Genomic DNA, 113,083 nt, shown 5'->3' with positions numbered 1-113,083 from the left:
TGGATCGCCACCGAACGGCCGATGCCGCTGTCGCCGCCAGTGATGAGCGCGACCTTGCCGTCAAGTTTGTCGGCGCCCTTGTAACCATCGCGGATCATCTCGGCCGGTGGATCCATGGTGGCCTCGCTGCCGGGCAATGCTTGTGACTGGGCGTGGATGTTGAGTGTGCTGATCATATTCACCTCCGTGTGATGCGTGAAGGCACGGCAACAGGCTGCGCCTGCATCCAACGTAGACCTTGATCTATATCATCACAAGGTCGATGATCTCTTGAAGGCTATGCGCGTTGCGTCGCTCAGGCGTGCGGATCGAAAGTAACCGTTCGCTTTGAGACTGATTAATTCCAAAACCTAACAAGCCTGTTGAGCGACATTAGTCGCCCAAGTCCTAATTATTATTTACTGGATATGTTTCATGTCGAAGAAAGTAGTTTTGTTTGAATACGAGAAAGAAACCAAAAACAGCGTTCGCTATAAAGAAGTGCCTGATGAAGGAACGGCGCCTATCGTGGGCACTCTGTATGTTCAGAAATGGTTTGCTGGCGATAGCAAATCGATTGAGGTAACGATAGACAAAAAAGACTAGCTGGCTGGCCATTTTTCAGTATAGTTAATGATCTTAACTATTTGAAAAATTAGTTATTTTTCTCCAGCCCTAAATAATGCTCTATGCCTGTTATCTGGTCTTCCGCGTGGTGGTTGACGTAGAGCACGGTGGTTTCTGAGCCTTGGCAGATTTTCTCGATCAGGGCGAGGACGAGTTGGCGGTTTATGTCGTCCAGGCCAAGGCAAGGTTCATCTAGAATCAGCAGGGGCGGATGTTTGACCATGGCGCGGGCAATGAGTAGCAGGCGCTGGTCGCCGTACGAGAGTTTGTTAAACGGCTGGTCGGCGCGGTCTTGCATGCCCAGTAGTTCGAGCCATTGGTCGGCAATTTTTTTCTGGCTGTCAGTGGGCTTGGTGTACATGCCGATGCTGTCGTAGAAACCGGAAATAATCACGTTTTTGCAGCTGGTGCTAACCCGGTATTCCCACTGCAGGTTAGTGGATACATAGCCGATAAACTGTTTAATCTGCCAGATGCTTTCGCCGTTACCGCGCTGGAAACCAAACACGAAAATATCGTTGGTATAGCACTGCGGATGATCGCCGGTGATCAACGATAAAACGCAGGTTTTGCCGCTACCGTTAGGCCCACTCAGTTGCCAATGCTGGCCCCGTTCTATCGTCCAATCGAGCTTATCGACAATCACGGTGTCGCCGTATTGGATGGTCGCTTGCGTTAGTTTTACTAATGGCTGGCTCGGGCTGAGAGCGGGTAGCTTACTGGTGGGATCGGCCTCTGGCACGCTTAGGTCGGTGGTTTTCAAATGCAGTAACTGGTAGAGCTCATTGAAGGCGGCGTCATCCTGACGGTCTACCGTGAGCTTCAAGCGGCCTTTGTCGCCACTCTGTTTATCCCCACGCTCTTTGTCTAGATAGGCCACATGGGTGATGAAGTCTGGCATTTCATCAAAGCGATTCAACACCATGACCATGGGAACGGTGTCGATGATAGAGGCTAGATGTGCTTGCAGCATGGCGAGCGTGTCTACATCCAGGCCATCGAATGGTTCGTCTAAAATAAGTAAATCAGGCTTGTTGGCCAGCGCGCGAATCAGCATGACTTTGCGGGTTTCACCGGTGGAAAGTTTACGAAACGCGCGATCGAGCAGTTTCCCTAGGCCAAATTTCTCGACCAAGGATTGGGCAAGTTCAGTGTCTTGGCAGTGGTCGAAAATCATTTCACTGACGGGAGTGCCGAGTGAAATGACGTCCATAATGTCGGCGTCGTCTTTTTTCAACTCTTGGGCGATGAGCTCTGCCTGTGCTTCAAAAGAGACGATTTCCACGTTGTTGGGAAGGCCTTGAATGCTTCCGCTCTGGATGTCACCAATGCCCGCGAGCGCAGCAGCAAGGGCGGATTTACCTGCGCCATTGGGGCCAGTGATAACCCAATGCTGTTCTGGCGTAATGGTCCAATCAATCTCGCTTAGTGTGAAACGATCATCAAAGCTAACCGTCGCTTTTGATAGGCGAATATTGTCTAGGCGGGTTAACGAATCCATTACTCTCTTCCTTACGCTGTTCGGGGAACCAAAAAGCCGAGCATATCGTGATGATATCTCGGCTTTTTTTGACGGCTTAGGTTTTGATGACCTGAACGTCTATCGTTTAATCAGGCGATTAAACGATTTTTTTCATGTCAGCCATGTAGCCACGAAGAACCGAGCCAACGGCTTCTACGGGGTGTGAACGAAGGGCAGTGTTAACTTCGATCAGGCGTGCGTTATCAACGCCGTTGTCGTCTAGCGAAAGCCCTTTACCGATCACATCGGATTTGATGCCTTTCATAAAGTCTGCCAACAGTGGCACACAGGCATGGTTGTAGAGGTAGCAACCGTATTCCGCCGTATCAGAGATAGTCGCGTTCATTTCGTACAATTTCTTACGCGCGATGGTGTTCGCGATGAGCGGCGTTTCGTGTAGCGACTCGTAGTAAGCCGATTCAGCGATGATGCCCGCCGCTGTCATGGTTTCGAAAGCAAGTTCAACACCGGCTTTCACCATAGCGACCATCAAAATGCCGTTGTCGAAGAACTCTTGCTCAGAGATTTCTACATCGCCAGCGGGTGTTTTCTCAAAGTTCGTTTCAGCCGTTTCTGCACGCCATTTTAGAAGGTTCGCATCATCGTTCGCCCAGTCTTCCATCATCGTTTTAGAGAAGTGGCCACTCATGATGTCGTCTTGGTGCTTGTTGTACAGCGGACGCATGATGTCTTTTAACTCTTCAGAAAGATCGAACGCTTTAATCTTCGCTGGGTTAGAAAGACGATCTAGCATATTTGTCACACCGCCGTACTTCAGCGCTTCGGTGACTGTTTCCCAGCCGTACTGGATCAGCTTAGAGGCGTAACCCGGGTCGATACCTTCTTCGACCATCTTGTCGAAGCAAAGCAGGGAGCCCGTTTGCAGCATGCCGCAAAGGATCGTTTGCTCGCCCATCAGATCGGATTTCACTTCCGCGATAAAAGAGGACATCAGCACGCCCGCTTTATGGCCGCCAGTACCTACAGCGTAAGCTTTGGCGAGCGCAAGGCCTTCGCCTTTGGGGTCATTGTCTTCGTGAACAGCGATCAAGGTGGGAACACCGAAACCACGCACGTATTCAGCGCGAACTTCAGAGCCAGGGCACTTCGGTGCCACCATGATGACGGTTAAGTCGTCGCGAATTTTCATGCCTTCTTCTACGATGTTGAAACCGTGAGAGTAAGACAGGCAGGCGCCTTCCTTCATCAGCGGCATCACTGTGTTCACTACTGAAGTGTGCTGCTTATCAGGGGTGAGGTTCAAAACAACGTCTGCGGTGGGGATCAACTCTTCGTAAGTTCCTACCACAAAACCGTTTTCAGTGGCGTTTTTCCAGGACTGGCGCTTTTGCTCAATGGCTTCAGGACGCAGTGCATAAGAAACATCTAGGCCGCTGTCACGTAGGTTCAAACCTTGGTTAAGGCCTTGTGCGCCACAGCCGATAACCACCATTTTTTTGCCTTTTAGCGCTTCGACGCCATCAGCAAACTCAGCGGTGTGCATGAAGCGGCATTGCGCTAGCTGAGCCAATTGCTCGCGTAGCGGTAACGTATTGAAATAGTTAGCCATCGTTAGCATCCTAATTTTATGATCAATGTGTCGGTGTAAGGTACACCGATATTAAAAAGGTGACACCGTCGCTAGGGGGAAACGCTAGCGCCATGTCGGTAAGAGCATGTGATGAGAGGTAATGTATAGAAGAGTGACTCTTTCTTAAATTGATATATTTGCAATAACACGTCCCATTTTTCGCAACTGTCGGTTAGTATTCGGACATCGCCACAAGCGCAGTCGCGGAGCGTCGGTCTTATTATGAATATTAAACTTTTAAAACAATTCCTTGCCCTGGCAGAAACGCTGCATTTTGGACGCGCCAGCGATGAGTGTCATATCAGCATTTCTGCGCTGTCGCGCAACATTCGTCATTTAGAAGACGAGCTGGGTGTACCGCTGTTTAATCGCGACAATCGAACCGTGGCATTGACTCAGGAAGGCCAGAAATTTCTTAAATACGCGCGCGATACCAGCAGCCAGTGGAACTTGATCCGCCATGAGTTAACTGACAACTCTGATCAATTAAGCGGTGAAATCAGCTTGTACGGTTCAGTCACCGCGAGCTACAGTTTTCTGTACGAGCTGCTGCGTCGCTTTCGTATCGCCTATCCTGCGATTGAAATAAAGCTGCGCACGGGGGATCCAGAACACGCGATTGCGCATGTTCTGGACGGTAAAGAAGACCTCAGCATCGCGGCACGCCCCGCAAACTTACCTCGCGGGTTAGCATTCAAGCCCATTGCCACATCGCCTTTGTTATTTATCGCACCACTTGAGCAGCAAGTGCCAAATATTCCCACGACCTCGCCAACCGCACCCGGAGAGTGGGCGAATATCCCGATGATTTTATCTGAAAGCGGTGTCTCAAGAACTCGTGTGGACGAATGGTTTCGCCAACGCGATATTGCCCCGCGCATTTATGCACAGGTCACGGGCAATGAGGCGATTGTAAGTATGGTGAGCTTGGGCTTCGGCATTGGCGTAGTGCCAAAAATTGTGCTCGATAACAGCCCATTGAAGGATCGTATTCGGGTGCTTGATGTGAAGCCTGAGCTGGAACCCTACGATATTGGCTTGTTTACGTTAAAGAAAAACTTAAAAAACCCGCTGGTCGATGCATTTTGGAGCTTGATGTAGGGTTACAAACCACGGCAATCCTTTGCCGCATCTCTTTTCCTTGCCTCTATTTTCCTTAACCACTGTTACTGTTCATCGATGAAGAGCTACATCACACCAGTTCACGCTTATCACGTCGTGCAATGCGAATGTCTTTGACGGTGGCGATGCCAATCACCGCGAAGATGACAAGTGAGATCAACGGCCAGATCAGTACATATAACGCCAAGATAAAGGTTTGCATGCGCTTTCCTATTGTCTGGCTGGTGCGCTTGGCGCACCAGCGGATGAAGTGATGAATCTAGCGTGGCGCTGGACTTAGCCTTGCGTCGCAGGTTTGGTCGGGTCGTAGTTGATCACTTTCTGATCGATCTGCGAGAAGTCGAACTTACTGGAACTCATCAGGCTGACCGCGATGCAGAAGATGGTGCTGACGCCGTAAGCCATTAAGGAAGCCAGCAGCACGGTGTAGTCCCGCAGGAATCCGACGCAGAAGTAGGCCAGCACAATGGCGCAGAGTGTGCCGAAAACCAAACCAATTCTGCGCCCACAGAAGCCGAAGGCCATCAGACCGAGCACCACACCACCGCCGACGGCGGCGAGTAGTTCAAACAGCCCCGCAGTGACGCCAATCATCGGTACTAGCTCGAATCGTGCGACACAGAACATCACCAAGCCCGCGATGACAGCGGAGGTGAAGGCCTTGTTGGTGACTCGATCCCAGAAGCAACTGGCGATGACCGGGAACACAATTGCACCCCACAGCGCACCAACGAAGACCAGCATGATCAGAATGTCCATCGAGAAGCTGGCAAGAATCACCCCGATCAGCGTCGCGACGATCATGGTTAACCGGCCAATAAACAGCATCTTGGTCGGGTCGGGCTTGTTTTTGGCAATGTTTTTACCGTAGACATCGGCCATCACAATCGCCGACATGGCGGAAAGATCCGAGTCAGCAGTGGAGGAGAGCGAACCGATCACCAGAATAAAGAACAACCCGATAAACACCGGTGAGAGGTACATTGAAACCATCTGCGGAATCAGATTGTTCATGTCGCCATCGATCGGCTCCATGCCGGTCATCAATGCCATCAAGCCGATCATGCCAAGACCAATGACAATGGCACCATAACCAATGGTCGCGGTGATAAAGGTCGGTTTGATATGATCTTCACGCACGGCGAATAGGCGCTGGGAAATGGTCTGGTTGCCAATGGCGTATGCTAGCACCGCTACAAAGAAGGGCGCACCTTGATTGAGGATCGCGTCCATCGAGAACAGGTTGGCTTGTTCTGGCGTAAGAAGACTCATGCCGTCTGACAGCGTTTCCGGGCCGCCGAGAGCAAACATTACCGCTGGAATAATCAGGATGGCCACGGCCATCATCGCCATCAGTTGGGCAAAGTCCGTCAGCACTGAGGCGCGGAAGCCTGACCACAGCGTATAGGAGAGCACCCCGACCCCAGCAATAACCACACCGGCCTGGAAAGAAAGGGGCGAAAGCACCGAAACCAGCGCGCCGGAAGCGGTGAAGTTGACCATCAGGCTGATGATGCTGCCCAGGATGTTGGAGGAGGCAAGAATCAGCTGGCTGGAAGAACCATGGCGGGCATGGATAAGCTCACCCAGGGTGTGCGCATTGGGCGCCAGTTTGCGAAAACGTCGGCCAAAGGGGTAGATAAACAGAATCATCAGCGCGCCCCACAGCCCGTAATGTAAAGGGCCGGAAATGCCATAGGTATAACCCGAGGTGGCGGCGCCGTAGAACGAGGCTGCCCAGATCCAGGTGGCGGTCATGCTGGCAGCGCCAAGGCCAAAGCCGATCTGGTGATTAGACACCATAAAGGCGTCAGTATTTTCCTTTTTCTTCTTGATCAGCAAGGTCAGCAGGTAAGTGCCGCCGTAAAAAAACGCCAACAAGGCGAGCACAGTCACGGTCGAGAATTGATAGAAACTTTCTTCGTTCATTGAATACCCATAGGCTTTGCAGCCCTAGCATCCTAAATAGCAACCACAGTTCCCTTGAAGGAGTGGCCGCGACAGGACGTAAGCAAAAAACAGAACATCTTTCTAGGTATGTCTGTAGCGAGATGATATCGCGGTTGGCGATCAGGTCGTGCAAGTGTCAGGCGCTGGAAACGCCTTAAATAGGGAGGCAGATGGACTTCCACAGTGAATCGCAACAAAGCGCTGGGGGAGTCGATCCGGAGGGCTACCCTACTCCCTTAAGCTCGAACAGTACAGGTTGAAGCCCGGCTCGTCGGGAATCAGCAGGCGGGTCAGCTATGCCGTGCCCTGAAAAGGCCACAGGTATGCTCAGCATTTTAGTACCTGCGCAATGTAGCAAGTTTCGGGTCGGCGCCAGGTAAAAGGCTTCTTATGATCTTCGCTGTTGGTGGGGGAATTTCCCCTTTTTCTGAACAGTGATGGAGGTCATAAAGATGGGTGCACTCGAAAATAAAGTTGCCATTGTTACTGGTGCCAGCGCAGGTATTGGTAGAGCGACTGCCCGGCTTTTCGCTAGGGAGGGAGCTACTGTCGTGGTAGCGGCCAGAAGAGAGTCAGAGCTGGAGGTGCTGGTCAGCGCAATAAAAGAGGAGGGTGGCCAAGCGTTAGCGGTTGCTGGCGACGTAGGTGATGAGGATTTCGCCAGAAAGCTCGTTGACGAGACGCTCGCGAGGTTTGGTCAATTGGACGCGGCATTTAACAACGCAGGCATTTTAGGTGCGATGGGGCCGGTGCCCGAGATGTCGTTGGCCGATTGGAATCAGGTGATCACGACCAATTTAACGAGCGATTTTCTGGCAGCTAAGTATCAACTGCCGGCCATGCTAACGAGTGGCGGTGGTTCGTTAATTTTCACTTCAACATTTGTTGGCTATAGCGCTGGAATGCCAGGCATGGCTGCTTATGCGGCCAGTAAAGCGGGATTAATCGGGCTGACGCAAGTACTCGCTTGTGAATATGGCTCTGATAACATTCGAGTGAATGCGCTACTACCGGGAGGCACGGATACTGCTGCAGCCAGGGAGTTTGCCAACACTCCCGAAGCATTAGCGTTCGTAGCCAACCTACATGCAATGAAGCGGACGGCAAAGCCTGAAGAGATTGCTCAATCCGCACTCTACCTGGCTTCAGATGCGTCCAGCTTTACGACCGGAACGGCACTATTGGCAGATGGTGGAGTATCAATAAATCGCGTCTGAATATAGGGCCTCACTCTGACTATAATCAGGATTAGGGGCCTTGAGCTATGCAGCAGCATGCCACAGGCAGCCCGTTCTGAAGGAGGGGCTGTCCCTTTTGATTGGAGTACTGTTAATTGCCACACTAAAAGTAGGATACAAAGAGCTATGACATCTCAGTTTAAAGCAACGCTTCTTCGGCCCGCCAAGCAGGATAGCGATAATTCATGGGCTTTTGTCGTGCTGCCCAAAAGCGTGAGTGAGAAGCTCCCACGGCGAGGCAGGACAACGGTAGAGGGCACTCTCAATACTTATGCCTTCCAGGCTACTCTTGAACCGGACGGCCAATTGAGCCATTGGTTGCGGGTAAGTAAAGAGCTGCTTGAATCGGCAGGCGTTAACAGTGGCGACGATGTCACCTTTGAGATTACGCCCGTAGAGCAGGAGCCTGAACCCGAGGTGCCCGCTGATTTGCAGGATGCCCTTGCAGCGTCTCCAGAAGCTCAAGCCGTTTGGAGCGATACCACGACGATTGCTCGCCTGGACTGGATTCATTGGATTACGTCCGCCAAGCAGTCCAAGACTCGAGCGAAGCGGATTCTCGATGCTTGCGACATGCTTGCTTCTGGAAAGCGCCGCGTTTGCTGCTTCGATCCATCTGGCTATTACAGTAAAGCGTTTAGCCCACCTAAAACGGCAGGTTAGCGTTGCAGTTTCTGTATTACTGTTCAAGATTAATAGCTTTTAAGCAGGGCAGCGCATATTGCACTGCCCTACTACTGCTTAAGGATTTATGCTTTGCTAGCCAAATCAGTCGCTAGTAATCCTGCATTTTTAAGCGCATTAGCAACTGATTCCTTATGCCTTTCGTCCCCAAATTCTTGGTACTCTGACGTTATTTCATAAAATGACTCGACACCCAAGTATCTGCCCAATGTTTTAATGTGTGGCCCGAGGTGATTCATATGCTCACGTTCACCTCCTGGCCCAAACCCAAATTCTCCGCATGAGGTCACTAAAATAAGTATTTTTCCAGACAAAAGGGGCTCTATAGGATGGTCGCCACGAGCCAAGTCAAAGCTAAATGTTTTATTTATACGCATTACCTGATCGAACCATGCTTTAAGAGGGGCGGGCATGCCGTAGTTGTACATAGGTGAAGATATTAAAATGACATCCGCTTGAGATAACTCGTTAAATAGCTGATCTGATAAAGCCAGTTTTTCGAGTTGCTCAGAACTTTTTCGGTCATCCGGAGTAAACACAGCGCCTATCCAGTCTTGGTCAATGAAAGCTGGTGGATTTAAGCCAATATCACGATAAATGTAATTATCTGTACTTTTAGCAGACCTCCATTTATCAACAAACTGCATAGCAATGCGCTTTGATATTGAGTTGTGGTCGGGGTTTGGGTTGGACGTCTTGCGTACGCTGGCGTCTATATGAAGTAATGTGTGCATAGTGGGCTCGACTGATAGTGATGTGGAGTGGCTATGCTGCCTTTTTGCCAATACTGCGACAAATGAATAAACTGGCTCGATAGATGAATAAAACTTACCTATTGAGAAACGGGTTTGAGTCCAAAATGGGGGGCTGGCGGTGAAGGCTTCATTGCAAGCGATTAAGGTGTTTGAAGCAGCAGCTCGACTGGGGAGCTTTAAAGATGCCGCTGAGGAGCTGTCGATAACGCCAGCAGGTGTGTCGCACCACATCAGCAACCTTGAGAGTAGGTTGGGAGTGCGGCTGTTTAACCGAAAAAACCGAAAAGTGATATTAACTTCAGAGGGGCACCAGCTCGCTGAGGCAACAACAGCAGGTCTGCAGAAAATTCAGACTGCGCTAGATAATATAAAGTCAGGGGCATCACGACTGAATGTTGATACCACTTCATCCTTTGCTGCCCTGGTGTTAATTCCGTTATTACATGATTTCAATAAAATCTATCAAAATATTGATGTTGAAATATCAACAGGTGAAGTGGTGGCATCTAAAGTTAATGCCCTCTCTATCCGTTTGGGAGACGTAACCCGTGTTGATGAGTCAAGCTTATTGAAAAAAGAACGTTTTAACGTGTATGGAGGCTCTTCTTTTATCAACTCTATCACAGCGGGTAAGCCTCCTATTGTCTACCTGACTAAATGGAAGAATAGTAAATTACCGGATTCACCTTGGGAAAGCTGGTTAATGGAAAATGGGGAGTCTCTTCCAAACTTTGAAATAAGATATTTTGATCAGGAGCTCTATGGCGTGTATGAAGCTATTGCTGGGAAAGGGCTGGTGTTTTGTTCAGAGACTCTGGTTTCTGACTTTGTGAAAGCTAACACATTGCAGCCAATGTCGTATCAAGGCGTTGATTCAATGCTGTGTTACTACATCCCGACCCAAAGTTGGCAGCATAGCGCCAAAATGCAGGCCTTTGTCGATTGGCTTAAGTCTAAAGTTAATTAAATTTCACATTATGTTTGCTAAATCTACCCTTATAAGAGTGAGTAAGGCATGGCAATTCAACACATACAAGCGAGCCTACATGCAGGCCCTTGAAAGCCTTTTGTTAAATAAAGGTGCGCTTACCAGCATTGAGCGAGCAACTGGTCTGTTGATTGCAACGTTTGAACGGAAAGGCCGTGTTCACTCTTGTGGTGGCGGGGGGCAATGTGCAATGCACTTTGCCGAAGAGCTTGCTGAGACAACGCTGGAAAATCGATGGTGTTGTCTCAGATTCCGCGCTATATGGAAAGACCCCCTACAACACACTGTTGGGCTCAGCTTGGTAGGCTTTATGAAGCAGACTGATGAACGGGGTTATTTCTGCAAAAGCAGTGGTAGAAATGGCAGTGACTGCGATCCCAGGTGTCCATGAATTCATCACCGCGGCACCGGGCAGTTCCTGAAGACGCTCAATGGTGATCTCCTCGTGGCGCTGGGCAATACCGAGGCGGTTTAGTTGGCGTTGAACAATACCCATCATGGTGCCCTGCAATATCGTTGCCTGTGGCCAGATCACCGTCTCACCGTCCCAGAAGGCAAGGTTCCAGATGGTTGCCTCGCTCAATCGCCCATGGCGGTCGACAAAGGCTGCATCGTCGAAACCCTGGCGCAGAGCTTGATGTAGATAGTAGGTTTTGCCCGCCTCACCAACGTGCTTGATAGAAGCTAGAGGTCGCTCGTGATCTACCCTACTCAGCCTCAACGGCCCTTTAGGGCCATTAGCCGGTGCGCTGCTACGGACGAGCACGTCTGGCTCCGCATCCATGCTGGCCGCGGTGAATTCGCCATGGCGGGAGAAGAGAGTGACCGTTAATGACTGGTCTTTCGGGCCTTTATCAATAGCTGTTTTGATGTAGGAGACCAGTTGCTCCTCGGGAAGCATCTTTCCAAAAAACTCTTTTGACGCTTTCTGCAGGCGGGCAAGATGAAGATCTAGCCCTTTGACCTCTCGATCTCGTACCTGCATGGCCGTGAAATGGGCAAACCCTGCAAAGGCCAGGGGTATCAGCTCTGAAAGAGTGGCTGGTTGCCCATTAATATGGGCCTGAAAAGTGCTGGTGTTAGTGAACATGGCATTAACTCCTGATTGAACTTGCAGTGAGGAGTCACTACCCTAAACCCTAACAGCGCTGTAAGAGTCAATAGAGTGAAATGAAAATAGGCGAGCTGGCAAAACGCACCGGAGTAAGCATTCGCATGCTGCGCTACTATGAAGCGGAAGGTTTGCTTAAGCCAACGCGCGCCACCAATGGGTACCGTCATTACGGGCAGGGTGAGATTCGCACTGTCGAGCGGATCAAACTGCTCGGTTCAGCAGGCATGACTCTGGCAACCATCAAGCAATTCCTACCGTGTGTGAGAGGGGAGGGCCCAGTTTTCGAGCCCTGTGACGAACTACGCAATGTCTTGCACGAACAAATTGAGTTTGCCGACCAGAAAGCAGCCAAACTGGCCCAAAGCCGTGCCATTCTGGAGAGTTTCCTGTGCGATATTGAACGGTGATGAACAGTGGGTAACGGGAACTGCAAGAGGCATGTAACGCTTGAATCACCGCATTTCCGCTGGGTGGTCTAGTCAACTGAGGAGCCGGGAAGTCTCACTACTCCCGGCTCTCTTGCTATCAGGCCGGGCTTTGTGAGCGTGGCCCAAATGACAGCACAAGCAGGGTTCCCAGGCTGGTAGTGATCAGGGCTAATAGGGGCCCACCCAGCGCGCCGAGGTAATCCACTAGTATGCCGCCGCCTATAGCACCGCTGGCGATAGCAACCTGAAAGGCGGCAACTATCAAGCCCCCTGCAGCTTCAACTTGATCCGGCGCGGCACGAACTATCCAGGTTTGAAATCCGATGGGAAAAGCGCCGAAAGCAAACCCCCACAGTGCGATAGACACGGCAGTAACGCTAGCCAAACTACCCGCGAACAGTAGCGTAATGGTGATCGCAATAATGAGTGCCCCACCAAACATAATGGCGTTGCGCTCGCTACGTTCTGCGATAAATGCACCGGCGAAATTGCCAAAAAAACCACCAATGCCAAAGCCGAGTAGTACCGCAGAGATTGCACTGACGGATAGCTGCGCCACCTCTTCAAGGAGCGGTCGTATGTAGGTAAATCCGGCAAAATGGCCTGAAATCATCAGCACTACGGCTAACAGCACAACGCGAACCTGCGTGCGTGTGAGCAGTTGGAAGAGAGTGCGCAGGCTTGGGTTGTCTTTTGGCGGCATGGCAGGAATGACGAAAAGCTGAGTCACGAGCGTCACTAGACTAAGGCAACTAGCGGCAATAAACGCACTGCGCCACCCCCAGAGACCACCAATATAGGCGCCCAGAGGGGCTGCGCAAACGGTAGCGACAGACACGCCGGTCAAAACAATAGACATGGCGCGTGCAAACAGATTGTCGGGCACCATGCGCATTGCCAGGGCAGCGGCCATCGACCAGAACCCTCCCAAGGCAATTCCCAGCAGTACTCGAGCAAAAATTAAAACAAAAAAGCTATTCGCCGTTGCCGCCAAGACGTTGGAAACGACGAGCAGCAGCGATAAACCAAGCAGCACAAACCTACGATCAAAATTGCGGGTCAGAAGTGGGATTGTTAGCGCGGCAAGCGCAGCTACTGCAGCAGTAGCCGTGACCGCTTGGCCCGCGGCGCCAACGGAGATGTTGAGATCCGCTGCCATGGCCGTCAGCAGGCTGGCCGGTAAAAATTCGGCAGTCACTAAACCAAAAACCCCCAGCGCGAGGCTGACAATGCCCATCCAATTGGCTGAGGTAGGTTCAGCGGTGGGTGTTGCCGTTAGTAATGACGGGCTGGCGGAGCAAGTAGTGTCGTTCATTGCAGGCCTACTAAAGTGTTAGTTGAAGCTGCAGTGTAAAATTAAGGGTTTGGCTTTTCTATGATATAAAATCCGTAAAGCATGACTATTTGTCCAAACCGGGTTCATTAATATGCGCGACACCTTAACTGAAATTCTGCTCGGCCTGCGCCTTGAGGGCGTGGAGTATGGGCGCTGCCTGCTGCGCGCCCCTTGGGCCGTCGCAACCTCTGCCCAGCCAGCAGCACTTTTTCTTTTTGTGGCTCAAGGCGGGTGTTGGTTGCGTACCGAGACAACCGAGTGGACATACCTGAACGCTGGCGATGCGGTGCTCTTTCCGCGTGGAGCGTCCTACGTAATGGCCAGCTCGCAGGACGTGCCTGCAGTGGATAAGGCTACGTTGGCTCGTAGGCCGGTCTCCGAGAATATTTATCTGGTGAACAGTGAGTCAAAAGAGAGTGATATTGAGCCGGATGTGCTTTTTTGTGGCGCCATGCACTTCAATCTCGACCCGCTACACCCTCTGATTGCGATAATGCCTGACATGATGCGCGCTAGCGATTTGGCTAAACGTGATCCCTCGGTACCTGCCTTATTGGAGGCAATGGAGCGAGAAATTAGCCTGGATCGAATCGGTGCCTGCGGCATACTTGCCCGTTTGGCCGATGTGCTGGCCGCCACTATTATTCGTGCTTGGATTGAGTGTGCCTGCAGCGACTCTAGCGGCTGGATTGCAGCCGTGCGCTGCCCACAACTCGGCAAGGTGCTGGTAGCCATCCATACGCAGCCGGAGCGCGATTGGTCAGTCGCCGAGTTAGCGGATGTCATGGGAGCTTCGCGCTCAAGCTTTAACGATAAGTTCAGCCGGATGTTAGGGGTGACTCCCGCCAAGTATGTGGCGCGGGTAAAGATGTTTCAGGCTCGACAGTGGATAGCGCGGGACAATATGCGCATCGCCGTGGCCGCGAACCGGCTTGGCTATGACTCCGAAGCCTCATTCAGTCGCGCGTTCAAACGCATTATTGGCCACCCGCCGAGTGAGGCACGTGAAGCAGAGACCGTGTGACGGTTGAGTCTTCTCTTCAATATTCCGTGAAAGAAGATGGCATAGGAACGATTTAGCTGTCGAAGTAAACAACCATCTTGAGATGACGGTGCTCATCAACGATTAGCGTCTCATGGGTATAAGTATGATGCCCGCCCTCTGTATCGAGGAGGCTGCTGATTCCTCGATGGTAGCCTTCCATACTTGAAGCTTCCCACCAGCGCCGAAAGTCTGGAGATAACTGACAAAGCTCGTCGATCAGCGTTTGCATGATCGGGTCTTCAGGGGCGACAGCTAAGTCACAACGAAACTGCGCCAGCATATGCGAGGCATCCAGTTGCCAGTCAGGAAGTCGTCGGCGTAGATCGGGGGCGGTAAATACCATCCTTAGCAGGTTGCGTTCAGACGCCTCTCGGCTGCTGAACTGAAGTAGCTTATCGGCCTGCGCATTCCAGCCAATAACATCCCAGCGCAGATTCATGACGTAGCTAGGGCGAGAGAGATCATCCATCAGCGATCGTATCCGGGGAGATATGCTCTGCTCTTGATACGCTTCTGCTGGCGGCGCTCGGCGGTGTGCCAACAGAAAAAGATGACAGCACTCGGCGTCATCCAGTTTCAGGGCACGGGAGATATTGAGCAGGAAGCGTTCGGAGACCTTAATGTCACGGCCCTGCTCAAACCACGTGTACCAAGTCAGTCCTACCCCAGCAAGCGCCGCAACCTCTTCTCGCCTTAGGCCCGGTGTACGCCTTCGCCCGCTGGTGGGAAGTCCAACGTCCGCGGGCGTCAATTTGCGACGATGCCGCAGCAGGAATTCGGTGAGATCACTCTGTGTTCGTTCAAGCCTATGATTCGACATGCTATTACCTTTGGTAATAGGATAATTGGCTATATTGTAACCTCATATTGAGTGTCTGAGAATGCCTGCTTCCATGATGAAGTCGGAGGCTACATGTCATTCAATTGTGATGTTCACACCCCTCTCTATACGGTTGCAGGAGGACGGCCTTATAACAAGGCTGGCCTTAAAGAGTGGGCGGGGCTTGCGGTATTGGCACTGCCCACCATGCTGCTTGGGCTCGATGTAACTATTCTCTACTTGGCGCTTCCAGCCCTGGCGGTAGAGCTACAGCCAAGCAGTACCCAGGCGCTGTGGATTATGGACGCCTATGGCTTCATGATCGCCGGTTTTCTGATCACTATGGGCACGCTAGGGGATCGGATTGGCCGACGTCGGCTACTGATGATGGGAGCCTCTGCGTTTGCGGTCGCGTCGGTGTTTGCAGCTTATGCACCCAATGCCGAGTGGCTCATTGTGGCGCGGGCAGCACTGGGTATTGCCGGAGCAACCCTGATGCCTTCTACGTTGGCCCTGATTAGCAATATGTTTTTTGATTTGCACCAGCGGGCACTGGCGATCGGTATATGGGCAACCATGTTCGCACTGGGTATGGCGTTAGGCCCGGTGGTCGGTGGGTTGCTGTTAGCACCCTTTTGGTGGGGAGCCGCTTTCCTAATTGCCGTGCCCATCGTCATCATACTGTTGTTAACTGCCCCATTACTCCTGCCGGAGTACCGTAACCCACAGGCAGGCCGTCTGGATCTTTTGAGTGTCCTGTTGCTGTTGATAGCAATTTTGCCAAGTATCTATGCCATAAAGGAGTTCTCTAAAGCAGGATTGACGCCACTGGTATTGGTTACTCTCGCACTAGGCGTAGTGGGAACACTGTTCTTTGTGCGTCGCCAAAAGCAGCTTCTCGATCCACTGCTTGATCTCAAACTGTTTGCCAGTAAAACCTTCACTGCCGCCCTTTTTATACTCCTGATAGGGCTGGTGGGCGTGGCGGGAATGATGCTCTTAGTTACCCAATATCTTCAGCTAGTGGCGGGCTACACGCCGCTGATTGCTGGGTTGTGGATGGGGCCGCCAGCGCTGATGATGGTACTAGCCGGTATCCTTGCCCCTATCTTTGCGCGCCGAATTCGGCCAGCGTTTGTTATTGCTTTAGCGCTTATGCTTTCAAGCATCGGTTGTGGTTTTCTGGCTCAAGTAGACCCACTCTCCGTTCAGGTACTCCAGGTCGTAATCGGATTTTCACTGGTATACCTGGGGCTGGGTACCATCGCCGCGCTGGGCACAGACTTGGTGGTAGGGTCTGCACCTCCGGAAAAAACCGGGTCTGCATCGTCGATGTCCGAGATGGTTCAAGAGTTGGGGGTGGCACTAGGCGTAGCACTTCTCGGCAGCATGGCGACCCTGTTGTATCGCGTGCAGATTGCCAGTGCGATTCCTAACGGGATGCCAGACGATATCTCCCGTGCCCTTGGAGAAAGCTTGTGGGCAACAACGTCAGTTGCTGAACGACTTACCGATGGGATACTTGAGCAAGCCCAGTCTGCGTTTACGCAAGGTATGAATATGGCCGCCGCAGTAAGTGGCGCCACCCTTTTGGCGCTTGCGTTGATATCAGCCGTTACTCTACGGCATGTGAAAGCCGTTGGAAAAGAGAGTGATTGAGTGGCCCACAGGGTAGGGGAGATAGCGATAAGTATCCGAAATGCCCTGGCCACTAGCCAATGCTTTGGCGTACTCCTCGTCTCCCAGGCGTTTTATTTTCTAAATTATTTCTCACCATGTCACAAACATTAAGGCTGTTCCGTCTACCTCTGTAGAACGACCGGTGGATAGCTTTCCACTCCATATAAAACAGAGGAGCAAGACAATGGAAACACGCCTGAACGCCTTTAAAGCCTCTCCAGAGGGCATTACCGCGATGACTAAGCTAGAGGAGTACGTTCGCCACTGTGGACTGGAATTTAGTCTGATTGAGCTAGTTAAAACACGCGCCTCCCAGATCAATGGCTGTGCATTTTGCCTGCATATGCACACCAGCGATGCCCGCGCAGCGGGTGAGAGCGAGGCACGCCTTTACCTGCTGTCTGCCTGGCGCGAGTCCACTCTCTATACGCCACGGGAACGGGCGGCGTTGGCCTGGACCGAGGCGTTGACAAGGTTGGCTGGCACTGGCGCACCAACGAAGGATTACGAGCAGGGCCTAGCGAATTTTACCGAGAAAGAGTTCGTTGACCTCACATTACTGATTGGGGCGATTAACGTCTGGAACCGCATTAGTGTAGGTTTTCGTTCGGTTCATCCGAACGAAATCCAAAACCTTCAGTAATCAGAGCTGAGGGTTAGTGGTATGTTTTGTTGCATCATAAAACGCTTTAAATGGGGAATTATCGCTATGGCGCTGAACACAGCTCACGCAGGTGGGGTAACGACGGCTATCGTCAATCCTGATGAACTTTATGATCCTGCACCTAATGGCTATAGCCACGCGGTGGTTGCCAGTGGAGGTAGCCGGGTTGCCTACATTGCCGGTCAGGGAGGCGAAAATGGTCAGGGAATACTGCCTGAGTCGTTTGTGGATCAGGTTGCCCAAGCCTATCGCAACCTTAGAACTGTGTTGCACGAACTTGATGCGAGCCCGCAACAGGTTACTCGTATTAACACCTATGTCGTCAATTATGATCCTTCCATGTTGGAAGTTATGACCCGCTATGTGAAGGAGACCTTTGGTGATGCGCTACCAGCGCAAACACTTGTTCCGGTACCGCGGTTAGCGCTGGATGGCATGCTGTTTGAAGTGGACGCGACCGCCGTGCTTGAGTAGCGGGAGCCAATCACCATGACGGAACAGTCTGCGCGCCAGTTTAATCACTGGCGCCGTTATCTGACCGGTATCGCCTATCGAATGCTGGGTTCGGTGAGCGAAGCGGAGGATGTGGTACAGGATGCCTACCTGCGCTGGCATGATGCTGACCACCTTTCGGTGAACGATGTGCGTGCCTATCTGACCACCGTCACCAGCCGGCTTTGTCTTGACCGCCTTAGGGTAGCTCATCGACAACGTGAGGTTTATGTGGGCCCCTGGTTGCCTGAACCGCTGGTGGAAACGCTGGATACTCCGGTAGACCCCGAGGCGCTAGCCAGCGATGTCTCTTTCGCCCTGATGCTGGCGCTGGAGCGACTGTCGCCTTTGGAACGGGCTGCGTTCCTACTGCACGATGTGTTCGGTCTGGATTTTGGCCAGGTCGCCATCAGCCTCGAACGTAGTGAAACAAGCTGTCGCCAACTTGCCAGCCGGGCTCGCAAAAAGGTGCGGGCCGCACGCCCGCGCTATCAGGTGGCGGCTGGAGAGCACAGCCAACTGACCCAACGCTTCTTTGAAGCAGCACGCAGTGGCGACGTCACCGAATTGAAGGCTTTGTTGAGCGGCAGCGCGACGCTGCATGCCGATGGAGGCGGCAAGAGAGTTGCTGTACGCAGACTCATTATCGGCGCAGATAAAATAAGCCGGTTCTTTGCAGGCTTGGCCCACAAGTCGACGTCATCCAACCCTTGCTGGGTAAGTCATGTAATTGTCAATGGGCTTCCGGGGTGGTTAACGATCGAACACGATGGGCTACCTCAGGTCATGACTCTGGAGGTCGTGGATAGTCGTATCCAGGCACTTTACATTGTGCGTAATCCGGATAAATTACGCCACTTGGCTGACCAGCTACCGCAGCTTTAGTCTTTAGTTAAGTAAATAGGTTTTTCTCAAGCTTTTCTTTTACGGCAGCTTCATGTGTAAAAGCTCAATCGCTTAAGAAGGACTTTCAGGTTTAAAAGAGGTCAAGGTTATAAATTGCTGGTTAAGCATTAAAAAAAAGCTGTGTGCTCGGCCAATACTGCTAAGCCAATTCCGATTAGCACAATACCGCCGATAAGTTCTGCCCAGTGACCGACGAACTTGCCAAGCTTATTGCCCAGAAAAGTGCCTATAGAGGCCATTACCGTAGTAGCGAGGCCGATAACTAGGCTGGTGGCGATGATATTGGCATCGATAAAGGCGAGGCTGGCGCCCACAGCCATGGCATCAATGCTGGTAGCAGTGGCGGTCAACACCAATAACCAGAGCGTCTGTTTGCGGTGCTCTATCTTGTCTTCCTTTTTGAGCCCGGCATGCATCATGTGAAGGCCGATAAGCGTCAGCAGGGTAAAGGCCACCCAGTGATCCCAGGCTTGCACATACTGCTGAGATGCCTTGCCCGCTACCCAGCCGAGTACCGGGGTAATGGCTTCGATCACACCAAAGACCAGGCCAATCCCGATGGCGTGACGATACCGTGGCTTTTGCAGCTCGGCGCCTTTGCTGATGGAGGCGGCGAAGGCATCCGCCGACATGGATACGGCTAGAAACAGCAGGGTAATTGGTGTCATGGAGTGTGAACTCGCTCGCTGGAAAAGTACCGCGCACATGTACCCAGTGGCAGAGTAGTAATACTATGCTTGAGTGTAAAAGTCGGGTATTCAATAGCGATGAATCCTACCACGATTTATTAAACAAACAAGACAGAGCTTTAAAAATAAAGTTTGTAATAGTGAACTAACATAGCCTTGGCTAACAATGTGTGTGTTAGCTGATTTTGTTTGCTTTTAATATACTTGTGTGACTTGTGATAAAGATGTGAACCTATTGCGTTCGTCATGTTTAATGACGTTGTGATGTGCTTTTAAGGTTAAAGATTTATAGTTATCTATAGCGTTATTGTTGTTGGTGATTTAGTTGCAATGATTCAAGATTAAGTGGCTTGAAGTTATAAAAGACTAAATAGCCGTTATCAGAATCATCGGGAAAACCAGAAGCCGATTACACTGGAAGTCATGCAGTCTGCGGTGCTGTTCCCGCTGCCCGCAGTTGAATAACATCAGCTCGGGGTGGCGCGCCGAACATGCGGCTGTATTCGCGGCTAAAGTGGGAAGGGCTTTCATAACCTACCCGGTAGCTGGCGGTGGCCGCCTCGAGCCCCTCGGCCAGCATGAGTCGTCGGGCCTCGTGCAGGCGAAGTTTCTTCTGGTACTGCAGGGGCGACATGCGTGTGACTTGCCGGAAGCTATGGTAAAGCGTCGATTCACTCATGTTGGCGGTTGCTGCCAGTTCACGGATCTTGAGCGGTTGCGTGTAGCGCTCTTTAAGCGCATAGATGACCCGCGCAATCCGGTTAGCCTGGGAGTCGGAGGCGGCAAACCGGCGCATGTGAGGCCCCATGGCACCCATGAGTGCCCGATAGATCAACTCCCGACGGGCTAAGGGGGAAAGCACCTTGATGTCTTCCGGGGAGTCGAGCAGGCTCAACAATCGATAAAGTGCACCCTGCATGCGTGCATCCATGGGGGCCGATTTTAATCCGCAGTCCGTCTCGGAGCAGATAGTATCATTTCCCGCGGGCGGCGCTGTGTCGCCCAGTTCCAGTATCAGTCCTGCTACCTCCTGGGGATCCACTGAGACTTTTACCGCCAAGTAGGGCTTTTCCGGGGTGGCATGGTCAATCCTGCCTACCACCGGTAGGTAAACGGCGCTACCCATGTAGCTGGGCCCGGTGTAGACGATCTCCTTGTCACCTAGTAGCACGGTCTTGCTGCCTTGAATGACAAAACACAGACACGGCTCGTATACCGCACAGTGAAAGCTGGTAGGGGCGTCAGCGCGCACCAGTTGCACTTCGGCAATCGCCGTATCCTGAAGCTCTTCAAGTGGGCTCCAGCGACGGGCAACGCTGATTAACTGTTGCGATAGGTTGTCGCTGAGCTGGACAATCTGCTCAGGCAAGATAGTGGTCAATGGCTTTCCTCCCTATTAGTTCGCAGTATATGCCTTCGATTTATAAATCGTAGGCTTTTTCATTTGATTCTGCAGGATCAGGCAAGTACCCCGTAGAAATCGACAACCCGCATCAGCTGTCACCTGACCGTCATGCTGTGCAAGTCCGAAAATCGTTCGTTTGTTTGATTGGGCCTGCTTATTGGGCCGCTCTCTGCCCGTGACAGAAACAGGCAAGCTTTCCGCAGGAACACGATACCTCTCTCGCGCTCGTACCGCCTATTGTAGGTAGCGTCTGATGGGCGCTAAGCCCGCAGCCTGGTGCTGCGGGCTTGCCTGCCCTCCGTATGACCAGAGCGTCTTTCAAGAACGCTACCGGTCTGAGACTCCCCCTCACGGTGGAAGCCGTAGGGCAATGTCGAAATGGATCGTGCTGAACCGACTAATTAAATGCCAACCGCCAACGCGGTGAGGCGTTATATAACGAATGCTGCTATCGGCGTCCGATAGCCACTGGAGCAAGTAATCATGGGAAGTCTGTCTCTAAGAACCCGCTTTGCAAGCAGCCGGGCGATATTCCTGTTCCTGCTGCTGATGGCCTTGCTTACCGGCTGCGAAGCCAAGAGTGAGGAGGCGGCTTCTGCATCGCCCCCGCCACCCCCAGAAGTCGAGGTGGCAGAAGTGACCGCTCAGCCAGTGGTGTTGAGTGAGTCATTCACCGGGCGGGTGGAAGCGGCTGAAACGGTTGAATTAAGGTCGCGAGTCAGCGGCTATATCCAGGAAGTCGCTTTCGAGGAGGGAGAGCTGGTAGAGCAGGGAGATTTGCTGTTCTTGATCGATCCACGCCCATACCAGGCCCGTGTTAACGCCGCCCAAGCGGATCTTGCCCAGGCCAGGAGCCAGCAGGCTCAGGCTGGCAGTGAAGCTGAACGTGCCCGGGTGTTGCTAGGGCGTCAGGCCATTTCCCAGGAAGTGCATGACCAGCGTCAATCGGCCCTGAGTAACGCTCGTGCCATGGTCGATGCCGCCGAGGCAGCGTTGCAGACCGCCGAGCTTGACCTTGAATACACCCGCATTACAGCACCGGTCAGTGGCCGCGTCGGTCGGGCGATGGTCACTCGCGGTAACCTGGCCAGCGCCGACCAGAGCCTTCTGACCACGCTGGTGAGCATCGATCCGATACACGTCTACTTCGAGGCCGACGAGCAGGCCGCGTTTGCCAGCCAGACACTTCTCACCGGTGAAGCATCGAACAACCTGAATATCGAGCTGGGCGGCGACCCGCAGCGCCAGTACAAAGGCACCCTGGACTTTATCGACAACCGCTTGAACCCCAACACCGGCACCCTGCAATTCAGGGCAGTGCTGGACAACCCGGATGGCCGCATTCGGCCCGGGGAGTTTGCGCGGGTCGAAATGCCGGTCGCGCGGTTGGACCAAGCGTTGCTGGTGGATGGCAAGGCGGTCCTGACCGACCAGGATCGCCGCTACGTCTACGTGGTGGATGAGAACAACCTCGCCCAGCGTCGCCAGGTCGACACAGGGCGCCGGGTGGATGAACGCACGGTCATCAGCGAAGGGCTTGCTGCCGGCGACCGGGTGATCGTCAACGGGGTGCAAAAAGTCTTCATGCCGGGTATGGAAGTGAGCCCCCAAACGGTGCCCGCCGCCCCGGCTGCTGACGCCCAACCCGCCATTGCTGCCAGGGAGGACTAGACCGCCATGAATTTCTCGCGTTTCTTTGTGGATCGACCGATTTTTGCAGCGGTGCTGTCGATCATTATTCTAGCGGTGGGGCTGATCTCCATACCCAACCTGCCCATTAGCGAGTACCCCGACGTGGTGCCGCCATCAGTGGTCGTTCGCACGGTCTACCCCGGCGCTAACCCGAAGGAGATCGCCGAAACGGTCGCCACGCCACTGGAAGAAGCCATCAACGGCGTTGAGGATATGATGTACCTCAAGTCCGTGGCGGGCTCTGACGGTGTGCTGCAGATGACCGTCACCTTCCGCCCTGGTACCGATGCTGAGCAGGCCGCCGTTCGGGTGCAGAACCGCGTCAGCCAAGCGGAAGCCCGACTGCCGGAAGCCGTGCGTCGGCAAGGCGTCACCACCCAGAAGCAGTCGCCAACGTTTCTGATGGTCGTTCACCTGACCTCGCCCAGCGGTGAATACGACACCCTCTACCTGCGCAACTATGTGCGACTGAATGTCCGTGACCGGCTGGCCCGGATCGAAGGGATCGGGGACGCGCAAATCTTCGGCGGTGGGGACTACGCCATGCGGGCGTGGCTCGATCCTGATCGAATAGCTGCCCGTGGCCTGACGGCCAGTGATGTGGTGGGGGCCATGCGTGAACAAAATGTACAGGTCTCCGCCGGGCAGTTGGGAGCTGAGCCCATTGAAGATAGTGACTTTCTTACCCTGATCAACGCCCAAGGGCGGCTGGAAACAGTAGAGGAGTTTGGCGACATCGTGCTGAAGCGCGGCGAGGGCGGCGAGATACTCAGGCTTTCGGATGTGGCCCGGCTGGAAATGGGCGCCGGGGACTATACGCTGCGCTCGCAGTTGGACGGCAATAACGCGGTGGGTGTGGGAATATTCCAGGCACCGGGTGCCAATGCGCTGGATATCCGAGAGCAGGTGATCGCTACCATGGAGGAGCTGTCCGAGCAGTTCCCTGAAGGTGTTGAGTACGAAGCCGTCTACGACACTACGATCTTTGTTAATGACTCTATAAAGTCAGTGATAGCCACCCTACTGGAAGCCGTGTTGCTGGTAGTGTTGGTGGTCACACTGTTCCTGCAGACCTGGCGTGCGTCGATTATCCCGCTGCTTGCAGTGCCGGTCTCGGTGATTGGCACCTTCGGGGCGCTCTACCTGCTGGGGTACTCCATTAACACGCTGACCCTGTTTGGGCTGGTGCTGGCTATTGGTATCGTGGTGGATGACGCCATCGTGGTTGTGGAAAACGTGGAGCGGAACATTGAGGAGGGTCTAAAGCCCCAGGCCGCCGCTCATCAGGCCATGCGGGAAGTGTCTGGCCCTATCATCGCCGTGGGGCTTGTACTGTGTGCGGTGTTTATTCCCATGGCCTTCCTGTCGGGGGTGACCGGTCAATTCTATAGCCAGTTCGCGGTGACGATTGCCATCTCCACGGTGATCTCCACTATCAACTCGCTGACCCTGTCGCCTGCCCTGGCAGCGATGCTGCTTAAGCCACATGACGCGCCCAAAGATCGACTCACCCGAGTGATCGATAAGCTTTTTGGCTGGATTTTCCGTCCTTTCAACCGTTTCTTTAACGCCAGCTCCAACAAATACCAGGGCGGCGTGGCTCGCTCCCTGAAGCATCGTGGCGCGGTGTTTGTGGTCTACGCGCTGTTGTTGCTGGGCACCGGCGTGATGTTCAAGGCGGTGCCACCCGGCTTTATTCCAGTGCAGGACAAGCTTTATCTGATCGCGGGCGTCATTCTGCCGGAAGGCGCGTCGCTGGAGAGAACCGACCAGATGCTTCAGGACGTCGTGGACATCGCCATGGAGACCGAGGGCGTGGAGCACGCCATTGCCTTTCCCGGCCTGAACGCGCTGCAGTTCACCAATACCTCCAACACCGGGGTGGCCTTTCTTACCCTCAGCGCCTTTGGTGAGCGCAGCCTTAGCGCAGCGGAGATAAACGCCCGCATTAATCAGGGCATTGGCGGCCTGAAAGAAGGCTTCGCATTCTCCTTCATGCCACCGCCGATTCTGGGGCTAGGCAATGGGTCGGGCTTCCAGCTGTTCATCGAGGATCGCGGCAATCTTGGCTATGGGGCGCTGCAGCAGGCGGTGAACCAGCTCCAGGGGGCTATTTCGCAAACGCCGGGAATGGGCTTTCCGATCAGCAGCTATCAATCCAACGTGCCGCAGCTGGATGCCGAGGTGGATAGGCTGAGGGCCAAGGCTCAGGGCGTGCCCTTGACCGAGCTGTTCGACACTCTGCAGACCTATCTTGGCTCGACCTATGTGAATGACTTCAATCGCTTTGGGCGCACCTGGCAGGTGATCGCCCAGGCGGACGCCCCTTACCGGGCCAGCGTGGAAGATATCGCCCGGCTGCGTACCCGTAATGACCAGGGGGAAATGGTACCCATCGGCACGATGGTGAACATCACGCAGACCTTCGGCCCGGATCCGGTGTTGCGCTATAACGGCTACCCAGCAGCAGACCTGGCCGGCGAATTTGACCCCCGCGTGCTTTCTTCCGCCCAGGCGATGGATGCCATCAACGCCCTGGCGGAAGAGGTGCTGCCCCCGGGCATGGCGCTGGAGTGGACCGACCTGAGCTACCAGCAATCCACCCAGGGTAATGCGGCTCTAGTGGTCTTCCCGCTGTCGATCCTGCTGGTATTCCTGGTGTTGGCGGCCCTCTACGAGAGCTGGACGCTACCGCTGGCGGTGATTCTGATCGTGCCCATGTCGATGCTCGCGGCGCTGATTGGTGTCTGGTTTGGCGGAGGTGACAACAACATCTTCGTGCAGGTGGGGCTGGTGGTGCTGATTGGCCTGGCCTGTAAGAACGCCATCCTGATCGTGGAGTTCGCCCGGGAGCTGGAACTGCAGGGCAAGGGTGTAGTGGAAGCGGCCCTGGAAGCTTGCCGGTTGCGCCTGCGGCCGATCATCATGACCTCGATCGCTTTCACCGCGGCGGTGTTGCCTTCGGTAGTTGCCACCGGCGCAGGCGCCGAGGTACGGGCGGCGCTGGGCACTGCGGTGTTTGCCGGCATGATCGGCGTCACCCTGTTTGGCTTGTTCCTCACGCCGGTGTTCTACGTGGCGCTGCGTAAACTGTCTGGCCCATTGGTCAGCCATCATAGCGCTACATTGGACACTTCACCTCACCCTACCAGCCATGCCCAAAGTTGATGATAGAGAGGTATGCCCATTAACACGTTAAAAGGGAAGGTGAGCCCCAAAGATGCCAGCATGGCAAGGCCAATGTTGGCATCTGGAATGGCGGCGCGAATAGCAACGGGGGCGGCAATGTAAGAGGCACTGGCGGAGAGACTGGCTAGAATAACCGCTGATCCAGCGGGTAGCCCTAGCCAGTACGCCATTAGCAGGCCAAAGCAGGAAAGCACGATAGGTGCCGCGAGCGCGAATATAATCAGACGGCTGTGCCCCCACCGCAGGCTGCGCAGTGTTTCTGCCGCGACCAAGCCCATCTCCAACAGGAACAGCGCCAGAATGCCATGGAAGGCTTTGGTATACAGCCCGGTGACTGACTCACCTGCATTTGGGCCGTATAGCCAGCCAATAAGCACACCGCCCACCAACAGGATTACACCGCGATTGGTCAGAGTCTCGTGCCACAGCCCGGAAGTTTTGATCGGCTCTGACGTTGTGTCAGCGGCCTTTTTACGGCTGAAGCGCCGGTAGAGCAACAGGCCCAGCATGATGGCCGGTAGTTCGAGCAGTACCAGGTAAAGCGTCACCTGCCCACCTGTTATTAGGCTATGCGCTTCAGTATACGCCAGGGCCACGGCGAACGTACCGGCGCTAACGGAGCCATAGTGGGCTGCAAGGCTGGCGCTGTCGGCGATGGATAGCCGTACTAAATAGTGAACCACCGGAAAGATAAGCAGTGGAATGATGATCCCCAGCAGAGTGACGCCAGATAACTCGACCAGCAGCGATATGCTCAAACTGCCATGCAGCGCCATGCCGCCTTTAAGGCCAATGGTCAGCATCAGCAGTAGGCTCAATATGTCATAAGCGGCTTTGGGAATACTGAGATCGGAGCGCACCACACCGGCAACCACACCTAGCACAAAAAACATCACCACAATATCCGGCACGGACAATCTCCTTGATGGGTTTTAAAGCAGTTACTTTAGCGATCCAAAGAGATTGATGAAAACAAATAAGATTTATATAGTCATAGATGATTATCTATGGGGCTGGCTATGAAAGTACGACAACTCACTTTTCGCTTGCTACAGGTCTATGCCGACGTGGTTCGCACAGGCTCACTGACGGCCACGGCAAATCGGCTCCACCTGACCCAACCCACGGTGTCTCAGCAGCTAAAGCGGCTGAGAGAAATTGTCGGTGAACCGATTGTGCGCCACGAGGAAGGGCGCCTGGTGCCCACTGAGGTTGGTCAGGCGCTTTATCAACTCAGCCAGGACTTGCTTAGCCGTGCTGATGTGTTTAGTCAGTACCTGGAGGAGTACAACCGCGGAGGGCGCGGACACTTCAGTATCGGCTTGGTGAACACCGCGCAATATGTACTGCCACGGCTGTTAGGGCCGTTTGGTCAGGCTAACCCCCAGGTAGATGTCACGGTGGAGATAGGTAATCGCCAGCAGATGCTCAATCGTTTTGAGCGCCATGAGGATGATATCTACGTATTTAGCCACCCGCCCATTGATGACGATGTGTTAGCCGCGCCTTTTCTGAGCAATCCATTGGTAGTGGTGGGGCCGCAGCATTGCCGCTGGGCAGGCGTAGAAGGTCTCAGCATGGACGCACTCAAAGAGGAGCGATTTCTGCTGCGCGAACCGGGCTCTGCGACTCGGCATACCTTTGAAGCCTGGCTGTACAGTGCGGGTATTGAGCTACGCTCTACCCAGCAGATCGCCAGTAACGAGGCTATTCGGCTAGCGGTGGCGTCAAACATGGGTCTAGCGGTGCTGTCTCGCCACGTTGTTGCAGATTCGCCCAACGGCGTCCAAGAGCTGCCGTTGCCGGGCTTTCCGCTGAAAAGTCGTTGGCACTTTGTGGTCAGACGGCAACGCCGCTTACCCCCCGCCGCCATTCGTTTTTTGAGCTATGTACAAGGTTCGCTGGCACAAGCGTTTGACGAGCCCGAAGGGGAGATGGCCGTGGCTGAATTGCTCCAAGCCTTAAAGCCTGAACGCTGATGCATTGACTCACAAACAGCGTCAATTATCCCCGTTGAAAGCGACGTAGATCCTATGCGCTAAGCTAAGATATTAAGATAGAGCCTGAGAGCGCACTTAAGAGAGTACTAAAGAGAGTACTTAAGATCGCACTCGGTTCATGCAGTCGCACCTTGATATTTGTCTTGGGTAACCGCTGCAAACGGAGGTAACTATGCTGCTCAAAGGATCATGCCACTGCCAGGCAGTGACGTTCAGTGTGAAGTCAAACCACCCCTATCCTTTTAATCGCTGTTACTGTTCTGTGTGCCGCAAAACGGCTGGCGGGGGTGGGTACGCAATCAACCTCAGTGGAGAAAGCAAAACGCTCAACGTTAGCGGCGAAGAGCATATTACTGTCTACCGCGCCTTCATTAAGGGGGAGCAGAGCACGGGAGAGCGGCATTTCTGCAAGCACTGTGCATCGTCGCTGTGGGTTTATGACCCCGAATGGCCCGAGCTGGTACACCCTTTCGCTTCGGCGATTGATACGGACTTGCCGACCCCTCCCCGGAAAACGCACATGATGCTGGGAAGTCGGGCCGACTGGGTCGAGGTCAATGGGCAGTTCCAAGATAAATGCTTCGACGAATACCCCGATGAAAGCCTTGCTGAGTGGCACCAGCGCCTGAGGTTGGAGTGTTAGAGTTAAGTGACGCCGCTTGCTGCGCTTGTGTTGCAAGCTCTCTGTTCTACTCTATTAGACGAGTTCTTCAGGAACTCAACATACGGCTTGTCACGCCTGTGCAGGAGTAGGCCGAGTGCTCGTTTGATGACAAGGAGGGTAGAAAGATGGAATTTGAAAAATATAAGCCATGTATTGAAGCGTGCAATATCTGCGCGATCTACTGTGATTCTTGTGCCACTGCCTGCTTGCAAGAAGATGATGTAAAAATGATGGCTGAGTGCATCCGTTTAGATCGTCAATGTGCACAGATATGCCGCTTGGCAGCCTCCTTCATGGCCCAGGGGAGTGAATACGCCAAGGAAATCTGTCGGATATGTGCTGATATTTGTAAAGCGTGTGGAAATGAGTGTGCCAAACACGATGCTAAGCATTGTCAGGAGTGCGCCAAAGCGTGCCAACATTGCGCCAATGAGTGTGCTGCGATGGCTGCCTAAGGCCGCATAAAAGCCTCAATAATTAAACAAGTCAGCTTTCACTGCGTATGAAAGCTGGCTTTTTTGTACTTTAATCTATATCAAAGAATGCGTTAAAGAGAGTGAGCCTTCTGCAATAGGGAGATCACTTCGTCATCGCTGGTTTGGGTAAAATCTTGATAGTGAAGGCCAACGGCAATAAATGGCTCGGGAGTAGCTAAACAGATCAAATTGTCGACCTCGGTAGCCAACTCATCCAGCGTGGACTGCGGGGCGACAGGCACTGCCAAGGTAACGGAAGCGGCTCCTGCTTGGCGTAGTGCTCTGGCGGCTGCTTTAGCTGTTCCACCGGTGGCGATACCATCATCCACCAATAATATGTGACGTTCGCTAACGTTAATGGGCGCCTGATTACCAATATAAGTCTGACGACGGCGGGTTATCTCGCTTAGTTGGCGCTGTACTTCAGCTTCCAGATAACTTTCAGAAGGCTGAAAAATCTGCAGCAAATCCGGTGTCCACAGCACTTGAGGTGGGTCGCCATCGACGACAGCGCCTAGCCCAATCTCGGGTTGCCCAGGCGCACCAATCTTACGCACGATGACCACATCAAGCGGAAGTTTAAGTGCTGCCGCTACCTCGTAAGCAACTGGTACACCCCCACGAGGTAATGCCAGCACTAGGTCATAACGCGCGTCGGATAATACATAAGCAAGCTTTCGCCCTGCTGCGCGTCGATCATCAAAAAGCTCTTGATGCTTGTGCATGTGTGGCTTCTCAACTCCAAAACAGCCTAAACTCCAAAAGGATAAGTGCCTAGCTCTCCCTGGGGACAAAGTCATCGCGTGATGAGGGCACGTGCGCGGCGGAATTCAGAAGGGCCGTGGGGAACTGTTGCTGAGTGATCCATAAGAGTCTCCCAGTACACGAAAGGCGAAAAGATAGCCTAACAATGACTATAGTCAGGAGGAAACAGCTTATCCAAACCGTTATTTCCCTGAGTCGCCAAGCGGCTCGCTAACAAGATGCAGTGGGCTAGGAGCGCTGTGTTTTTCGATACAGCCACCACACGTCAACACCAAACGAATAGAGCAATGAGATCAATGCACTAATGGCCAGCAGGCTGGCAACAAGGTGGGAGGTTAGTGGCGTTAATGCTAGCAGTAGCGCCACCGCCTGCCAGACACAAACGGCCTTACGGCGAAAACTTGCAAACAGCGGCTTTGAAAGCCACGGGAACTGCCAACTGGCGGCGATAAACAGGTAGCGCATTGCGCCTATCAACAGCACCCAAAACCCCAGTGATTCCAGCCGCAACAAACCTGCGCACAGTAGCAAAATCAGCAGGGCATCCAACTCCATATCAAAGCGCGCCCCGAATCGGGTGTGGCTTTTGGTGCGCCTGGCTATCCAGCCGTCAACGCCATCCAGCAGTAGGGCGATCACCGCGATCGCCAGCCATTGCCAGATTGCCCCTACAAAGGCATTGGCGGCGAGCGCACCTGCCACTAATGAAACCACAACCGCACGCACCAACGTGACCCGGTTAGCCCAACCCAGTGCGCCGTGGGGCCAGAAGATGATGACCAGAGCGGAAATAAACGTGTAGAAGGCAAAGGCCACCCACCAATTGGCCGGAGTAGCCATTAAAAGTGGTAAGCCTTTGCCTACAGCAATTAGCAGCAAGCTGCCCAGCAGTAGTTCTGCAGCGCCATAGAGACGCTTAGGCAGGGTGTAAGAAGAAGCGTTGGAAAAAAGCGGCATGGTGGCTCACGAAGCGGCGTCGCTATCCGCAGTTGAAATAAATGATGCAACTATTTTTATATGTACCATTCTTGTAGAAGAAGGTAGTGTTGTCCATAAGATCAAGAAATAGACGGGTTAGTTTCAATTGTTCCAAATGGTTAATCGAATATATTCTTTTCACCCGCTACGCTGAAGATGGTGAACCATTGAAAACTGTTCTGCCTAAGGCCATGCAATGCATGGCCACACATTATACTCGGGGGCTGAGACACACGGCGTGTCTCTTACCCCTAACTTGCAGCGCAATGGTGGCACGCCACATTCAACGGAATGAAAGAGAGCCCGAATCAAGTGGGCTCGTAACGAAAAGGAACGCTCATGTCGGCGCTTGACGATGTTGGCAAAGCTCCCAATGCCGCTAAAAAAACCTGGGCCACCGCCTTTTGGGTGACCAACCCAGCACAAGGCGAGATGAGGCGTGAACAACTAAGTCCTCCCGCCCAGGATGAGGTGCGTATACGTACCTTATACAGTGGTATCAGCCGCGGCACCGAATCGTTGGTGTTCAATGGTCGTGTGCCTGAAAGCGAATTCTCGCGCATGCGGGCTCCCTTCCAGTCGGGTGAGTTTCCTGCCCCGGTCAAATATGGCTACTGCAGCGTTGGCCGCGTTGAGCAGGGGCCAAGCGTTCTCCTGGATAAAACCGTTTTTTGCCTGTTTCCCCACCAGGATCACTACATTGTGCCTGCTTCGGCAGTGCTGGAAGTACCCACCAATGTGCCTGCTAAACGTGCCGTCTTGGCGGCCAATATGGAAACCGCCATCAATGGCGTGTGGGACGCCGAGCCGATGCTGGGTGAGCGAATCACTATTATGGGCGCCGGTGTCGTCGGTGCGCTGGTAGCGTACCTGTGCGCTCAGGTGCCTGGTGTTACCGTTCAGTTAGTCGATATTAACCCTGAACGTCGCCAGCTCGCCGAGCAGTTGGGCGCCACCTTCTGCACTCCCGAACAAGCTCTCCATGATCAAGATTGCGTGATCCACGCCAGCGGCCAGTCCGCCGGCTTGCGCCAAGCACTGGCGTTAGCGGGCAGCGAAGGGCGCATTATCGAAATGAGCTGGTTTGGCCAGGGGGATATTGCGATTCCATTGGGCGGAGCTTTTCACTCCCAGCGACTGACGCTCAAGGCCAGCCAAGTAGGTCAACTGCCGCCCAAGTTACGCCCACGCTGGGACTACCAGCGCCGCCTTCAATTAGCGCTGAGCCTGCTGGTGGACGAGCGGTTGGATGCGCTAATCAGCGGTGAAAGCGACTTTGCACAACTGCCCACGCTTGCTCCTCAGTTGTTTGGCCGTGGTAGCGTTGAGCTCTGTCACCGCCTGCGCTACCCCTCATAACCTATTTACTTATGGAGCCTCTGATTAACGTAATGAGCGAAGGCCAGACAAGGCAAAAATCAACGAAAAAGCGGAGTTTACGGGTTGTAAATGAGCATTTTGAGGCGATTTTTAACGCCGTATGGTCGAGCGCAATAGTTAATCAGAGGTTTCTTATCATTTGGAGTCTCTATGTTCCGTTTATGTGTCCGTGACCACTTTATGATCGCCCACAGTTTCAATGGTGAGATCTTTGGCCCTGCCCAGCGTACCCACGGCGCTACCTATGTTGTCGATGTGGTTTTTCAGCGCCCCGAGCTGGATGAGGACGGCCTGGTGATCGATATCGGCCTTGCCAGCGAAACGGTAAAATCAGTACTGGCGGATTACAACTTCTGTAATTTGGATGAAGTGCCCGAGTTCGCGGGTAAAAATACCACCACCGAGTTTATGGCCAAGGTGATCTTTGACCAGCTCGCCAAGGCGATTGGTGAGGGCAAAATGGGCATCACCGCCAAAGGGATTACCCATATGGAGATCAAGCTACATGAATCCCATGTAGCCTGGGCAAGCTATGAAGGCGCTCTATGAGTAAGCGGTTTAACCTTATCGTTGCCGGTGACCCTGCTCAGCGTACCGGCGGCTATATTTACGACGCCCAAATTGTCTCGGCCCTGCGTGACCAGGGATGGGAAATTGACGTCGTCGGCTTGGCTGGCACGTTTCCTGATGCGGATGCCGAGGCAGCAGAAGCGCTCACTCAGGCCCTAGCGTCGCTTCCCGATCAGGCGGCGGTGGTGATTGATGGCCTGGCCATGGGAGCGCTGCCGGAGGTGGTTGCCCAACATGCCCAGCGGCTGGAAATCACAGCGTTGCTGCACCACCCCTTAGGCGATGAGTTGGGCCTTGATGAGGCTGATCAGCAGCGCTTTCATCGCAGCGAGTTAAACGCGCTTGCCCACGTGGTGCGGATTATCGTCACCAGCCACTTTACCGCCCGGCGCTTACCGGAGCTGGCGGCCCACTATGAAATGCCACTCAATCCCAGTGTCACTGTGATTGAGCCGGGTGTTGCCCAGGCGCCGATCAGCTCCGCAGCAGAACCGGGTGAGCTACTACGTTTGCTATGTGTGGCAACGTTAACGCCGCGCAAAGGGCAGGATATTCTGGTAAAGGCATTGGCGGGCGTTAGCGGCGATCACTGGCAATGCGACTGCTACGGTGGCGCCCGGGATGCCACTTTTACCCAGCGTGTACAGCAACTGATTGATCAGAACGGCTTGCAAGACAGCGTACGGCTTCACGGCGAGTGCGATGGCGCTACGCTGGAAGCGGCCTATCGCAGCGCCCATGCGCTGGTACTGCCCTCTTGGTATGAAGGCTACGGCATGGTGGTCACCGAAGCCCTGGCCCACGGCCTGCCAGTGATTACCACTACCGGTGGTGCGCTTCGCGATACCTTGCCTGCAGGCGCTGGTTTGAGCGTTGAACCGGGTGACGTCGACGCGCTTCAAGATGCCCTCAGCCGTTTTTGCCATGACGACAAACTACGCCACCAACTGCGCCAGGGAGCGGCCCAGGCCCGGGATGCGTTAAGCGACTGGCAAGAAGCGGGGGCTAAGTTTGCCACGGCGTTAACTGCGCCCGCCGATTCTCCAAATTTGCGCCCAGGCAGCCAGTTTGCGTCCGACTGGCTGACGCTGCGGGAGGCGGCTGATGTCGATTCCCGTAGCCAGCCCTTGGCTGAGCTTGCCGCGAAGTGGCTGAGCGCGCGTACTCCGGCGCCGCTGATAGCGGATCTTGGCTGCGGCCGGGGCAGTAACATGCGCTTTCTGGCGCCGCGCCTGAATGGCCACCAGCGCTGGAAGCTGATCGATCACGACGCCATTTTGTTAGCCCAGGCGCGCCAGTGTGCTGCCGGATTAAGCAATAGCCAAGGGCAGCCCGTGGTGGCCATTGAGACGTACTGCATATCGCTGGAGGCGCTTGCCGAGGTGCCACTTGACGACGCGTACCTCGTCACCGCATCGGCGCTGCTAGATCTGGTCTCCCAACAATGGATCGATGCCTTGGTGACCCGCATTGCTGGGCAGCAGCAGGCGCTGCTGATAGCGCTAAGCGTGACCGGTGAGTGGCACTTTATTGACCCTCAAGGCGCGCCGGTGCTGGATGACGAAGACCGCTGGCTGCAGGCGATGTTTATGGCTCACCAGCAGCGCGATAAAGGTTTAGGTGATGCACTAGGCGGGCAGGCGCACGGGGCATTAGTTGCCGCGTTAGAGAGGGCTGATTATCGCATTGAACAAGCTGAAACACCGTGGCAGCTCGCTGCTGGCAGTCAAGAACAGCAGCCGTTAATGATGGCGCTACTCGAAGGCTGGGCCGAAGCTGCCACTGAGCAAGCCCCGGAAGCGGCGGCGCGTATTGCCACCTGGTTACAGCAGCGCCAGCAGGCGGTGGCCAATGGCGAACTGGGTATTTGGGTGGGGCACCGCGACCTGTTTGCTACGCCTCTGTTTGCCAACCCCAGGGAAGAGGCCTAATCCTATGGGGCCGGATCAAGGTATGTTCACTCGACTGGGGGCTTGTTATAAAAAGCTGGCGCGGAGAAGCCCATGGCTACGCCGCATGGTGGTCAGCATCGCGTTGCTGGGTGCGGTGGCGTTGTGGGTGGAGCCCCAGGCGATTGTGGCGGAGGTGCAACGTTTCTCCGCGGAGTGGGGCGTGCTGGCGTTAGCCATCAGCACGCTACAGATCATGCTTTGCGCCTGGCGCTGGCAGTTTACCGCGGGTCTTATTGATGTACCGCTGCGGTTTGCTTACGCGCTACGGGAGTACTACCTGGCCCTACTGGTCAATCAGCTGTTGCCCGGCGGTGTATTAGGCGACGCCGGGCGGGCGCACCGCCATGCCACTCAAGCGCAGTCTAGGGGGCGCGCCTGGCGAGCGGTGATTATTGAGCGCGCCTCGGGGCAGGTCGCCGTGGTGATGCTAACGCTAACCGCGCTGCTTTTCTCACCGCTCTGGCATGCCGCGCTGGGTGAGTCAGTGATCACAGCGGTGGGGTTAAGCGCATTCGCCGCTCTTGCGGCGCTCATCGCCAGCGGCCTGCTGCTGCGCCAACGTTTTAGCCATGGGCTGACAAGGCTGCCGAGCTGGTGTCAAGCCCTGGCGCGCGATGTAAGGCGTGGTTTGTTGCGGCACGGCGTGTGGCCCCAGCAGTTGCTTTCGTCTCTGGTGATTGTGTTGAGCTATGGTCTGGTAATGGTCTGTGCGGCTCGGGCGATTGGCGTTGAGCTACCGTCGCTGCAAGTGCTGGCGCTGACACCGGTAGTGCTACTGGCCATGCTGATCCCGTTTTCGGTAGCCGGATGGGGATTGCGTGAAGGCGCCGCTGCCGGGGTCTGGGCGCTGGTCGGCCTGCCACCCGCTCAAGGCGTGGCGGTGTCATTGGCTTACGGGGTGCTGGTGTTGCTGGCGAGCCTACCGGGTATCTGGGTGGCGCTGAGTCGTCGTGAAAAAGCGCAACCTTCCGGCGGTAGTATCCCGCAGTCGCAGATCGAACAGCGTGTCGTCACCGCAGCGGAAAGTCCGCATGGGCGGGCGCAGCGCACTCTCAAGGGTCTCAATAGGCGTCATTTGCAGCCCTGGCCTACCGGAGCCGATCAGCAGCGGGGCGACCAACAGATGCAGACGGTCAACGGCACCCGCTTCGATAAACTGAGACACCGTAATGCCGCCACCCTCTATCAGTACCCGCGGCAAGCCCTTTTCGGCCAGCAGGGTGACAACATCTTTGGGATTGAACTGACCGCTGGCATTCAGCGGCAGTACGCAACGTTCAACGTGGGCCACGCTCGCCGTTGCCTGCAGCTCAGACCCCATGATATGCAGCGTCGGGGCGTTATTGGTGTTCAGCAGTGCCAAGTCGCTGGGAATGCGGCCGCGTGGATCCAGCACCACCCGCATCGGGTTAGTGCCGCTAACATGGCGCACGGTCAGCTGCGGGTTATCGGCGCTGGCGGTACCCGCGCCGACCACCACTGCGTCGACCAAAGCGCGCAGACGATGCAGGTGAACCAAACTTTCATGGCCGTTGATGTAGTGGGAGTGGCCACTTTCCGTGGCAATGCGGCCATCCATACTCTGTCCCAGCTGCGCCACCACCCACGCCGGTCGACTGGCCAGCGGGGTCAGGCAATCGAGCAGCTCTCGCGCCTCAGCGGTGATCGCTTTAGCCGTTTGCCACTCGCCGGTTGGCGACACCTTAATCGCCACATCGCTAGGACGCCGATGACGCAGTGCCAACAGCCAATTCCAGGCGTCGGCCAGTGTAATCGTGTTGACATGAGATTCGGGCATGACGCCTCCGCGCTTAAAGATTCGCTTCATCATGCGGGCGCTTCTTGGTTAAGAGCAAGCCGTTCGGGGCAGCCATTCATTCAGTTCAGAGCAAATAGCTCAGCGCGAGCGTGCGCCATCCCCCTCGTAAGGAAGCCAGGAGGCCTACATGTACCAGATTGAACGCGCTATTTTCGACATCCGCCGTGGATTGCCAGTGGTGGTGAATGCCAGTGGGCAGCGTTTGCTCGTGCAGGCGCTGGAAGGCAGTGAATCGGTCGAAGCGCTGGCTTTGCTAGCAGGCGAGCGGCCTTCGCTGGTGCTTACTCGTCACCGCCTGACGGCGATGGGCATGAACTTGTCCGCCGAGGCCGCCAGCCTACCGCTGGTAGCTCACATTAGCACCAATGAGCTGAATGGCTTGGCCACGGCGGAAACGCTTTCACAACCTGCGGGTGGGTTACTGAGCGGGTTAAAGCCCGCCGGAATAGCCGAACTAGGCGCCGTGACGCTGATGCGCAGAGCCCTGCTGATTCCCGCAGCGCTCTGCGCTTTTGTTAGCCAAGAGGCTACAGCGACCATTGAGCAGCAGTTGGCAGAAGGACGCCTGCTGCAAGTCAGCGCTGAAGACGCTACACAATGCCTTGCTGGGGCGCCGGGCATGCTCAAGCGGGTGAGCGAAGCGAATATCCCCCTCGAGGATGCTGCCGACAGCCGCTTTGTGCTTTTCCGTGAGCCGGACGGCCTGCGTGAGCACGTTGCTGTGGTGATCGGTAAACCGGAGCGCTGGGAAGGCGCGGTGCCGCTACGCCTGCACTCGGCGTGTTTAACCGGTGACCTGTTCGGCAGTCTGCGTTGCGATTGCGGCGAGCAGCTACGCAACGCCGTGGCGGATATTCAAGCCATGGGTGGCGGTGTGCTGCTCTATTTGGCTCAAGAGGGCCGGGGCATTGGCTTAGCCAATAAACTACGCGCCTACACCTTACAGGATGGTGGCCTGGATACCGTGGATGCGGATCAAGTACTCGGTTTTGGTGACGATGAGCGCCAGTATGCGGTGGCAGTGGATATGCTCAATGCGCTCAATATCGACCAAGTTCAACTGCTGACCAACAACCCCTTGAAGATGGAAGCGTTGCGTCAGGGTGGTATTGAAGTGGTATCACGCCAGGCGCTGTACGGCAGCGTTACCGACCACAACCAGCGCTATCTAAATGCCAAAGCCACCCGAGGCGGGCACTTGTTGGAAGATGTGCTCAGTAGCCAGCGTTAAACCGTACTAAGCGCTAAACATGAACCAACACGAACCTAGTGACGGGGCTGTCATTAGTTGGTTAGCGGTGGTAGTTGGGCGGTTTCTTTTACCACTGCTGCTAACTGTCTTGCGTAGTGTTGAACCAGTTGCTCGCCTAGTTCAGCGCTGGCTTGGCTGGCATCGCCCGCGACACCTTGGGTGCTTAAGTCTTCCGCCAGCCAGGCAAAAGCCGCAGCACCTTCTGCGCTCACTAATGCATCGCCTTGGGGCGCTGCAGGCGGGGTGGCCTGATAGCCGTCCAACTGCACCAGCGTTGGCGCTAAATAGAGCATCATAGCGGTTTCGAGCAGTCCGCCGTGTAAGCCGTAGCGCAACTCTTCAAAGGCAATCGCGCCCTCTAGCGGTGGTAGCCGTGTGTAAGTCGCTTTGACCACGCGCATACCATGCCGCCGACGCAGGGTTAACCCTGCCAAATCCATCACTGCCTTATTACCACCATGGCTGTTAATCAGCACCAGGCGGCGAATGCCGGCGTGGGCTAAGCTGTCGCCGTAGGCTTCAAGAGTAGCAATGGCCAGCGGCGCGGGTAGGCTGAGCGTGCCGGGAAAATTGGCGTGCTCGTCGCTGGCGCCCACCGCAATCGGCGGTAGGCAGATTACGTTCAGGTGGGTATCCAGCTTCTCCAACATAGCGGTTTGCAGCCCCTCGCCAATGGTCAAGTCGGTGGCTAAAGGGAGGTGAGTGCCGTGCTGTTCAATGGCTCCGAGCACCAGTACCGCTACAGGGTCGCATTGGGCGAACTCGGCTAACTGCGGAGCGGTGAGGGTTTGCCAGTGGTGAATCATAAAATGAGAAGCCTTTAGGTATTAAGCATCATTCAGAAGTAATCGATGATCCGAGCGGCAGGCGTACAGGTCACCGGAAGGCAATCCTTCGGCCCCTGTGCTTAGCCACTCGCTAACCGCTTGCGGTGTTTGCCACTCGGTCCAGCGAAAGTGGCGTTGTTCACCGGCCACCACGTTGTAGCGGTACTCGCCAAGGCGGCTTAAGTGGTTCACGCAGGCGTTGTTTATTTCCAGGGCGCCTGCCACAAACTCCACCGACAGCGCGGCCACCGGGCAACTTAGCCCCGCCAAAACCTCCGCCTCAAAACCTTCAACGTCGATTTTTATAAAGCTGGGCTCGCCATACTCGTCAATTAACGCATCCAGCGTGGTCACCGGCACCCGTAAACGCTGCTCCCACCGTACCTGACTAAAGCCTGCGTTGCGTTCGCCGATCTGCTCCCGCCACTCGGTGGCCAGGGTAGACAGGGTCGGGTTGCTGGGGCTGATCGCTATCTCAGCAAAGCCCACCGTAGGGCCCGCCGCCATCGGCAGCAGGGTAATGGTCGGCGGCTTTACCAGGCGTTTAAACCATTTGGCGAGGTCGGGCTGGGGCTCCAGCGCCACCACCTTGGCGCCGAGCGCATGAAAAGCCGCGCTACGGTCGCCTAGATGCGCGCCAATATCAAAGGCAACGGTGCCGGGTTGTATGAAAGGCTGATAGAGGCGCTGCAGGCCACGCTGACGCCCAGGCCGCCAATAAATAAACAGCGAGCGGGCTAGCCCACCCGCGCTGCGCAGTCGTCGTAGCGCCATGCGCCGCATTAGTTGGGCTCTCTGAATGGACGTGCCTTGATCCACACAGGCGCTGGCGAGATAAGGTTTGCTTGATAAGTGCTATTCGTCATCGGGATACCACACGTAATTCCAGGTTTCGCTAACTGGTTCGCCGTTTAAGGTGAGCCTTAGTCGAACATCGCTGGGTTGATCGCTGGCGGGTAGCCGGAAGCTGGCTCGCCAGCCATTGTTGGGCAGCGCGGTGACCTGGGGGAGCAGTACCTCGCCGTGTTGGGCGCTAATGTCTAACTCGACGGGCTGGTCAGCGGTGAGTTCCTCTAAGGCACCTCCCTGAAAGTCGACAATAAACTGGCGCTGGCCTCGTGAGGCAGAGTCCGCTTGCCCCGGCACCGCCGCATTGCCATGACGAGTGCGAATGGCGCGGCCAAGATTGTGCGCATCAGGCTGAGTGTTCAGCGTGTGAGTGAGATAGTGCAGGCGGCGCGATTCGCCGGCATCCAGGGTGTCGTCCGCCACCCAGTAGGCGACTATATTGTCGTGAGTCTCATCGGGGGTAGGGATTTCGACAAGTTCCACGTGGCCCGGGCCCCAATCATCCAGCGGCACAATCCATTGGCTGGGGCGACGGTGATACTGGGCTTCGGTATCCAAATAGCGGTTAAAATCCCGTTCCCGTTGCATTAATCCAAAGCCTTGAGGGGAGTCGTCTACAAAGGCGGATGTATGCAGGTGAGATGGGTTACTCAGCGGGCGCCAGATCCACTCGCCGCTACCGGCATGTATCAGTAGGCCATCGGAGTCGTGCACCTGTGGACGAAAATCGTCCGGCCGCTCGCGGCTTGCCTCACCATAAGTGAACATACTGGTGAGCGGTGCAACGCCCAGCTTGGCAATATCTTGCCGGGCAAACAGCTCCGCTTCGACCTCGACCTGAGTATTCTCACCGGGTTGGATAACAAAGCGATAGGCGCCGCTGACCGAGGGGCTATCCATTAACGCCAGCAGTTCAAGCTGTTTGGCATCAGCCTTGGGTTTATAGAGCCAAAACTCGCGAAATGCCGGGAACTCTTCGCCATCTGGTGAGGCGGTATCGATCGCCAGCCCGCGGGTAGAGAGTCCGTAAGCCTGGTTGCGCCCCACAATACGGAAGTAGCTGGCACCGAGAAATACACCAAATTCGTCGGCGTAGTCATCGCTGTTAAGAGGGTAGTGGAGGCGAAACCCCGCATGGCCGCTGCCGGCTAAGTCTTGCTCTTTCAGTGCGGCGGCATTGCCATCGTAGGTGTAGTCCTCTGCTGAAAAGGGCAGGGGCGTTACCGTGTCGTTTTCGATAACGTTCAAGGCAATCGGGGTTTGAAACAGAAAGCCGCTATGAAATAACTGTAGGTTAAAAGGGCTCTCGTCTTTCCAGTAGGCGTGTTCGGGATCAAAGCGAATTTGCCGGTAGGTATCGTAATCAAGCTCACGCAATACCTCTGGTAAGGTCTCTTCCGGGGCTTGGTAGGTTTCTTGAGCAAGCTGTTTGGCGCGTTCAATAACCTGCCTGAAGTGCGCATCGTCTGCGGCCAACGCTGGCAAGGTCAGCGCGCAGCCAATTAACACTATCCATTTGCCAGGCCGCCACTTGGCAACCGGCTTCCTACCAACTTGATTACAACGCATGGGCGAAATCCTTTCCGGTGAGGGCCTGCAAAGCGCATGGCCTAAAGCCAAGCAAAGCGTGAAATTTTTACACAACAACTATACGATAAAATATTACAGTACATGATTATTGCGCTTTTCAGCAGCCTTATTCCTTGCTCTCTTATCTTGCGATTGGGTACAGCTACTCAACGAGACCAAGCGCTGACAGACTGTACCTTTGACACTGTAAGCTAAAGTAGGCACCTATGGGGATGCGATGAGTCGATTATTACTAATGCTTCTAACGCTGAATTTCTTACTCATCGCGCCGCTCTGGTGGCGTTTTGGCGAGATCAGCTCATATTTGCTCGCTTGGGAGGCGCTTATCATTGCGCCGCTCATGTTGCTGCTTCCCGTCGGTCAAGCGCGCCGCATAGTGTCCATCGGACTCGTTAGTTGGGTGATGTTGGCAACCGCCGCGAATCTAGGCGCAGCCGCCACCCAAATGGCCTTTGCCCGGCCACTTAATCTTTATCTTGATATACCTTTGCTGCGCTCAATTTATCACCTGCTAGTAGGTAATGTAGGTCAACTGTTGGCAGTTTGCGCAATGCTGCTGGGGGTTGCCCTGCTGATAGCCATCACTCTGGTTTTGGCACGCCTGATGATGCCACCCGTTGCCTACTCTGTTAAGCGCCTGCCTGGCGTGGTCGCGTTAACGCTGCTGGTCACTGCCACTACCGGCGCGGCGCTTGAACTCAATGGAGTACGGCTGATAGAAAGCGCGCGCTTGCCAGCGGTGGACACCACGCGTTTTCAGTGGCAGCAAATTACCGATACCCACGCCGCCCGCCTCGCCTTTACTGCACAGCTGGAGGCCGCACCCATGGAGGCGCGACCACTGCCGGGATTGGCGGGGCGCAATGTACTGCTCACCTTTATTGAGTCCTACGGTATCTCGGCGCTGGAAAACCCACGTTACTCCGACGTTCTACTGCCTACTCTAGCCGAGATGCAACAGCGCCTGGGGGAGCATAACCTTCACGTGGTCTCTGGCATGTTGGCCTCACCCATTCGTGGTGGGCAGTCATGGCTAGCCCACGCGACAGCCCTCAGCGGCCGCTGGATCGACAACCAGCTGTGGTATCAGCTGATGTTGGACAGCGGCCACTCCACTTTGATCGATGATTTTCGTGCCACTGGTCAGCGAACCCTCAGTGTGATGCCCGCCATTACCCTGGCGTGGCCGGAAGGGGAGGCCTACGGTTTCGATGAAATTGCCGCAGCGAAAGATATCGCTTACGCCGGGCCTGCTCTCAACTGGGTAACCATGCCGGATCAATTCACTCTCGATTACACCCAGCGCTACTTGCTAGGTGAGACACCGGTGTTTGCCCAATTGGCACTGATCTCCAGCCATGCCCCATGGACGCCGATTCTGCCGGTACTGGACAATTGGTCATCCATTGGCGATGGGCGTATTTTTGCCCCCTGGGAGGATGCCGGTGACCCACCAGAAGTGCTGTGGCAGGACATTGAGCGCATTCGTGACCACTACGCCTGGTCGGTGGACTACGCTGTGAAAGTCACCGGCCGCTGGGCTGAACGTGTAGTGGATGATAATACCTTGATGATAGTGCTGGGGGATCATCAAGCCGCGCCGTTGATTACCGGTGACGATGCCAGCGCGGCAGTACCGGTGCATATTATTAGTGGCAACCCTGAGCTATTGGCGCCCTTTATAAAGCGTGGCTTTGTTCCCGGCACGTTGCCTACGCTCGAAGAGTCGCGCGACGCACCTAGAATGAGCCAATTACGCCACTGGCTACAAGCCGATTTTGGAGAGTTAAATGATGTTTACACCGAGGATGGTGATGAGTGAAGGACGGAATGACTTGCGGCTTACCAAAGCCAGCTATTAGGGCGTGCCGGTGTTAGCCCTTTGCGAACATCGACCCAGCCGAGTACGCAGCGCACGCCTAGCCATACCGCTAGCAGCGGCCAGAGCAGGGTGCCGACTATCACAATGCTTAGCAAAAAGGCGATGCAGGCATAGAGCGTGCCGATCCAGAAGGTGCGGATCAGATACCGGTAGTGCTGCTGCAGCCAGGGCGCCGCTTCTTTACGATAAACATAGGCGATGATTACGCCAATCAGCAGGGTGATATTGGCAGTGACAATACCCGCTAAGTAAAGCGCGTAGATAATCTGCGGAGCGCGTATCTCATCGCGGGGTATAGGGGGGTGTGCCATCAGTTCTCTCTTTTTCAGCCTAATAAAGACGATAGTCGCGGAAGTTGGCTAGATTTTGCTGCTCCTGCACTACTTTACGGTAGCGCTTGTACTCCCATTGATACTGTGCAGGCTCCAAGGCAATCGCACTCTCGACGCTGGCATTGACGCCTGTGGCAGACTGCACATCATCGTCGCTATAGACCCGCTCGTCGGCATCCAGAAAATGGATCTCAAACCCTTTACCAGGAATACGTAGCGCGACGCCGGTGACTACCCGTGCCTGGGTGCGGGCGACCAATTTCGGCAGCAGGGTGGCGGTGTAAGCCTCGCGACCAAAGAAGGGTGCAAAAACGCCGCTGCCCCAGTCGGGCTCCTGGTCAGGTAGTATGCCAATCGCTTCGCTGCGTTTAAGCGCTTTAAGTAGTGCCGCAACGCCGCGGGGGTTGGTGGGAACCAAACTTGCCCCCATACGCTCGCGGCCATGACGAATGACGGGATCGAGGGCGGTGATTTTGGGTGGCTCGTACATGGCGGTGAAAGGGAAATGGCTCGAGAGCCAAAAGTTAAGCACCTCCCAGTTGCCGAAGTGCGGGGCAAGCACAATCACGCCGCGGCCTTCGGTGCGGGCGTTATCGAGCTTGTCGCGACCGTGCACCGCTAAAATGCTGGTCTCTACCTTGTTTGGTTCCGCCATCCAGGCGTGGCCCAGCTCCAACATCGTAGCCGTTGAGTGGCGTAAACTGTGCTGACCAAGGGTTTTACGTTCAGCAATGGAGAGGTCTGGGTAAACGATCGCTAAGTTGCGATCGGTTACCCAACGCTCACGCTTATTAAAGCGGTAAACCAGGGGGCCGAGCGCCGAAGAAATACGCCACAGGCGCGCAAGCGGCCAGCGTGACAGTTGACGCCACAGCCAACTGATCGCACTGGCTTTGGAAAAACGCCTAGCGTTATTAGCCCCCTGTGGTGTCATCGTTAAATCAACCAAGTATCTACATTGGAAGGTGCGCGCTTCTCTTGCAGCCCTTTGAAACCTTTAACACAGCGAATAATGAACCACACGGCTAGCGCCAGCAAAAGTGGGAAACCGATCACTGCAAAGAGCAATATCGAGAAAATAATGCCGTACACCAATCCTATCCAGAAGGTGCGGATCTGGTAGCGGTAGTGCTCGTCCAGCCACGTAGGGCCTTTGCCCTTATAGACATAGGCAATGACCACACCAATAATCGACGTAAAACCAAGGATAAAACTGGCCAGATAGAGCGCATAAATAACCATTGCCATGGTTGTGTCGGGCTGGGAGCTCTGCTCTTCGCTTACGACTTGGCCGTCGAGTGGGGATTCACTTTCGTTATCAAGCATAACGTTTCCTTTCATTCAATTGTATAGATGCTGAAGTGGGTGATGGTGCTTGGCACATCAGTGCGCGCTATTTAAGCGCGATATATAATACCTTGATTCATTAGACTTAGCATTAACGCGAAGAGGGGCGGCAAATCTCTAGCAGGTTACCGTCCGGGTCACGCAGATAAATCGACTCAATCGGGCCTGTGGCGCCTTGGCGGGCGACGGGGCCTAGCTCTACGTCTATCGCCAGCGCATCTAAATGCTGCTTGAACTCATCCAGCGGCAGCTGGCAGCGCAGGCATAAGTCCAGGCTGCCAGGGGTGGGTGTGGCTGAAATGGGGGCAATATCGGTGTCGGTTTGATGTAGGCGAAGTGCCGTATCACCGAGCATTAAATCGACCCGTTGGGCATCGCGATAGCGCACGTCTAGGCCCAAAACACGTGAGTAAAAATCGACTGCGCGACCCATATCGGTCACGGTTACAACAAGATGATCCAGACCTGATAGCATGCCACCTTCCTTAATACGTAACGATAAGCCAGAGAATACGATGATGCGCTGCTGTCCGCTCTGTGTGGAGCCCACTACTGCGCCCTACCACCGGGATCGGCGTCGTGACTATTACCAGTGTGCCACGTGCAAGCTGGTATTTGTCCCCCCCGAGCAGCATTTAAGCGCCGCTGCAGAAAAGGCCGAATACGATAAACATCAAAACTCGCCGCATGATACGGGATACCGGCGCTTTTTAGGGCGTTTATTTACCCCGCTGTTAGCTAAGCTCGAACCCAACGCCCGCGGTCTTGATTTTGGTTCAGGGCCAGGGCCGACGCTGTCGATTATGTTCGCAGAGCAGGGGCACCCGATGGCTATTTACGACCTTTTTTACGCCCCCGATGCCTCAGTTTTGACACAAATATATGATTTTATCACCGCCACAGAAGTTGTTGAGCACTTGGCGCAGCCCGGCAAGGTGCTTACGCAGTTGGCGGCTCAGCTCTCGCCAGGTGGCTATCTGGGCTTAATGACCAAGCGCGTCACTTCGCCGGAGGCTTTTGCCCGCTGGCACTATATTAGCGACCCCACCCATATCAGCTTTTTTAGTGAGGAGACCTTCCGTTGGTGGGCACAAAAGAATAGTTTAGTAGTGGAATTTCCTGGGCCAGACACGGTTATTCTACACAAAACGCTAACGTGAATAATTATAACGTTAGAAAAGCATTGACTTTGCCCCCTTTGGGGTAATAATTGCGCGCCGCTATCCCGGCCTGACTCGATGTGCCAGGTGAGATGACGGTTCCTGTGAACACGCTTAGTAGCGTTTTTACGCCTGTTTTCAGTCCTTTGTTTCACCACTTTTAGGCAAGACGAGGTTTTCATGTCGCGGCAACTGCTAGCCATGGCGCTGGCGCCCCTGTTAGGGCTCTTCATTCTCGGGATTGGCAACGGTTTTCTTGCCACCTTAATTACCGTGCGCTTGGATGCTGCCGGTGAGTCGGCCACGGTCATCGGTATTGTCTCGTCGGCTTACTTTATCGGTTTAGCGTTGGGCGCAATGGTGAATGACCGCCTGTTGCTGCGCATTGGCCATATTCGCGCTTACGGTAGTTTTGCCTCATTAGTGGCCGTCACGGTGCTGCTGCAAGGCTTGTTCTTCGACCCCTGGGCCTGGTTTGTACTGCGCCTTATCGGCGGCTGGGCCACGGTTGGGGTTTATCTGGTTATCGAAAGCTGGCTGCTCACGTCAGGCGACCAGAAGGTTCGCGGCCGCCTGCTGGCGCTTTATATGATTTCACTTTACGCCGCCGGTGTATTGGGCCAACTGCTGCTGGGTGTTACCAACGCCATGGGCGTCACTGCGCCCTTTATGGTGATTGGGCTACTGGCCTCGCTCTCTGTGCTACCTATGGCGATGATTCCTCGCGTGTCACCGATTATGGAGCACGCCGAACCGCTTCCCCCGCACCGTTTGATCACCCTGACGCCCACCGGTGTGATGGGTAGTTTAGGCTCTGGGATGGTGGTAGCCGCAGCGTACACACTGCTCCCGCTCTATTTACAGCGTATTGGCATGAGTGTCAGTCAGGTGGGGCAGATGATGGCGGTGGTGATTATGGGCGCGATGCTGCTGCAGTACCCGATTGGCCGTTGGTCGGATCGCCATGACCGACAAATGGTACTGATTGGCATTAGCGGTTTCTGCGTGCTGATCTCGGCGGCGATGCTTTGGCTGCCGCTCTCTACGCCGCTGTTGGCGGTACTGCTATTCTTGCTTGGCGGTGGGGTATTTGCGCTCTACCCGGTGGCGGTGAGCCACGCCGCCGACCGCGCCCCCGCAGGGGCGCTGGTGCGTATGAGCCAGGGCCTGTTGCTGATCAACTCCATTGGCGCCACGATCAGCCCGCTAATGATTTCTCCGGTGATGACCGCGATGGGCGATGCGGGTTTGTTTTGGGCCTTCGGCTCACTAAGTCTGTTCTTTGTTATGTTCTTCTCCTGGCGGCGTAGCGTGCGCCCGGCGCCTGTGCCTGTGGCACCCTTTACGCCGACTACGCCAATGACCGCTGCTGGTGCTGAGCTGGTGGTCACCGAGGAGTTGATGCAGGGGGCACTGGAGCACGAGCACTTGGAGGATCTCTCAGATGCCGTATGGGACGTCGACGCCGCTGAACCGGTGGTAGGGCCGCCTGCGGAAGATGAGAGCCATATCACTTATTATGATGATGTGGAGCAAGCAAGTGAGCGAAAGTAAAGACGGGTGAGGACGCTAATCATAGCGGGTGATACCTTGGGCTAATGGTGTGGGCAAGAGAGTGTTACTACTATCAAGGGTACACTTTCAAACAATTGTTTAATTTTCAGCCCGAGGTTCGCTATGAATGTTTACGCCGCACCGGTACGCGATTTGCGCTTTGTGCTTGAAGAGCTGCTAGCGCACCGTTCGCTTAGCCTGCCGGGCTTTGAAGAGGCCACGCCAGACTTGGTCGAGGCGGTACTCGAAGAGGCCGCAAAACTGGCCGGTGACATTTGGGGCCCGCTTAATAAGATTGGTGATCAGCAAGGGGCCAAGCGCCACTCCGATGGCAGTGTGACGACGCCAGAAGGCTTCGCGACGGCTTACCAGGCTTATGTCGAGGGTGGCTGGAACGGTATTGGTGTATCAGAAGCACTAGGTGGTCAGAACCTGCCAGAAGTGGTTGCCAGTGCGGTGCAGGAGATGCTTCACGGTGCCAATATGGCGCTGGGGCTCTGCCCCATGCTGACCGCTGGCGCTATCGAAGCGCTGGCCCATCACGGTAGCGATGCGCTCAAAGCGACCTACTTGCCCAAACTGGTGGAAGGCACCTGGACGGGCACTATGAACCTGACCGAATCCCAAGCGGGCTCGGATCTCTCCCAAGTACGCACTCGCGCGGTACCTGAAAACGACCATTACCGCATCAGCGGCCAGAAGATCTATATCACCTGGGGCGAACACGATGCCGCCGAAAATATTATCCATCTTGTGCTAGCCCGCAAACCCGATGCGCCGGAAGGCAACAAAGGTATTTCCCTGTTTCTGGTACCCAAGTTCCTGATCAATGAAGACGGCTCCTTGGGCGAGCGCAACGACGTCACCTGCGCCTCTATCGAGCACAAACTGGGCATTCATGGCTCGCCCACCTGCACCCTGAGCTTTGGTGAAAACGGCGGGGCGATTGGCTACCTTGTTGGCGAAGAAGGGCGTGGCCTTAATCATATGTTTACCATGATGAACGAGGCGCGTCACAAAGTCGGTATTCAGGGTATTGGCGTGGCCGAACGTGCCTGCCAGCACGCCTTTGCCTATGCGTTGGAGCGTCGCCAAGGGCGCTCTCCCAAAACCCGTGGCGGCGCTGAATGCAGTATCAGCGATCATTTAGACGTGCGCCGCATGCTGCTCTCCATGCGTTCCCGCACCGATGCGCTGCGCGCCCTGGCGCTCTACTGCGCCGCAGAGTTGGATACTGCCCGCCACGCTGAAAGTAACGAAGCCCGCCAAACCGCCCAGGCCCGCGCGGATATTTTGATTCCAGTGATCAAAAGCTTCTCTACCGATCAGGCAGTGGATATCGCCTCCATGGGGATTCAGGTGCACGGTGGGATGGGCTATGTGGAAGAGACCGGAGCAGCGCAGCTACTGCGCGATGCCCGCATTGCGCCTATTTACGAAGGCACCAACGGTATTCAGGCACTCGACTTGGCGGGACGTAAACTCCAGCGTGACAATGGCGAAGCGCTCGCTGCGCTGCTTCACGACGTTTCCGCCACCGTGGAACAACTCAATGCCGACCCCGCTTTGTCAGCGTTGGGCAGTAGTTTGGCCGCAGGGCTTGAGGATTTGAAAGCTGCCCAGACAATTGTGCAGGAACAAGGCAGTGACCCTGAAATCGGCGCAGATGCGGTGCAGGCTTACGCAACGCCGTTCCTGAACTTGGCGGGCCACGTGCTGTGTGCTTGGCAGATGGGGCTGGCGGCTCTCAGCGCCCATGCTGCCCTTAACAACGGCAGTGATGATCCCTTCTATACTGCCAAGATGCGCAGCGCCGAATTTGCCATCACTCAATGGCTGCCGGTAGGCCGCGCCCAGCGTACGGTGATTGAGGCGGGTATGCAGTGCTTAAGCGATTTTGAGGTTCACTAACGCTAATTTTCAGCTTCACGCCGCCGCCTCTTGAGGCGGCGGCGCTGTTTCTAAGCGATCAAAACAACCATTTTAAACAAACTCTTAAAACGAACGCTTTCAAAAACATCAACAAAAGTCAGGAGCCGACCATGACCGCTATCTTTGAGCAAGGCTTGCCCAAAACTGTTGCCAATCACGTGCCGCTTTCACCGCTGACCTTTATCGAGCGCTCGGCGTCGATCTATCCCGATTACCCGGCGGTGGTACATGGCAGTACGCGACGCACCTGGAGCGAAACCTGGTCGCGCTGCCGCCAGCTTGCCTCGGCGCTCGAAAAGCGGGGCATTCAGCCGGGTCAGACAGTGGCGGCGATGCTGCCCAATATCCCCGCCATGTTTGAAGCACACTTTGGCGTGCCGCTGGCCGGCTGCGTGCTTAATACGCTGAATATTCGCCTGGATGCTGAGGCGATCAGCTATATGCTGGAGCACGGCGAGGCTAAAGCCATTTTGGTCGATCCCGAGTTTGCTGAAGTCATCCAGCAAGCCGTTGCCAAGCTAACCCACAAGCCGCTTATCATCGATGTGACCGATGTGGAGTTTCTTGGTGAGACCCCGAGCATTGGGGAAGTGGAGTACGAAGCGCTGCTTCGAGAGGGCGACGCTGACTTTGCCTACCAGCTTCCTGCCGATGAGTGGGATGCGATCTCGCTCAACTATACCTCTGGCACCACCGGCAAACCCAAGGGCGTGGTCTACCACCACCGCGGCGCTTACCTCAATGCGGTGAGCAATATCATGGAGTGGGCGATGCCCCACCACCCGATCTACCTGTGGACGCTGCCGATGTTCCACTGCAACGGCTGGTGCTTCCCATGGACGATTGCCGCCAACGCCGGGGTAAACGTGTGTCTGCGCCGCGTCGATCCTAAAAAGATCATGCAGCTCATTGCCGAAGAGAAGGTCACCCACTTCAGCGGGGCGCCGATTATTCTTAATGGCCTCGTGAACCTGCCTGCGGAAGATAAGCATCAGTTCGATCATCCGGTCAAAGTCACCACCGCCGGTGCCGCGCCGCCTGCCTCGGTGATCGCCGGGGTGGAGAAGCTGGGCATTGAGGTAACCCACGTTTATGGCCTGACGGAAGTCTACGGGCCGGTAACCGTCTGCGCATGGCGGGAAGCGTGGGATGAATTGCCGCTGGAAGCACGAGCCAAAATTAAAGCCCGCCAGGGGGTGCGCTACCACATGCTCGAAGCGCTGTGCGTGGCTGATCCGCTCACCATGGAGACAGTGCCCAAGGATGGCCAAACCATGGGTGAGATACTCATGCGCGGCAATAACGTTATGAAGGGCTATTTAAAGAACCCGGAAGCCACCGAGCAGGCGCTGGAGGGCGGCTGGTACCACACCGGCGACCTGGCGGTTTGGCATCCGGATGGCTATATCGAGATTAAAGACCGCTCCAAGGACATCATTATTTCTGGCGGTGAAAATATCTCCACCATCGAGGTGGAGGACGCTATTTATGGCCATCCCGCCGTTGAAGAGGCCGCGGTGGTCGCTAAGCCCGACGAGAAGTGGGGTGAAACGCCCTGTGCCTTTGTGAAGCTCAAAGTCGGTTACGGCGAAGTCACCGAAGCTGACATTATCGCTCACTGCCGCGAACATTTGGCGGGCTACAAAGTCCCCAAAACGGTTATTTTCAGCGAGCTACCCAAAACCTCGACAGGCAAGATCCAAAAGTTCGTACTGCGTGAAGAAGCTAAAAACCATTGATAACCCTAGTGTAGCGATAATCGATAGAGGAGAGAGTGCATGAGTGACCAACTTGTTGGCGTTGTAGGAGCCGGTACCATGGGGCAGGGGATCGCTCAGGTAGTGGCTGCTAGTGGCTTTAACGTGTGCCTTTACGATGTGGCCGAAGAGCAGCTTGGCCGTGCCAAAACGAACATCGATAAAGGCTTGGGTAAGTTGGTCGCTAAGGAGAAAATCAGCGAATCGGATAAAAGCGCCGCTCTAGCCCGTCTATCTACCACAACCACGCTGAGTGCCCTAGGCGACTGCGCAATTATTATCGAGGCCGCACCCGAACAGCCTGAACTCAAAGAGAAGTTGTTTCGCGATCTAAGCCGCTTGAGCAGCACCGCTATTCTGGCCTCCAACACCTCGTCGCTGTCGCTCACTCGCTTGGCAGCGGTGTGCGATCACCCCGAGCGCGTAGTGGGCATGCACTTCTTTAACCCAGTGCCAGTGCTCAAACTGGTGGAAGTGATTCGTGCCGAACAAACCTCGGACGCTACCGTGGCCGAGATTGAAACCCTAGCTAAAGCGTTGGGTAAAACTGCTGTGCCGGTAGGCGACGCGCCGGGCTTTGCGGTAAATCGCCTGCTGGTGCCCATGATCAATGAGGCAGCGTTTATCGTGCAGGAGGGCACCGCAACGCCGGAAGCGGTTGATAACGCTATGAAACTAGGAGCGGCTCACCCCATGGGGCCGCTGGCACTGGCGGATTTAATCGGGCTGGATGTGTGCCTGGCGATTATGGACGTGCTGCAAGAGGGCTTTGGCGACCCCAAATATCGCCCCTGTCCACTGCTTAAGCGCATGGTCGCAGCGGGCTACCTAGGCCGTAAAAGTGGGCGCGGCTTCTACTCTTACGATTAGCTTGTACTGAAGGGAAGAGTGCGGCGTAAAGAAGTGATTGCCACTCAACCAAGCGTTCGCTAGGGTTGAGTGGTGTTCACTTTAATGTTCCATAACAAATCAAATAAGGAGTCCGCCATGAGCGAAGCAGTCATCGAGAAGGTTGATAACGACGGGATGGTGCGTCTGACCATCAATCGTCCCAAAGCACTGAATGCGTTAAACAGCGAAGTGCTTTCCGCACTGGAAGCGCACTTAGTAGAGCTTGAGGCTCACCCGAACCTACGCGCCGTGCTGATTACCGGTGCGGGCGAGAAGTCTTTCGTCGCGGGTGCTGATATCACTGAAATGCGTGAAAAAACGCCCGAAGAAGCGCGAGCTTTCGCCAGCCAAGCGCTGCGTACTATTAAACGCCTAGAGACTCTCCCCGTGCCGGTGGTCGCGCTGGTGAACGGGTTTTGCCTTGGCGGCGGCTGCGAATTGGCGCTGGCCTGCGACTGGGCCGTAGCCAGTGACAACGCCGTATTCGGCCAGCCGGAAGTACTGCTGGGCGTCATCCCCGGCTTTGGCGGCACCCAACGGTTACCGCGTCGTGTTGGCCCTGCAATGGCGATTGACTTGGTGACTACCGGGCGCAAAATCGATGCCCAAGAGGCGCTACGTATCGGCCTAGTCAATCGCGTGATGCCGCAAGCGGAGCTGGAAAGCTACGCTGAAGAGCTCACCAAGCAACTGAAAGGCAACGGCCCGCAATCAGTGCGTGGTGCCAAGCAGGCCGTTCACGATGGTATGGATCAGGATCTGGATAGTGCACTGGCACTGGAAACCAGCTTGTTCGCCTTCTGCTTTGCCGGTGACGAGCAGAAAGAGGGCATGTCAGCCTTTGTTGAAAAGCGTAAACCTAACTTCTAAACCACGCCTCATTCCAGCTTTACTTATTTAGGGGGTGGCGCTTACGTCACCCCCGTTTTATTCTCGAAACCTAACCATTACCTTCAAGAGAATCGCCAATATGCAATGGGCCGCATTCATCCTCGCCGCACTAGGTTTTGCCTATCTTCCTGGGCCTGCAATGCTGTATACCGCAGCGCAAACCCTGGGGCGTGGCCGACGAGCAGGATGGTTAGCGGTCATGGGTGTGCATATGGGCTGCTACGTTCATGTGGTGGCGGCCGCATTGGGCTTGGCGCTGCTGTTTGCAGCGATTCCGCCTGCTTATATCGCCATGAAAATCATCGGTGGGCTTTATTTACTCTGGATGGGACTGAGGCTATGGCAGCAGGGCATTCGTGCCCATAATGATGAGGTGCCGCTGGCAACCACTAAACGCGTGCTTCGCGACAGTTTTTTGGTGGAGGTGCTCAACCCTAAAACCGCGCTTTTCTTTGTCGCGTTTCTGCCTCAATTCGTGCAGCCCGAGAGCGCTATGCCGGTAGCGTGGCAACTGCTCTGGCTAGGTATCGCCACTAATGTGCTGTTCTCATCAGCGGATGTTGTGGTGGTGCTGCTGGCCAGCCCGTTGCGTGAGTGGTTACAAAAATCCCATGGCTCCTCTCGGCTCATTCAGCGCATTGGCGGTGGCGTATTAATGGGATTAGGCGGTAATACACTGGCTCAGGCAGCACGTTAAGGTGGCTGCCTAATTGATCGGCTAATTCGATTTCCCACATAAGGAGCGCTGCATGTTTGATCTCTATATTGCCAACAAGAATTACTCTTCTTGGTCGCTGCGCCCTTGGGTGCTGATGAAAGCGCTGGAGATTCCGTTTAACGAACACCTGATGCCGTTCGAGGGTGGTTTGGGTGCAAGCCATGCCACCTTCATTCGCTTCTCACCTTCAGGTTTGGTGCCCTGCTTGGTGGATGTGACGGATGAAGGCGAGCTGGCGGTGTGGGACTCCCTGGCGATTATCGAGTATCTGGCCGAGCAGCACGCTAATGTTTGGCCGAGTGATAAAACCGCCCGCGCCTGGGCGCGCTCAGCCACAGCAGAGATGCACAGCGGCTTTAGCGCCCTGCGCGACGAGTGTCCAATGAACTGCGGTATGCGGGTGGAATTGAATAGCTTATCGGCCAATCTTAAGGCCGATGTGGCACGCTTGGATGCGCTATGGCAGCAGGGGATTGAGCGCTTTGGCGGGCCGTTTTTAGCGGGTGAGCACTTCTCAGCAGTAGATGCGTTTTATGCGCCTGTGGCGTTTCGCGTGCAGACATTCAACCTGCCGATCCATGAGAAATCCCAGGCATATGTCGAGCGCTTGCTAGCGCTGCCAGCAATGCAAACTTGGTATCAAGCCGCGCTCGAAGAGCCATGGCATGAGCCCATGCACGAGGCCGATACGCTGAAAAATGGCACAGTCACGGACGATCACCGCAAAGCTTAACCTGTCAGACTATTCACCAGAGACACCCACCATCGGGTACACTGACGCAAATTTCGTTTGGACATTTTCATGGCTCTTAGTGCAACGCCCTACAAAGTTGATATCAATCTGACCGATCTGGATCGCGGGGTGTATGAAACGCTGCGCTTTACCGTGGCTCGCCATCCGTCAGAGACCGAAGAGCGCATGACCGCGCGCTTGCTTGCTTATGTGTTGTGGTACAGCGAGACGCTGGCCTTCGGGCGTGGGCTTTCAGATGTAGATGAACCGGCACTGTGGGAGAAAAGCCTAGACGGTCGCCTACTGCACTGGATCGAAGTGGGTTTGCCCGATGCCGAGCGGATTACCTGGTGCTCACGTAGGGCAGAGCGCGTGTCGCTACTTGCTTACGGCCGGGTAGAGCAATGGGAGAGTAAAGTGTTGCCCAGCGTGGCATCACTGAAAAATGTGCATGTGGCGGGGCTGCCACAAGAGGCCCTAGCGATTATCGCTAAAGACCTGCCTCGGGCGATTAACTGGGCAGTAATGATCAGCGAAGGATCGTTGTTTATTACTGATGAAAACGGCCAACATGAAATCACTCCGCAGTGGCTGCTGCGCGACAGATAGTGATTCAACTAAGTCATTGGCCTACCAACTTTCGTCTAGTCGACTACGCTAATAAATCTAAACAAATGACAGCAGAAGGGGTGGCCTACGAGCCACCCTTTGATGTTAGTGACTTAGCTCTTTTCTGTAGAAGACTGTAAAAGTATGCTTGCTATCTTTTTGCACAATTACATACAATCAACAATGTTTGTTGATGTTCTTCAAAAGTGGCCTCAAAAAAACACTCCCCAGGACAATCTCAAGGAACGAGCAATGAAAGGTACCTCCCCTCTACGATGGCAGCTGCTACCGCTAGTGGCTGTAGTAACCCTGCTGTCAACGCTGGCACAAGCCGACGATAGTGTCCTCTCGATTAAGCACGCAAATGATGGCATGGCCAGCAGCGATGATGGCCACTTTACCAGTGGCTTTGAGATTAATTGGACGTTTCAGCCTGAAGCACAAAGCTGGACGCAACGCTTGGCCACCGCTTTACCCGATAGCCTTATTGGCAGCGCTGATATGGCAGCTTTTCGTTTGGTGCATCAGATTTATACGCCAAACAATATTGAGCAGCGTGGACTGATTGAAGATGATCGCCCCTACGCCGGGATTGTTTACGGCGGTATCTCACTTTACGAAGACGTGCCCATGGGCAATTGGCGCCAAGCGACTGACCTGCACCTGGATATTGGTTTGGTAGGGCCTTCGTCGCTTGCCGATAGCATTCAACGCGAAGTGCACCGCATCACCGAAAGCGACCGCCCCAGCGGTTGGGATAACCAGCTTGGCGATGAAGCCATCGTCAACGTCGCCATGCGTCGCCAGTGGTGGTATAGCTCCCCTTTGATGGGTAAGCAGTTTGCCCATGGCCCCAGCGTTAGCGCCGCTTTGGGCAACCTTTACACCTATGCAAGCGCCGGGTATAGCGTTCGCTGGGGTGATGAGGCGCCTAGCATTCCTACGCTAACGCCAAGCCCTGGTAGCCGCTACCACATGACCGGTAAAGAGGGGTGGCAGTGGTACCTGTTTGCCAGCGTAGACGGTTACTACATGGCGCAAAACCTGACGCTTGACGGCAATACGTTTAGAAATAGCCACTCGGTTGATCGCAAAGAGTGGGTAGGTGACGTATCAGCAGGGCTGGCGCTGGCCTGGGAAGATTGGCAAGTCACTTACGCGGCAGTTCAGCGCTCACGTGAATTTGACGGCCAGGAAGAGCAGGATAAATTCGGCTCTATCACGCTATCTAAGCGCTTCTAAACGGTTAGGTGAAATGAGGTGAGTAGAAGCGCCCAACGGGAAAGGAGTATTGCTTATGGCTAACAAGTATCCTCACACTCCCGATGGACGCTATTTTGTCGCCAAAAATCGGCTTTGGCGCTGCACTGACCCGCGTTTAGATGAAGACGAAAAGCGAACCCATATCAAAGCATTGATGAAAGCCCGCAGGGCGGTCAGAACAGCCCAGCAGCAAGATGATGAAGACGCGCTGCGCCAAGCCCGCAACGCGGTGCAAAGCGCTAAAGAAGCCCTCGGCGAGCGTGGCCCGGTATGGTGGGATGATGACGCCCCCGATGAAGGCGGTTTGGCGCCCCATAACAGTTCCTATGCCGAGTGGTGGGAGAGTAAACGGCAGCTCCCCTAATTTATATTAATTTATAATTCACGGTTGGGGCTTGCGGTGTTACGCTCTGCCGCTTTCCACGCATACTAAGGGCAACCTGTGAAGATCAAAGCAGACCTCTCCATTTTAGATATCATTGGCCATCTACTTGTCTGGGTGGTGTTGAGTATTATCACGTTTGGCATAGCGTTATTTTTCTTTCCCTATTCGTTTGCGCGGTTTGTCATCAATCGCACATCGCTAGTTGATGCCAGCACTGGCGTCGAGCGAAAAATGGTTTGCGATATCAACCTGTTCAGCAATATCGGCCATATCATCCTATGGATGTTGATTTCGCTGGTCACCTTTGGTTTAGGGTATATTTTCTACTTCTATCGAGTTTGGAATTACGCGTTGAATAACTCGCGGATTGAGTCAGTTTAGTTTTTCTCGTTAAACAGAACTCGGCTTGGAGTATTGATGCTGCACCGGGGCCTACGCTGAGAGTTCAAGCGTAGGCCCTTTTTTGGGTGACTAATTACTCGCTATCAGCCAGCTTATCTTGTGTGCGAAGCTCAAAGTCGCTGGCATCATGACGTTCATGCAACTGCTCGTGCGGCTCGCCAAAAGAGCGGTTGACCATACGGCCACGTTTAACGGCGGGACGTTCATCAATCTCTTCAGTCCAGCGCAGAACGTTCTTGTAGGTATGGGCTTCCAAGAATTCAGCCGCTTCGTAAACGCGATTTTTCACTAGTGCGCCATACCAGGGGTGAATCGCCATATCGGCAATGGTGTACTCATCACCCGCCATAAAGCGGTTTTCCGCCAAGTGGCGGTCAAGCACATCAAGCTGGCGTTTTACTTCCATGGTGTAGCGGTCAATCGGGTACTGATACTTTTCCGGTGCGTAAGCGTAAAAGTGGCCAAAGCCACCGCCTAACATCGGTGCGCTGCCCATTTGCCAGAACAGCCAGGAGAGACACTCGGTGCGTTTCGCCGGGTCGCTGGGTAAGAACTCGCCAAATTTTTCAGCCAAATAGAGCAGGATTGCGCCAGACTCAAACACCCGCTGGGGGGGATTGGTAGAGTGATCCATCAGTGCGGGAATTTTGGAGTTGGGGTTCACCTCGACAAAGCCGCTGCTGAACTGACCGCCTTCGCCAATTTGAATCAGATAAGCGTCGTACTCGGCGCCTGCTACGCCTTTCTCCAGCAGCTCTTCCAGCATCACGGTGACTTTGACACCGTTGGGTGTGGCAAGGGAGTAGAGCTGAAGAGGGTGTTTGCCTACCGGCAGCGCCTTGTCATGGGTAGGGCCTGCGATTGGGCGATTGATATTGGCAAATTTACCGCCGTTGCCAGGTTCCCACTTCCAAACGCTCGGGGGAGTATAGGTGTTGTCGCTCATTAGTTTCCTCGCTATAAATATTCTATCGGTGACAAAGCGGCTACAAGGGTTAGCTAGTGCTTAGCCTGATAATAAAGTAGTGCATTTTCTCAAAGAGGTGGCGGATGCGTGTTATTGGTGTGCTAGGCGGTATGAGTTGGGAATCTACCCAAGGCTACTACCGAGCCTTAAATGAGGGCGTAAAAGCAGCGCTAGGTGGCTTCCATTCGGCTAAGATCGTGATGGTTAGCGTCGATTTTGCCGAAATTGAAGCGCTCCAGCAGCAGGGCGATTGGCACGCTGCTGGTGAATTGCTGGCCAGCGCTGCCCAAAGCGTCGAGCGCGCGGGTGCCGACTGCCTGCTGATTGCCACCAACACCATGCATAAAGTGGCGCCCGCTATTGAGCAGGCAGTGACTATTCCGCTGCTGCATATTGCCGATGCCACGGCTGAACAGCTCACCGCCGACGGAATCACTCGCGTTGGCCTATTGGGTACGCGCTTTACCATGGAGCAGGACTTTTATATTGGCCGCTTAGAAAAGCAGTTCGGTATTGAAGTCGTGGTGCCCGATCAGTCTGAGCGCGACACTATTCATCGGGTGATCTTTGATGAACTCTGCCAGGGCCGTATAAAAGATGTATCGCGGCAGCGCTACTTGGCAATCATTGACTCCCTGCATGCTCATGGCGCCCAGGCGGTGATTTTAGGCTGTACTGAAATCGCCATGCTGGTGGGCCAGCGTGATACCAAGGTACCCCTTTACGACACCACCGCTCTGCATGCCCAGAGAGCGGTGGCGTGGGCACTAAATGATTAATCTAGGTAACGACGCTTAGACCAGTGTCAGGGTGACATTAATATTGCCACGGGTGGCATTGGAGTAGGGGCAGACAACATGGGCTTTCTCGACCAACTGCTGGGCAACGTCTTGCTCAAGGCCGGGCAGACTGATTTTTAGCTCGACTTCGATGCCAAAGCCGGTAGGAATGGCGCCGATACCTACGTGGCCATCAATTTTCGTATCCTGAGGAAGCTTTACTTTCTCCTGGCCAGCGACATGCTTAAGCGCACCTAAAAAGCAGGCCGAGTAGCCAGCAGCAAATAGCTGCTCAGGATTGGTGCCATCACCGCCTGCGCCGCCCAGCTCTTTGGGCGTGCTGAGTTTAACATCCAGCGCGCCATCGGACGATTTGGCCTGGCCTTCACGGCCGCCAGTAGCAGTGGCGTGGGCACGATAAACAACGTTTTCAATAGTGGTCGTCATTCTGTATCTCCTGTCGGTGTTTTCATTATGAATCTGCGCTATTAACTTAGCGCAGCTTTATTTTGCGCGCAATATAAATGCTAAATAAATCTCTATGCCCTGCGCTAGAAAGCGAAGGCTATTGGTTCTTTTGCAGGCTATCACGCAGCCGCACTAAGTCCTCTTTCAGCGTGGTCAGTGCCTCGATCGATTGCTCGCTGGCATGCACCACACAGCTTGGAATATGGCACGCCTGTTCGCGCAACGCCTTGCCTTTTTCAGTGAGATAAAGCTCGACCACGCGTTCGTCTTCGTGGCTGCGTTTGCGATTCAACAACTGATCGGCTTCAAGGCGCTTGAGCAGTGGCGTCAGTGAGCCAGGATCGGTTAGTAGGCGCTTACTCATTGTGCCTACCGTGATGCCATCGTTTTGCCACAGCACTAGCATCGCCAGGTATTGCGGGTAAGTAAGCCCCAGCTTTTTGAGCAAGGGTTTATAAACTTTGGTCATCATCAACGAGGTTGAATAGAGCGCAAAGCAAAGTTGGTGATCGAGCTCTAATTCGCTACAAGATGGTTGCACAAGTATGGTTCCGATCCGAAATACATCGCCTAATGTAGCGCGGGAAGCAGTTAGTGGCTATCCCTAGACGTTGGTCGTAAGTTGGCAGTTTTGTTTTGACACGCACAAGGCAGGTAGCTAGCCTTCGCATACTCAATGTTACCGGTAACAAATTGCCGTTCATTGAATCGGCCATTAACAACATCGCTATTAACGACTCAGCTATTAACAACCCAGTCATTAACAACAATGAGTATTTGGAGACAACGCTATGACCTCTATTTGGCGCAACACGCTGACCTTAGTCGGCGCGACCACCCTGACATTTGGTATGGCCCATGCCCAAAGCCCGGAGCTCTCTGATCCGCCTGAAATTGAAGGCGAGGTAGTCGGCGACCACGGCTCGCATACTTTGCGCATGGGGATCGGCCTGGCGGAAAGCTCTCCGCAGTACCTATCCAGCCAATACTTTGGTGAGATTCTGGAGCAGCGCACCGACGGCCGCATCACTGTTAACGTTTTCCCTAACAGTCAGTTAGGCGACGACGTTCAAATGATGGAGATGCTACAAACCGGTACGCTGGATATGACCTATCCGTCGAGCTCAGCCACCACGGGTTACGTTGAAGAACTGGCCGCTTTTGATCTGCCGTTCCTGCTACCTAGTCGTGAAGCCGCTGTAGCGGTCATGCAGAGCGATGTTGCCCAGGACATGCTGGACGCCTTTGAAGGCACCGGTCTGAAAGCACTCGCTTTCTCTGAAAATGGCTATCGTCAGCTTTCGAACAGCGCTCGACCGGTGGCTAGTCCTGATGACGTTGCAGGTCTAGATGTGCGCGGTTTAAGCGTTCGTACCATGGAAAACCCGGTACACCTGGCGATTTGGGAAGCCTTAGGTGCCAACCCCACGCCAATGGCCTTTGGTGAGCTGTTCTCCGCCATGGAACAGGGCGTGGTTGATGGTCAGGAAAACCCCTGGAGCACCATCCTGACCTCTAACTTCAACGAAGTGCAGGACTATGGCACTGAAACACGCCACGTCTATACTCCCTTTATCATGATGCTTTCCGAGCGTACTTGGGATCGCATGGCGCCTGAGTATCAAGAGTTGGTGCTGGAAGCCGCTCGCCAGTCCGCTGAATATGAAATTCAGCTGTCTGCTGAGTATGATGACTGGTCTCGGGATCAGCTAGCAGAGCGAGGAATGGAAATTACTCGCCTGGACGACGAGCAGTTAGCCGCGTTCCAAGATGCCGTTCAACCGGTTTATGAAGAGTGGGCGCCGCGTATTGGCGAAGACCTGATCGCCGACATTCAAAAGATCGTTGAAGAGAGCAGCAACTAAACCTTACGTTTAGCGCACCGTTGGGCAGGCCATCGAGCCTGCCCAACGTGTCAGTGCCCCTGGAGCTCCTATGTCACTCTCCTCTACACCCCCAAATACCCCCACGCCGATTGAAGATCCATCGGTGTATCTGGATGACCCCAATCGCAAGTTGCTGGAAATCGATACCGATACCCGCCAAGGCCCTGCACTGTTCCGCTGGCTAACCTTAGGTATGGAGTATCTTATCGGCGTTATTTTAGTGGCGTTGATTGTGTCCGTTTCTTGCAACGTGGTAGGGCGCGCGCTGTTTAATTACTCACTGCCCTGGGCCGATGAGCTGGCGCGCATGCTGTTTATATGGCTGGTGTTTATCGGGGCCGCTGCGGCGTTTTCCCGTTACGAGCACATTGCCGTTGATGCCTTAGTACGGCGCTTGCCGCTGCGCTTGGCACACATGCTCTATTTACTGCAGCACCTAATTATTACCGGCCTAATGGTGGTAATGATTTGGGGTGGCTACCAAGTGCTGTCGCGTTCAAGCGGGCGCTCAGCGATTATGGATGTGCCATTGAGTTTTATCAGCCTTTCTCTGGTGCTGTGTGTCATCTTTATTGCGGTGGTAGCGGTGTGGCGAATGTGGGTCAGCCTTAACGTTATTCGCCACTCTGAGCGGGAGCGCTAATCATGCTATGGATTTTCCTGGCCATTTTATTGGTCTCTATCGTTATTGGGCTGCCCATTGCCTTTGGTTTAGGCGTGGCGGCGCTGGTCATGGCGGTACTCTCAGATATTCCGCTGTCGATTATGATCGAGCAGTCGATTCGTGGGGTGAACAGCTTTCCGCTGCTCGCCATTCCGTTCTTTATTTTAGTCGGTGAGGTGATGAGTAATGGCGGTATTGCTCGTCGCTTGATGGAACTGGCTGGCGCTATGGTCGGCTTTATGCGCGGCGGGCTAGGGCAGGTTGCCATTACCGGTTCGATGTTCTTTGGCGGCATCAGTGGGTCAGCGGTGGCCGATACGGCCGCTACTGGTGCGATGATGATTCCCTCTATGAAAGAGCAGGGCTACACCGCAGCTAATGCTACCGCAATCAATACCGTGTCGTCGGTGATCGGAATTATTATTCCGCCCTCCATCCCGCTGATTCTGTACGGCATCGTCACTGAAACCTCGATTAGCCGCCTGTTTATAGCCGGTATCATTCCAGGGCTGTTGATTGGCTTTGCGCTGATGGTGACCACCTATATTCTTGCCAAAAAGGATGGCGGCGGCGTGCAGCAGTTCCGCTGGGATCGTCTCTGGAAAGCCTTCAAAGATGCTTGGCTTGCACTTGTTCTGCCGGTCATCGTGATTGGCGGTATTATTGGCGGCGTATTTACCGCCACCGAAGCGGCCGTGGCGGCGCTGCTTTATGCGCTGGCTATTTCGCTGGTGGTTTACCGTGAGTTCAAGATCAAAGAGCTCGGCGGTATGCTGATTCGCACTGCTCGTTTGACCGGCATGGTGATGATGCTGCTAGCGTTTGCGACGGTTATTGCTTGGTTCCTTACCATCAATATGGTGCCACAAACCCTGGTCAGCCAAGTGCAAGCGATCACTCAAGATCCGTTTATGCTGCTGCTGATTGTGGCGACTTTGCTGCTGTTGGTAGGTTTCGTAATGGACTTAACGCCGGCCATGGTCATCATGGCGCCCATGCTGGCACCGATCGTGACTTCGGTAGGTGTTGATGCCGCTTACTTTGGCGTACTGATGGCGTTTGTATTGGGCATTGGGCTGCTAACCCCGCCGGTAGGTACCTGCCTTTACGTAGGTTGTGGTGTGGGTAAAGTCTCCATGGAGTCGTTAGTCAAAGCCATGCTGCCTTACTATGTGGCGCTCTTAGTCGTGCTGGTAATTCTGATCGCTTTCCCTGGCATCGTGACTTGGCTGCCTGATCTTACCGCCGTGCGCGGCAATTAAGGTTCTTGGTAATGAATAGGAGAGCCGCAGTGAAGACCCACTCGCATCGTATTTTGGTGATGGGCGTGTCCGGCTCCGGAAAGTCGCACATTGGTCACCAGTTGGCGTTGACTCTGGGTGCCACGTTTATCGATGGTGATGACTATCACTCACCCGCCAACGTGGCCAAAATGGCCAGTGGCAAGCCGCTCAACGACGATGATCGGAGTGAGTGGTTGGACACCTTGGCGGCGCTGTTTGCCGAGTATCGGGCAAGGGGGGAGTCACTGGTGATTGCCTGCTCCGGATTAAAAAAGCGCTACCGTGATCGGCTGCGGCAAGGTGACCCAGCGCTGCAGATTCTCTATTTAGAGGGCAGCCGGGAGCTACTGCTTGAACGGCTTGAAACCCGGGCTGGGCACTTCTTCAAAGGCGATACCATGTTGGCCAGTCAACTGGCCGACCTGGAACCGCCCAGTGAAGAGGAGGCCTTCAATGCCTCGATTGCCTTATCGCCCCAAGCGATCATTACGCAATTTGCTGCCACGCTACCGACGCCCAGCCGCTCGCCCATTTAAAGGAAGTAAGTTAAAGGAAAAATAAGCATTGGGGTCAGCTTTAGGGAAGACCTCAATGCTTACACCTTGAATAAGGCAGTTACTTTTTGAAGAAAAAACGTCCCACCCTGCAGGATATTGCCGACCACGTAGGGGCTACCAAAATGACGGTAAGCCGCTGCCTGCGTGACCCTGAAACGGTCTCGGAAGGCCTGCGCGAACGCATCTTCTCGATTGCCGAACAGATTGGTTATATTCCCAACCGTGCGCCGGATCTGCTTTCCAGATCGACCAGCCACTCCATCGGGGTGCTGGTACCATCGCTTACCAACCAGGTATTCGCCGATGTTATCCTCGGTATCGAAACGCTGACGGAGCCGGCGGGGTATCACCTGATGCTTTCTCACTATGGCTATAGCCCAGAGCTTGAAGAGCGCAGCCTGGCATCGCTGCTCTCCTATAATGTCGATGGCATCATTCTGTCAGATCGTGACCATACTTCGCGCAGCCTGCGAATGCTGGAAACCGCCGGTATTCCGATTGTAGAAATCATGGACACCCACCGCCCTCCGCTACAGCAGGCGGTGGGCTACGACAACGTTCAAGCTGCCTACGACATGGTCAGCGAGATGATCTTACGGGGTCGACGCCAGGTGATATATCTGGCGGTACGCTTGGATGAGCGTACTCGCCAGCGCGAACAGGGCTATCGCCGCGCCATGGAAGAGCACGGCTTGACGCCCGTTACCCTGCAGAGCACCCAGCGCTCCTCTTACAGTGTGGGAGCGGCGCTGCTGCAACAGGTGATCACTGACTACTCCACGGCGGATGGTCTGTTCTGCACCAACGATGACGTCGCGGTTGGGGCCTATTTCGAGTGTCAGCGGCGGGGCATTGACGTACCAGGGCAGATGGCGCTGGCGGGCTTCCACGGCCACGATGTAGGCCATGTAATGACACCACGCCTAGCCAGTGTGGTCACCCCCCGTCAGGCCATCGGTGAAGCAGCTGCGGGGGAGCTATTAGCGCGGCTTCGCGGTGAGAAGCAGACCCAAAAAGTGGTTGATTTGGGCTATCGTATTGAAGTGGGGATGACCTTATAGAGCGCGTTATCAAGTAGCCGTTAGCGGCGTAAATGACTAAAGTAGCCTTTTACTTTTGTCGCGAGGCCGTCGTGCAGATTACTCAACTCAATATTTACCCCGTCAAATCGCTAAAAGGCATCAGCGTGACTCAAAGCGAGCTGCAAGAGCACGGGCTAGCCTGGGATCGCCGCTGGATGCTGGTAGACGCGCAGCAGCGTTTTGTGACCCAGCGCCAACTCCCGGCGCTTGCCACCGTTGAGGTCGCGCTGACCGATGAGCACTTGGTGCTGTCGCATCCTAACGTCGAGCCTATGAGCGTACCGCTGGCCGAGCCAGAGGGAAATTTGCGCCTGGTCAGCGTGTGGAATGACCACTGCAAAGCTCTGCCGGAGAGCGATGAAGTATCGCGCTGGTTGGTCGCCGCCCTAGGCGAGCAGGTTCAGGGGTTTAGCATGGTGCGCTTTGCTACCGAGTTTACCCGTGCCGTTGAAGAGGATTTCCTTGATGGCGGGGCGGCGCATACCTACTTTTCCGACGGGTACCCTTTTTTGGTTGCCACTACGGGGTCGTTAGACGCTCTAAATCAAGCGTTAGTGGCAGGTGGGCATGCTCCTGTGCCCATGAACCGCTTTCGGCCCAATATCGTCGTAGAGAGTGACGAGGCGTGGGCGGAAGATCGCTGGGCAACGTTGACTGAGCAAAACGGCACCTTTCAGCTAGCGTTACGTAAGCCCTGTAAGCGCTGCAAAATCACCACCATCGATCAGCATACGGCGGCAGTGCCTGCCCCTGCTGAACCGCTAAAAACCTTGATTGAACTCAATACGCAACCCAACCTTAAAGGCGCGCATTTTGGCCAAAATGCCACGCTGCTTGAAGGCGCAGGCAGCGTTATTCGTGTGGGGGATAGACTGGCGGCGGCGACTCGCGACGCTTAATGCGCAGCAGCTTAGTGGCAATCGCCGTGCCGATAAGGGTTATCACCATACCGGCGATAATCTGAAGGTTGAGCGTTTCGCCAAGCAGCAGATAGCCCCATATCAGCGCGCTCACCGGCACCAGAAAAGTGACCGTTGAGGTGGCAGTAGCGCCCGCGCTGGCGAGTAAGCCAAAGTAGAGCAGAAAAGCCAGCGTGGTGCTAAGCGCAGCCAAGGCCAAGGCATTGCCCCACGCCAGTGGGCTAATGGGTTCGCTTGGCCACAGCAATATGCCGGGAATCATCAGCACCAGCGCCGACATGGCGCTGCTGCCTGCGGCCAGCACACGGGTTGGTAGATGGCCAAGGCGTGTTTTTGAGTAGTTGCCCGCAATACCGTAGCAAAACGTGGCGCCTAAAACGGCCAAAATGAACCAGCCGTCGCCGCCCAGGGCAAAATCGAGCCGATCGGCAGAGAGCACATAAACACCCAGGAGTGCCAAGGCAAGTCCTAGGTACTGCTGGCGCTGTATCGCGGTAGCGAAGAATAGCGCACCAATTAGTGCAGTGAAAATCGGCGTGGTGGCATTAATCAGCGAGGTAAAGCCCGCTTCAAGGCGCGTGGTGGCAAGTGCCAGCAGTGAAAAAGGCAGTACGTGATTGACTACCCCTAAAAACAGCAGCGGCCCCTTATGCTGCCAGATGAGTCTCAGGTAGTGCAGGCTGATCAGCAGCGGCATCAATAGCAGCGCGCCAATGCCCATGCGCACCAGCACTAAAGGCACTGCACCGAATTCGGGGGCGGCCACGCGCATAAAGATAAATGACAGGCCCCATAGCGAAGAGAGCAGTATCAAGCGCAGCGCATCAGCCGACGACATGGCGAGTCCTTAACGTTCAAGAGGTGATCCAGTTAGGTAGCTAACTAGCTTAAGGCCGAATAGAAGGGGATGGAAGTGATTGAAGCACGGGTTCGGCAGAACAGGAGAAAATCAGCTACGCTGTTTAGGTGGTCGAGCGGCAACTGCCGTTAGGCCTTGTCTGATAACATGTCTATGCATAATCGCACACACAAGGAGTTGTTCATGGATCGTAAAGCTAGCGCACGTTGGGAAGGTGGTCTCAAGGATGGTAAAGGCACCGTTTCAACCGAAAGTGGCGTTTTAGATGCCAAGTACTCCTTCAGCAAGCGCTTTGAAGATGAAAAAGGTACCAACCCCGAAGAGCTGATTGGCGCAGCGCACGCCAGCTGTTTCTCAATGGCGCTCTCAATGATTTTGGGCGAGAAAGGCTATACCGCTGACGCCATCGAAACCAGCGCCAAAGTGACTCTTTCCCAAAGCGATGCTGGGTTCAGTATCTCGAAAATTCACCTGGACGTGGAGGCTGAGATCAGTGGCGCTGACGACGCCGCATTCCAGGAAGCAGCGGAAACGGCTAAAGCGAATTGCCCAGTTTCCAAAGTACTTAATGCGGATATTAGCATGACGGCTAAACTGAAGGCCTAAATTTTTTTAGACTGTGATTTGCTTATAAGAAGATAGTTTTTTAATAGAGATGGCTCGCGTATAAACAGTGTGCGCGAGCCATTTTGTTGACTAAACTAATTTTAGCCTCTTAGGTATTTTTTTAAGTTATAGGCATTAAAAAAGCCTTGGCAATTGCCAAGGCTTTTATTTGCTGACTGGTGCTTATTTGTTGTCTTCGTCTTCGTCTTCGTCTTCGTTGCGATTGTACTCTTCAGCTGCTTCTAGCGCATCTTCTGACGCATTAACGGTAATGACATAATCATCGTCATCTTCGTTTTTGGTCAGCTCAAGCGAGTCCCATTCAATAGCGACGTTTTTCTCGCCCATACCTAAGAAGCCACCAACGCCAACAACAACAGCATTGATTTGGCCGTCTTCACCGATTACCAGATCAGTGATGGTGCCGATATCTTCGTCATCTTCGACGCTGCTTTTGACTTGGTTGCCGGTTAAAGCGTCAGCATGGAAAGTGTTTTCTGGCGTTTCCGTCAGGTAAGTTGCTTCCATGGTGGTGGTACTCTCTTCAGCATTTACACTGCCAGCGGCAAACATAAAGGCCGGAACCATGAGCGTACCTAGAATAGCGGGTTTGATCGTTTTCATTTTGCTTGCTCCTTGCGATTTTATTGGGCTTAACGACTCCGCGTAACAACCCGAATAAATCAATAGTGGCGGTATTGGCTTCGTCTAAAATAAGCGATAGCAACGCCGATACTATTATTCCTAAGTGTGTTAATTACCCTGGTTATTTAATGCACTAGGATAATTGACGCTATCTTGCGCTTCACTGCGCCAAGACGACTATCAGATTAGTCGCTGTGTTCAAAAATACAACCTTTCAAGTGAAATTTTTAAGTAACATAACCGCTGCTGTTCCGCCCTCATGGGCCTACACCGCGCCTCGTGCGGCAGTCTGTCGAGTTGACCCGCCTTCGCTCAGTGTTCATATTCGTCTCCAAATGGCTCGCTTTTTATCCTTGGTTTGATAAAAGTGAGGTCACATAAAAAGGAGAATCCTGACCATGACTTCCCACCCTTTGCAGATTATTAAGCAGCTCTGCGTCAGTAGCGTTGCGCTAGGCGCTTGGCTATTAGCCTCAAGCGCAGTGGCCGATAGCAGCGAGCTGCCCAAAGGGCATTTTCTGCTGCCTGAAGAGGGCAATATGGTGGGCCAGATGTATACCGTCACGGCGACCGAAGAGGATACGCTGCTGGATATTGCCCGGGCACACAACGTGGGCTACGAAGAGATTCGTATGGCCAACCCGGATACCAGCCTCTGGGTACCGGGAGAAGGCACCGAGGTGACGATCCCCGGGCAGTATATTCTTCCCGATGAGACGCGTAGCGGCATTGTGATTAACGTGGCAGAGCTACGCCTTTACTACTACCCCGAGGTAGCAGAGGGCGAGACGCCGCGGGTCGAAACATACCCTATTGGTATCGGGCGGGATGCTTATAACACCCCGCTGGGAATTACCGAAACCACCATGCGGCTTGAAAACCCGGCCTGGTATCCACCTGAGTCGATTCGTCGTGAAGCCGCCGAGCGGGGCGACCCAGCCCCTGCGGTGGTTCCCCCTGGCGCCGATAATCCCTTGGGTGAATACGCTATTTTGCTGGATATTCCCGGTTACCTGATCCATGGCACTAACCAGCCAGATGGCATCGGTATGCGTGCCAGCCGTGGCTGTATACGAATGCACCCGGAAGATATTGAGTCGGTCTTCTGGCGGGTACCGGTAGGCACTCAGGTCAATATTATCGATTCACCAATCAAAGTCGGCTGGGGTGAAGGGGGGAAGCGTTACATACAAGCCTTCACTGCGACGGATGAACAAGTATTTGGTATGGAAACGCTGTTAAACGTTGTTGGCTTAATTGAAAAGCATGACGGTAGTGGTGCCTTCAGCGCCAACTACGAGCAGGTAAGTGAAATATTAGAGCGAGCGAATGGCCAGATTGTGCCGATTAGCTAAACGATCGTGCAGCGCTAGCGTGCTGGATCCAACACCCCACCCAGCGATGCATTGCGCCGAAACCAGCCCGCGATGCTGGTACGCGGGCAGCGAGTAGGCAGTACTTCGTGGGGAATGGTCTCAGACAAGAAGCAGGCGAAGGTACCCGCTTCGGGTACCACCCGGGCGACCTCTTGGCTGGGGTCGTCCGGATGGTAGATCACCATCTCACCGCCACCGTCGCTGGGCCAGTCCGGCGTCAAATAGCCGACCGTGGATATCACGCGGTTAGCGCGACCACGAAAGCTATCCAGGTGGCGCTGATAAAAAGCCCCCGGCGGGTAGTGGGCAAAGTGGGCTTCGTACTCAAATAAGCCCAAAAACAGCGCGTGGTTAAGCGCCTGCTGTAGCTCGCTCATGGCGTCTAAGTAACGCCGCTGGGCAGCGCTTTCTCGATCAAGCCAGTGAATAGCGTCACCGCGGATATCTTTACGCAGCAGGTGCTGTTGACCGCGGCCAATGCCCGCTTCATCCAGTCCGTTATAGGCCGCCCGGTGTAGAAGCTCATTATTCAGCGCGCCGCATAGCTCCAGGTCAATAACCCCGCGGCCCACATACCAGCCCTGTTCAACCAGCGCATCCACAAGAGCGACCTGCGTCGTGGGCTGAAGCGCAGGTGAAGATGTAGCAACACTGGGTGTCATTGGTTGGATCTCGATGGCGCCGAACTGGAAACGGTTGTCGAGGGTGTCGATAGGCGGTTTTTGCGCTCAGGGTGGTGGCGCAGCGGCCCCTGGGGGCGCTGATATAAATCAATTGGCATACCGAAGCCCTCGGCCAGTAACTCGACCAGCATCATGGCAGATAATCCCCAGATCACATGGCCGTCCACATGATAGCTGGGCACGTAGTGGGCAACGCCATCCACGGTAATCACGTCGGTATGGGTGCGGTGATCGTCTAGAAAGTGACTTAGCGGCACTTCAAAAATAGCGTCTAGCTCGCCGGGGTCGGCAATCAGCGGTAAATCCGGCGGAATAATGCCCACCCAGGGGGTAACGCGAATACCGTGCAGCGAAATAACGTCCGACAGCCGCCCCAGGGGTTGCACCAGAGCGGGGTCGAGGGCAATCTCCTCTTCTGCCTCGCGCAGTGCCGTGGCGTAAAGGTCGCTATCAAAGGGCTCGCGCTTGCCGCCTGGGAACGCCACTTGGCCGCTATGGGTGCTCAAATGGCTGGCCCGCCGGGTAAACAGCAAGGTAGGCGCTGGGCGCTCGACAATCGGCAACAGCACGGCGGCCTCGGGCATCACGATGTGATCCAAGCGTTGAGGAGTCAGCTGTTGCAGCTGTTTACGCAGTTTCTCTAACATGGGGTATCCCGTTACTTTGTTCTCTTTTACCCAGCAGCGGTCATTGGCGTCAAGCGCGTCGAGGCTTCTATTCACTAGCCGTTGAGAATACGCGATGAACTTTTGCAGCCAGTGTGGTGATAAAGTACGTTTTGCCGTCCCGGAAGGCGATGACCGGCCTCGCTACTTGTGCGATGCCTGCGGCACGATTCACTACCAGAACCCTCGCATCGTGGCCGGCACGCTGCCCGTCAGCGGTAGTAAAGTACTGCTCTGTAAGCGGGCGATTTCACCGCGCAAAGGCTACTGGACACTGCCCGCCGGCTATATGGAAAATGCCGAATCAACCCAGCAGGCAGCTTCCAGAGAGACCCGTGAAGAGGCCTGTGCCGAGGTCGAACTGGCCAACCTCTACACCCTGATTGACCTGCCGCATATCAATCAGGTTTATATGATTTTTCGTGCCGAGCTAGTCGGCGGCTTCAGCGCCGGGCCGGAAAGCCTTGAAGTCGCGCTGTTCGAAGAGCATGAAATCCCTTGGGATGAGCTGGCCTTCATGACGATTGAACGCACCCTCAAGCATTTTTACGCCGACCGCCCCCGCAATGAATTTCCGCTGCATATCAGCATGGTAACGCCAGAAGATCGTGAGCGTTACTTTGGCAGTGCGTAATACTTTATTTAAAAGTCTGGTTATAGGTCGGCGAGTTGCCACACATCATAAGCGACTTCTTCGTAGGGGTGGGCAAGCTTCAAGGCCGCGATGGCGCCGTGAATGTGCGCTTCATCGCAGAGCAGTTCGACTTTGAACTCTTCGACCTTTTCCAAACTGCCCACCGAGCCGATGTGCGGGTGGGCGCCTTCCGTTGGGCGAAACTGCCCCGTGCCTCGGGTTTGAAAACAGGCGTGTTCGTACGCTCCTATACGCCCGGCTCCGGCTTCGAATACCGCCTGCTTAACGCTTTCGGCATCTTCTACGGGGACAAAAAATGCGAGCTTATACATACTGTACCTCCAAACGATCAATCCAGTGTGAAACGTTGAACTCTGGCTATGTTAGCGGATAGGCGACTACTGGTCGCGGGCTTGGCTTTGTATGATGATGCTTTTATGACGTTTACCCACGACTGTTAGATGAGCCATCCTATGGATAAATTTGAGGTAAAGCTGGATCAGGCGGCCAGAGCCGCGTGGATGTCCTATGTAGGTGGAATGACTCAGGATGAGATCGCCAGCCAACTGGGTGTCTCAAGACCCGGTGTGCAGCGTTTATTGGCGTTGGCTCGCCAGGAGGGGTTAGTCAAAGTACATATTGATCATCCTATCTCTAACTGTATGGCGCTGGGCAGCACGCTGCGTGATCACTTTGGCTTGACCTTCTGTGAAGTGGTACCTGCCGATAGCCACGCAGCCGACGGCGCCGCCTCCTACCTGGCAGTCGCCGCTGCCGAGCGCATTGCGCAGCTGGTTGAACGCAGCGAACCGTTGACTCTGTCGCTAGGCACCGGGCGTTCGGTGCGGGCAGCGGTGGAAGCACTTAGTCGTGTTGAGCGGCCCCAGCATCGCTTTGTGTCGCTGGTGGGTAATGTCGCCCGAGATGGTTCGGCCAACCGCTACGATGCAGTAATGGTGATGGCGGATAAAACCGGTGGTGAGCGCTTTTTACTGCCCGCGCCGGTGGTGGCAGAGTCGCTGGCTGAAAAAGAGGCAATGCTGGCCCAGCGTCTCTTTACGGCGATTGCCGATGTGGCGCGGCAGTCAGAAGCTGCCTTTATCGGCGTTGGGCGCATCGACCGCCAGGCCACGCTGTTTCAAGACCATTTTATTAGCGAAAGCGAGCTGGATGAACTGCTGGGACTGAAAGCGGTAGGGGAGTTGCTAGGCTGGCCGCTGAACCGTGACGGCGAGGTGATCGACTGTTCGATTACGCGGCGAGTTACCAGCCTTCCCCTGGAACGTTTTGGTAAGCATCATATGGTGGCGATTGCCGGTGGCCGCGAAAAAGCCCCGGCGATTCACGCCGCGTTGCGCGGCGGCTGGCTGAAGGGCTTGGTGACTGACGAAGTGGCTGCTCGGCAGATCGTTGAAGCACTCTAGGGCTTTCAAACCGCTCTAGGTCTTTAAAACCTAAGTGGGTGCACTGCAACATGCGTTAGGGGTAATGAATTAGCGTAAAGTCTAAGCTAATCGGCTTTGCTTTTTTTGGGCTTACGTACGATCATTTGTTCGATAGATGATCAATAAGATCAAGGCGACAACAATGCCAATACCAGCCCATAGGAGTGCTTTATGCGACTCGCACGTCACTTGCCCGTTACCACGCTAGCGGCCGCCATTGCCATATCGGGCCATGCCCAGGCGCAAACCGAAATTACCGTGGCTACGGTCAATAATAACGATATGGTGATCATGCAGAGCCTCACCGAGGCTTTCGAAGAAGCTCACCCCGATATCACCCTGGACTGGGTGGTGCTCGAGGAGAACGTGCTGCGTCAGCGGATGACCACCGATATTGCCACCGATGGCGGCCAGTTCGACGTGATGACCATCGGCACTTACGAAGTGCCTATCTGGGCAGAGCGTGGTTGGTTGTCCCCCCTGGATAACCTGCCCGACGACTATAACGAAGACGATCTACTGACCTCAGTGCGCGATGGTTTGAGCTTGGATGGCACGTTGCATGCGCTGCCTTTCTACGCCGAAAGCTCAATGATGTACTACCGTCAGGATCTGTTTGAGAAAGCGGGTATTGAAATGAGCGATCAGCCCACCTGGGAAGAGGTACGTGAGTGGGCGGGCGAGCTGCACGGCAGTGAAGAGGGGGTAGCAGGGATCTGCCTGCGTGGTAAACCAGGTTGGGGCGAAAACATGGCCTTTGTTTCCACACTGGTGAATACCTACGGCGGTCGCTGGTTTGACGAAGAGTGGAACCCTGAACTCAACTCTGAAGCCTGGGTCAACGCTATCCAGTTCTATGTCGATCTGCTCAACGACTACGGCCCGCCAGGCGCTAGTTCCAACGGCTTTAACGAAAACCTGGCGCTGTTCTCCCGCGGTAATTGCGCGATGTGGGTAGATGCCACCTCGGCAGCGGGCAAGCTGTATGACGGCAATGAGTCCGATGTGGCGGACAGCTTAGGCTTTGCCCCAGCACCCGTGGCAGAAACACCCAAAGGCTCACACTGGTTGTGGTCCTGGGCGCTAGCTATCCCAGCCTCTTCAGAAAATCAGGAAGCGGCGCTTGAGTTTATTACCTGGGCGACCTCGCAAGAGTACATTGAGCTGGTCGGTGAAACCGAAGGCTGGACCAGTGTCCCCCCCGGTACTCGTGAGTCGACCTACGCCAATGAGCAGTACACCGAAGCAGCCCCCTTTGCAGACTTCGTGCTGAAGGCTATTCAAGAGGCCGATCCTACCGACTCCACCCTGGAACCCAATCCCTATGTGGGCGTGCAGTTTGTGGGCATTCCAGAGTTCCAGTCGATCGGCACTCAGGTAGGCCAAACCATTGCCGCGGCGTTGACCGGTGACACCACGGTGGAGCAGGCGCTAGACAGTGCTCAGCGTGCCACCGAACGCACCATGCAGCGTGCCGGTTATCTAGACTGATGTGACCCGCAGTGCCTGCCTTGGCTAACCCGGCAGGCATTGCCCCCACACTGTTTCTGCAGGTATTTCCATGAATAAAACACGTGCTTCTGGCCGGACGGTCGGCGGGCTACGGACGCTTTCGCTTCAAGCGCCTGCTGTAACGTTGCTATTGCTTTGGATGATTGTGCCACTGGGTATGACGCTATGGTTCTCCTTCCAGCGTTATAACCTGCTAATGCCCGGTATGACTGGCTTTGCCGGGTTGGAAAACTATGAATACCTTCTCACCGACCCTGCCCTATGGGCCGCTATGGGCAACACGCTGTTGCTGGTGGGATGGGTACTGGCGATTACCGTGGTGGGCGGTACCCTGCTGGCGGTGCTGTTTCAGCAGGAGTTTGCGGGACGCGGGATCGCTCGTGTGCTGGCGATCTCACCGTTTTTTGTAATGCCCACCGTGAGTGCCCTGGTGTGGAAAAACATGATGATGCATCCCTCTAACGGGGTGCTGGCGTGGCTGTCTGAGTCCATTGGCCTGCCCGCTGTCGATTGGTTCTCCTCGCTACCGCTGACGTCGATTGTGATCATCGTTGCATGGCAGTGGCTGCCATTTGCACTGCTGATCCTGCTCACTGCGATGCAGTCGCTGGATGAGGATCAGGTGGAAGCGGCGCGGATGGACGGTGCAGGGCCGGTGGCGATTTTCTTCTTTATCACTCTGCCGCATCTAAAGCGTGCCATCAGCGTGGTGATCATGATTGAGATGATCTTCCTGCTGACCATCTTTGCCGAAATTTTCGTCACCACCTCCGGTGGGCCTGGCTTGGCGACGACCAATCTGGCTTACCTGATTTACATTCGTGCGTTGCTGGATTTTGACGTAGGCACTGCTTCCGCCGGTGGGGTGATTGCGATCATTCTCGCCAATATCGTGGCGATCTTCCTGGTTCGTATGGTAGCCAAGAACCTGGAAGATTAGACCGGCACTTGTGTCTTGGGAGTACTTCGATGACAACATTAAGTTCCAAAACCGCAGCGCCACGCTCGGTGTCAGGGTGGCGGTCGGCGCAAAGCAAGCGCATCTTGCTGACACTTTTGGGGTGGTCGGTGGCGCTGGTGATCTTCTTTCCGATTTTCTGGATGATCCTGACTGGCTTTAAAACAGAAACAGCGGCGATTGCCGACCCCTCGCTGATTTTTTCGCCCACCTTAGAGAGCTACCAGGATGTGCACGCGCGTTCCGGCTATGCACGCTTTGCGCTCAACAGCGTTGCGGTGGCATTTGGCTCAACGTTCTTCGCGCTGCTGATTGCGATTCCTTCAGCCTACGCCATGGCCTTTTTGCCCACTAAACGCACCAAAGGCACGCTGCTGTGGATGCTCTCCACCAAAATGCTGCCCTCAGTGGGCGTGCTGGTGCCGATTTATCTCATTTTCCGCGACGTTGGTCTGCTCGACACCCGCACCGGGCTAATCATCATCTATACCCTGATGAACCTGCCGATTGTGGTGTGGATGCTCTACACCTTCTTCAAGGATATGCCCAAAGACATTCTTGAAGCAGGGCGTATGGACGGTGCCTCCACCCTCCAGGAAGTGTTCTTTCTGCTGCTGCCACTCACGCTGCCGGGTATCGCCTCAACGGGCCTGCTATCGGTCATTTTGAGTTGGAACGAAGCGTTCTGGAGTCTCAACCTAACGACCTCAAGTGCTGCGCCGTTAACCGCCTATATCGCCTCATTCTCAAGCCCTGAGGGGCTGTTCTGGGCCAAGCTGTCTGCCGCTTCCACCATGGCCATTGCGCCGATTTTGATACTCGGTTGGATGACACAAAAACAGATGGTGCGTGGCCTGACCTTTGGTGCCGTCAAGTAAAGGATCTTCCTCATGGCAACACTACAACTACACAATATTACCAAGCGTTTCGGCGACACCGAGGTCATCAAGGGTATCGACCTTGAGGTCAATGACCGAGAATTTGTGGTCTTCGTTGGCCCCTCCGGCTGCGGTAAATCGACCCTGATGCGCATGATCGCCGGGCTTGAAAGCGCGACGGATGGCGATATCTTGATCGACGGTCAGCGTATCAATGACGTTGGCCCTGCAGACCGTGGCCTCGCCATGGTGTTTCAAAGCTATGCGCTTTACCCGCACATGACGGTAGAGGGCAATATGGGCTTCAGCATGCGCTTGGCCGGAGTGCCCAAGGAGGAGCGTCGCGCCAAGGTGCTGGAGGCGGCCAAGATTCTACAGCTAGAGCCGCTGTTAGACCGCAAGCCCAAAGCGCTCTCCGGCGGTCAGCGCCAGCGGGTGGCTATTGGCCGTGCGATTGTGCGTAACCCCAGCATCTTTCTGTTCGACGAGCCGCTCTCCAACCTGGATGCCGCGCTGCGAGTGCAGATGCGTATTGAGCTGGCGCGTCTGCACGATGAGCTGGACGCCACCATGATCTACGTCACCCACGACCAGATCGAAGCGATGACCATGGCGGATAAAATCGTTGTGCTCCACGACGGCGTGGTCGAGCAGGTGGGCTCGCCCATGGCGCTCTACCATCATCCGCGCAATCGCTTTGTAGCAGGTTTTATCGGCTCGCCGAAAATGAACTTTCTGCCGGTAACGCTGACCAGCGTTTCGCCTGAAGGCGTAGGGATTCGTATGCCCGGCGGCGGTGAACGCAGCGTGCCGGTGGACGGTCAGCACCTGGAGGCCAACGCCCCCCTTGAGCTGGGTGTTCGCCCGGAACACTTAGTGCTCGAAGAGCAGGGGCCCCTGAGTGGCGAGATCAAAGTGCTGGAGCGGCTAGGTGGCCAAACCTCGCTTTATGTCCAGATGGACGACGAACTCATCACGATTATGGCCGATGGCGACGTGGCCTATCGGGTTAACGATACGGTGCATTTCGGCTTTGCCCCTGAGCGCGCCCACCTGTTTGACGCTGGCGGCCTGGCCTTGCCCAGCTTGCAACAGCATCCCTTGGCAGGGCTAACCCGACACGATAACCGCGCGCCCGGTTCGCCTTCTGAGGAGCCTGCATGAGGACACTCATCTTTGACTGTGATGGCGTGCTGGTCGACAGCGAGGCGCTGGCTGAAGGTACGCTGGTGGAGTACCTCTCCCGCTGGCTGCCCGATCTGAATATCGACCAGGAACTAGGCCAAGCGCTGGGGATGACCACGGCGGCTATTCTTGCTCATCTTGAAGCATTAAGCGCCCACAGGCTGCCATTGGACGCCACCGAGCAGGTGGATACGGCTATCGAGGCCCGCTTGGCGCAGGAGCTTAAAGCTATAGACGGCGCCGACAAGGCGGTTCGTGGCATTACCTTGGAAAAGGCGGTGGTTTCCAACAGTCGACGCAGTCGCGTATTGGCATCACTGGCAAGCACAGGGTTGGCCGATGCGTTTGGCGAGGTGCCCATTTTTACCGCTGATCAGGTAGCGCACCCCAAGCCCGACCCCGCACTCTACCGATTGGCGGCCTCTCACTTAGGCCAAATGCCGCGGGACTGTCTAGTGGTAGAAGATAGCGTGGCCGGGGTGACGGCCGCCCGTGCCGCGGGAATGTGCGTGATTGGGTTTGTCGGCGCCAGTCATGTGGATGTTGATCAAGCGGCGCGCCTTACTCAAGTCGGTGCCTGGCGTATTTTAGAGCATATGCACGGCCTGGAAGCCCTGGTGAACGAGTGGCAAGCCAAGGCTTCCAGCTTTTCGCCTTAACGAGAGCATGACGATGAAACTAAACAACAAAATCGCGGTGATTACCGGCGGCGCGCGGGGTATCGGCTTGGCTATTGCTCAGCGTTATTTAAGCGAAGGCGCCAGCGTGGTAGTGGCCGATATTGATCGGGCCGCTATCGATGATGCTTTAGCGACGCTGGAGCAGCAGGCGCCTGCCGAAAAAGTGATGGGGGTTGAGCTGAACGTCTGCGATCAGACATCGATTGACGCCATGGTCAAAACGGTAATAGAGCGCTTCAGTGGTATCGATATTTTGGTCAACAACGCTGCCATCTTTGATATGGCGCCGGTGCTTGAGGTGACCGAGGAAAGCTTTGATAAGCAGTTTGCGGTCAATACCAAAGGTATGTTTTTTACCCTGCAGGCGGTTGCCCGTTCGATGGTGGCCCGTGGTCAGGGGGGCAAAATTATCAATCTGGCCTCCCAGGCAGGTCGCCGCGGTGAAGCCCTGGTAAGCGTTTACTGCGCCAGCAAAGCGGCTGTCATCAGCCTTACCCAATCCAGTGGTTTGGATCTCATCAAACACCGCATCAACGTCAACGGCATCGCCCCGGGCGTGGTGGATACGCCGATGTGGGAAGAGGTCGACGCGCTGTTTGCCCGTTTTGAAAACCGCCCGCTCGGTGAGAAGAAGCGCTTGGTGGGCGAGGCGGTGCCGTTTGGGCGTATGGGGCTTCCCGAAGACCACACCGGTGCGGCGCTGTTTTTGGCCAGCCAAGACAGTGATTACGTTGTTGCCCAGACACTCAATGTCGATGGCGGCAACTGGATGAGCTGAGGTGGCCATGACCCCTGATCTTGATACTTTAGCCCATCAGATTATTCGCGCCGCCGAAGGCGCCTCACGCTATCTGGTCGCGCTGGCAGGGCCGCCGGGGGCGGGGAAATCGTATCGCAGCGTCCAGCTCTGCGATGCCATTAATCAGCACCTGCCGGGCCAAGCTGGGCTAGTGCCCATGGATGGCTACCACTTCGATAACGCCGTGCTGGGTGAAGAGCAGGTGCCGGTAAAAGGGGCGCCCCATACCTTCGATGTAGAGGGGTTGCGCTGCGACCTCGAGCGTATCCGCCAAGGGGTTCATCCGGTAGCTGTACCGGTTTTTGACCGCCCGTTGGATCTAGCCCGCGCCGGTGGACGACTGATCACCCTTGAACAGCGCATCGTCATTGTCGAGGGCAACTACCTGCTGCTTGACCGCTCCCCCTGGCGCGAACTGCGACCGCTGTTCGATTGGACGCTATTTTTAGACGTCGATGATGTCCTGCTGATTGATCGACTGATCAATCGCTGGCTTGAGATGGGCCAGGATCGCACCGGTGCGCTGGAGCGCACCCACCACAAAGACATGCTTAACGCTCAATTAGTGAAGAGTTGCTGTTTGCCGCCTGACCAGCGCTGGCGCTAATACTTTGTGTTAGCCCCTTTGTGTTAACCCATTGATAGCGTCACTTGTTACCTGCCTTTATTCACCCCATCGCGCCAAGAAGGCCTTGGCTGGAGAGTCTCATGACCCGACTTAACAATCACAACCTGGGCAAGCTAACCGACGATGTTGCCAAATCTAATTACGTTGCCAAACCTCAATATGACCGCAAGACGCTCACCCCCGGCATCGTACATATTGGGGTAGGCGGCTTTCACCGCGCCCACCAAGCGATGTATCTGGATGCATTGATGAACCAGGGCGAGGCGCTGGATTGGGGGATTGTTGGCGTAGGCGTGATGCCTGGCGACAAACGCATGCAGCAGGCGCTGGCAGCGCAGGACTATCTCTATACCCTGGTGGTCAAACACCCCGATGGCCAGTATGAGCCGCGGGTCATTGGTAGTATGGTGAATTACCTGTTTGCACCGGAAGACACCGAGGCAGTTATCGAGCAGATGGCCGATCCGGCGATTCGCATTGTGTCATTGACGGTGACCGAAGGCGGTTACAATTTTCACCCGGTGAGCGGCGAATTCGACCTCGATAACCCCCAGGTACGCGCCGATCTTGCTAACCCCACCCAGCCCACCACCAGCTTCGGGCTGGTGGTGGAAGCGCTCGCCCGCCGGCGTACGCGGGGTATCCCGCCATTTACCGTGATGTCTTGCGATAATATTCAAGGCAACGGCGACGTGGCCAAGCGTATGTTTGGCGCCTATGCCCAGGCGCGGGACGCCGAGTTAGGCGCCTGGGTTGCAAGCGAAGTGGCGTTCCCCAACGCCATGGTGGATCGTATTACCCCGGTGACGTCGCCCACGGATATTGATGAACTGAGTCAGCGCTTTGGGGTAGAGGACGCCTGGCCGGTGGTCTGCGAACCCTTCACCCAGTGGGTGTTGGAAGATCACTTCCCCCTTGGGCGTCCGGCGTTTGATAAAGTGGGTGTCCAAGTCGTGGAAGATGTCGAACCCTACGAACTGATGAAACTGCGCCTGCTCAACGCCAGTCACCAGGCATTGACCTACTTTGGCTATTTAGCCGGATACCGCTACGCCCATGAGGTGTGCCAAGATCCGCTATTCGTTGATTTTTTACTGGGCTATATGCGTGAAGAGGGCACGCCGACCTTGGCGCCGGTACCGGGGGTTGATTTGGAAACCTACCGATTAACGCTGATTGAGCGCTTCGCCAACCCGCAAATCAAAGATACCCTGGCACGGCTTTGCGCCGAGAGCTCTGACCGCATTCCTAAATGGTTAGTGCCGGTGATTCGCCAACAGTTGGCCCAGGGTGGTGAAATAGAGCGCAGCGCCGCCGTGGTGGCCAGCTGGGCGCGCTACGCTGAAGGGGTCGACGAGCAGGGCCAGTCCATTGAGATCGTCGATCGCTTGAAAGCGCCGTTAATGGCGATTGCTGCCGAGAACCGCCAACGGCCAACGGCCTTTATCGAAAACCGCGAGCTGTTTGGTGACTTAATCGACAGCACTCGCTTTGTTGAAGCCTATTTAGCGGCCCTTAGTTCGCTGCACGAACGTGGCGCACGCGCTACGCTAGAGGGTCTGGCGTCGTCCAAAGGAACAGTGTGATGTATATCGGGGTAGATTGCGGTACCCAAAGTACCAAAGTAGTGGTGGTAGACGTTGAGCGAGGCAAGATTCTCGCTGAAGCAAGCCGTCCTCACCGCTTGGAAGAGGGCGAAAATGGCCGCCGGGAGCAGGCGCCTGCGGAGTGGTTAGCTGCCTTGAAAGCGGCGTTTTTTGCCGCGTTGGATAAAGCCGCTGTATCGGCTAGCCAAGTGCGCGGCATTGGTGTCTCAGGCCAACAGCACGGCATGGTCGCGCTCAATGGCGAAGGCGTGCCGGTCTATCCCGCCAAGCTGTGGTGCGATACTGAGACCAGCGCCCAGAATGCCGATTTAGTTATCCGCCTGGGCGGCGAGCCGGGCTGTTTGGAGAAGCTGGGGCTGGTACTACAAACCGGCTATACCGCGTCTAAAATCGTTTGGCTGCGCGAGCATCATCCTGATGCGTATCGGCGCATCGAGAGCCTGCTGCTGCCCCACGACTACCTTAATTTCTGGCTCACCGGCGAACGGGTCACTGAGGCGGGCGACGCCTCCGGTACTGGCTACTTCGATACCCGTAAGCGTTGCTGGCAGCTGGATGTTTTTGCCGAGATGGCCCCAGAATTAGACCCGGCGCGGGTATTGCCCCGGGTGCTGGAAGCCCATGAACCGGTAGGCTTTGTACGCCCGGCCGTGGCCCGCGAGCTTGGGCTTGGCGACCAGGTTGTCGTCTCCTCCGGCGGCGGTGACAATATGTTGGGCGCCATTGGCACCGGCAATATTACTCCAGGGCTGATCACGCTGAGTTTGGGCACCTCCGGCACCGTTTGCGCTTACTCGGCTAACCCTGTTGAATGCGATAACGCCATGGTCGCCAACTTCTGTTCCAGCACCGGTGGCTGGCTGCCGCTGATCTGCACGATGAATGTTACTTCGGCCACCACGCGGGTGCGCGAACTGTTTGGCTTGGATCTGGCAGCCTTTGGCGAAAAAGTAGCCAGCGCGCCGATAGGCGCCGAGGGCGTTACCGTATTGCCGTTTTTCAACGGTGAGCGAGTGCCGATGCTGCCCGACGCCTCCGCGGACTTTCTTGGCCTGACCAGTCTGAATACCACCCAGGCTAATTTGTGTCGGGCCGTGGTGGAGGGGGCCACTTTCGGGCTACGCTATGGGCTGGAATTGTTGGGTGATTTAACCGCCGGCGCCAGCCAGATTCGTTTGATCGGTGGCGGCGCTAACAGCCCCGTTTGGCGCCAGATGGTCGCGGACATTACCGGTACCCAGGTGATTTGTCCTGAGATTACCGATGCGGCCGCGCTTGGTGCCGCAATACAGGCGGCCTGGTGCGACCAGCGCTCAGAGGGCGTAACCCTGGAAACGCTGTGTGAAAGATTAGTCCACTTGGATGCGCAGTCACTTGCTGACCCCCATCCTGAGCGAGTGGCCGCGTACCAACCGATTTATATGCGCTACTGCGCAGCACTTGAACAACGCCATGGCGGCGCTTAAACGCATACCAAGGAGATTTTATGACTAGCCAGCTGCAACAGTTAAAGCAACATTCGCTTGTCGTCGCCGACACCGGTGATCTTGAGGCTATTCGCCGCTATCAGCCGCAGGATGCCACCACTAACCCGTCACTGCTGCTCAAGGCGTTTAGTCTGTCCGGTTATCAAGCGCTGATCGACGAAGAGCTGAGCAATGTAAAAGCCTCGGTTGGCAGCCGTGAAGAGCAGGTCAAGCATGCCGTTGACCGCTTGGCGGTGGCCATGGGCAGTGAAATTTCCGCCGTTGTACCGGGGCGTGTTTCCACCGAAGTGGCGGCCCGTTTGTCTTTTGATACCCAGGCCAGCATTGCCAAGGCCCACGAGTTAATCGAGCTGTACGATGCCCGTGGCGTGTCACGTGACCGCGTGCTAATCAAGCTGGCGTCTACCTGGGAAGGCATTCGCGCCGCCGAGGTGCTTGAACGCGAAGGTATTCAGTGCAACCTGACGCTGCTGTTCAGCGATGCCCAGGCCCAGGCCTGTTTTGATGCCGGGGTGTTTCTGATTTCACCCTTCGTAGGCCGCGTGACCGATTGGTACAAAAAAGAGACCGGCAACGACTACACGTCGGAAAACGACCCGGGCGTTCAGTTCGTGCAAGGCGTTTGCCAGCGTGCCAACCAGGGCGGCTACGACACCGTGGTAATGGGCGCAAGCTTCCGTAATACCGGGCAGGTACTTGCATTGGCAGGCTGCCCACGGCTGACCATTTCGCCTGCATTACTGGAAGAGCTGGATGCCACCGAAGGCAGCGTTGCTGCGCAAATTCAAGCGGGTGAAGGCAGTGGCAAGCCTACCGAGCCATTGAACGAAGCCGCTTTCCGCTGGGGCCACAATCAAGATGCCATGGCCAACGACAAGCTGGCCGATGGCATCCGCCGCTTCCACGACGACCAGCTTGAGTTAGAGAGCCTGATCGATAAGCGGTTAGGCTGAAATATAAGCTAGCCCATAGCTTAAGCGCGTCGGGGTTAGGGGCCCCTAACCCCGACGCCGTTATACATTCGGGTACAGGGAGAAAGCCTTATGGATGCCACCCTGAGCCAACTGTTGGAATCTATCGAATTAACCCCCGCTGGCGATTTGCAGTCGCTCAGTGGGGGTGACATTGCTGCTGTATACCGCCTGGAGACCCGTCAGGGGCAGGTGGTGATTAAACACGACGATACGGCGCGGCTGCGTGGCGAAGCCGAAGGGCTGCGTGCGTTGCGTGGCGCCTGTTCATCGCTGGTAGTGCCAGAGGTGTTAGGTTTGGCAGAAGGCTGGCTGATCATGGAGTCATTGGACACCGTGCCCGCTGGGCAGAAGAGCGAAGCAGCGCTTGGTGAAGGGCTGCGCGGTTTGCACAGCGTGATTGGCGATGCCCACGGCTGGCATCAGGATAACGCTTGTGGGCGCACACCCCAGCCGAATGCCCCGCTCAGCGACGGTCGAGCTTTCCAGCGCGAGCGCCGCTTGCTCCCTCTGTGTGAGGCATGCCACCAGCGTGGGCTATTGGACAGCGAGCTGCGTGGCCGTATCGAACGCTTGGCCCACGATTTGGAGCGCTGGCTGCCCGATGCACCGCCCAGCTTGCTGCATGGTGATTTGTGGTCAGGGAATGTACTCTTCACTACAAAAGGGCCGGCGATCATCGATCCGGCAGTGTATCGCCACTACCCGGAAGTGGACGTGGCGATGCTGACGCTATTTGGCTCGCCGGGAGAGGCATTTTTTGACGCCTACTGGAACGGCGACGCCCCGACCAGTTGGCCGAGGCGTGAAGCTCTGTTTCAGCTTTACCCACTGTTGAATCATCTGGTGCTGTTCGGTGCCGGCTATCGTTCTGCGGTTGAACGCTGCGTGGCGAGGCTTGAGTCCTTCGCCTGACTTACCAGGACTTACGTTTTACCAAGATTTATAGGGCAAAAACTTACCATTCAAAGTTAATAGTACCCGGTCGCCTTTGGGGTCTTCGATTTTGTCGACCTCCATGGTGAAATCGATGGCGCTCATAATGCCGTCGCCAAATTTCTCCTGCACCACGTCTTTTAGGGTCTCACCGTACACACCGACGACTTCATAGAGGCGGTAGATAAATGGATCCTGGGGGATTGCTTCATCCCAGGCTTTAGTGGGAAAGGCCACTAAAGCCTCTGCCGCATCGCGCTCCACGCCAAGGGTGTCACACAGCTTAGCGGCAACCTCTTGGCTGGCGCTGTTCATGCCGTAGCAGGCGGAAGCCACCCATACCGGCGACATGCCGACCGCTTTGCCAATATCTTCCCAGCTCATTTTTTTACGCGCTTTGGCGGCGAGCAGGGTGTGACGCATTTCGAGTTTATCCATTAGGGTTTCTCCTATAAAGGGGGCTTTGGCCTATTAGGCTGTGATCAAGACAGCACCTTTTTGGGCTGAGTACGCACGTGGGTGGTATAGAGAACCAAGCCAACCAGGGTTAGGCCGCCTACCAGGTTACCCAGTACCGTGGGGATTTCGTTCCACATAATGTATTGATACAGCGTGAAGTCAGCGCCCAGCATGAGGCCAATTGGGAACAGAAACATGTTGACCACTGAGTGCTCAAAACCAAGGTAGAAGAAGACAATAATCGGCATCCACATGGCCATGATTTTGCCGGAAACCGTTGTGGAAATGGCCGCGCCCACCACGCCCATGGATACCATCCAGTTGCAGAACATGCCTCTCAGAAAAAGCACAATCCAACCGGCAAGCCCCGCCTCCTGATAACCCACCGTGCGGCTTTCACCAACGGCCATCATCGTTTGGCCGACAGCGTTGATCTCCTCTGTGCCGCCCATGGTGAAATTCAGGTAGCCGAAGGTGGCGATAAATAGGGCGCCCCCAAGGTTGCCAAGCCCTACCAGAGCCCAGCACTTCAGCATGCGCGGCAGTGTCACTCCGGGTCTTTTGTCGAGCCATGCAATTGGCACCAGCATAAAAACCCCGGTGAGCAGGTCATAGCCCATCAGGTAGAGCATCACAAAGCCCACGGGGAAGAGTAGTGCCCCAATCAAAAAGTGGCCTGTTTGCGTCGCGATGGTGATGGCAAAAATAACCGCCAACGCCAGAGTCGCTCCTGCCATAAAGGCGCGGATAAGCGTATCCCGGGTGCCCATATAGACTTTTGACTCACCCTGATCCACCAACTTGGTGACAAATTCACTGGGCATTAGATAAGACATAAATATGTCTCCTGTGTCATTTCGGTTAATTAACGCCTAACCCAAGAGTTTTAGTGTTTCCTGATAGGAGCAATAAAACCGATGGCTGCGCCGTCCTGGTGCAAAAGAGATTAAGCGTGTGGCGCTATCGCACTATCCACCCATCCAGTGCTATTTGTGTGCCAACTCGCGCATATGATTTCTAATATTTTGTTTTGAATGGATTAATTTATTTTTTAGAGGATGTTTTTGGAGCGTTTAAGGTGTTACGAAATATCGTAAACTACGATATTTCGTTGTTTTAGTGACGAAATGTCGTAACTGGCGCGGTAATTGAATGGTGATGGGACAACTCATTTGAGACCGACACTAATGGATGAGCCTGAACGTCATCACGCTTTTGCGTTGATGGGTGGCTTTTCGCCTCTGGCGATGATTTTGGTCGATCCGTTTGCCGACCAACTGCTCGCTGCGAATTATGCCGCTTGCGCGCTGCTCAATATTGATGAAGCAATGCCTTTGGAGGCACCGTTTAGCCATCGCTTGGGTGCTTCGCTGTCACTATGGGTGAGCTTCACCGATGAAGCGCTAACACACAAAGCGGCCTGGTCGGATGACCTGGTGATGTTAGATATGCTGCGCCAGCCGTATCGAGTTGAGGTTTATGCTCAGCTTATCGACGACTCTTCACAGCTGTTGCTGACGCTTATAGACCGCAATAAAGCTGAGCAGCGGCGAGCAAAAGCGGAATTAGGCCGCCAGCACCGCCAGGGTGAGGTGGGTTGGCAGCGGGTCGAGCAGGTATTCGAGCGGATTGAAAAGCAGAACCAACTGATTCTTGGCGCAGCGGGCGAGGGGATTTACGGTCTGGATGCCGAAGGCAAAACAACCTTCGTTAATCCTGCCGCCGAGCGAATTCTGGGCTGGAGTACCGAGGATATGGTGGGCCACGACGCTCACCTGATGTTCCACCACACCCACGCCGATGGCAGTCACTTCCCGGTGCAGCAGTGCCCTATTCACGCCTCGTTTAGCGATGGTCAGGTGCATCATGTCGATAACGAGGTGTTCTGGCACAAAAATGGTGAGGCAATTCCCGTTGAGTACACGAGTACACCGATTTTTGAAATGGGGCGTTTGGTCGGGGCGGTGGTGCTGTTTCGTGATATTCGTGAGCGCAAGCGTGCTGAGCAGCAGTTGCGCGATGCCCTTGCTGAGGTGGAGTCACTCAAGCAGCGCCTCGAACTGGAAAATGAGTACCTCCAGGAAGAGATAAAAGCGGAGCTAAACCATCGCGATATTGTCGGCAATAGTCCGGCAGTGGCCAAGCTGATTCAGCAGATTGAGCTGGTTGCGCCCACCAGCGCCAACGTGTTGATTAGCGGCGAGTCGGGCACCGGTAAAGAGCTGATTGCCCGCGCCATCCATGCGGGGAGTACGCGCAGTGATCGACCGCTGATCCGCGTGAACTGTGCGGCTATTCCCCGTGATCTGTTTGAGAGTGAGTTTTTTGGCCATGTAAAAGGGGCCTTTACCGGCGCGGTGCAGGATCGCCCAGGGCGTTTTGAGCTTGCCCACGGCGGCACGTTATTTTTGGATGAAGTCGGTGAAATCCCCCTGGAGCTGCAGAGTAAGCTGTTGCGGGTGCTACAGGATCAGCAGTTTGAGCGCGTAGGCGATAACCGTACCCGCGAAGTGGATGTGCGGGTGATTGCCGCCACCAATCGCGAACTGCGCGACATGATCGATACGGGCCACTTTCGCGAAGACCTCTATTTTCGACTCAATGTGTTTCCTATTGACTCGGTACCGCTGCGCAAGCGGATTGAGGATGTGCCGCTATTGGCGCGGCACTTTTTACAGCGTGCCTGCCTGAAATTTAATAAGCCGGGAGTGCGCATTCCCCCCGCCCAGTTGGAGATTCTGCAGTGCTACCCATGGCCAGGCAACATTCGTGAACTGGAAAACATCATCGAGCGCCAAGTCATCGTGACCCAGGATCGACGCTTAATGTTTGATGACCTGCTGTCGGGAGAGCCGTCGCGCTCGATGGGCCGTGCTCAACCAATGCCGACGTTGCTCCACACCAGCGGAGAGCAAAGTAAAGCAACGCTGCTGACTGAGCAGGCGCTGAGCCAACGTCGGCGGGCGAGCACGATTGCCGCTCTGGAACAGGCGAGAGGTAAAATTTCTGGGGCCGGGGGGGCGGCAGAACTGCTTGGTATTAAACCCACTACGCTGACCTCGCGGCTAACTAAATGGGGTATCGATGCGCGGGGATTTCGTAAAAGAGCGCCGCATTAATCGCCAAACCACCATGCTTTGGACTAAGGTAAGTTGGATGCGACTTGACAACAGGCTGCACACATATTTATAGATTGTTCAAGGCTAGCATACATACATGAATGTAACTATAATGCTCATCTTTCTGAATGTCTTAACGTGCGAGTGGCTTAATTTTCTGCAGGACAAGCAGGCTGAGAGACTAAGCGCGTTTACCATCTGACGCTGATACCTAGAGGCAATCCCATGCGACTGGCACACTGGGCAGTCAATGCCCCTTTACGACCCCTACTGTTAGCGGTATTCACCGCTTCTTTTGTATTGCCTGCTCAAGCTGCTGATCTCATCACGATTACCCGTGATGCGTTAGACAACAACGCTGAGCTTGCTTCGGCGCGCTCGGAGTATTTGGGTGTTGAAGCAGGCAGAGACGTTGCCCGCGGTGGGTTACTCCCCCAAATTAACGCCTCGGGCACCGTGGCGCACAACGAGCAGTATGAAAGCCAGGGTTCATCCCGAGCGGGAACAGGGGCTGGAACGGGTAATGTGAGCGCCGGTGATGACCGTTACAACACCGTAGCGCTCACCCTTGAAGCCACCCAAGCGCTTTATGATGAGGTCACGCGCCGCCAAGTCACTCAGGCCGAGCGGCAGATTGACCAGCAGGTATACCTGCTGGCAGCTACCGAACAGCAGCTATTAATTGACGTGGCCAGCGCCTATTTTGATATTTTGCGGGCTTATGAAGTACTCGAAGCGCGTTTTGCCCAAGAGCGAGCCATTGGCCGTCAGCTTGAACAGGCCGGTGAGCAGTTTGAGGTCGGTTTGATTGCGATTACCGAAGTCGAAGAGGCCCGGGCTACCTTTGACCAGTCCCGTGCTGATCGCATTGCCGCAGAGAGCAACCTGCAGGTGGCATTTGAGGCACTGGAGCAGCTGACCGGCCAGCGCTACGCCAGTATTGAAGCGTTGGGCGACAGTATGCCAGTCGCCCTCCCTGAACCCAGCAACCGGGACTACTGGGTAGAGCAAGCCATTGAGCGCAATCCTCAGGTATTGGCGCAACAGGCGGGGATTGAAGTATCACGCAGCGGTGTGGAAATTGCCCGCGCGGGACGATTGCCCACCCTTTCAGCTTTTGGCAACTATCAGTATGGCGACAGTGATATTGATAACACCACCGGGAATGACTCCTCTAGCCAGGTGGGCATACGCGCTAATTTACCCATCTACACCGGCGGCAGTACCAGCGCCAGCATCCGCCAGGGGACTTATCAACTTGAAAGCAGCCAGTATGATTTCGAGTCCCAGCGTCGTTCGTCGATCCAGCAGGTGCGCTCGCTGTATACCCAAGTCAGCAACGATGTGGAAACCATCGAGGCCCGTGAGCAGGCGATCGTCTCTAACCGCAGCGCGCTGGAAGCAACCCGCGCTGGCTACGAGGTTGGCACCCGTAACATCGTGGATGTTTTGAACGCTGAGCAGAATTTGTATAACGCCATCGCCAACTACGCCGAGGCTCGCTACGACTACGTAGTGAATTTGCTCACGCTTCGTCAGCAGGCCGGGCGCCTGGACGTGGACGCCATTGAAGAAGTCAATGCATGGTTAACCGGCGATGAGGTGAATTTCACCTTGCCAGAGAGCGGTGGCAACGACCGCTATGAGTCTGCGCTCAACATCGGTGCACCGCCCCAGCCTGGCATGTAATTGTTTGTCGGTTGGAAGTGATTCAGGTGCGCACGTGCTATTGGTCACCTTAAAAAAGATATATGGGAACTTAACGTATGAAGAAGTTGATTCACTCACGCCGAGCGAGTCTGGTGACGCTGGTAGCTGCGCTGGCACTTTCAGCCTGCGGTCAAGAACAAGCCGAGGCACCTCAACAGGGTGCCCAGCAAGAGGCACCTCCCCATAAGGTCGAAGTGGCCGAAATGGCGCGTCAGGATATACCGTTGGATAAGTCGTACCCCTCGCTGCTACGCAGTGATGATGAAGTCACATTGGTTGCCCGTGTCAATGGGTTTCTGGAGGAGCGTCACTTTGAACCCGGCCAGTTGGTGGAGGAAGGAGATCGTCTTTACACCATCGAGCCCGATCTTTACCAGGCCACGGTCAATCAGCGTGAAGCCGATTTACAGAGCGCTCGTGCCGAGCTTGCCCGCGCCCAGCGTGATGCCCAGCGTTTCGAGCAGTTATTAAGCCAAAACTCGGTGAGTCGCCAGCAGTATGATCAGGCGTTGGCCGACCAACGAGTAGCCCAGGCGAGCGTCGCCCAAGCAGAAGCCGCCTTGACCAGTGCCAACCTGGATTTAGGCTATTCCCAGGTGACGGCTCCTGTCTCAGGCATGATCGGCTTGAGCCAAGTTAACGTGGGCAATTTGGTGACCTCGGGTACAAAACTGGCTACGATCACCCCGCTGGATCCGCTGGAAGTTCGTTTCCAACTGCCTCAGCGGGATGCCTTTGAGCTGCGTCGTCAGTTGAGTGACGGCGGTGATACGTCGGATATTCGTGCGCGGTTGAGCATTCCTGGCGTGAGTGGCGGCAGCGATTCCGAATTAGAAGGGCATTTGGACTTCCTGGGATCACGAGTCGATAGCGGCACCAGTACCGTGCAGGCATCCGCAACCTTCGAAAATCCTGAGGCGACCGTACTGCCCGGCCAATTTGTACGTGTACGCATCGAGGGCCTGAAGCGTTTTGATGTGATGGCAGTCCCGGAAATTGCCGTTACCCAAGGGCTAATGGGCCCGCAAGTGTTTGTCCTAGATGACGAGGACAAAGCCCGTGAAAGGACTGTTTCATTGGGCGAAGTGGCTGGCCCATGGCAGTTGATTCGTGAGGGGCTTGAGCCGGGAGATCGTGTTGTGGTCGGCGACCCCGCTGGTTTAGAGCCGGGTATGGTGATTGATCCTCAGCCGTTTGCTGGTAACGCTGAGGACATCGTTGAAGATGTGGAGCAAGAAGAGGCCCAACAGCAGTCTGAAGCAGCAGAGACAATGGAAGAGGGGGCAGCCGATGGTCAGCCCGCTGAAGGGGAAGAGGGTGCGCAATAATGAACTTCTCTAACTTCTTCATCAGCCGCCCGATATTTGCCACGGTATTGGCGATTATCGTGACGTTGGTGGGCGTGATGTCCATGCGTATTCTACCGATTGAGCAGTACCCCAGCGTGGTGCCGCCGACGGTATCGGTGCAAGCGCAGTTCCCTGGGGCGGACGCTGAAACCGTTGCGCAAACGGTGGCGGCTCCCATCGCCGAAGCCATTAACGGCGTTGAGAACATGCTTTATATGACCTCCAACAGCGCCGATAACGGCCTCATGAGCTTGAGCGTGGCGTTTGACATCGGCACCGACGGTGACATTAACACCATCAACGTCAACAACCGGGTTCAGGGAGCGCTTTCGCAGTTACCTGAGGCCGTGCAGTCACAAGGTGTCACCGTAGAGCTGCGCTCTGACTCGATTTTGATGTTTATCGCGTTGACCTCGCCTGATGGCGACTACGACAACATCTATATGCAGAACTACGCCACCCTTAACGTGCTTGATGAACTGCGCCAGGTGCCGGGTGTGGGTAATGCCGAGGTGTTGGGCGGCGGCGAGTTTGCCATGCGTATCTGGATGGATCCGGATAAGTTGGCCCAGTACGACCTGACGCCCAGTGAAGTGGCCAGCGCGATTAGGGCACAAAATACTGAAGTGCCTGCGGGCAATTTGGCATCGACGCCGCAAAGTGAGCCGCGTGCGTACACCTATACGATTACCGCTGGCGGCCGTCTTAATAATGTCGACGACTTCCGTAATATTTACCTGCGTACCAATAGCGACGGCTCTTCGCTACACTTGGAAGACGTCGCGCGCATTGAGCTTGGGGCATCTTTTTACGGGGTTGATGCGCGTTTGAACGGCTCAACCATGACACCGATTATTATTAACCAGCAGCCAGGTGCAAACGCGCTGGAAACTGCTCAGGGCGTGCGGGAGACTATGGAGGAACTGGCCGGTCGCTTCCCGCCCGGGCTTGAATATGTTGCCCCTTATGATACGACCCTGTTTATTGATGCCTCCGTGGAAACGGTGCTCCACACCTTTATTGAAGCCTTTCTGATCGTTATCGTCATTCTGTTTATTTTCCTGCAGAACTGGCGTTTCACTGTGATTGCCATGTCGGTGGTGCCGGTTGCGGTCGTGGGCACCTTTGCAGGCTTCTACATGTTTGGTTTTTCGATCAACTTGCTGACGCTATTTGCCTTGGTGCTATCGATAGGGATAGTGGTCGATGATGCCATTCTTGTAGTGGAAAACGTCGAGCGCGTGCTGAGTGAAGAGGACGATATCAGTGTACGCGACGCGACTATTCGGGCGATGAAAGAAGTCGGCGGGCCGGTGATTGCGACCTCATTGATCATGGCGGCCGTGTTTGTACCTGTGGCTTTCCTGGGCGGCTTTACCGGGCAGATTTACCAGCAGTTTGCAATTACCGTGGCGATCTCGGTGGCCATTTCGGCGTTAATGGCGCTAACCTTTACCCCTGCTCTGTCAGCGATTTTTATCAAGCACAAAATCGCCGGTGCCGGGCAGTCCAAATTCAAGCGCGCCCTAAATACACCGCTACGCCTGTTTGACCGACTGTTTGCGGGAATCACCGCTGCCTATATGTGGGTCGTAAAAGGCTTGGTGCGGTTTTGGGTGTTAGCATTAGCGCTCACGGTAGCGACAGGGGTTGGTTCCTACTGGCTCTACGCCAATACGCCTTCAACGCTGGTGCCGGAAACCGACCAGGGGGTTGTGCTGGTCAGCGTGTCGCTTCCTGACGCCGCGTCGCTGGATCGCACCCAGCGCTATATGTCAAAACTCAGTGCAGCGATTGAAGATATTCCCGGTGTGGAATACTCCTCCGCGGTGGCGGGCTATGACATTTTGTCGAGTTCCGTGAATACCGCTCGGGGGGTAATGTTTATCAATCTAAGCCCTTGGTCTGAGCGTGATTTGACTGCCACAGAACTTGTAGGGCGCATTATGGGGTTGGGCGCAAGTATTGATGGTGGTTCCGCGATGGCCTTTAACTTGCCACCTATCATGGGGCTTTCGACCACTGGCGGTTTTACCGGCTACTTGCAGTCCTTTGATGGTGCATCGGCACGTGAGCTGTATGAAGCATCGCTGCAAATCATGCAGAAAGCTAACCAGCATCCTGCCTTGAACCGGGTATTTACAACGTTCAACGTTAATGTCCCGTCTTATCGTGCCAACATTGATCAGCAAAAAGCATTAAGTTACGGCGTGGCGCTGGAGAACATTAACTCGGCTCTGGGTAATACCTTTGGTAACGGCTTTGTGAACTACTTTAGCTATCAAAACCGTAATTTTCAGGTCTATCTACAAAACGAAGATGAATTCCGGAAGACGCCGGAAGACGTCAGCAGCGTTTACGTGCGTGGCGGAAATGGCGAACGTATTCCGCTCTCTGAATTTGTCGAGCTTGAGCGCCAAACCGGTCCGTCGGTAGTGTCCCGTTTCGGCGTTTATGCCGGTGCAATGTTCCAGGGTGAGCCAGCTGCTGGTTATAGCTCAGCTCAGGCGATCGAAGCAATGAACGAAGTCGTGGAGGAAGCGCTGGGCAGCAACTGGGGCATGGGCTGGACGGGTACCGCATACCAAGAGTCCAATATGGGCAGCGCCGCGACGCTAGCGATTGTCTTCGGCCTATTGATGGTCTTCCTGATCCTGGCGGCTCAGTATGAGAGTTGGTCTTTACCGCTAGCGGTATTGACTGCAACGCCTTTTGCTTTCCTGGGGGGTATTGGGGGTATCGCGTTGCGCGGGCTGGACACCAGTGTGTATGTGCAGATCGGCATGTTGGTGGTGGTCGGGCTTGCGGCGAAGAATGCCATCCTGATTGTCGAATTCGCCGAACTGCAGCGTAAGGAGCAGGGAAAATCAATCCGTGAAGCGGCGATTACAGCAGCAGAGCTGCGCTTTCGCCCCATCGTGATGACCTCCCTGGCATTTATCTTTGGTACCTTACCGCTCGCATTGGCGACCGGTGCCAGCGATGTGAGCAGTCATCACATTGGTACCACGGTCGCCATGGGTATGTTCTCAGTTGCCACTTTGGGCAGCCTGTTTATTCCCAGCTTCTACGCCATGATTGCAACCGTTTCTGATTGGCTAGGTCGCAAGATGAAAGGGAATAGGCATGATAGCTCACAGTCGGCACTTGAGCATGACAAAGCCTAGTCTTTAGCGATTAACCACCATCAAGAACAGGCGGGTGCTATCTTCGGATGGCACCCGCTTTTTATTGCGGTCGCGATAATCAAGCTAGCTGACTAAGATCAAGGTAGAGGTGGCGCCCAAAAGCTAATCTGGACTAAGCTGGAAGTAACAATACATCACCGGCTAAGTACCGGGGGAGGCGCCATCATGAACGATCTACTGCACGCTGCTACGCAGTTTCCGACCATCGTCTTTACGTTGCTACTCGGGTTGTTGGCTCTTTACTGGCTGTTAGTGATTATCCGTTTAGCCCCTCTGGAGCTGTTTGAACGCGATAGCCTCAAAGAAGACCATCTCGCCAGCACGCTGGTTTCTCTAGGCTTCGCTGGGGTTCCCGCGACGCTGGCCTTGACGGTGATTCTGACCATTGCAGCAGTGCTTACATTGGTGATCGAACTACTGGTATTGCGGTGGCTACCGCTTGGCTTGATACGTATACCGGTAGGGGTGCTGGTGCTATGGGCTACGCTGGTGGTTGCTTCGCCTTTGGCGGCGATGCTCTGCCAGGCCTTGCACCGTGGGCTGCACCGTTATCGCCCCTTCACGCGCCGCTGTTTACTGGGGCAAACGGTGGTGGTGACTGAGCGCGAAGGTACTGGTGGGCAGGCGTTCGCAGTCATTGATAATGAGCCCAATAGCAGGGTCAAACTGCTGAGCAAGCACGATGCCCTACCTGTACAGGGGGAGCGCCGAGTGCTGGTGAAGTACTTACCTGAAGAGGGCGCCTATCGCAGCGTCTCTGAGAAGGCGTATCTCGAAACGCGAGTTCGTTTGAATAGACTGCGGCTAAACCAGAAAAATCGCCACTCAACCCATTACTCCACCTCCCACTAATACGACGTTCTATCTGAGGGGCGTCACCGGGAAGCCTAAATGCTAGGCATCCCGGTTATTTCCAACGCCGCCACTGCTGTGTCAGCCACTGCACTGCACGCTGCCAGACAGTGGCGTTTTGCGTCTTATCAACGGAGGTAGGACGAGGAGCGGGGCGGTTTAAAAAGTCGTGAATGGGGTCTACCTGTGCTGGTTTATCCAGCATGGGCGCATGACCACAGTCAGGCACTGTAAGCGTCACAAGCTTAGGCTGTGCTTCGGTCATCCGCGGTAGTGTTTCCGGGTCTAAAAGTGTGGACTCCTCACCGCGTATCACCATCGTCGGGCAGCGAATGTTCGCCCAGTCTGCCCACATGTCGCGCGGCGTATCGTGTACAAACTGCTCGCCGATGCGCGGATCAAAGTGATACGTCCAACTACCATCCGGTAACCGACGGGCACTGTTGAGCGCTAGTTCGCGCCATGCGGATTCACCGGTAATACCGAAACTAGCGTAGTGCTGATTGAGCTCTTGTTGGAGTTCGCTGAAGTTAGAGAAGCGGTGGGTAACGCCGAAATAGCTGGAGAGACCAATAAGACCCTGCGTGTTCAGCTCGGGGCCCACATCGTTAAGAATCAGCCGGGAAATACGCCCACTGTGTTGTGGGTCAGCGGCGATCAACATGCCTAGCAGGCCACCCATCGAGGTGCCCAGCCAATCGATGTAATCGAGTTCAAAGTGGTCAAGCAGTGCGATTGCTACTGTCACATAATGGCTATAAAGGTAGTCGTGAGCAGGGAAAAGCGACCAGCTTGATAAGCCACGGCCCGGGGTGTCTGGGGCGATAATCCGCCATTCACTGCCGAGTTCCCGCGCCAGCGCGCTAAAGTCGCCACCGTGACGAGCAAAGCCATGCCAGGCGATCAAAGTGCGGGGGGCAGTAGGGTTCCAAATGCGTACGGCGACTTCTAACTCGCGTATGCGAACAAACTCCAAGGCATCCATAGGGTACTCACACGGCTAGAACAGTGGGGCCAGTATAAGCATACTTGCTGCATTGCAGCGAGAGTGGGTGCAATGTTTAACGCTGCATCATGCGAATAGAGGTATCAATCAGCTCGCCACCGCGTTCCCGAATCGAAAAAGCTCCGGGGTTACGTAGCCAGTCGTGGAACAGGCCTCCCAGCATGGACTGCATCAAGCGCGTTGCAATTTCGGGGCTAAGGTCTTCGCGCAACAATTGTTGCTGCTCAGCGAGCACAAAGACATTCAGCATCTCTTCAAAACACTCGTTGCCGATCTGCTCCTGCATGTCGAGCGGGTTAATATCGCTGAAGAACTCGCAGCGATGCAGCAGGATGGAGAGTATTCGCTGATAAGAAGGTTGCTCAAGGCGCACTAAACCCGCATGGCAGGCCAGTCGTATAGACTCCAATGGTGATAATTCGGCGTCGGCTTTGTCGACCTCATCCATCAGCGATTGGAAGGGCATACGCACCTGTTCAACCAGCGCCATGAACAGGTCGCCTTTGTTTTTAAAGTGCCAATAAACGGCGCCGCGAGTAAGGCCTGCATGGCGAGCAATTTGCTCTAAGGAGGTGCGCGCCACGCCCTTGGCAAAAAATACCTCTTCAGCAGCTTCAAGCAGTGCTTCTCGTGTAGCAGCCGCTTCTGCTTTGGTCTTTCTTGCCATGGAAATGCAACCTCATTATCGACACAGTATGGTCATATTTTAACCTAAGAGGGAGAACATTTACATTCAAAACTGTATGGTTAAATGAGCCATCTCATAACGTGGGTTAACAAATTCGTCATTTCACGACTGAAAGCGTATAAACAGGCAATGAATCTGGCCCTAATGTCGTGAGCAAAACGAATTAAAAAAACAGGACAGAAAGCATGGCGCGAGCTCCTTTTCAGCTGGGCGAACATACCATTATGCCCGGCCAACGCTTACAAGTTGATGTGCCGGTGGCGCGCTTATATACCCATACGCCCCTGCATATTCCTGTCGAAGTCGTTCATGGCCGTAAGGATGGACCAGTGCTGTTGGTATGTGGTGGCATTCACGGCGATGAAATCAACGGCGTGGAGATTGTCCGCCGGGTACTGCGCGCGAAAGCGATTAGTAGTATCCGCGGTACCTTGATCGCTGTGCCGGTTGTAAACGTACTTGGTTTCTTGCAGCAAACCCGCTATTTGCCTGATCGGCGTGATCTAAATCGCTGTTTTCCAGGCAGCGAGTCGGGGTCACTTGGCGGCCGTATTGCAAATCTGTTTCGCGAACAAATCGTCGATCACGCTACCCATATTATTGACCTACATACCGGTGCAATCCACCGCACTAATCTGCCGCAAATTCGTGCCCAGCTCCGTCCTGGAAGCGAAACCGAGCGTATGGCCGATGCTTTCGGTGCGCCCGTAGTGCTAAATGCGGAACTGCGTGAAGGTAGCCTGCGCCACTACGCTCAGAACCGCGGGATTCCAGTGCTGACCTATGAAGCCGGCGAGGCGCTGCGTTTTGACGAGTGGGCGATTGCCCCAGGGGTTCGCGGTGTGCTGCGAGTCATGCGCCGACTAGGCATGCTGACCGGCGAACAACGCCGCCGCACGCCAGCACCCGCGGAGCTTGCCAAAGGGTCAAGCTGGGCTCGGGCACCTATCGACGGCATTTTGCGCCCCAAGGTGCGCCTAGGCGCCCGCGTTGCGAAAGGCGAGGTGCTGGGCAAAGTCGCTGACCCTTTTGGCAATGATGAAGGCGAAGTGCGCGCCGCTGCCGACGGTATTGTGATTGGCATGAGTCGCTTGCCGCTGGCCAATGAAGGAGAGGCGCTATTCCATATTGCCCGTTTTGATGAAATTGATGAGGCAGAAACGGCTATTGAGAGCTTTAACTCAAGCTTGGTGCCGCCACCTGATTCGTTTTATTAATCGTAGTTCATAACTCAACGCTATCGCTTCAATAGTTAAGGATTAGCTACTATAAATGGCAAATCAGTAGCCATTTGACTATACCTAAGGACGGGCTTTGTTAGCGGCTGCTAAAAATGATAACAACTCGGGTTTGTACGAAAAGTCGGCGAGCGAAGACTAGACAAGGCAAAAATCAACGAAAAAGCGGAGTTTACGGGGTGTAAATGAGCATTTTGAGGCGATTTTTAACGCCGTATTGTCGAGCGCAGACAGTTTTCGTACAAAGCCTAAAAACAAATAGCTAGGCTTTCATCGGACTCGAACGAGTGGCGATCAAACGCCACGTCTACCGTGACATGGAGGAAAAGCGATGACGAGCGATAAACCTAATCACACCACGACAGATGCGGGTATACCGGTCACCAGTGACGAACACTCGCTTACCATAGGACCCAACGGCCCGATTCTGCTCAACGATCACTACTTGATTGAGCAGATGGCAAACTTTAACCGTGAACGTATTCCCGAGCGTCAGCCTCACGCCAAAGGTGGCGGCGGTTTTGGGCGCTTTGAAGTGACTCATGATGTCAGCAAGTACACCAAGGCAGCCGTGTTCCAGCCGGGCACGACCACTGAAACACTGATGCGCTTCTCAACCGTGGCCGGCGAACGGGGTAGCCCGGACACATGGCGTGACCCGCGCGGGTTCTCGATCAAGTTCTACACCACAGAAGGCAACTTCGACATGGTGGGGAACAATACACCGGTGTTCTTTATTCGCGACCCGATGAAGTTTCAGCACTTTATCCGCTCGCAAAAGCGCCGCGCAGATACCAATCTTCGTGACCATGATATGCAGTGGGATTTCTGGACGCTGTCGCCTGAATCGGCTCACCAAGTGGCTTGGCTGATGGGGGATCGGGGTATCCCGAAAACCTGGCGTCATATGAACGGCTATTCCAGCCATACTTATATGTGGATCAACGCAGAGGGTGAGCGGTTTTGGGTCAAGTACCATTTTAAAACCGACCAGGGAATCGATTTCCTCACCCAGGAAGAAGCGGACAAAATGGCTGGCGCAGACGCTGACTACCATACCCGCGACCTCTATCAAGCCCTTAAAAATGGCGATCACCCCAGCTGGACGCTGAAAGTGCAGATCATGCCGTTTGAAGAGGCGAAGACCTACCGTTATAACCCCTTCGATCTGACCAAAGTGTGGCCCCATGCGGACTATCCGATGATTGAAGTGGGTAAACTCATCTTGGATCGTAATCCCACGGATTATCACACCGAGATCGAGCAAGCGGCATTTGAGCCCAATAATATGGTACCAGGTACCGGTTTAAGCCCTGATAAAATGCTGCTGGCGCGTGGGTTCTCCTACGCTGATGCCCACCGCGCGCGGCTTGGCGTGAACTATAAGCAGATCCCGGTGAATTCGCCGAAGTCGCCGGTGCACAGCTACACTAAAGATGGCGCGATGCGGGTGCAAAATGTCACCGACCCGGTTTATGCACCCAACTCGAAAGGCGGCCCCTCTGCCGATGCTGAGCGCTACCCTATGGATAACACCTGGGAAGTGAGTGGTGACTTTGTGCGCACCGCCTACACCCTGCGCCGCGATGACGACGATTGGGGGCAGGCCCATACCCTGGTGCGTGAAGTGATGGATGACGCCCAGCGTGCCCGTTTGGTGTCGAACGTTGTTGGTCATCTATCGGATGGTGTTACGGAGCCGGTGCTTCAGCGTGCGTTTGAGTATTGGCGCAATATTGACCAGGAAGTCGGAGACCGCATCGCTAAAGGCGTGAAAGGCGGCTAACGCGTGACTTTTTAAGCACACGGCGCGCCGTCCACACCTTCAACGCTTAAGCGGGAAGGGGGGCAGAAAGGGCGGCGGGCTGTGTGTCTTGAGCCTCTGGCTCACGCACTAAACTTAACGCTTCATCAAATAGGCGCAATCCTGCGCCTTCTTTATGGGCGTGTTCTGACAAATGACGCCGGAAGCGCCTGCCGCCGGGGCAACCCTGGAATAAACCCAGCAGGTGGCGGGTAATATGATTCAGCTTCGCGCCTTCATCCAAGCGCTGCTGAATATACGGCCGGAAAGCGTTCGCAGCATCCAAACGGCTCTCTGCCGGGCCTTGCTCACCAAACAACTGTTCATCGACACCAGCGAGCAGCCACGGGTTTTGATACGCCTCACGCCCCACCATCACGCTATCCACATGGGTAAGCTGCGCTTGGCACTCCGCCAGCGTTTTAATCCCGCCGTTAATGCCAATATGCAATTCAGGGCGGCTCTGCTTTAGACGATGAACACGGGGGTAGTTAAGCGGCGGCACATCGCGGTTCTGTTTAGGCGACAAACCCTGCAGCCACGCCTTACGGGCGTGAACGGTAAACACCTCGCAGCCTGCGTCAGCAACGATAGCGATAAACCGCTCAAGATCAGCGTCCTCATCCTGGTCATCAATACCAATACGGCACTTCACCGTGACCGGAATAGACACCGCAGCCTGCATTGCCCGCACTGCCTCTGCCACCTTTTCGGGGTAGCCCATCAAGCACGCGCCAATCAGGTTGTTCTGCACGCGGTCACTCGGGCAGCCGACGTTCAGGTTCACCTCGTCATAGCCCCAGGCTTCGGCAATCGCTGCGCACTCAGCCAGCTCACCGGCGTCGCTGCCGCCTAACTGCAGTGCAAGCGGATGCTCCACCTCGTTATAGCCCAAAAAGCGCTCACGGGGCGTCCCGTGCAAAATCGCACCGGTAGTGACCATCTCGGTATACAGCAGCGCACGCTTGGTTAAGGTGCGTGCTAGCGCTCTGTAATCGCGGGTTGTCCAATCCATCATGGGCGCGACGGAGAAAGTTCTATCCAGCTCCGGGCGGGCAATGCCAGACTTCATGCGGGTTTGCGCGGTTGTGTTATCATTCATAACTGTTCATGTTTACAGTGGTTGAGCGGCGTTTTACATGGTTCGTTGGTACATATTTGGTACTTGAGCCGCTTTTGATTTGGTACATCTGAGAGGCAAGTATGGCAACGATTCGCAAGCGCCGTAAAAAGGACGGCAGTTTCTCATATACTGCCCATTTTAGCATTCCGAGAAAGGACCTTACGCTAAAGCCTGGGTTTAAGCAGTAAACACCGCATACACCATCTGCAGTGCCAGCCCCATCAGCATAAACGCAAATACTCGTTTGAGAAGTTTGACGGGCAGCCTATGCGCTAATTTTGCTCCGATGGGAGCCGTTAGGATACTGAAGGGCGCCATGAGCAGTAGCGCGGGCAGGTAAACGTAGCCGAGCGCTGCACTGGGCAGTCCTTGGATAGACCATCCGTTGATTATGTAGCCAAGTGCACCAGCAACTGCGATAGGGAGTCCTACGGCTGCTGAGGTGCCTATTGCGCGGGGTAGCTTGACGTTACACCAGGTGAGGAAGGGCACTGTTAGTGAGCCACCGCCAATAGCAACGAGCGCGGAAATGCCACCGATGCCCAACCCCACACCGCTTACGCCGATAGGGCCGGGTAAGCCGCGGCTCGGTTTGGGCTTGATGTTTGCCAGCATCTGGAGCGACATTAGCACCATAAAGCAGGCGAAAAAGATGGCAAGGCCGCGGGTGGGCAGCAGCGCAGCGATAAAGGTCGCCAAAAAGGTGCCGATTAATATGCCAGGGGTAATAAAGCGCACGATGTCCCAGCGAACGGCTCCGTGCCGATGGTGGGAAAGCAGGCTAGCGGTAGAGGCGGGAATGATGGCCGCCATGGCGGTACCTAAAGCCAAGTGGGCAAGGTGCTCGTGGGGCACGCCTTGGAGTACAAAAAGCGACGTCAGAATTGGCACCATAATGCCGCCACCACCAATCCCCAATAAGCCCGCCATCAAGCCCACAAAACCGCCCAGTGCTATATAGGCCAACCACCAAATGATGTCCAAAGCCGCTGCTCCTAAAAGTGTCTTGTTAGCATGATAAGCATATTGTACCTGAAGCGGTGCCTGTCGCGGGGCCAATACAAGTATTCCACTGTGGTGGCGGCTATGCAGTGGTAAGCTGCTAGGAGCCTGTCAGACTGAATGCTGATCTACTGCAAATTCGTGTGCTTTTCGCGACGATCGGTCAAGCCTGACAGGCTCCGGGGCAATATTTTGGAGTGCATATGCGCAATGTATTAAGCAGTGTTGGTGTGTTGATGATCTCCGTTGCGCTACTGGTAGGCTGTGGCGAAACAGACGAGCCGAGTGAGTCGGTATCAACTGCAGAACAAACATCAGCCCCTGAGCCCACAGCTGCTGAGATAGACGTGGCTGCGGCAGAAGAGGTGGCGCCTCTTGTCGTCGAGATAATGGCGCATGTATCGCTGCGCAGTGATCGGCGTTTAATGGTGGAAGGCGAGAGCAACTTGCCCGATGAAACGCTGGTACAGATTATTGTCGAACGCGAGATCAGCGGCGTGCGTTGGCGTGAGCGGACGCGTATAGAGAATGGCGTGTTCGCAGCGGGCCCATTTGGCCCTGGCAGTGGCTTACCCGATGGTGGCTATATAGTGCAGGTTGAGGTTTCCGAAGGCAGTGTGCAGCCGGAAACCGTTCAAGCGCGTATTGGCCACGAGGGCCAGCACCTGGCGGGAGAGCTGGTAAATCAATCCCGCCATGGGCTGGGCCAAGTGGCCACCTACTCACGACGCTTCTTGGTGGGGAGTGAGCCAAGGCAAACGCGTGACCAGGTGGAGGTGCTAGAGAGTCCGGGGAGGTAGACGCTTTAGGCAGGATGCCAATGGGCTAGCAGTACTGCATGAATCGATGTGTCGCTTGGGGCTTTGGCGAAGTGCTCAATGACGAAACGATCGTCGCGTTGCACTACATAGTGGCCCGCTTTGTGAAACACATGGGTTGGCCCGAGTAGCAGAAGGTCACCAGCATTAACGGGTGAAAAATCTGTACCTGGGCCGGGTGTTGCCATTACGCACGGTGCTTTCCAGTCGATGTTCAGCGGGAGGTGACTGGGCACTTTAATGGTCGTTGCCTGTACCTGTTCCCAGGGGAGGGGACCAGTATGGGTCAACGTTAATAGCTCGGGGGCGCTATCACCTTCCAATAGAGTTGCCAGGGAGCAGTCGAGTGCATCAGCGAGCGCCACAAGGCGTTCGTGACCGATCTGTTTGATCGCCCCAGATTCCCAATAAGAAATGGTGACATCTGACACGCCAACTTTGCGTGCGAGAGCAGCTTTGTTGAGCTTGGCCCTAAGCCGCAGTTGCTTGATACGTGAGCCTAGCGATTCCATTTCGTCTTCCTGATGATGAGCTAACAAGCTCGTTGAATGTCTTCCACTATAAATTTCTCTAATATAGATAGTGGAGCTATGAACATACTTTATTGGTCTATCTCAAGCTTGGGGTATGCACCCAAGATGTTGCTGCAGTGCCATACTAAGCGATTGTGCTTTAGCGCGCATTAGTGGACAAATAACGTTGAGTTAATTTCTCTGACGCTTTCTTGCGCTAGTCGTTCCCTGCGCGACGCTGTTGGTTGCGCCTAAGGTGCGTATAATATCGCCATGCATTTTTGCCAATAGGACGTTTTCATGACCGTACGTACTCGCATTGCACCTTCTCCCACAGGAGACCCCCACGTTGGCACGGCCTACATCGCGCTTTTTAACCTATGTTTTGCGCGTCAGCACGGCGGCCAATTCATTCTTCGTATTGAAGACACTGATCGGGTGCGCTCTACTCCTGAGTCGGAGCAGATGATTCTCGATTCACTGCGCTGGCTGGGTCTTGAGTGGGATGAAGGCCCGGATGTTGGCGGCCCCCACGGCCCTTATCGGCAAAGCGAGCGTGGCGATATATATGCTCAATACGCCCAGCAGTTGTTGGATGCCGGGCATGCATTTAAGTGTTACCGCACCAGTGAAGAGCTTGATGAACTGCGTGAAACCCGCAAGGCAGCGGGCTTGCACCTGGCATTGAAGCCTGCTGACTTAGCATTGGAGAGCCAGGAGCAAGCACGCCGTGAACAGGAAGGCTGGCCTTATGTAGTGCGCATGAAGGTGCCTGCCGAAGGCGTTTGTGTGGTCAACGATATGCTGCGCGGTACGATTGAAGTGGAGTGGGCGCAGGTGGACGCGCAAATTCTGCTTAAATCAGACGGCATGCCCACTTATCACCTCGCCAATGTGGTCGACGATCATCTAATGGCGATCACCCATGTGCTGCGTGGGGAAGAGTGGATTAACTCCGCACCAAAGCACCAACTGCTGTATGAGTATTTTGGTTGGCAAATGCCGCAACTTTGTCACATGCCGTTGCTGCGCAACCCCGATAAATCCAAACTCTCTAAGCGCAAAAACCCGACCTCCATCAATTATTATCGTCGGATGGGTTTTTTACCCCAGGCCGTTACCAACTACTTGGGGCGGATGGGGTGGTCGATGCCTGATGAGCGCGAGAAATTCAGTCTACAAGAGATGATGGCGGAGTTTGACGTTCAGCGTGTCTCGTTAGGTGGCCCTGTATTTGATCTGGAGAAACTGACCTGGTTAAACGGTGTGTATATCCGTGAAGACCTGGATGATGATGCACTGTTGAGCGCACTGCGTGACTGGGCTTTCAATGAAGCTTACGTTAAGCAGATACTGCCGCAGGTGCGACCACGGGTAGAGACGCTCTCCCAGGTAATGCCGTTGGCAGGGCACTTCTTCTCTGGCCTTCCGGCGCTAACAGAAGCGTCGTTTGATAGCGTGAAGCTCGAGGAAGAGGAGCTGGTCAAACTGCTTCAGTTCCTTGTTTGGCGATTCGAGGGCGTTTCGGCTTGGCATAAAGAGGCGCTGTTGAACGAGGTGAAAACGCTGGCTGAGCACTTTGACTTGAAAATGAAAGCCTTTCTGGCGCCGGTGTTTATTGCCATTACCGGCAGCGCGTCCAGCACCTCAGTGATGGACGCCATGGCGATTCTGGGTTCAGACGTTACCCGGGCACGCCTGCGTAGTGCGATAGAGGTATTGGGCGGCGTCTCGAAAAAGCAGGCCAAGCGCTTTGAAAAAGAATTTCGTGAGATCGCTTCGTGAAATAGTTTAGTAAAATCAGCTAACCGCGCATGAGATAGCGCTAGCGCCAATTTCTCATCCTTAGGAAATTGGCGTTTTTTCTGTTGACGAAGGCCAGCGGAATCAGTATTATACGCTCCGTCTTCGTGACATGTGGGGCCTTAGCTCAGCTGGGAGAGCGCAACACTGGCAGTGTTGAGGTCAGCGGTTCGATCCCGCTAGGCTCCACCAATTAGTAGTACTTGTTATCAGTACCTTTCGCGAAGCGGCTCGATATACGTCCCATTCGTCTAGTGGTCTAGGACACCGCCCTTTCACGGCGGTAACAGGGGTTCGAACCCCCTATGGGACGCCACTAATTCAGTATCCCTCCTAATCGTTTATTTCTCTGGCAATGAGTCTTCTCATTTGCTGGCTTTTTGTATTCCCGCTGTTCACAAAAGAGCTACAAATCGACAATTTTTGGGCGATTTTGTGCTTGACTTGTCCACTTTTGCGATTCTGGCTTAAAGGTTGTGCACAACCCCTTGTTGTTGACGCAAAAAATCTTTAACAGAACTTAAGTCTTTAAAAAACAATGACTTACAGGAGGTTAAAAAATAACCAATTTAAGGCTGGCCCACTGCCCATGGCGATTTCGGGACGTTTTGAAGTGGTTGTGAACAGGGTTATCCACAGATAGTGTGGAAAACCTTGAGCAGGATCCAGAAGCAAAAAAGTCAAGCGATAATGGAGTCGAATTAGGCGTTTTTGAAGTCCTTCAATGTTGCATCCGGCTATCGCAGCGTCCTAGGCTCAGAAGGGGCAAGGGGTGGTCTCTAAGGGGAGAGTTTGCTCAAGGCACCTGGTAGGTTAGTGAATGGTCGCGAGCGCATGTGGTGGTGCGTTGGTGGTCTATGAACCAGAGCGTTAATCAGCCCATACGCAAAAGGCCACCCGAAGGTGGCCTTTGATCGTACTGTCAAGCGGGGATGGTTTATTTTTTCGGATAGTCACGCTGGTCGTGGCCAATATAGAGCTGGCGCGGACGACCGATTTTGTAGCTTTCGCTGAGCATTTCGTGCCAATGCGAGATCCAGCCAATAGTGCGCGATACCGCGAAGATCACGGTGAACATATTGGTGGGGATACCCATGGCTTTCAAAATGATGCCTGAGTAGAAATCAACGTTCGGGTACAGCTTCCGCTCGATGAAGTACTCGTCTTCTAGGGCAATTTGCTCAAGACGCTTGGCGATTTTAAGCTGAGGGTCGTCGGCCATGCCGAGCTCTGCAAGTACTTCGTCGCAGGTCTCTTTCATTACCTTGGCGCGCGGGTCAAAGTTGCGATACACGCGGTGACCAAAGCCCATTAGCTTGAACGGGTCGTCCTTATCCTTGGCTTTATCAACAAAGCGCTGGATGTTCTCTTCGGAGTCTTCACCGATTTCGTCGAGCATAGCCAGCACGGCTTCGTTGGCGCCGCCGTGAGCGGGGCCCCAAAGTGCCGCGATACCTGCGCTAATACAAGCGAATGGGTTGGCCCCCGTGGAGCCTGCCAAGCGTACAGTCGAGGTAGAGGCGTTCTGCTCGTGATCCGCATGCAGCATGAAGATGCGATCCATGGCTTTCGCGTATACCGGGTTGATTTTGTACTCTTCGCAAGGGTTGCTGAACATCATGTAGAGGAAGTTCTCTGCATAGGTCAGATCGTTGCGCGGGTAGTTAAAGGGCTGACCCACATTATACTTATGGGACATTGCCGCCAGGGTAGGCATCTTGGCGATCAGGCGGATCGCGCTGATCACGCGATCTTCCTCTTGAGTGATGTCCATGTGGTCGTGGTAGAAGGCCGCTAAGCCGCCCACTACACCGCACAAAATAGACATCGGGTGGGCATCGCGGCGGAACCCTTTAAAGAAGTTGTTGATCTGATCGTGAACCATGGTGTGGTTACGAATGCGCGATTCAAAATCCGCGTACTGCTCGTCGTTGGGTAACTCACCAAACAGCAGGGTGTAGCACACTTCTACGAAATTGGACTCTTTGGCCAGTTGATCAATCGGGTAGCCGCGGTGTAGCAGCACGCCCTTGCCGCCATCAATATAAGTGATGGCAGACTGGCAGGAAGAGGTGGCCATAAAGCCGGGGTCGTAGGTGAACAGGCCTTCAGCGCCTAAACCGCGTACGTCGATGACGTCGGGGCCAAGTGTGCCGGAATACATGGGTAGCTCGATCGGTTTATCCAGACCGTCTACCGTCAATGTCGCTTTCCTGTCAGCCATGCTGGCCTCCTTTCGAATTCGGGTTGGGACGTAAAGTCATTGCTGCGCATACCGCGCCGGCGAAAAGGCTTGCCCACTATAGAAGTGTGCGACATTTTGTCAATTAGCCTAAGCGCTAGCTGCAGGTTGTACAAATATTGTTGCTTTGAATAGTTTTTGTATACGATGAAAAAGCCTACATTATGGCGAAGCGTCAGAAGATTGACGATAGGCTAACATGATATGTTAACAGGCTTATCAAATTGCTAATCTACTGTCACTATAACCATGCTGCAGCGCAAAATCGACTCAGGATGCGGACAATTTTCTTGCACCATAGTCGAGTTAGGGCTGAGTTCGGTTTGTAAGCGAGGGCGAAGGTTCTTATAATCCACGGCGCGCGACCGGCAGGTAGGTGGTCGTGCCCGACTTGGCAACGGCCGAGCCCCTTCCAGCAACCACCGCCCGCTCGGGCCATGCCCGACCTGTCGCAGAGCGGGCCAAGAGAGTGTGTACAAAGCCGTGAATAGCAAACGACCCGTAAACCTAGACCTTACTACGATACATTTCCCACTGCCGGCGCTGACGTCGATCACACACCGCATCACGGGTGTCATCCTGTTCGTTGGCCTGATTTTCGCTTTTTGGGCGCTGGGCAAGTCCTTGTCATCTCCTGCGGGTTTCGACGCCGTTAGCGATGCACTGGCCAATAATTTTTTGGCTAAGTTGATTGCTTGGGGGTTGTTATCCGCACTGGCATTCCACTTTGTAGCAGGTATCAAGCACCTGCTGATGGATGCCGATATTGGGGTAACCCTTGAGGGTGGCGTTAAAAAAGCGCAGATCACCGTCGTGGTCAGCGCTGTTCTGATTATTCTGGCAGGAGTTTGGGTATGGTAACTAACATTACAAGTTTTGGCCGTAGTGGGCTTTCTGACTGGCTGATGCAGCGCGTTTCTGCTGTTATTTTGGCCCTCTACACGGTCTTTATCGTTGCCTTTCTGCTGTTTAATCCGAACCTCGATTACTACACGTGGAGCGGTCTGTTCAGCCAGACGTGGATGCGGATTTTCTCGCTACTGGCGTTCGTCGCCTTAGCCGCACACGCCTGGATTGGTCTGTGGACCGTCACCACCGACTATCTCAAGTCCACTCGCCTGCGCGTGGGTGTCCAAGCTGTCATCATCTTGGGCATTTTCGTGTACTTGGTGTGGGGCATTCAAATTCTGTGGGGAGCTTGATTACATGTCTAATCTGCGTAGCCTGACGTTTGACGCCATTATTATTGGTGGCGGTGGCTCTGGCCTGCGAGCCGCTCTAGAGCTGGCGAAGTCCGGCAAAAAGACGGCCGTGTTATCGAAAGTTTTCCCGACCCGCTCTCACACCGTTTCTGCCCAGGGTGGTATTACCTGCGCGATTGCGTCCGATGACCCGAATGATGACTGGCGCTGGCATATGTACGACACCGTTAAAGGCGGCGATTATATCGCTGACCAGGACGCGGCGGAGTATATGTGTTCTGAAGGCCCGAAAGCGGTATTCGAGCTCGAGCATATGGGCTTGCCGTTCTCGCGTTTAGATAACGGTCGCATTTATCAGCGCCCGTTTGGCGGTCAGTCGAAGAACTTCGGTGAAGGTGGCCAGGCGGCTCGTACCTGTGCCGCTGCTGACCGTACCGGCCACGCGCTGTTGCACACCCTTTACCAGAATAATTTGAAGAACAATACCGTGTTCCTCAATGAGTGGTATGCGGTGGATTTAGTCAAAAATGCCAGCGGTGATGTGGTCGGCTGTATCGCCATGTGTATCGAGACGGGCGAAGTGGTTCACATTAAGTCCAAGGCCACAGTATTAGCTACTGGTGGTGCCGGCCGTATTTATGCTTCCACAACCAATGCGTTGATTAACACCGGTGACGGTATTGGCATGGCGCTGCGTGCGGGCTTCCCGATGCAAGACATGGAAATGTGGCAGTTCCACCCGACCGGTATTTACGGTGCGGGCACGCTGGTCACAGAAGGCTGCCGCGGTGAGGGTGGCTACCTGATCAACAAAGACGGCGAACGCTTTATGGAGCGTTATGCGCCGAATGCCAAAGATTTGGCGGGCCGTGACGTTGTAGCCCGTTCGATGGTCATGGAAATTCTGGAAGGTCGTGGCTGTGGCGAGAAGGGCGATCACGTCTTCTTGAAGCTTGATCACCTGGGTGAAGAAGTACTTGGTAAGCGCCTACCCGGTATCGTTGAGCTCTCCAAGACGTTTGCTCACATCGATCCGGCAAAAGACCCGATCCCGGTCGTACCGACCTGCCATTACATGATGGGCGGTATTCCGACCAATATTCATGGTCAGGCGATTACCATGGACGAAAGCGGTAACGATCATATCGTTAACGGCCTGTTTGCCTGTGGTGAAGCAGCGTGTGTTTCTGTTCACGGTGCTAACCGCTTGGGCGGTAACTCGCTACTTGATCTAGTGGTCTTCGGTCGTGCTGCAGGCATGTTTATTGAAGGCGCGCTGAACGAAGGCATTGAGTACCTGGACGCTTCCGAGTCTGACATTGAGTCGGCCATGAAGCGGATCACGCGCTGGAATGAGTCTGAGGGTGGTGAAAGTATTCCTGAGCTGAAAGCTGAGCTTCAGGAAATCATGCAGACCTCCTTCGGCGTATTCCGCGAAGAGAAAAACATGCTGGAAGGCGTCGACAAGCTAGCGCTGCTGCGCGAGCGCATCGCCAATGCCTACTTGCCTGACAAGTCCAATGCCTTCAACACTGCCCGTGTAGAAGCACTGGAACTTGATAACTTGATGGAAGTGGCTGAAGCGACGGCGATCGCTGCCCTAGAGCGTAAAGAGAGCCGCGGCGCCCACTCGCGTTACGACTATCCAGACCGTGATGACGTCAACTGGCTGAAGCACTCGCTCTTCTTCCCAGCGACGAAAGAGCTGAAAAAACGCGACGTTAACTTCAAGCCGAAAACCGTTGATACGTTCGAGCCTAAGGTTCGTACCTACTAAACGCCGCATAGACGAGAGGGAGTCACTATGTCCAATCTTCAGGTATCCGTATACCGCTACAATCCGGAAACCGACTCCGCACCTTACATGCAGGAGTTTCAGGTCGATACTAAAGGCCGCGATGTGATGGTGCTGGATGTTCTTCATATGATGAAGGAACAAGACAGCGGTTTGGCGTTTCGTCGCAGCTGCCGTGAAGGCGTCTGCGGTTCAGACGGCATGAACATGAACGGCAAAAACGGCTTGGCATGTATCACGCCGCTGTCAGACGTTGTCAAAAACAACAAGCTGACCCTGCGCCCGCTGCCGGGCCTGCCGGTTATTCGCGATATGGTCGTGGATATGGGGCTGTTCTATAAGCAGTACGAGCGTATTCAGCCGTACCTGCAGAACGATACGCCTGCACCGGCCATTGAGCGTCTGCAGTCGCCAGAAGAGCGCGACAAGCTAGATGGCTTGTATGAGTGTATTCTATGTGCATGCTGTTCAACGTCTTGCCCGTCGTTCTGGTGGAACCCCGAGAAGTTTGTCGGCCCGGCCGGTTTGCTGCAGTCTTACCGCTTCCTGGCCGATTCACGTGACACGGCTACCAGCGAACGGTTGAGCAACCTGGAAGATCCGTTCTCGGTGTTCCGTTGCCGTGGCATCATGAACTGTGTAGCGGTGTGCCCAAAAGGGCTCAACCCTACCCGGGCAATTGGTAAAATTCGCGAAATGTTACTCGCTGATGCTACCTAAGCCTATGACATCTTAGTAAAAAAGCGCCTGCCACTTAAGTTGGGTGATAATGCCACTTAAATCATGGCGCTTCGCTTGTTATCATAGGGTTTGTCAGGCGGTGCGGCGTCACGTCGCACTGCTGATCAGACAAGTTTGAAAGCCGGTGCCTGGGGTACCGGCTTTCGAGCATGAACTGAAGACGAAACATCGTATGACCGCTAGAAACACAGTATGACCGCTAGATGCGACATAAAGTGTGAGATGAAGAATAGCTAGACGAACAGGGTTTCCGGCCGTTGGCCGGCGCCGCCGGCAAATGTCCCGCCCCGCCGGCAGGGCAATAGCGATGTCGCCGCATGTTTGCGACGATACCGATACCACCCCATCAGTGCAGGGTGACCGAGAGATGCAACAAGGCATAATGGAGTTGATGTGGCGTTCCTCTCACGTTAGTGGCGGCAATGTTCACTACGTGGAAGCGCTTTACGAGCAGTACCTCGCCGATCCTGAGTCTGTCCCTGACGAATGGCGCAGCTATTTTGATGAGTTGCCGCGCCCCGAGGGCAGTGCCTCCCACGATGTTCCACTTAGCCCCGTGCGTGATCAGTTCTACCAGTTGGGGCGCGAAAGTCGCCCGGGCCGGGTAGTCGCCGCTGCCGATAGCGGTGAAAACAAAAAGCAGGTAAAAGTCCTGCAACTGATCAACGCTTACCGCTTCCGTGGCCATCAAAAGGCCAATATCGACCCGCTAGGGCTGCGTAATCCCACCCCCGTCCCCGATCTCGATCTGTCCTTTCATCAGCTTTCAAAAGCTGATCTGGATACCGAGTTCCAAACCGGTTCTTTCTTTTTAGGTATCGACAAAGCGCCACTGCGTGACATCGTAGATGCGTTGGAGCGTACTTACTGCCGCTCCATCGGCTGCGAGATCATGCATATCGTCGATACGGAAGAGAAACGCTGGCTACAACGGCGTTTTGAGTCGGTACGCAGTGCGCCTGATTTCAGTGCCGACGTGCGCAAGCACGTGCTGGAGCGTTTGACGGCCGCCGAAGGTTTGGAGAATTACCTGGCATCCAAGTATCCAGGTACCAAGCGTTTCGGTCTTGAAGGCGGCGAATCGTTTGTGCCGATGATGGACGAGCTTATCCAGCGTGCTGGCGGTTATGGCACCAAGGAAGTGGTCATCGGTATGGCGCACCGTGGTCGACTCAATCTGCTAGTCAATATTCTGGGTAAAAACCCAGCTGACTTGATTGATGAGTTCGACGGCAAGAAAGTCATCGAGCGTGGCTCAGGTGATGTGAAGTACCACCAGGGTTTCAGTTCGAACGTCATGTCCCCGGGCGGCGAAGTCCATTTGGCGATGTCGTTTAACCCGTCGCACCTGGAAATTGTCGCGCCTGTCGTAGAGGGTTCGGTGCGTGCCCGCCAAGATCGCCGTAACGACGAAGAGGGCAGTAAAGTACTGCCGATCAACGTCCACGGTGATGCGGCGTTTGCCGGTCAAGGCGTGGTGATGGAGACATTCCAGATGTCTCAGACCCGTGCTTATAAAACCGGTGGCACCGTCCATATTGTGATTAACAACCAAGTGGGCTTCACCACCTCGCATCCGCTGGATGCACGCTCTACCGAATACTGCACTGATATTGCCAAGATGGTTCAAGCGCCTATTTTTCATGTCAATGGCGATGACCCGGACGCAGTGCTGCACGCCACCCAAGTCGCTCTCGACTATCGCCAGCAGTTCAAAAAAGATGTGGTGATCGATCTCGTTTGCTACCGTCGCCGTGGCCACAACGAAGCTGACGAGCCGTCAGGCACGCAGCCGATGATGTATTCCAAGATCAAAGATCACCCTTCTGCGCGCTCGCTGTACGCCAAGCGCTTGGTTGATCAGGGCGTGCTCTCTGAAGAGTCCGCTAAAGCGATGATCGAAACCTATCGTGATGACCTCGTGGCAGGCAACCACGTTGCCAATGCACTGGTGCAAGAGCCCAACGCTTCTCTGTTCGTTGACTGGGCGCCTTACCTGGGTCACGAATGGTCTGGTGATGCCGACACGACGTTTGATATGAAGCGTCTGCAGCAGTTAGCGGCTCGCATGTGTGAAGTGCCGGATGGCGTCGAAGTGCAGCGTCAGGTGGCCAAGATTTATGAAGACCGGCGTAAAATGCAGGCTGGTGGTTTGGCACTTAACTGGGGTTTTGCGGAAACACTAGCCTACGCCACGCTGCTAGAGCAGGGGCATCCGATCCGGATTACCGGGCAAGACGTTGGGCGCGGTACTTTCTCCCACCGTCATGCGGTGGTGCATAATCAGAAAGATGGCACTACCTATGTTCCGCTGCAGAATATGGCCGATGGTCAGCCGCGTTTCACCATTCATGACTCCTTCCTTTCGGAAGAAGCGG

The 113,083-nt window shown here is 54.9% G+C and carries 107 protein-coding genes, 2 tRNA genes and 1 pseudogene (2 of these 110 running past the window's edge); 72 read left to right on the top strand and 38 right to left on the bottom strand.

Going from position 1 to position 113,083, the window contains the following annotated elements; translation table 11 throughout:
* A protein-coding gene (locus HZS52_RS22505) for an SDR family oxidoreductase (RefSeq protein WP_190373731.1) crosses the window boundary here: on the bottom strand, positions 1-176 show its 5' portion. 688 nt of this gene lie to the left of the window's left edge; 176 of the gene's 864 nt are visible here — the first part of the coding sequence; it begins with the start codon at positions 174-176; its stop codon lies off the left edge, out of view.
* Between the two features lie 238 nt (positions 177-414).
* On the opposite strand from HZS52_RS22505, the gene HZS52_RS22500 reads away from it, so the two are divergent.
* Entirely contained in the window at positions 415-585 is a 171-nt protein-coding gene (locus HZS52_RS22500; RefSeq protein WP_190373730.1) for a hypothetical protein, read from the top strand.
* A gap of 49 nt (positions 586-634) precedes the next feature.
* On the opposite strand, the gene modF is transcribed toward HZS52_RS22500, so the two are convergent.
* A complete protein-coding gene (gene modF, locus HZS52_RS22495; protein WP_190373729.1) occupies positions 635-2,107 on the bottom strand; it encodes a molybdate ABC transporter ATP-binding protein ModF in 1,473 nt (490 codons plus the stop codon).
* Positions 2,108-2,225: 118 nt separating this feature from the next.
* Positions 2,226-3,698: a ketol-acid reductoisomerase gene (gene ilvC / locus HZS52_RS22490; protein ID WP_022520570.1), complete on the bottom strand. Its 1,473-nt coding sequence runs from the start codon at positions 3,696-3,698 to the stop codon at positions 2,226-2,228.
* Positions 3,699-3,941: 243 nt separating this feature from the next.
* On the opposite strand from ilvC, the gene ilvY reads away from it, so the two are divergent.
* Positions 3,942-4,820 (top strand): HTH-type transcriptional activator IlvY, encoded by an 879-nt coding sequence (gene ilvY / locus HZS52_RS22485; protein WP_009287237.1) that lies wholly within the window; start codon positions 3,942-3,944, stop codon positions 4,818-4,820.
* Between the two features lie 91 nt (positions 4,821-4,911).
* On the opposite strand, the gene HZS52_RS24560 is transcribed toward ilvY, so the two are convergent.
* Together HZS52_RS24560 and HZS52_RS22480 are read right to left on the bottom strand one after the other, a co-directional pair.
* Positions 4,912-5,043, bottom strand: a complete 132-nt coding sequence (locus HZS52_RS24560; protein WP_022520569.1) for a putative transporter small subunit — start codon at positions 5,041-5,043, stop codon at positions 4,912-4,914.
* Positions 5,044-5,117: 74 nt separating this feature from the next.
* Positions 5,118-6,770: a sodium:solute symporter family protein gene (locus HZS52_RS22480; RefSeq protein WP_190373728.1), complete on the bottom strand. Its 1,653-nt coding sequence runs from the start codon at positions 6,768-6,770 to the stop codon at positions 5,118-5,120.
* Positions 6,771-7,243: 473 nt separating this feature from the next.
* On the opposite strand from HZS52_RS22480, the gene HZS52_RS22475 reads away from it, so the two are divergent.
* Positions 7,244-8,008, top strand: a complete 765-nt coding sequence (locus tag HZS52_RS22475) for an SDR family oxidoreductase (protein WP_190373727.1) — start codon at positions 7,244-7,246, stop codon at positions 8,006-8,008.
* A gap of 147 nt (positions 8,009-8,155) precedes the next feature.
* On the top strand, positions 8,156-8,692 hold the full coding sequence (locus tag HZS52_RS22470; protein WP_141439698.1) for a YdeI/OmpD-associated family protein: 537 nt from the start codon (positions 8,156-8,158) through the stop codon (positions 8,690-8,692).
* A gap of 86 nt (positions 8,693-8,778) precedes the next feature.
* Here the strand turns inward: HZS52_RS22470 and HZS52_RS22465 are convergent, their stop codons facing one another.
* A complete protein-coding gene (locus HZS52_RS22465; RefSeq protein WP_190373726.1) occupies positions 8,779-9,447 on the bottom strand; it encodes an FMN-dependent NADH-azoreductase in 669 nt (222 codons plus the stop codon).
* Positions 9,448-9,586: 139 nt separating this feature from the next.
* Between HZS52_RS22465 and HZS52_RS22460 the strand changes: the two genes are divergently transcribed.
* Complete coding sequence (locus tag HZS52_RS22460) at positions 9,587-10,435, top strand: LysR family transcriptional regulator (protein ID WP_190373725.1); 849 nt, start codon at positions 9,587-9,589, stop codon at positions 10,433-10,435.
* A 295-nt stretch (positions 10,436-10,730) separates the two neighbouring features.
* Here HZS52_RS22460 and HZS52_RS22455 read toward each other — a convergent pair whose 3' ends face one another.
* Complete coding sequence (locus HZS52_RS22455; protein WP_190373724.1) at positions 10,731-11,546, bottom strand: aminotransferase class IV family protein; 816 nt, start codon at positions 11,544-11,546, stop codon at positions 10,731-10,733.
* Positions 11,547-11,626: 80 nt separating this feature from the next.
* On the opposite strand from HZS52_RS22455, the gene HZS52_RS22450 reads away from it, so the two are divergent.
* Positions 11,627-11,977, top strand: coding sequence for a MerR family transcriptional regulator (locus tag HZS52_RS22450; RefSeq protein ID WP_022520562.1), 351 nt, complete (start codon positions 11,627-11,629; stop codon positions 11,975-11,977).
* A gap of 118 nt (positions 11,978-12,095) precedes the next feature.
* Here HZS52_RS22450 and HZS52_RS22445 read toward each other — a convergent pair whose 3' ends face one another.
* Positions 12,096-13,313 carry an MFS transporter gene (locus HZS52_RS22445; RefSeq protein ID WP_190373723.1) on the bottom strand — a complete coding sequence of 406 codons (1,218 nt, stop codon included), beginning with the start codon at positions 13,311-13,313 and terminating at the stop codon, positions 12,096-12,098.
* A gap of 112 nt (positions 13,314-13,425) precedes the next feature.
* Between HZS52_RS22445 and HZS52_RS22440 the strand changes: the two genes are divergently transcribed.
* Positions 13,426-14,358 (top strand): AraC family transcriptional regulator, encoded by a 933-nt coding sequence (locus HZS52_RS22440; RefSeq protein ID WP_022520559.1) that lies wholly within the window; start codon positions 13,426-13,428, stop codon positions 14,356-14,358.
* A gap of 52 nt (positions 14,359-14,410) precedes the next feature.
* Here the strand turns inward: HZS52_RS22440 and HZS52_RS22435 are convergent, their stop codons facing one another.
* Positions 14,411-15,199 carry a helix-turn-helix transcriptional regulator gene (locus tag HZS52_RS22435; RefSeq protein WP_190373722.1) on the bottom strand — a complete coding sequence of 263 codons (789 nt, stop codon included), beginning with the start codon at positions 15,197-15,199 and terminating at the stop codon, positions 14,411-14,413.
* 93 nt (positions 15,200-15,292) lie between these two features.
* Here HZS52_RS22435 and HZS52_RS22430 point away from each other — a divergent pair, with 93 nt between their 5' ends.
* From HZS52_RS22430 to HZS52_RS22415, 4 genes are all read left to right on the top strand, one after another.
* Complete coding sequence (locus HZS52_RS22430; protein ID WP_223827994.1) at positions 15,293-16,858, top strand: MFS transporter; 1,566 nt, start codon at positions 15,293-15,295, stop codon at positions 16,856-16,858.
* A 205-nt stretch (positions 16,859-17,063) separates the two neighbouring features.
* The gene (locus HZS52_RS22425) at positions 17,064-17,522 is read left to right on the top strand and encodes a carboxymuconolactone decarboxylase family protein (protein WP_039859289.1); all 459 of its coding nucleotides are present in this window, start codon (positions 17,064-17,066) and stop codon (positions 17,520-17,522) included.
* 66 nt (positions 17,523-17,588) lie between these two features.
* The gene (locus HZS52_RS22420; RefSeq protein ID WP_041157833.1) at positions 17,589-18,017 is read left to right on the top strand and encodes a RidA family protein; all 429 of its coding nucleotides are present in this window, start codon (positions 17,589-17,591) and stop codon (positions 18,015-18,017) included.
* A 15-nt stretch (positions 18,018-18,032) separates the two neighbouring features.
* Positions 18,033-18,920 carry a sigma-70 family RNA polymerase sigma factor gene (locus HZS52_RS22415; RefSeq protein ID WP_190373721.1) on the top strand — a complete coding sequence of 296 codons (888 nt, stop codon included), beginning with the start codon at positions 18,033-18,035 and terminating at the stop codon, positions 18,918-18,920.
* 128 nt (positions 18,921-19,048) lie between these two features.
* Here the strand turns inward: HZS52_RS22415 and HZS52_RS22410 are convergent, their stop codons facing one another.
* Entirely contained in the window at positions 19,049-19,609 is a 561-nt protein-coding gene (locus HZS52_RS22410) for a manganese efflux pump MntP (RefSeq protein ID WP_190373720.1), read from the bottom strand.
* 442 nt (positions 19,610-20,051) lie between these two features.
* Entirely contained in the window at positions 20,052-21,011 is a 960-nt protein-coding gene (locus HZS52_RS22405; protein ID WP_022520552.1) for an AraC family transcriptional regulator, read from the bottom strand.
* Positions 21,012-21,518: 507 nt separating this feature from the next.
* Between HZS52_RS22405 and HZS52_RS22400 the strand changes: the two genes are divergently transcribed.
* A complete protein-coding gene (locus HZS52_RS22400; protein WP_159176335.1) occupies positions 21,519-22,706 on the top strand; it encodes an efflux RND transporter periplasmic adaptor subunit in 1,188 nt (395 codons plus the stop codon).
* Positions 22,707-22,712: 6 nt separating this feature from the next.
* The gene (locus HZS52_RS22395) at positions 22,713-25,895 is read left to right on the top strand and encodes an efflux RND transporter permease subunit (protein WP_190373719.1); all 3,183 of its coding nucleotides are present in this window, start codon (positions 22,713-22,715) and stop codon (positions 25,893-25,895) included.
* Here HZS52_RS22395 and HZS52_RS22390 read toward each other — a convergent pair.
* A complete protein-coding gene (locus tag HZS52_RS22390; protein ID WP_027959812.1) occupies positions 25,868-26,827 on the bottom strand; it encodes a sodium-dependent bicarbonate transport family permease in 960 nt (319 codons plus the stop codon). The two genes, HZS52_RS22395 and HZS52_RS22390, sit on opposite strands and share 28 nt — an antisense overlap.
* Positions 26,828-26,935: 108 nt before the next feature.
* On the opposite strand from HZS52_RS22390, the gene HZS52_RS22385 reads away from it, so the two are divergent.
* The 3 genes from HZS52_RS22385 to HZS52_RS22375 all read left to right on the top strand — a co-directional run bounded on the left by HZS52_RS22385 (position 26,936) and on the right by HZS52_RS22375 (position 29,035).
* Positions 26,936-27,895, top strand: a complete 960-nt coding sequence (locus tag HZS52_RS22385) for a LysR family transcriptional regulator (protein WP_223827993.1) — start codon at positions 26,936-26,938, stop codon at positions 27,893-27,895.
* 193 nt (positions 27,896-28,088) lie between these two features.
* The gene (locus HZS52_RS22380; RefSeq protein ID WP_041157837.1) at positions 28,089-28,559 is read left to right on the top strand and encodes a GFA family protein; all 471 of its coding nucleotides are present in this window, start codon (positions 28,089-28,091) and stop codon (positions 28,557-28,559) included.
* 146 nt (positions 28,560-28,705) lie between these two features.
* Entirely contained in the window at positions 28,706-29,035 is a 330-nt protein-coding gene (locus tag HZS52_RS22375; RefSeq protein ID WP_041157838.1) for a four-helix bundle copper-binding protein, read from the top strand.
* Positions 29,036-29,127: 92 nt separating this feature from the next.
* On the opposite strand, the gene HZS52_RS22370 is transcribed toward HZS52_RS22375, so the two are convergent.
* Entirely contained in the window at positions 29,128-29,781 is a 654-nt protein-coding gene (locus HZS52_RS22370) for a phosphoribosyltransferase (protein WP_190373717.1), read from the bottom strand.
* 268 nt (positions 29,782-30,049) lie between these two features.
* Complete coding sequence (locus tag HZS52_RS22365; protein ID WP_041157840.1) at positions 30,050-30,778, bottom strand: CDP-alcohol phosphatidyltransferase family protein; 729 nt, start codon at positions 30,776-30,778, stop codon at positions 30,050-30,052.
* A gap of 360 nt (positions 30,779-31,138) precedes the next feature.
* Between HZS52_RS22365 and HZS52_RS22360 the strand changes: the two genes are divergently transcribed.
* The 4 genes and pseudogenes from HZS52_RS22360 to HZS52_RS24555 all read left to right on the top strand — a co-directional run.
* Entirely contained in the window at positions 31,139-32,158 is a 1,020-nt protein-coding gene (locus HZS52_RS22360; RefSeq protein WP_190373716.1) for a zinc-dependent alcohol dehydrogenase, read from the top strand.
* A gap of 171 nt (positions 32,159-32,329) precedes the next feature.
* Positions 32,330-32,728 carry a 6-pyruvoyl trahydropterin synthase family protein gene (locus tag HZS52_RS22355; protein WP_190373715.1) on the top strand — a complete coding sequence of 133 codons (399 nt, stop codon included), beginning with the start codon at positions 32,330-32,332 and terminating at the stop codon, positions 32,726-32,728.
* Entirely contained in the window at positions 32,725-34,680 is a 1,956-nt protein-coding gene (locus HZS52_RS22350; RefSeq protein WP_190373714.1) for a glycosyltransferase, read from the top strand. The genes HZS52_RS22355 and HZS52_RS22350 overlap by 4 nt, the downstream gene beginning before the upstream one ends.
* Positions 34,601-35,608, top strand: a pseudogene (locus HZS52_RS24555) (lysylphosphatidylglycerol synthase transmembrane domain-containing protein); the annotation flags it as partial. The gene HZS52_RS22350 and the pseudogene HZS52_RS24555, both read left to right, overlap by 80 nt.
* Positions 35,609-35,620: 12 nt before the next feature.
* On the opposite strand, the gene HZS52_RS22345 reads toward HZS52_RS24555, so the two are convergent.
* The gene (locus HZS52_RS22345) at positions 35,621-36,280 is read right to left on the bottom strand and encodes a RibD family protein (protein ID WP_263366083.1); all 660 of its coding nucleotides are present in this window, start codon (positions 36,278-36,280) and stop codon (positions 35,621-35,623) included.
* 367 nt (positions 36,281-36,647) lie between these two features.
* Here HZS52_RS22345 and ribA point away from each other — a divergent pair, with 367 nt between their 5' ends.
* The gene (gene ribA / locus HZS52_RS22340) at positions 36,648-37,751 is read left to right on the top strand and encodes a GTP cyclohydrolase II RibA (protein ID WP_022520537.1); all 1,104 of its coding nucleotides are present in this window, start codon (positions 36,648-36,650) and stop codon (positions 37,749-37,751) included.
* Between the two features lie 53 nt (positions 37,752-37,804).
* Here ribA and HZS52_RS22335 read toward each other — a convergent pair whose 3' ends face one another.
* From HZS52_RS22335 to HZS52_RS22325, 3 genes are all read right to left on the bottom strand, one after another.
* The gene (locus HZS52_RS22335; protein ID WP_022520536.1) at positions 37,805-38,578 is read right to left on the bottom strand and encodes a creatininase family protein; all 774 of its coding nucleotides are present in this window, start codon (positions 38,576-38,578) and stop codon (positions 37,805-37,807) included.
* Between the two features lie 21 nt (positions 38,579-38,599).
* Complete coding sequence (locus HZS52_RS22330; RefSeq protein ID WP_022520535.1) at positions 38,600-39,382, bottom strand: FkbM family methyltransferase; 783 nt, start codon at positions 39,380-39,382, stop codon at positions 38,600-38,602.
* A 72-nt stretch (positions 39,383-39,454) separates the two neighbouring features.
* A complete protein-coding gene (locus tag HZS52_RS22325; RefSeq protein ID WP_223827992.1) occupies positions 39,455-41,017 on the bottom strand; it encodes an OpgD/OpgG family glucan biosynthesis protein in 1,563 nt (520 codons plus the stop codon).
* Positions 41,018-41,255: 238 nt separating this feature from the next.
* Between HZS52_RS22325 and HZS52_RS22320 the strand changes: the two genes are divergently transcribed.
* Positions 41,256-42,860, top strand: coding sequence for an alkaline phosphatase family protein (locus tag HZS52_RS22320; protein WP_022520533.1), 1,605 nt, complete (start codon positions 41,256-41,258; stop codon positions 42,858-42,860).
* 20 nt (positions 42,861-42,880) lie between these two features.
* Here the strand turns inward: HZS52_RS22320 and HZS52_RS22315 are convergent, their stop codons facing one another.
* From HZS52_RS22315 to HZS52_RS22300, 4 genes are all read right to left on the bottom strand, one after another.
* A complete protein-coding gene (locus HZS52_RS22315; protein WP_141439683.1) occupies positions 42,881-43,231 on the bottom strand; it encodes a DUF4870 family protein in 351 nt (116 codons plus the stop codon).
* Between the two features lie 19 nt (positions 43,232-43,250).
* The gene (locus HZS52_RS22310; protein ID WP_022520531.1) at positions 43,251-44,186 is read right to left on the bottom strand and encodes a lysophospholipid acyltransferase family protein; all 936 of its coding nucleotides are present in this window, start codon (positions 44,184-44,186) and stop codon (positions 43,251-43,253) included.
* 2 nt (positions 44,187-44,188) lie between these two features.
* A complete protein-coding gene (locus HZS52_RS22305; protein WP_022520530.1) occupies positions 44,189-44,578 on the bottom strand; it encodes a DUF4870 family protein in 390 nt (129 codons plus the stop codon).
* A gap of 112 nt (positions 44,579-44,690) precedes the next feature.
* Entirely contained in the window at positions 44,691-45,074 is a 384-nt protein-coding gene (locus HZS52_RS22300) for a VOC family protein (RefSeq protein ID WP_022520529.1), read from the bottom strand.
* A gap of 40 nt (positions 45,075-45,114) precedes the next feature.
* Between HZS52_RS22300 and HZS52_RS22295 the strand changes: the two genes are divergently transcribed.
* From HZS52_RS22295 to HZS52_RS22240, 12 genes are all read left to right on the top strand, one after another.
* On the top strand, positions 45,115-45,759 hold the full coding sequence (locus tag HZS52_RS22295) for a class I SAM-dependent methyltransferase (RefSeq protein WP_190373713.1): 645 nt from the start codon (positions 45,115-45,117) through the stop codon (positions 45,757-45,759).
* Between the two features lie 180 nt (positions 45,760-45,939).
* Complete coding sequence (locus HZS52_RS22290) at positions 45,940-47,313, top strand: MFS transporter (RefSeq protein ID WP_009287257.1); 1,374 nt, start codon at positions 45,940-45,942, stop codon at positions 47,311-47,313.
* A gap of 123 nt (positions 47,314-47,436) precedes the next feature.
* On the top strand, positions 47,437-49,224 hold the full coding sequence (locus HZS52_RS22285; protein ID WP_190373712.1) for an acyl-CoA dehydrogenase: 1,788 nt from the start codon (positions 47,437-47,439) through the stop codon (positions 49,222-49,224).
* Positions 49,225-49,355: 131 nt separating this feature from the next.
* Entirely contained in the window at positions 49,356-50,984 is a 1,629-nt protein-coding gene (locus tag HZS52_RS22280; RefSeq protein ID WP_190373711.1) for an acyl-CoA synthetase, read from the top strand.
* Between the two features lie 39 nt (positions 50,985-51,023).
* Positions 51,024-51,872, top strand: coding sequence for a 3-hydroxybutyryl-CoA dehydrogenase (locus HZS52_RS22275; protein ID WP_022520525.1), 849 nt, complete (start codon positions 51,024-51,026; stop codon positions 51,870-51,872).
* A 117-nt stretch (positions 51,873-51,989) separates the two neighbouring features.
* Positions 51,990-52,763 (top strand): enoyl-CoA hydratase-related protein, encoded by a 774-nt coding sequence (locus HZS52_RS22270; RefSeq protein ID WP_022520524.1) that lies wholly within the window; start codon positions 51,990-51,992, stop codon positions 52,761-52,763.
* 100 nt (positions 52,764-52,863) lie between these two features.
* The gene (locus HZS52_RS22265) at positions 52,864-53,481 is read left to right on the top strand and encodes a LysE family translocator (RefSeq protein WP_022520523.1); all 618 of its coding nucleotides are present in this window, start codon (positions 52,864-52,866) and stop codon (positions 53,479-53,481) included.
* A 52-nt stretch (positions 53,482-53,533) separates the two neighbouring features.
* Complete coding sequence (locus tag HZS52_RS22260; protein ID WP_022520522.1) at positions 53,534-54,235, top strand: glutathione S-transferase family protein; 702 nt, start codon at positions 53,534-53,536, stop codon at positions 54,233-54,235.
* 69 nt (positions 54,236-54,304) lie between these two features.
* A complete protein-coding gene (locus HZS52_RS22255; RefSeq protein ID WP_022520521.1) occupies positions 54,305-54,844 on the top strand; it encodes a YaeQ family protein in 540 nt (179 codons plus the stop codon).
* A 252-nt stretch (positions 54,845-55,096) separates the two neighbouring features.
* Positions 55,097-56,086: a lipid A deacylase LpxR family protein gene (locus tag HZS52_RS22250; protein ID WP_022520519.1), complete on the top strand. Its 990-nt coding sequence runs from the start codon at positions 55,097-55,099 to the stop codon at positions 56,084-56,086.
* Positions 56,087-56,141: 55 nt separating this feature from the next.
* Complete coding sequence (locus HZS52_RS22245) at positions 56,142-56,471, top strand: hypothetical protein (RefSeq protein ID WP_022520518.1); 330 nt, start codon at positions 56,142-56,144, stop codon at positions 56,469-56,471.
* Between the two features lie 78 nt (positions 56,472-56,549).
* Entirely contained in the window at positions 56,550-56,873 is a 324-nt protein-coding gene (locus tag HZS52_RS22240; protein ID WP_022520517.1) for a DUF6693 family protein, read from the top strand.
* 94 nt (positions 56,874-56,967) lie between these two features.
* On the opposite strand, the gene yghU is transcribed toward HZS52_RS22240, so the two are convergent.
* A complete protein-coding gene (gene yghU, locus HZS52_RS22235; RefSeq protein WP_027959787.1) occupies positions 56,968-57,840 on the bottom strand; it encodes a glutathione-dependent disulfide-bond oxidoreductase in 873 nt (290 codons plus the stop codon).
* 104 nt (positions 57,841-57,944) lie between these two features.
* On the opposite strand from yghU, the gene HZS52_RS22230 reads away from it, so the two are divergent.
* Positions 57,945-58,640, top strand: a complete 696-nt coding sequence (locus tag HZS52_RS22230; protein ID WP_009287265.1) for an aspartate/glutamate racemase family protein — start codon at positions 57,945-57,947, stop codon at positions 58,638-58,640.
* Between the two features lie 15 nt (positions 58,641-58,655).
* On the opposite strand, the gene HZS52_RS22225 is transcribed toward HZS52_RS22230, so the two are convergent.
* Both HZS52_RS22225 and HZS52_RS22220 read right to left on the bottom strand, forming a co-directional pair.
* On the bottom strand, positions 58,656-59,087 hold the full coding sequence (locus HZS52_RS22225) for an organic hydroperoxide resistance protein (protein WP_022520514.1): 432 nt from the start codon (positions 59,085-59,087) through the stop codon (positions 58,656-58,658).
* A gap of 118 nt (positions 59,088-59,205) precedes the next feature.
* Complete coding sequence (locus tag HZS52_RS22220) at positions 59,206-59,649, bottom strand: MarR family winged helix-turn-helix transcriptional regulator (RefSeq protein WP_022520513.1); 444 nt, start codon at positions 59,647-59,649, stop codon at positions 59,206-59,208.
* A gap of 250 nt (positions 59,650-59,899) precedes the next feature.
* On the opposite strand from HZS52_RS22220, the gene HZS52_RS22215 reads away from it, so the two are divergent.
* The 6 genes from HZS52_RS22215 to HZS52_RS22190 all read left to right on the top strand — a co-directional run bounded on the left by HZS52_RS22215 (position 59,900) and on the right by HZS52_RS22190 (position 65,479).
* Positions 59,900-60,973, top strand: coding sequence for a TRAP transporter substrate-binding protein (locus HZS52_RS22215; RefSeq protein WP_009287266.1), 1,074 nt, complete (start codon positions 59,900-59,902; stop codon positions 60,971-60,973).
* A 70-nt stretch (positions 60,974-61,043) separates the two neighbouring features.
* The gene (locus HZS52_RS22210; RefSeq protein WP_009287267.1) at positions 61,044-61,637 is read left to right on the top strand and encodes a TRAP transporter small permease; all 594 of its coding nucleotides are present in this window, start codon (positions 61,044-61,046) and stop codon (positions 61,635-61,637) included.
* A gap of 2 nt (positions 61,638-61,639) precedes the next feature.
* Positions 61,640-62,920: a TRAP transporter large permease gene (locus HZS52_RS22205; protein WP_009287268.1), complete on the top strand. Its 1,281-nt coding sequence runs from the start codon at positions 61,640-61,642 to the stop codon at positions 62,918-62,920.
* 29 nt (positions 62,921-62,949) lie between these two features.
* Positions 62,950-63,477 carry a gluconokinase gene (locus HZS52_RS22200; RefSeq protein WP_022520512.1) on the top strand — a complete coding sequence of 176 codons (528 nt, stop codon included), beginning with the start codon at positions 62,950-62,952 and terminating at the stop codon, positions 63,475-63,477.
* An 86-nt stretch (positions 63,478-63,563) separates the two neighbouring features.
* The gene (gene gntR, locus HZS52_RS22195; protein WP_009287270.1) at positions 63,564-64,559 is read left to right on the top strand and encodes a gluconate operon transcriptional repressor GntR; all 996 of its coding nucleotides are present in this window, start codon (positions 63,564-63,566) and stop codon (positions 64,557-64,559) included.
* Between the two features lie 71 nt (positions 64,560-64,630).
* Positions 64,631-65,479 carry an MOSC domain-containing protein gene (locus tag HZS52_RS22190; protein WP_041158127.1) on the top strand — a complete coding sequence of 283 codons (849 nt, stop codon included), beginning with the start codon at positions 64,631-64,633 and terminating at the stop codon, positions 65,477-65,479.
* Here HZS52_RS22190 and HZS52_RS22185 read toward each other — a convergent pair.
* On the bottom strand, positions 65,433-66,338 hold the full coding sequence (locus tag HZS52_RS22185) for a DMT family transporter (RefSeq protein WP_022520509.1): 906 nt from the start codon (positions 66,336-66,338) through the stop codon (positions 65,433-65,435). The genes HZS52_RS22190 and HZS52_RS22185 overlap by 47 nt on opposite strands.
* 204 nt (positions 66,339-66,542) lie before the next feature.
* Here HZS52_RS22185 and HZS52_RS22180 point away from each other — a divergent pair, with 204 nt between their 5' ends.
* Positions 66,543-66,965 carry an OsmC family protein gene (locus HZS52_RS22180; RefSeq protein WP_027959781.1) on the top strand — a complete coding sequence of 141 codons (423 nt, stop codon included), beginning with the start codon at positions 66,543-66,545 and terminating at the stop codon, positions 66,963-66,965.
* Positions 66,966-67,148: 183 nt separating this feature from the next.
* On the opposite strand, the gene HZS52_RS22175 is transcribed toward HZS52_RS22180, so the two are convergent.
* On the bottom strand, positions 67,149-67,589 hold the full coding sequence (locus tag HZS52_RS22175; RefSeq protein WP_190373710.1) for a PRC-barrel domain-containing protein: 441 nt from the start codon (positions 67,587-67,589) through the stop codon (positions 67,149-67,151).
* A gap of 419 nt (positions 67,590-68,008) precedes the next feature.
* Here HZS52_RS22175 and HZS52_RS22170 point away from each other — a divergent pair, with 419 nt between their 5' ends.
* Complete coding sequence (locus tag HZS52_RS22170; protein ID WP_190373709.1) at positions 68,009-68,965, top strand: L,D-transpeptidase family protein; 957 nt, start codon at positions 68,009-68,011, stop codon at positions 68,963-68,965.
* Positions 68,966-68,979: 14 nt separating this feature from the next.
* Here the strand turns inward: HZS52_RS22170 and HZS52_RS22165 are convergent, their stop codons facing one another.
* Entirely contained in the window at positions 68,980-69,648 is a 669-nt protein-coding gene (locus HZS52_RS22165) for a 2OG-Fe(II) oxygenase (protein ID WP_022520504.1), read from the bottom strand.
* Positions 69,645-70,316: a CoA pyrophosphatase gene (locus HZS52_RS22160; protein ID WP_022520503.1), complete on the bottom strand. Its 672-nt coding sequence runs from the start codon at positions 70,314-70,316 to the stop codon at positions 69,645-69,647. Before HZS52_RS22160 ends, HZS52_RS22165 begins: the two co-directional genes overlap by 4 nt.
* Before the next feature lie 94 nt (positions 70,317-70,410).
* On the opposite strand from HZS52_RS22160, the gene HZS52_RS22155 reads away from it, so the two are divergent.
* The gene (locus tag HZS52_RS22155; RefSeq protein ID WP_022520502.1) at positions 70,411-70,968 is read left to right on the top strand and encodes an NUDIX hydrolase; all 558 of its coding nucleotides are present in this window, start codon (positions 70,411-70,413) and stop codon (positions 70,966-70,968) included.
* Positions 70,969-70,988: 20 nt separating this feature from the next.
* Here the strand turns inward: HZS52_RS22155 and HZS52_RS22150 are convergent, their stop codons facing one another.
* Entirely contained in the window at positions 70,989-71,300 is a 312-nt protein-coding gene (locus HZS52_RS22150; protein WP_022520501.1) for a YqfO family protein, read from the bottom strand.
* A 141-nt stretch (positions 71,301-71,441) separates the two neighbouring features.
* Between HZS52_RS22150 and HZS52_RS22145 the strand changes: the two genes are divergently transcribed.
* From HZS52_RS22145 to HZS52_RS22090, 12 genes are all read left to right on the top strand, one after another.
* The gene (locus tag HZS52_RS22145) at positions 71,442-72,392 is read left to right on the top strand and encodes a sugar-binding transcriptional regulator (RefSeq protein WP_022520500.1); all 951 of its coding nucleotides are present in this window, start codon (positions 71,442-71,444) and stop codon (positions 72,390-72,392) included.
* Between the two features lie 192 nt (positions 72,393-72,584).
* On the top strand, positions 72,585-73,904 hold the full coding sequence (locus HZS52_RS22140; protein ID WP_190373708.1) for an ABC transporter substrate-binding protein: 1,320 nt from the start codon (positions 72,585-72,587) through the stop codon (positions 73,902-73,904).
* Positions 73,905-73,974: 70 nt separating this feature from the next.
* Positions 73,975-74,865, top strand: a complete 891-nt coding sequence (locus HZS52_RS22135) for a carbohydrate ABC transporter permease (RefSeq protein WP_009287276.1) — start codon at positions 73,975-73,977, stop codon at positions 74,863-74,865.
* Between the two features lie 29 nt (positions 74,866-74,894).
* Positions 74,895-75,761 carry a carbohydrate ABC transporter permease gene (locus HZS52_RS22130; protein ID WP_022520498.1) on the top strand — a complete coding sequence of 289 codons (867 nt, stop codon included), beginning with the start codon at positions 74,895-74,897 and terminating at the stop codon, positions 75,759-75,761.
* A gap of 12 nt (positions 75,762-75,773) precedes the next feature.
* Positions 75,774-76,925 (top strand): ABC transporter ATP-binding protein, encoded by a 1,152-nt coding sequence (locus tag HZS52_RS22125; RefSeq protein WP_138799958.1) that lies wholly within the window; start codon positions 75,774-75,776, stop codon positions 76,923-76,925.
* Positions 76,922-77,605 carry an HAD family hydrolase gene (locus tag HZS52_RS22120; RefSeq protein WP_190373707.1) on the top strand — a complete coding sequence of 228 codons (684 nt, stop codon included), beginning with the start codon at positions 76,922-76,924 and terminating at the stop codon, positions 77,603-77,605. Before HZS52_RS22125 ends, HZS52_RS22120 begins: the two co-directional genes overlap by 4 nt.
* A 13-nt stretch (positions 77,606-77,618) precedes the next feature.
* The gene (locus HZS52_RS22115) at positions 77,619-78,404 is read left to right on the top strand and encodes an L-iditol 2-dehydrogenase (RefSeq protein ID WP_190373706.1); all 786 of its coding nucleotides are present in this window, start codon (positions 77,619-77,621) and stop codon (positions 78,402-78,404) included.
* Positions 78,405-78,411: 7 nt separating this feature from the next.
* Positions 78,412-79,032 (top strand): nucleoside/nucleotide kinase family protein, encoded by a 621-nt coding sequence (locus HZS52_RS22110; protein ID WP_190373705.1) that lies wholly within the window; start codon positions 78,412-78,414, stop codon positions 79,030-79,032.
* A gap of 101 nt (positions 79,033-79,133) precedes the next feature.
* Positions 79,134-80,639, top strand: a complete 1,506-nt coding sequence (locus tag HZS52_RS22105; protein WP_190373704.1) for a mannitol dehydrogenase family protein — start codon at positions 79,134-79,136, stop codon at positions 80,637-80,639.
* Positions 80,639-82,126, top strand: coding sequence for a xylulokinase (gene xylB / locus HZS52_RS22100; RefSeq protein ID WP_190373703.1), 1,488 nt, complete (start codon positions 80,639-80,641; stop codon positions 82,124-82,126). The genes HZS52_RS22105 and xylB overlap by 1 nt, the downstream gene beginning before the upstream one ends.
* 20 nt (positions 82,127-82,146) lie before the next feature.
* Positions 82,147-83,100 carry a transaldolase gene (gene tal, locus HZS52_RS22095; protein ID WP_190373702.1) on the top strand — a complete coding sequence of 318 codons (954 nt, stop codon included), beginning with the start codon at positions 82,147-82,149 and terminating at the stop codon, positions 83,098-83,100.
* A 90-nt stretch (positions 83,101-83,190) separates the two neighbouring features.
* Positions 83,191-84,033, top strand: coding sequence for a fructosamine kinase family protein (locus HZS52_RS22090; protein WP_190373701.1), 843 nt, complete (start codon positions 83,191-83,193; stop codon positions 84,031-84,033).
* Between the two features lie 18 nt (positions 84,034-84,051).
* On the opposite strand, the gene cynS is transcribed toward HZS52_RS22090, so the two are convergent.
* Together cynS and HZS52_RS22080 are read right to left on the bottom strand one after the other, a co-directional pair.
* Positions 84,052-84,492, bottom strand: coding sequence for a cyanase (gene cynS / locus HZS52_RS22085; protein WP_159176356.1), 441 nt, complete (start codon positions 84,490-84,492; stop codon positions 84,052-84,054).
* A gap of 44 nt (positions 84,493-84,536) precedes the next feature.
* Entirely contained in the window at positions 84,537-85,349 is an 813-nt protein-coding gene (locus HZS52_RS22080; protein ID WP_009287282.1) for a formate/nitrite transporter family protein, read from the bottom strand.
* A 351-nt stretch (positions 85,350-85,700) separates the two neighbouring features.
* Here HZS52_RS22080 and HZS52_RS22075 point away from each other — a divergent pair, with 351 nt between their 5' ends.
* The 5 genes from HZS52_RS22075 (at position 85,701) to HZS52_RS22055 (ending at position 94,731) form a co-directional block, all read left to right on the top strand.
* The gene (locus HZS52_RS22075) at positions 85,701-87,632 is read left to right on the top strand and encodes a sigma 54-interacting transcriptional regulator (protein ID WP_190373700.1); all 1,932 of its coding nucleotides are present in this window, start codon (positions 85,701-85,703) and stop codon (positions 87,630-87,632) included.
* Between the two features lie 225 nt (positions 87,633-87,857).
* Positions 87,858-89,321, top strand: a complete 1,464-nt coding sequence (locus HZS52_RS22070; RefSeq protein WP_159176357.1) for a TolC family outer membrane protein — start codon at positions 87,858-87,860, stop codon at positions 89,319-89,321.
* Positions 89,322-89,398: 77 nt separating this feature from the next.
* Positions 89,399-90,670, top strand: a complete 1,272-nt coding sequence (locus tag HZS52_RS22065; protein WP_190373699.1) for an efflux RND transporter periplasmic adaptor subunit — start codon at positions 89,399-89,401, stop codon at positions 90,668-90,670.
* Positions 90,670-93,858: an efflux RND transporter permease subunit gene (locus tag HZS52_RS22060; protein ID WP_190373698.1), complete on the top strand. Its 3,189-nt coding sequence runs from the start codon at positions 90,670-90,672 to the stop codon at positions 93,856-93,858. Before HZS52_RS22065 ends, HZS52_RS22060 begins: the two co-directional genes overlap by 1 nt.
* Positions 93,859-94,044: 186 nt before the next feature.
* Positions 94,045-94,731, top strand: coding sequence for a hypothetical protein (locus HZS52_RS22055; RefSeq protein WP_009287285.1), 687 nt, complete (start codon positions 94,045-94,047; stop codon positions 94,729-94,731).
* A 55-nt stretch (positions 94,732-94,786) separates the two neighbouring features.
* On the opposite strand, the gene HZS52_RS22050 is transcribed toward HZS52_RS22055, so the two are convergent.
* Both HZS52_RS22050 and HZS52_RS22045 read right to left on the bottom strand, forming a co-directional pair.
* Positions 94,787-95,716 (bottom strand): alpha/beta fold hydrolase, encoded by a 930-nt coding sequence (locus HZS52_RS22050; RefSeq protein ID WP_027959766.1) that lies wholly within the window; start codon positions 95,714-95,716, stop codon positions 94,787-94,789.
* Positions 95,717-95,792: 76 nt separating this feature from the next.
* A complete protein-coding gene (locus tag HZS52_RS22045; protein WP_039859306.1) occupies positions 95,793-96,404 on the bottom strand; it encodes a TetR family transcriptional regulator in 612 nt (203 codons plus the stop codon).
* 206 nt (positions 96,405-96,610) lie between these two features.
* On the opposite strand from HZS52_RS22045, the gene HZS52_RS22040 reads away from it, so the two are divergent.
* Positions 96,611-97,642 (top strand): succinylglutamate desuccinylase/aspartoacylase family protein, encoded by a 1,032-nt coding sequence (locus tag HZS52_RS22040; RefSeq protein WP_009287287.1) that lies wholly within the window; start codon positions 96,611-96,613, stop codon positions 97,640-97,642.
* 352 nt (positions 97,643-97,994) lie between these two features.
* Positions 97,995-99,449 carry a catalase gene (locus HZS52_RS22035; protein ID WP_190373697.1) on the top strand — a complete coding sequence of 485 codons (1,455 nt, stop codon included), beginning with the start codon at positions 97,995-97,997 and terminating at the stop codon, positions 99,447-99,449.
* Between the two features lie 46 nt (positions 99,450-99,495).
* Here the strand turns inward: HZS52_RS22035 and dusA are convergent, their stop codons facing one another.
* Positions 99,496-100,569, bottom strand: coding sequence for a tRNA dihydrouridine(20/20a) synthase DusA (gene dusA / locus HZS52_RS22030; protein ID WP_223827991.1), 1,074 nt, complete (start codon positions 100,567-100,569; stop codon positions 99,496-99,498).
* Positions 100,570-100,767: 198 nt separating this feature from the next.
* Complete coding sequence (locus tag HZS52_RS22025; protein ID WP_161463337.1) at positions 100,768-101,574, bottom strand: sulfite exporter TauE/SafE family protein; 807 nt, start codon at positions 101,572-101,574, stop codon at positions 100,768-100,770.
* Positions 101,575-101,795: 221 nt separating this feature from the next.
* On the opposite strand from HZS52_RS22025, the gene HZS52_RS22020 reads away from it, so the two are divergent.
* Positions 101,796-102,392 carry a hypothetical protein gene (locus tag HZS52_RS22020; RefSeq protein WP_159176414.1) on the top strand — a complete coding sequence of 199 codons (597 nt, stop codon included), beginning with the start codon at positions 101,796-101,798 and terminating at the stop codon, positions 102,390-102,392.
* 5 nt (positions 102,393-102,397) lie between these two features.
* On the opposite strand, the gene HZS52_RS22015 is transcribed toward HZS52_RS22020, so the two are convergent.
* Positions 102,398-102,922 carry a helix-turn-helix domain-containing protein gene (locus tag HZS52_RS22015; RefSeq protein ID WP_027959719.1) on the bottom strand — a complete coding sequence of 175 codons (525 nt, stop codon included), beginning with the start codon at positions 102,920-102,922 and terminating at the stop codon, positions 102,398-102,400.
* A gap of 300 nt (positions 102,923-103,222) precedes the next feature.
* On the opposite strand from HZS52_RS22015, the gene gltX reads away from it, so the two are divergent.
* From gltX to HZS52_RS22000, 3 genes are all read left to right on the top strand, one after another.
* Positions 103,223-104,707, top strand: a complete 1,485-nt coding sequence (gene gltX, locus HZS52_RS22010) for a glutamate--tRNA ligase (RefSeq protein ID WP_190373696.1) — start codon at positions 103,223-103,225, stop codon at positions 104,705-104,707.
* A 134-nt stretch (positions 104,708-104,841) separates the two neighbouring features.
* Positions 104,842-104,917, top strand: a tRNA-Ala gene (locus tag HZS52_RS22005).
* A 48-nt stretch (positions 104,918-104,965) separates the two neighbouring features.
* A tRNA-Glu gene (locus HZS52_RS22000) sits at positions 104,966-105,041 on the top strand.
* A 621-nt stretch (positions 105,042-105,662) separates the two neighbouring features.
* Here HZS52_RS22000 and gltA read toward each other — a convergent pair.
* On the bottom strand, positions 105,663-106,949 hold the full coding sequence (gene gltA, locus HZS52_RS21995; protein ID WP_009287293.1) for a citrate synthase: 1,287 nt from the start codon (positions 106,947-106,949) through the stop codon (positions 105,663-105,665).
* Positions 106,950-107,450: 501 nt separating this feature from the next.
* On the opposite strand from gltA, the gene sdhC reads away from it, so the two are divergent.
* The 5 genes from sdhC to HZS52_RS21970 all read left to right on the top strand — a co-directional run.
* On the top strand, positions 107,451-107,828 hold the full coding sequence (gene sdhC / locus HZS52_RS21990) for a succinate dehydrogenase, cytochrome b556 subunit (protein WP_196518187.1): 378 nt from the start codon (positions 107,451-107,453) through the stop codon (positions 107,826-107,828).
* Positions 107,822-108,169 carry a succinate dehydrogenase, hydrophobic membrane anchor protein gene (gene sdhD, locus HZS52_RS21985; RefSeq protein WP_022520469.1) on the top strand — a complete coding sequence of 116 codons (348 nt, stop codon included), beginning with the start codon at positions 107,822-107,824 and terminating at the stop codon, positions 108,167-108,169. Before sdhC ends, sdhD begins: the two co-directional genes overlap by 7 nt.
* Before the next feature lie 4 nt (positions 108,170-108,173).
* On the top strand, positions 108,174-109,946 hold the full coding sequence (sdhA, locus tag HZS52_RS21980; RefSeq protein WP_022520468.1) for a succinate dehydrogenase flavoprotein subunit: 1,773 nt from the start codon (positions 108,174-108,176) through the stop codon (positions 109,944-109,946).
* A 27-nt stretch (positions 109,947-109,973) separates the two neighbouring features.
* Positions 109,974-110,684, top strand: coding sequence for a succinate dehydrogenase iron-sulfur subunit (locus HZS52_RS21975; RefSeq protein WP_009287296.1), 711 nt, complete (start codon positions 109,974-109,976; stop codon positions 110,682-110,684).
* A 388-nt stretch (positions 110,685-111,072) separates the two neighbouring features.
* A protein-coding gene (locus tag HZS52_RS21970; RefSeq protein WP_027959716.1) for a 2-oxoglutarate dehydrogenase E1 component crosses the window boundary here: on the top strand, positions 111,073-113,083 show its 5' portion. The gene runs 824 nt beyond the window's last position; only the first 2,011 of its 2,835 coding nucleotides appear in the window; its start codon is at positions 111,073-111,075; the stop codon falls past the right edge of the window.

Source organism: Vreelandella titanicae, from assembly GCF_014697095.1.
Lineage (GTDB): Bacteria > Pseudomonadota > Gammaproteobacteria > Pseudomonadales > Halomonadaceae > Vreelandella > Vreelandella titanicae.
Note: the sequence above shows the minus strand (reverse complement) of the source record. Positions and strands in the feature narration are given on the sequence as shown.

Excerpts from the sequence above, each read along its gene's own strand:
- HZS52_RS22500 (WP_190373730.1), top strand. The coding sequence starts at position 415 with ATGTCGAAGAAAGTAGTTTTGTTTGAATACGAGAAAGAAACCAAAAAC.
- modF (WP_190373729.1), bottom strand. The coding sequence starts at position 2,107 with ATGGATTCGTTAACCCGCCTAGACAATATTCGCCTATCAAAAGCGACG.
- ilvC (WP_022520570.1), bottom strand. The coding sequence starts at position 3,698 with ATGGCTAACTATTTCAATACGTTACCGCTACGCGAGCAATTGGCTCAG.
- ilvY (WP_009287237.1), top strand. The coding sequence starts at position 3,942 with ATGAATATTAAACTTTTAAAACAATTCCTTGCCCTGGCAGAAACGCTG.
- HZS52_RS24560 (WP_022520569.1), bottom strand. The coding sequence starts at position 5,043 with ATGCAAACCTTTATCTTGGCGTTATATGTACTGATCTGGCCGTTGATC.
- HZS52_RS22480 (WP_190373728.1), bottom strand. The coding sequence starts at position 6,770 with ATGAACGAAGAAAGTTTCTATCAATTCTCGACCGTGACTGTGCTCGCC.
- HZS52_RS22475 (WP_190373727.1), top strand. The coding sequence starts at position 7,244 with ATGGGTGCACTCGAAAATAAAGTTGCCATTGTTACTGGTGCCAGCGCA.
- HZS52_RS22470 (WP_141439698.1), top strand. The coding sequence starts at position 8,156 with ATGACATCTCAGTTTAAAGCAACGCTTCTTCGGCCCGCCAAGCAGGAT.
- HZS52_RS22465 (WP_190373726.1), bottom strand. The coding sequence starts at position 9,447 with ATGCACACATTACTTCATATAGACGCCAGCGTACGCAAGACGTCCAAC.
- HZS52_RS22455 (WP_190373724.1), bottom strand. The coding sequence starts at position 11,546 with ATGTTCACTAACACCAGCACTTTTCAGGCCCATATTAATGGGCAACCA.
- HZS52_RS22450 (WP_022520562.1), top strand. The coding sequence starts at position 11,627 with ATGAAAATAGGCGAGCTGGCAAAACGCACCGGAGTAAGCATTCGCATG.
- HZS52_RS22445 (WP_190373723.1), bottom strand. The coding sequence starts at position 13,313 with ATGAACGACACTACTTGCTCCGCCAGCCCGTCATTACTAACGGCAACA.
- HZS52_RS22440 (WP_022520559.1), top strand. The coding sequence starts at position 13,426 with ATGCGCGACACCTTAACTGAAATTCTGCTCGGCCTGCGCCTTGAGGGC.
- HZS52_RS22435 (WP_190373722.1), bottom strand. The coding sequence starts at position 15,199 with ATGTCGAATCATAGGCTTGAACGAACACAGAGTGATCTCACCGAATTC.
- HZS52_RS22430 (WP_223827994.1), top strand. The coding sequence starts at position 15,293 with ATGTCATTCAATTGTGATGTTCACACCCCTCTCTATACGGTTGCAGGA.
- HZS52_RS22425 (WP_039859289.1), top strand. The coding sequence starts at position 17,064 with ATGGAAACACGCCTGAACGCCTTTAAAGCCTCTCCAGAGGGCATTACC.
- HZS52_RS22420 (WP_041157833.1), top strand. The coding sequence starts at position 17,589 with ATGGCGCTGAACACAGCTCACGCAGGTGGGGTAACGACGGCTATCGTC.
- HZS52_RS22415 (WP_190373721.1), top strand. The coding sequence starts at position 18,033 with ATGACGGAACAGTCTGCGCGCCAGTTTAATCACTGGCGCCGTTATCTG.
- HZS52_RS22410 (WP_190373720.1), bottom strand. The coding sequence starts at position 19,609 with ATGACACCAATTACCCTGCTGTTTCTAGCCGTATCCATGTCGGCGGAT.
- HZS52_RS22400 (WP_159176335.1), top strand. The coding sequence starts at position 21,519 with ATGGGAAGTCTGTCTCTAAGAACCCGCTTTGCAAGCAGCCGGGCGATA.
- HZS52_RS22395 (WP_190373719.1), top strand. The coding sequence starts at position 22,713 with ATGAATTTCTCGCGTTTCTTTGTGGATCGACCGATTTTTGCAGCGGTG.
- HZS52_RS22385 (WP_223827993.1), top strand. The coding sequence starts at position 26,936 with ATGAAAGTACGACAACTCACTTTTCGCTTGCTACAGGTCTATGCCGAC.
- HZS52_RS22380 (WP_041157837.1), top strand. The coding sequence starts at position 28,089 with ATGCTGCTCAAAGGATCATGCCACTGCCAGGCAGTGACGTTCAGTGTG.
- HZS52_RS22375 (WP_041157838.1), top strand. The coding sequence starts at position 28,706 with ATGGAATTTGAAAAATATAAGCCATGTATTGAAGCGTGCAATATCTGC.
- HZS52_RS22370 (WP_190373717.1), bottom strand. The coding sequence starts at position 29,781 with ATGCACAAGCATCAAGAGCTTTTTGATGATCGACGCGCAGCAGGGCGA.
- HZS52_RS22365 (WP_041157840.1), bottom strand. The coding sequence starts at position 30,778 with ATGCCGCTTTTTTCCAACGCTTCTTCTTACACCCTGCCTAAGCGTCTC.
- HZS52_RS22360 (WP_190373716.1), top strand. The coding sequence starts at position 31,139 with ATGTCGGCGCTTGACGATGTTGGCAAAGCTCCCAATGCCGCTAAAAAA.
- HZS52_RS22355 (WP_190373715.1), top strand. The coding sequence starts at position 32,330 with ATGTTCCGTTTATGTGTCCGTGACCACTTTATGATCGCCCACAGTTTC.
- HZS52_RS22350 (WP_190373714.1), top strand. The coding sequence starts at position 32,725 with ATGAGTAAGCGGTTTAACCTTATCGTTGCCGGTGACCCTGCTCAGCGT.
- HZS52_RS22345 (WP_263366083.1), bottom strand. The coding sequence starts at position 36,280 with ATGGATGGCCGCATTGCCACGGAAAGTGGCCACTCCCACTACATCAAC.
- ribA (WP_022520537.1), top strand. The coding sequence starts at position 36,648 with ATGTACCAGATTGAACGCGCTATTTTCGACATCCGCCGTGGATTGCCA.
- HZS52_RS22335 (WP_022520536.1), bottom strand. The coding sequence starts at position 38,578 with ATGATTCACCACTGGCAAACCCTCACCGCTCCGCAGTTAGCCGAGTTC.
- HZS52_RS22330 (WP_022520535.1), bottom strand. The coding sequence starts at position 39,382 with ATGCGGCGCATGGCGCTACGACGACTGCGCAGCGCGGGTGGGCTAGCC.
- HZS52_RS22325 (WP_223827992.1), bottom strand. The coding sequence starts at position 41,017 with ATGCGTTGTAATCAAGTTGGTAGGAAGCCGGTTGCCAAGTGGCGGCCT.
- HZS52_RS22320 (WP_022520533.1), top strand. The coding sequence starts at position 41,256 with ATGAGTCGATTATTACTAATGCTTCTAACGCTGAATTTCTTACTCATC.
- HZS52_RS22315 (WP_141439683.1), bottom strand. The coding sequence starts at position 43,231 with ATGGCACACCCCCCTATACCCCGCGATGAGATACGCGCTCCGCAGATT.
- HZS52_RS22310 (WP_022520531.1), bottom strand. The coding sequence starts at position 44,186 with ATGACACCACAGGGGGCTAATAACGCTAGGCGTTTTTCCAAAGCCAGT.
- HZS52_RS22305 (WP_022520530.1), bottom strand. The coding sequence starts at position 44,578 with ATGCTTGATAACGAAAGTGAATCCCCACTCGACGGCCAAGTCGTAAGC.
- HZS52_RS22300 (WP_022520529.1), bottom strand. The coding sequence starts at position 45,074 with ATGCTATCAGGTCTGGATCATCTTGTTGTAACCGTGACCGATATGGGT.
- HZS52_RS22295 (WP_190373713.1), top strand. The coding sequence starts at position 45,115 with ATGATGCGCTGCTGTCCGCTCTGTGTGGAGCCCACTACTGCGCCCTAC.
- HZS52_RS22290 (WP_009287257.1), top strand. The coding sequence starts at position 45,940 with ATGTCGCGGCAACTGCTAGCCATGGCGCTGGCGCCCCTGTTAGGGCTC.
- HZS52_RS22285 (WP_190373712.1), top strand. The coding sequence starts at position 47,437 with ATGAATGTTTACGCCGCACCGGTACGCGATTTGCGCTTTGTGCTTGAA.
- HZS52_RS22280 (WP_190373711.1), top strand. The coding sequence starts at position 49,356 with ATGACCGCTATCTTTGAGCAAGGCTTGCCCAAAACTGTTGCCAATCAC.
- HZS52_RS22275 (WP_022520525.1), top strand. The coding sequence starts at position 51,024 with ATGAGTGACCAACTTGTTGGCGTTGTAGGAGCCGGTACCATGGGGCAG.
- HZS52_RS22270 (WP_022520524.1), top strand. The coding sequence starts at position 51,990 with ATGAGCGAAGCAGTCATCGAGAAGGTTGATAACGACGGGATGGTGCGT.
- HZS52_RS22265 (WP_022520523.1), top strand. The coding sequence starts at position 52,864 with ATGCAATGGGCCGCATTCATCCTCGCCGCACTAGGTTTTGCCTATCTT.
- HZS52_RS22260 (WP_022520522.1), top strand. The coding sequence starts at position 53,534 with ATGTTTGATCTCTATATTGCCAACAAGAATTACTCTTCTTGGTCGCTG.
- HZS52_RS22255 (WP_022520521.1), top strand. The coding sequence starts at position 54,305 with ATGGCTCTTAGTGCAACGCCCTACAAAGTTGATATCAATCTGACCGAT.
- HZS52_RS22250 (WP_022520519.1), top strand. The coding sequence starts at position 55,097 with ATGAAAGGTACCTCCCCTCTACGATGGCAGCTGCTACCGCTAGTGGCT.
- HZS52_RS22245 (WP_022520518.1), top strand. The coding sequence starts at position 56,142 with ATGGCTAACAAGTATCCTCACACTCCCGATGGACGCTATTTTGTCGCC.
- yghU (WP_027959787.1), bottom strand. The coding sequence starts at position 57,840 with ATGAGCGACAACACCTATACTCCCCCGAGCGTTTGGAAGTGGGAACCT.
- HZS52_RS22230 (WP_009287265.1), top strand. The coding sequence starts at position 57,945 with ATGCGTGTTATTGGTGTGCTAGGCGGTATGAGTTGGGAATCTACCCAA.
- HZS52_RS22225 (WP_022520514.1), bottom strand. The coding sequence starts at position 59,087 with ATGACGACCACTATTGAAAACGTTGTTTATCGTGCCCACGCCACTGCT.
- HZS52_RS22215 (WP_009287266.1), top strand. The coding sequence starts at position 59,900 with ATGACCTCTATTTGGCGCAACACGCTGACCTTAGTCGGCGCGACCACC.
- HZS52_RS22210 (WP_009287267.1), top strand. The coding sequence starts at position 61,044 with ATGTCACTCTCCTCTACACCCCCAAATACCCCCACGCCGATTGAAGAT.
- HZS52_RS22205 (WP_009287268.1), top strand. The coding sequence starts at position 61,640 with ATGCTATGGATTTTCCTGGCCATTTTATTGGTCTCTATCGTTATTGGG.
- HZS52_RS22185 (WP_022520509.1), bottom strand. The coding sequence starts at position 66,338 with ATGTCGTCGGCTGATGCGCTGCGCTTGATACTGCTCTCTTCGCTATGG.
- HZS52_RS22180 (WP_027959781.1), top strand. The coding sequence starts at position 66,543 with ATGGATCGTAAAGCTAGCGCACGTTGGGAAGGTGGTCTCAAGGATGGT.
- HZS52_RS22175 (WP_190373710.1), bottom strand. The coding sequence starts at position 67,589 with ATGAAAACGATCAAACCCGCTATTCTAGGTACGCTCATGGTTCCGGCC.
- HZS52_RS22170 (WP_190373709.1), top strand. The coding sequence starts at position 68,009 with ATGACTTCCCACCCTTTGCAGATTATTAAGCAGCTCTGCGTCAGTAGC.
- HZS52_RS22165 (WP_022520504.1), bottom strand. The coding sequence starts at position 69,648 with ATGACACCCAGTGTTGCTACATCTTCACCTGCGCTTCAGCCCACGACG.
- HZS52_RS22160 (WP_022520503.1), bottom strand. The coding sequence starts at position 70,316 with ATGTTAGAGAAACTGCGTAAACAGCTGCAACAGCTGACTCCTCAACGC.
- HZS52_RS22155 (WP_022520502.1), top strand. The coding sequence starts at position 70,411 with ATGAACTTTTGCAGCCAGTGTGGTGATAAAGTACGTTTTGCCGTCCCG.
- HZS52_RS22150 (WP_022520501.1), bottom strand. The coding sequence starts at position 71,300 with ATGTATAAGCTCGCATTTTTTGTCCCCGTAGAAGATGCCGAAAGCGTT.
- HZS52_RS22145 (WP_022520500.1), top strand. The coding sequence starts at position 71,442 with ATGGATAAATTTGAGGTAAAGCTGGATCAGGCGGCCAGAGCCGCGTGG.
- HZS52_RS22140 (WP_190373708.1), top strand. The coding sequence starts at position 72,585 with ATGCGACTCGCACGTCACTTGCCCGTTACCACGCTAGCGGCCGCCATT.
- HZS52_RS22135 (WP_009287276.1), top strand. The coding sequence starts at position 73,975 with ATGAATAAAACACGTGCTTCTGGCCGGACGGTCGGCGGGCTACGGACG.
- HZS52_RS22130 (WP_022520498.1), top strand. The coding sequence starts at position 74,895 with ATGACAACATTAAGTTCCAAAACCGCAGCGCCACGCTCGGTGTCAGGG.
- HZS52_RS22125 (WP_138799958.1), top strand. The coding sequence starts at position 75,774 with ATGGCAACACTACAACTACACAATATTACCAAGCGTTTCGGCGACACC.
- HZS52_RS22120 (WP_190373707.1), top strand. The coding sequence starts at position 76,922 with ATGAGGACACTCATCTTTGACTGTGATGGCGTGCTGGTCGACAGCGAG.
- HZS52_RS22115 (WP_190373706.1), top strand. The coding sequence starts at position 77,619 with ATGAAACTAAACAACAAAATCGCGGTGATTACCGGCGGCGCGCGGGGT.
- HZS52_RS22110 (WP_190373705.1), top strand. The coding sequence starts at position 78,412 with ATGACCCCTGATCTTGATACTTTAGCCCATCAGATTATTCGCGCCGCC.
- HZS52_RS22105 (WP_190373704.1), top strand. The coding sequence starts at position 79,134 with ATGACCCGACTTAACAATCACAACCTGGGCAAGCTAACCGACGATGTT.
- xylB (WP_190373703.1), top strand. The coding sequence starts at position 80,639 with ATGTATATCGGGGTAGATTGCGGTACCCAAAGTACCAAAGTAGTGGTG.
- tal (WP_190373702.1), top strand. The coding sequence starts at position 82,147 with ATGACTAGCCAGCTGCAACAGTTAAAGCAACATTCGCTTGTCGTCGCC.
- HZS52_RS22090 (WP_190373701.1), top strand. The coding sequence starts at position 83,191 with ATGGATGCCACCCTGAGCCAACTGTTGGAATCTATCGAATTAACCCCC.
- cynS (WP_159176356.1), bottom strand. The coding sequence starts at position 84,492 with ATGGATAAACTCGAAATGCGTCACACCCTGCTCGCCGCCAAAGCGCGT.
- HZS52_RS22080 (WP_009287282.1), bottom strand. The coding sequence starts at position 85,349 with ATGTCTTATCTAATGCCCAGTGAATTTGTCACCAAGTTGGTGGATCAG.
- HZS52_RS22075 (WP_190373700.1), top strand. The coding sequence starts at position 85,701 with ATGGATGAGCCTGAACGTCATCACGCTTTTGCGTTGATGGGTGGCTTT.
- HZS52_RS22070 (WP_159176357.1), top strand. The coding sequence starts at position 87,858 with ATGCGACTGGCACACTGGGCAGTCAATGCCCCTTTACGACCCCTACTG.
- HZS52_RS22065 (WP_190373699.1), top strand. The coding sequence starts at position 89,399 with ATGAAGAAGTTGATTCACTCACGCCGAGCGAGTCTGGTGACGCTGGTA.
- HZS52_RS22060 (WP_190373698.1), top strand. The coding sequence starts at position 90,670 with ATGAACTTCTCTAACTTCTTCATCAGCCGCCCGATATTTGCCACGGTA.
- HZS52_RS22055 (WP_009287285.1), top strand. The coding sequence starts at position 94,045 with ATGAACGATCTACTGCACGCTGCTACGCAGTTTCCGACCATCGTCTTT.
- HZS52_RS22050 (WP_027959766.1), bottom strand. The coding sequence starts at position 95,716 with ATGGATGCCTTGGAGTTTGTTCGCATACGCGAGTTAGAAGTCGCCGTA.
- HZS52_RS22045 (WP_039859306.1), bottom strand. The coding sequence starts at position 96,404 with ATGGCAAGAAAGACCAAAGCAGAAGCGGCTGCTACACGAGAAGCACTG.
- HZS52_RS22040 (WP_009287287.1), top strand. The coding sequence starts at position 96,611 with ATGGCGCGAGCTCCTTTTCAGCTGGGCGAACATACCATTATGCCCGGC.
- HZS52_RS22035 (WP_190373697.1), top strand. The coding sequence starts at position 97,995 with ATGACGAGCGATAAACCTAATCACACCACGACAGATGCGGGTATACCG.
- dusA (WP_223827991.1), bottom strand. The coding sequence starts at position 100,569 with ATGAATGATAACACAACCGCGCAAACCCGCATGAAGTCTGGCATTGCC.
- HZS52_RS22020 (WP_159176414.1), top strand. The coding sequence starts at position 101,796 with ATGCGCAATGTATTAAGCAGTGTTGGTGTGTTGATGATCTCCGTTGCG.
- HZS52_RS22015 (WP_027959719.1), bottom strand. The coding sequence starts at position 102,922 with ATGGAATCGCTAGGCTCACGTATCAAGCAACTGCGGCTTAGGGCCAAG.
- gltX (WP_190373696.1), top strand. The coding sequence starts at position 103,223 with ATGACCGTACGTACTCGCATTGCACCTTCTCCCACAGGAGACCCCCAC.
- gltA (WP_009287293.1), bottom strand. The coding sequence starts at position 106,949 with ATGGCTGACAGGAAAGCGACATTGACGGTAGACGGTCTGGATAAACCG.
- sdhD (WP_022520469.1), top strand. The coding sequence starts at position 107,822 with ATGGTAACTAACATTACAAGTTTTGGCCGTAGTGGGCTTTCTGACTGG.
- sdhA (WP_022520468.1), top strand. The coding sequence starts at position 108,174 with ATGTCTAATCTGCGTAGCCTGACGTTTGACGCCATTATTATTGGTGGC.
- HZS52_RS21975 (WP_009287296.1), top strand. The coding sequence starts at position 109,974 with ATGTCCAATCTTCAGGTATCCGTATACCGCTACAATCCGGAAACCGAC.